Here is a 115343-nt window from a genome sequence, read left to right as displayed (position 1 = left end):
AACGATAAGGTTAATCGTCTTCGTCGTCGTCCAGTTCTACGGGCGTTTGATAATCATCCGGTTTAATCGCCAGTAAATCGCAGCGTAGATGGTCGATGACCTGTTCCGCCGTATTGCCCAGGAACGCGGCGGACAGCCCGGTGCGGCCAACGGTGCCCAGCACCACAATCCCGGCCTGCAAATGCTCGGCGAGATCGGGGATCACTTCTTCGGGCAGACCTTTTTCGACGTGGGTCATGTTCTCGCCAATCGAGTATTTCTGGCGCAGCGCTTTCATAGCAATTAAATGCTGACCGCGGATCGCGTCGTTATACACGCTGGGGTCAAAATCGGGCAGTTCGATGGCGATATTGATCGGCGTGGCGGGGAAGGCACCCACCAGATGCACTTCGGTATGGTTGACCTGCTCAGCCAGATGCAGCGTCTCGCGCACCAGTTTGTCGTTCAGGGCGTTGTGATAAATTTCTTCACTGGCCAGGTTCACCGCGACCAGGGCTTTACCGCCTTCCGGCCACGGTTGGTCTTTCACCATCCACACCGGGCAAGGGCATTTACGCAGCAGGTGCCAGTCGGTGGGGGTGAAGATCACGGATTCGAGTTTGTCGTGCTGGTGGGTCATTTTCAGCACCAAATCGTGCTTAGCGGTTTTCACTTCCTGGATGATGGCTTCAAAGGGGCGGTTATGCCATACCACTTTGATTTCAATCGGAATGCCGGATTCGACATAGTGTTCTGCTTGTTCGCGTATCCATGCGGTGCGCTGGCTAATCACGCCCTGGCGCATTGCGGTGCGCTCATCGGGGGACAGCAGGGTGGTCATCTCATATGAGAAGTCATAGATGGGCAAAAAGGCTTTGATTTTGCCGCCAATGCGTTGGTGCAAATACACCGCACGCCGCAGCGCGGGCTGATCGTCCTGGCCTGGGTCAATAACCACCAGCATGTTTTGATAATTTGCCATACAGGGTCTCCTTACAACTGCAAACCACAGTCTGTAAAGTAAGATTAACCCATAGAGAATGAATGAAACAGGGGAGAAGCAAACGCCGGATCAATAAATTAAAAAAATTTAACGATACGGCGTCTGGAAAAAGGGGGTTATGCGACGTTGCGCGAGTGGCCTGCCAGTTGCGCTAGGGTATCACTGTTTTCGATAGTGATATATTTGCCTTTTACCGCCAGCATGCCGCTTTTCTGGAAACGTCCCAGCAGGCGGCTGATGGTTTCCACGGTCAGACCGAGGTAGTTGCCGATATCGCCACGGGTCATGGTGAGACGGAACTCACGCGGCGAGAAACCACGCTGGGCAAAGCGGCGCGACAGGTTATAGATAAACGCGGCCAGGCGCTCTTCAGCGTTTTTCTTGGACAACAGCAGGATCATATCCTGGTCGCCTTTGATCTCGCCGCTCATCAGACGCATCATCTGCTGGCGCAGGTTCGGCATTTTACCGGACAGATCGTCTAAGGTTTCAAACGGGATTTCACAAACCATTGAGGTTTCCAGCGCCTGGGCAAAGCTCGGGTGATGGCCGGAACCGATGGCGTCAAAGCCGACTAAATCGCCCGCCAGATGGAAGCCAGTGATCTGCTCATCGCCCTGTTCGGTAATGGTGTAGCTCTTAATGGTACCGGAACGAATGGCATACAGCGACTTCAACTCATCACCCGCTTTGAACAGCGTTTGCCCTTTCTGAATCGGTTTTTTGCGCTCGATGATGTTATCAAGCTGGTCGAGCTCGTGTTCGTTGAGGGTGAAGGGGATGCACAGTTGGCTGATGCTGCAATCCTGACAATGGATGGCACAACCGCCAGACTGAATGCGTCGAATAATTCGCTTTTCCGGGATCATAGGTCTGCTCAAGCCTTACATTGATATTGGTCAATTTTAACATCTTTTTGTTGAGCAGGTAAATCGACCGGAACAGCAAACCGATCACAAACACATGAAAAAAGGAGTACTTTTTTGCTATCCCCTTGATTACTACGGATATAAAAAGTTCCGAAAACTGAGTTCAATTAAATTAAAAGATAGCCTTCATGGCGCAACAGCCACTCTTTGCGAGTAACCCCGCCTGCATAGCCGGTCAGCGCGCCGCTGCTGCCAATCACCCGGTGGCAGGGCACCACGATGCTGACGGGATTGGAACCATTTGCCGCGCCAACCGCGCGGGCCGCGCCGCTGCGGCCAAGCTGCACCGCCAACTGTCCGTAAGAGAGGATCTGCCCGCAGGGAATGGCGCGTAGCGCTTTCCAGACTTCACGCTGAAACGGCGTCCCGGCAGTGGCGGTAGGCAGCGTATCAATAACCGCCAGGTCGCCGTCAAAATAATCCTGTAGTTTAGCGCTCAGGCCACCGGGGTTTTTGCAGGCGACGCGGTGATACCCGCTGAGGCGATAATGAATGTTCAGTAGTTCAACCATTCTGTCACTGTGTTCTTCCCATTCCACGGCGCGTAACTGAAATTGCTCATCGCACAATATCCACAACGGCCCCAGCGGGGTTTCAATTTTATCTTCAAGAAGGGTTAGCATGGTGTATTCTCAGCGTCTGCACAGACAGGGGAGTGCTTCAACATAGCACGTTCCGGTTATATTCTGTATACCCCTAAATGCCAATGAATAGCACCCCAAGTGGATAAAGCGCTGGCGCATAATTAACCGGGTAAAACCAGGTGTTAATTATTTCCAGATAAATATATTTTAAATAATAAAAAAAGAGCCTGCCGACATCGAACAGGCTCTACAATACACAGCAGTGCTTTCGGGGCTTATTTCCTGGATTTTTTCCATTGCGCCAGGTGATTAAGGTATAGCAACGAAGGATTAAAAATAATAATAAATTTAAGTGATTAAATTCACAAAAATAACAGCGAAACGATTCGATGATTAAATATTGCTGAATTATTCAGCGTTAATAAATTATCTGTCGCTAAAAGAAAATATATTTTGCTAAAGATTTAAACAAACGCCTGGAAATATAAAAGCAGCACGTCAGGTAAAGATAAGGCATCGCGTTGAGCCGTCTTGAGACGCGCAGCAAGGGCGGCTATAGTGTTGGGCCTGCATGACATCCGGAGGCCTGCATATGAAACCTGACGACAAATCACTTTTTCTTGAGGCCATGGATGATGTTAAACCGCTGAAGAACGCCTCTTGTACCATCTGGCAAAAACCGAAGCCGGGCCGCGTTGCCGCGCCGGTAGACGTGCTGCAGCTGGATAACTTCTTAACCACCGGCTATCTGGACATCATTCCGCTCAATCAGCCGCTGGAATTTAAGCGCGAAGGGGTTCAGCAGGGCGTGCTCGATAAACTGCGCCAGGGCAAATACGCCCAGCAGGCCAACCTGAATCTGCTGCGTATGCCGGTTGAACAGTGCCGACAAAAGCTGTTTGCCTTTATCCACCAGGCAAAACAGCAGGGGATCCGCAACGTGCTGATCGTGCACGGCAAGGGACGGGAAGAGAAATCCCACGCCAATATCGTGCGCAGCTATCTGGCGCGCTGGTTAGGGGAGTTCGAAGAGGTACAGGCGTTTTGTACCGCGCTGCCCCATCATGGCGGCAGCGGAGCCTGCTACGTTGCGCTAAAAAAATCAGATGCCCAGCGGCTGGATAACTGGGAACGCCACGCCAAACGCAGCCGCTGAGACGGGATTAGCGCCGGGACTTCACAATCTGGTAGCGCCGGGTGAAGTATTCCACCGGCGCGCTCCACATATGCACCAGACGGGTGAACGGGAACAGCAGGAACAGCGTCATCCCCAGCACCAGATGCACCCGGTAAACGAACGCCACCCCGTCAAGATAGGTCGCCGCGCCGCCCTGGAAGGTGACTACCGCCTGCGCCCAGTCCACCAGCTTCAGCATCTCGCTGCCATCCATAAACTGCGCGGAGAACGGAATGGTTAACAGGCCCAGCGCGCACTGGATCATCAGCAACGCGAGGATCAGAATATCCGCCGTACTGGAACTGGCCCGCACGCGCGTGTTGGTCAGCCGCCGGTATAACAGCATTAGCCCGCCCACCAGCGTCAGTACCCCGCAAATCCCGCCGAGCCACATCGCCATCAACTGCTTGGTCGCCATCGGCAAAAACCACGCATAGGCCCAGTGCGGCGTCAGCATCCCGAAGAAGTGCCCGAAGAAGATGCCGATGATCCCGATGTGAAACAGGTTAGACGCCAGCGTCATGCCTTTTTTATCCAGCATCTGGCTGGAGCCTGCGCGCCAGGTGTACTGTCCGTAGTCGTAGCGCAGCCAACTGCCGAGGATAAACACCGTCCCGCACAGGTACGGATAGATGTCATAAAAGAAGAAGTTCAGATAGTTGATCATTTGGGACCTCCGGCACTGATATCCAGATACTGAGGCGTGACGTTGTCACTAAAACGCCGTTGATGCTGCTGTTGCGGTGACGCATCGGTACTGCAACCCTGGTCGTCGATAAACTTCACCTGCTCCTCTTCCCAGATGGCATCCAGCGCCTGGGGCGTATCGTCACGGGCTTCTTTGGTCACCTGAGTGGCGACGCTGTCGCTGCGGTACTGGCTGCCGGCAATTGCCAGTAGCGCATCGAACAACTGGCTGTACGGCGACTGGCGCTGTTTAAGCCGCCCGCCCAGCAGCGCGAGGATCGGCGCCACGTCGTTCAGCCCCTGGCGCGCGTCATGTTCGGGCTGGATGCTGAGATATTCCAGATACAGCGGCAGCCAGTCCGGCAGTTCACGGCTGTCCAGTTGCAGGCCCGCTTTTTCATACTGGGCCATTAAATCGACCATCGCCTGGCCGCGATCCCGCGATTCGGCGTGGACGTGTTCGAACAACAACAAAGAAGTGGCGCGGCCCCGGTCGAACAGTTCGCACCATTCCGCTTGCTTGTCGATCAGTGGGGCGGCGAAAAACTGTTCGGCAAAGGCCATCGCCTTCGGCGCGTCCTGCGCCACGGCGGCGCGTAACTCTTCCGCCGCGTCCCACAACTCCTCGTTGGGGTACTCCATCAGCAGGGCGATAATTTTTAAGCTTTGCATTATTCACCCTCCGCTTTATCGCGAATCTCGGTGATGTTGATGGCGTCAATACGGCTGCTGTTGAACAGGTTGAATTTACTGTCGGAACCCTTACAGCCGTCGCCAAAGGTAAAGCCGCAGCCGTTGCGCTCCGGGAACGCGTCGCGGGCCATTTCCCGGTGGCTGGTGGGGATCACGAAGCGGTCCTCGTAGTTGGCGATCGCCAGATAGCGATACATCTCCTGCACCTGGGCTTCGCTGAGGCCCACTTCGTCGATGGCGCGGGTATCGGTCACGCCTTCCACGGTTTGCGAACGCATATAGTGGCGCATCGCCATCATCCGTTTCAGGGCGCGCAGTACCGGGGCCGGGTCGCCCGCGCTCAGCATATTGGCCAGGTACTGCACCGGAATACGCAGGCTTTCCACCGCCGGTAATACCGAATCGGTGCGCGGCAGGCCGCCCGCATCCGCCACCGACTGGATCGGCGACAACGGCGGCACGTACCAGACCATCGGCAGGGTGCGGTATTCCGGGTGCAGCGGCAGCGCCAGCTTCCAGTCCATTGCCAGTTTGTACACCGGGGATTTCTGCGCCGCGTCGATCACGTTAGCCGGAATGCCCTGTTTGAGCGCCTCTTCAATCACGTTCGGATCGTTAGGGTTTAAGAACACGTCGCACTGGCGCTCGTATAAATCAGTTTGATGTTCGGTGCTGGCGGCTTCGAGGATACGATCCGCGTCGTACAGCACCACGCCGAGATAGCGGATGCGCCCGACGCAGGTTTCCGAGCACACCGTCGGCTGGCCGGATTCAATACGCGGATAGCAGAGAATGCATTTTTCTGACTTGCCGCTCTTCCAGTTAAAGTAGATTTTCTTGTACGGGCAGCCGCTGATGCACAGCCGCCAGCCACGGCATTTGTCCTGGTCGATCAGCACAATGCCGTCTTCTTCGCGCTTATAAATCGCGCCGCTCGGGCAGGTCGCCACGCAGCTGGGGTTAAGGCAGTGCTCGCACAGGCGCGGCAGGTACATCATGAAAGTGTTTTCGAACTGGCCGTACATCTCGGTCTGCATGGCTTCGAAGTTTTTATCCGCCTGGCGTTTGCTGAATTCGCCGCCCAGCAGCTCCTCCCAGTTCGGGCCCCATTCCACTTTTTCCATGCGTTTGCCGGTGAGCAGCGAGCGTGGGCGGGCGGTGGGGACGTGTTTGCCTTCCGGCGCGTTATGCAGATGCTGATAGTCGAAGCTGAACGGTTCGTAATAATCGTCGATAGACGGTAGCACCGGGTTGGCGAAAATTTTCGACATCACCCCCAGCTTGCCGCCCAGGCGCGGCACCAGCCGACCGCTAATTTTGCGGATCCAGCCGCCTTCCCAGCGGTCCTGGTCTTCCCAGTTTTTGGGATACCCGATGCCCGGCTTGGTTTCGACGTTGTTAAACCACGCGTATTCCATGCCCTCGCGCCCGGTCCAGACGTTTTTACAGGTCACCGAACAGGTGTGGCAGCCGATGCACTTATCCAGATTCATGACCATACCGACTTGTGAACGGATTTTCATTTCGCGGCCTCCTGTACCTGATTGTTACCTTCGTCATCCAGCCAGTCGATGTTGCGCATCTTGCGGATCAGGATGAATTCATCGCGGTTAGAACCCACGGTGCCGTAGTAGTTGAAGCTGTACGCCAGTTGGGCGTAGCCGCCAATCATATGGGTTGGTTTCGGGCAGACGCGGGTCACCGAGTTGTGGATGCCGCCGCGCATACCGGTCACCTCCGAACCGGGGATGTTCATCAGGCGCTCCTGGGCGTGGTACATCATGGTCATGCCCGGCGGAACGCGCTGGCTGACCACCGCGCGGGCGGTGAGCGCGCCGTTGGCGTTAAAGGCTTCGATCCAGTCGTTATCGGCGATGCCTAACTCTCTGGCATCGGTTTCGCTGATCCAGACAATCGGCCCGCCGCGCGACAGGGTCAGCATCAGCAGGTTTTCGCTGTAGGTCGAGTGGATGCCCCATTTCTGGTGTGGCGTCAGGAAGTTGAGCGCTTTTTCCGGGAACCCGTTAGACGGCACCTCGCGCATGGCGCTGACGCTACGGGTATCTACCGGCGGGCGGTAGGTCACCAGGCTTTCCCCGAAGGCGCGCATCCACTGGTGATCCTGATAAAGCTGCTGGCGGCCCGACAGGGTGCGCCACGGAATCAATTCATGAACGTTGGTATACCCGGCGTTATAGGAGACATGTTCGTCTTCCAGGCCGGACCAGGTGGGGCTGGAGATGATTTTGCGCGGCTGGGCCACGATATCGCGGAAGCGAATTTTCTCGTCTTCTTTCGGCAGCGCCAGATGGGTATGCTCGCGCCCGGTGAATTTGCTCAACGCTTCCCAGGCTTTCACCGCCACCTGGCCGTTGGTTTCCGGCGCCAGCGCCAGGATCACTTCCGAGGCGTCAATGGCGCTGTCAATTTTCGGGCGTCCGGCGGCGGGGCCGTCGGTTTTGCGGTAGTTGAGTTTGCCGAGCAGTTCGACTTCGCTCTCGGTATTCCAGCTAATGCCTTTCCCGCCGTTACCGAGTTTGTCCATCAGCGGGCCGAGTGAGGTAAAGCGTTCCCAGGTGGCGGGGTAATCGCGCTCCAGCACTACAATGTTCGGTGCGGTTTTGCCGGGGATCAGGTCACATTCGCCTTTGCGCCAGTCGAGGATCTCAAACGGCTGGGCCAGTTCCGCCGGGGAGTCGTGCTGCAACGGTTGCAGCACCACGTCGGTCTCTTTACCCAGATGCCCGACGCACACCGCCGAAAACGCGTTGGCGATGCCCTTGTAAATCTCCCAGTCGCTTTTCGATTCCCAGGCCGGGTCCACTGCGGCAGAAAGCGGGTGAATAAACGGATGCATATCCGAGGTATTCATATCGTCCTTTTCGTACCAGGTGGCGGTGGGCAGCACGATATCCGAGAACAGGCAGGTGCTGGACATGCGGAAGTCGAGCGTCACCAGCAGATCCAGCTTGCCCTCAATCGCGCCGCCTTGCCATTCCACTTCTTCCGGCTTCACGTCGTCGGTGCTGCCTAAATCCTCACCCTGGATCCCGCTTTCGGTACCCAGCAGATAGCGCAGCATGTACTCGTGGCCTTTACCAGACGAGCCCAGCAGATTGGAGCGCCAGATAAACATATTGCGCGGGTGGTTCTGCCCGTTGTCCGGCTGTTCGCAGGCGAAGCGCAAATCGCCGGATTTCAGCGACTGCACGGTGAAATCGATGGGCGACATTCCGGCGTCTTTGGCTCGGGCGGCCAGATGCAGCGGATTGACCCCCAACTGCGGCGCGGAAGGCAACCAGCCCATGCGCTCGGCGCGCACGTTAAAGTCGATCAGATGGCCGGTAAATTTAGACGGGTCCGCCAGCGGCGACAGCAGCTCCTGAGCGGTGAGTTTTTCATAGCGCCACTGGCTGGCGTGGTTATAGAAAAACGAGGTGCTGTTCATCTGGCGCGGCGGGCGGTTCCAGTCCAGGGCGAACGCCAGCGGCATCCAGCCGGTTTGCGGGCGCAATTTCTCCTGGCCCACATAGTGCGCCCAGCCGCCGCCGGTTTGCCCGACGCAGCCGCAGAACACCAGAATATTGATCATGCCCCGGTAGTTCATGTCCATGTGATACCAGTGGTTGACCCCCGCGCCAAGAATAATCATCGAGCGACCGTGGGTTTTCAGCGCGGTATCGGCGAACTCGTGGGCGATCTGTTCAATATGCTGACGCGGCACGCCGCAAATCTGCTCGGCCCAGGCCGGGGTGTAGGGTTTGATCTCACTGAAGTCGCTGGCGCAATGCGCATCGTCCAGCCCGCGATCGAGACCGTAGTTCGCCAGAATCAGGTCGTAAACGCTGACCACCCGGCCTTCACTGCCGTCCGCCAGGGTCAGGGTTTTAACCGGCAGCTTGTGCAGCATAATCGGGTCATGTTTAACGTGGCGGAAGTGCGGGTTTTCCTGGCCGCCGAAGTAGGGGAACGCGACGTCGTCTACCGCGTCATGCCGCCCCAACAGGCTCAGCTCCAGCTCAGTTTCCACGCCTGCCGCCAGGTTTTCCAGGTTCCATTTGCCCTGTTCGCCCCAGCGAAAGCCAATCGAGCCGTTCGGCACCACCAGATCCCCGGCGCGGTTAACCGCCACGGTTTTCCATTCCGGATTGTTGGCCTCGCCGAGCCCGTCCAGCAGATCGCTGGCGCGCAACATCCGGCCCGGCGCGAAATAGCCTTCGGCACGCGGCTCCAACAGCACCAGCATCGGCATATCGGTATAGCGGCGGCAGTAGTTGATAAAGTAGTCGCCGGGATTATCGAGATGGAACTGGCGCAAAATCACATGCCCCATTGCCATCGCCAGCGCGCTGTCGGTGCCCTGTTTTGGAGCCAGCCACTGGTCGCACAGCTTCGCCACTTCGGAGTAGTCAGGGGTGATGGCGATGGTTTTGGTGCCTTTGTAGCGCACTTCGGTAAAAAAGTGCGCGTCCGGGCTGCGGGTCTGCGGGACGTTAGAACCCCATGCGATGATATAACTGGAGTTGTACCAGTCGGCGGATTCGGGTACGTCAGTCTGTTCGCCCCAGGTCATCGGCGAGGCGGGCGGCAAATCGCAGTACCAGTCATAAAAGCTCAGGCAGGTGCCGCCAATCAATGACAGATAGCGGGTGCCCGCCGCGTAGGAGACCATCGACATCGCCGGGATCGGCGAGAAACCGGCCACCCGGTCCGGCCCGTAGGTTTTGATGGTCCAGACGTTGGCGGCGGCAATCAACTGGTTCAGCTCCTGCCAGTTGGAGCGGATAAACCCGCCGCGCCCGCGCACTTTTTTGTAGCTCCGGGTCTTTTCCGGGTCGGCCATAATTGACGCCCAGGCTTCCACCGGGTCGCTGTTATGGGTTAGCGCCTCGCGCCACAGCTCGATCAGGCGTTTACGCACCAGCGGATACTTCAGCCGGTTGGCGCTGTACAAATACCAGGAATAGCTGGCCCCGCGCGGGCAGCCACGCGGTTCGTGGTTGGGTAAATCGGGGCGGGTGCGCGGGTAGTCGGTCTGCTGGGTTTCCCAGGTTACCAGGCCGTTTTTCACGTAAATCTTCCAGCTACAGGAGCCGGTACAGTTCACGCCGTGCGTGGATCGCACCACCTTATCGTATTGCCAGCGCTGGCGGTAACTGTCTTCCCAGTCACGGTTGGTGTGCATCACCTGCCCGTGGTCGTCGGCGAAGGTGTCGCCTTTGAGTTTGAAATAGCGAAATCGGTCGAGAAGTTTGCTCATTGCTTTCTCCTGACAGGAAGGGTCCTTCCTGAATGACATTGCCGAATCGATAGTTATTTTTTTCCACGTTGCGGGCGGCCATACACCAGCCAGGTCACCAGCACGCAAACGATGTAGAACACCAGGAACACTTTCATTGCGCCCACCGGCGAGCCGGTCATTTCCAGCGACGTGCCGAAAGCTTTTGGAATAAAGAAGCCGCCCACCGCGCCGATGGCGGAGATAAAACCCAGCGCGGCGGCGGTGTCGGTGACGGCTTCCTGTTGCGCCTGCTGCTCGCTACCGCCCCTGAGCTTCACCCGGTAAATAGTGATGCGCCGGAAAATGACTGCGATCATCTGGAACGTCGAGCCGCTGCCTAAACCGGCAGTGAGAAACAGCCCCATAAACACCAGGTAAAACGCCACGAAGCTGCCCGAGCCGCTGCCCGGCAGGGTCAGGAACAGCAGGGCACTGAACAGGGCCATAAAGATGAAGTTAATTAGCGTCACCCGCACGCCGCCGAAGCGGTCAGAGATCATGCCGCCCGCTGAGCGGGCCAGCGCGCCGATAAACGGGCCGAAAAACGCCAGCTTCAGGATGTTGACGTCCGGAAACTGGGTTTTCGCCAGCATCGCAAAGCCCGCCGAAAAACCGATAAACGAGCCGAACGTCGCCAGATACAGCAGGCTGAGCAGCCACAGGTGCGCACGCTTCAGAACCGGCAACTGCGAGCGAATCGACGCCTTCGAATTGGCGATATCGTTCATCCCGAACCAGGCGGCAAGGGTAGCGACAAGCAGCAGTGGGGCCCAGATCCACGCGGCGTTAGCCAGCCATAACGAGGAGCCGTCCGGCTGCTCGACGCCGTGGACGCCCAGAAAAACAAACATCGGCAGGGTGATCACCAGCGGGGAGACCATCTGCATCACGCTGACGCCCAGGTTGCCCATGCCGCCGTTAATGCCCAGCGCGCTGCCCTGGCGGGCTTTGGGGAAGAAGAAACTGATATTGCCCATGCTGGAAGCGAAGTTGGCACCGGCGAAACCGCACAGCAAAGCAATAATCATAAATACTTCAAACGGAGTAGCCGGGTTTTGAATGGCTAAGCCGAGCCAGATGCAGGGAATAATCAGGATCACAGTGCTTAACACCGTCCAGTATCGGCCACCGAACACCGGCACCATAAAGGAGTAGGGCACCCGTAAAATAGCGCCGGATAATGACGGCAGCGCGGTTAATAAAAAAAGCTGATCGGTAGTAAAATTAAATCCCACTTTATTGAGATTGACCGCTACCGCGCTAAATAACATCCAGACGCAAAAAGCTAATAATAAGCAGGCGACGGATATCACTAAATTACGTCGCGCAATGGCTTTACCTTTATTGTTCCAGAATGCATCGTTTTCCGGTTTCCAGTCTTTTAAAAGATGGCTATTGGTTTTTGCAGTTGTGGGTAACATGATCGCCCCTTGCCTGTATCGGTATTAGAAACAAAAGGTTACGGCGGAGAAATGCGCATCCGTTTGAAATTAAAGCGACAAAATTGAGCGGGTGAACAAAACAAGAATAGATAAAAAAGTACCAGAGACGCGGTACGGAGAGGATTAACCGCTTGGTTAATTGTTACTAATTGTAATAATTGGCCGCTTAGCGGTGAATGTTATAGATAACCATTAATAAGGTCATAAAAAGTAATAGTGACGCAATTCACAATTATTATTCGTGCGCCTTTTATATTTAAATTTTATGACGCAGGCGTTAATTCATTATTAATCACAATATCAACGTGACGGCGAAAGGCGTCATCATCCATGCCGGATAACCCGAGTTTGACAATTCCATCCAGCCCGCTGACAAAGGCGATAATTCGCCAGGCAATATTTTCTGCACTGTCGCGAAGTTGAAATTCATTCTCATTTGCTCCGTGAGAAATAATTTGCGTGGTCGCGTCGTGCCACATTTCCATTGATATTATCCACGCCTGCTTCATTTCCGCTTCACGCCGGGCAAGGGCCTCCGCTTCACCAAACAGTCGCAGATATCGCTCGATATCGGGGTTATCAAATCCCAGCGTCCAGTTGAGTTTTGCACGCCAGGTCGACAGCGGCGGGGCGCTTTCCAGATCCAGCGACTGACGGCTGAGGCGCAAAAACGTCTCGGCCTTCAATGCCATCGACGAGGCGAAATGGTGATGCACCTGGCCTGCGGCAATCCCGGCTTCACTGGCGATGCGGCGCACCGTCATGGCGGAAAGCCCCTCGGAAAGCGCCACGCGCATCGCCGCTTCCATCACGTTCTCCCGACGATCTTCCCGGTTCATATAACGCATATCTGGCTCCTCTGTGGCGGACCGTCAGTGTAACAAAAAAGTTGGACGCGCGTTCAAATTTCCGTAGAATCGCAAATCTGGACAACCGTCCAAATTGGTTTAAAGAGTGATAAGCGTATGTTTCGTAAGTGGTATGCCTTAGCTATTTTGGTGCTGAACTATATTCCCGTTGCTATTGACGCCACGGTACTGCACGTCGCCGTGCCGTCATTAACCCTGGCGCTGGGGGCGTCCGGCAACGAGCTGCTGTGGATTATCGATATCTATTCGCTGGTGATGGCCGGAATGGTGCTGCCAATGGGCGCGCTTGGCGACCGAATCGGCTATAAGCGCCTGACGCTGATCGGTAGCGCCCTGTTCGGCGTGGCGTCGCTGGCGGCGGCGTTCTCAACCCAGGCCAGTGAGCTGATTGCCGCGCGGGCGCTGCTGGCGGTGGGCGCGGCGATGATCGTTCCCGCAACGCTGGCGGGCATTCGCGGCACCTTTAATGATGAGCGCGAGCGCGGCATCGCGCTGGGAATTTGGGTCGCCGTCGGCTCCGGCGGCGCGGCATTTGGTCCGCTGGTGGGCGGTATGTTGCTTGAGCACTATTACTGGGGCTCGGTGTTTCTGATCAACCTGCCGATTATCGCGCTGGTGCTGCTGTTCACCACCTTATGCATTCCGCGCCAGCCGGTGCAGCGTTCGCAGACCCTGAATTTAACCCAGGCGCTGATGCTGATCGCCGCTATTCTGCTGCTGGTATTTGCGGCAAAAACCAGCCTCAAGGCGAACAGCAATTTCATGTTGGTACTGGGAGCGTTAATCAGCGGTGCCTTCTTAATGGCGCTGTTTATCCGCAGCCAGCTGCGCGCCCGCGCGCCGATGATCGACCTGACGCTGTTCACTCATCGCATTATCTTAACCGGCGTGCTGATGGCGCTGACTGCGATGATCACCCTGGTCGGGTTCGAACTGCTGATGGCGCAGGAGCTGCAATTCGTCCACGGCTTTACGCCGCTGGAGGCCGGGCTGTTTATGCTGCCGCTGATGCTGGCCTGTAGCTTTAGCGGCCCGGCGGCGGGTGCGCTGGTCGGGCGCTTTGGCTTGCGTAACGTTGCGACGCTCGGCATGGCATTAAGCGCGTTGAGTTTCTATGGACTGGCCATGACCGACATGGCCAACCAGCGCGCCGTCGCCTGGGGCTGGATGATTTTGCTGGGGTTGAGCGCCGCTACCGCACTGTTGGCGTCTACCGCCGCGATTATGTCGGCGGCACCGAAAGAAAAAGCCACCGCGGCCGGGGCGATTGAAGCCATGGCCTATGAGCTGGGCGCGGGCATGGGCATCGCCATTTTCGGCATGATTTTAAGCCATTCGTTTAGCGGTTCGATTGACCTGCCAGCAGAATTGCCCGCCACGCTGATGGCCCAGGCCAGCGCGTCTATCAACGAGGCGCTGCTGGTGGCTCAGCAGCTCAACCCGGCACTGGGCGAGCAGGTGGTCAATGCGGCGAACGTGGCGTTTAAAGAATCACACAGCGCGGTGCTGTCGGTAGCCAGCGGGATGCTACTGGTACTGACGGCGGGAGTGTGGTTTGCGCTAAGGCCGGTGAAGAGATTGACAGCCTGAAATTGATCATTAAGTATGACTGTTCACTTATAATGGGGGTAAAAAATGCGCGAAATAATGAATATTCTGTCAGCGGCTTTACCCTTGATGGTGTTATTCATTCTGATAAGGCTGTTTTTCAGGGCTGTGCGACATCCAAAACGCATCATTACAGAAAAAAACGGCCTGAAAAAAATTTCCACCAACCCCTCGATTTTTCGGGGGGCTTCGCACAAAGACTATTATTACGACAGCGAATATTTATATGAAGTTAATAATGACCTTACCCGTAAAATCCCACTGGGTGAAATTATTCAAATAAAGCCGGGATTTACCAAAATAAATAACCGGCAAAACTGGTTGGTTAGCTATCTTAACCATGGCGAGAAAAAGCACGTTGAGTTTTTCAATAACTTAACGATTTTTAACCACAATTTCTCTGGTTTTTTGTCGGCGGTTAAACAGGCAAATCCTCAAGCTGAAATCAAATCGCTATCGTTTTTCAATCTGTAAAAGGCATCCTTTATATGACTGCAAATCTCCGTTTTCCTGCGCTATTTAATAAAAAACTGCTTTAACTGCTGACCATACAGGCCGATAGCCAGTCCTGTGATAATTAGCGCCAGCGCAACGATCTTCATCGCCGGGACGTTTTCACCAAAAATCACCACTGAGCCAATAATACCAAATACTGGCACCAGTAAAGATAATGGCGCAACGGTGGACACAGGATAGCGCTTAAGTAGCGAATTCCACACCCAATAGCCAAACAGGGTATTCGGGTAGACCTGAAATAATAGGGATAACACGGCGCGCGCATCAATGTTGCTGATCAGTGAGCTATAACCACGGGTTCCGTTTATCAGCCAATCCAGCAGGAAAAGCGGGATGGGTGAAAATACGCTCGACCAGACTAAAAAAGCAAACACCTGCTTCGTTCCCGTCTTTTTATTAATAATGTTGGCAATGCTCCATGCCACCGCGCCCGCAAGAACCAGCAGCAAGCCGGAGAACGTGACGGAACCATCCGTAATGAAAACAATGCTCAATAATCCTGCACATGAGAGGGCGAACCCGACCATTTGATAACGGCTGAGGCGCTCTTTAAATACCCAGCTTCCAGCTAACAGGGTAAAAAAGGCGCTGAACTGAAGCACCATCGACGCAATTCCCGCAGAGAGCCCGGTTTTAATTCCCAAATTGACCAGCCCCCACAGGCCAATCCCAAATACCAGACCATAGTTAATGAGATAACGCCACGGGACATGCGGTTTTTTAATAAAAAATAGCGCTGGCAGGGCACACAGCGTAAAGCGAAGACCGGCCAGAATAAAGGGATCGATGGAATGCAGCCCTAGCTTGATGACCGAAAAGTTAACGCCCCAGATTGCCGTAATCAAAACGGCGAGGAATAAGTGAGGTAATTTCATGAGTGACGCGATCCCAACCAGAAGAGAAATGCACCGGCGCTGACCAGGGCGCCCGTGAAGCAGACGGAATGCCACCCCCAAAGCGCATAAAGCTGGGTTGCGGCAATCGCGCCCAGTGCGCTTCCCAGAGAATAAAAACACATGTAGGCCCCGACCAGACGGCTCGCCGCATCGGGTCGGGCAGCAATGATCGTGCTTTGATTGATGACATGAACCGTTTGAACCGCGAAATCCAGCAGGATCGCGCCGAGAGCCAGCAACCATAGAGATGTCTGGAGAAAGGCGATGGGCAGCCAGGATAAAGTCAGCAAAGCCAGCGCGGATCCGCTTGCGCGTTGCCCCATTCCTTTGTCAGCCCATAAACCCCCTCTGGAAGCCGCCAGCGCGCCTGCCACGCCCGCCAAACCAAACATGCCAATTTGGGTGTGTGACAGCGACATGGCGCTGAGCGGCATGACCATTGAGGTCCACAGCATGCTGAAGGCCGCAAAAATAAGCAGGGCCAGCATGCCTCGCTTACGCAACTGCGGTTCCGTGATGAAGAGATGAAACACAGACAGCACCAGAGCAGGGTATGAAATGCGCGGCGTTGCGGTTGCGGTAGCGGGCATCACCTTTGCCAGGGCCAGGGATACCAGCAACAACAGGCAAGCGGCAGTGAGATAAACCGCCCGCCATCCCGCCAAATCAGCAATGGCTCCTGATACGAAGCGAGCGAACAGTATTCCCAACACGATGCCGCTGGTCACGCTGCCCACGATTTTGCCACGCTGATAAGGGGACGCCAGCGTTGCGGCCCACGCGACCATCAGTTGTGCCACCACAGCCATCAAACCCACCAGCAGCATTGCGCCCAGCAGCGTTATGAAATTCTCTGCTAACGCCGCCGCCGTTAACGCCAGAACTGAAAGCAGCAACTGAACGATTGCCAGCGTTTTCCGGTTAAAGCGATCGCCCAGCGGAACCAGCAAGAGTAATCCAGTGGCGTAGCCTGCCTGAGTCGCAGTGACCACCGCGCCCATCGTGCCGGGTGAAACATCCAGGCTTGCCGCCATCGATTCCAGTAATGGTTGTGCAGAATACACATTGGCGACCGCCAGCGCACAGGTCAGTGAAAACAGAAATATTATTCGCGGCGATAGCGACAAAGTGTTTACAGGCAGCGTGTCGACCCCGCAGCCACGCGCCTGGCTTGTCGAACGGTTCATCGTGCACTCCCTTCTGGTTGCTTTTTAAAACTAGAGTGTCTGCATAATTAGCAGTAGCGGTTTTTTTTTGCAACTTCTTTTCGAGAAGATTAAGCTCAAGTCAGTCAGCGAGCAGAAGAGGAGAACAGAGATGGCCAAACAGGAAGCGCTCAGAACCAGCGAATGCCCCGTCGCCAGGACCCTGGAGTCGATTGGCGAGCGCTGGTGTTTAATGATTATTCGTGAAGCGTTTGATGATGTACGCAGATTCAGCGAGTTCCAGAAGAACCTGGGTCTGGCGAAAAATATTCTGGCCGCACGTCTCAAGCATCTGGTGGAAATCGGCGTGTTTGACGTTTGCCCGGCGTCTGATGGCAGCGCGTACAAGGAGTACATCCTGACCGAAAGGGGGCGCTCGGTGTTTCCGATCGTGGTCGCCATGCGGCAGTGGGGCGAACGCTATATGTTTGAAAAGGGCGAGATACACTCGGTGTTGCTCGATAAAGTGAATGGCGAGCCGTTGCCAGCGTTAGAAGTTTGCTCATCCCAGGGGGCCAGGCTTGAGCCCGCAGATTGTTATCGTCAGCGCGTGGTGGCTGGGGTGAGGGGAGAGGAGTGATTTTTTTCGGGGGAGTCGGGAAAGGTCATCAGAGATAGGGGACTGCTTCGTGCCAGGAGCGGACATTACCTAACACATTGGTAACCTTCACAGATTTACGCGTTCTACATAGTAAGCGTCGTATCTGATGAGTTATCATGCTTTAAAATATCCAACTGATAAATCCAGCTGAATACTTTTCACTAATTTTGATTGCATAAAGATCATGGAGACTCAGAAATAAATCATTATCTTCTTTGAAAATTAATTCCTCATACCCTGTCATTATCAAACTATGCTGCGTTGTTAGTTTAGATATGTTATCCATTTCACTGGTAAGCATGGATTTGTTTGCATTGGTGGATAGATCCATAGCAATAAATTCCCGCATCAATGGAATTAGTTGATTAGGGTCTATATTTTTTGTATTTTCCTTAGCTTTTTTTTTGTCTTTCTGAATAGATGGTGTTAATCGTATTCGTATAATTTTTCGCTAAGCTCCTAAACTCTGGATATGAACCAGTAACTAATGCAAGTTCTTCGTACTTGAGGAATAAATCGGTCTTGCATTTTTTTACCGTTATTTTAAGGTCTTCAACTCTTTTTTTTAACTCTGTATTTGCTTTAATAATAGACATTGGGAGAACTTCATAATGTTGGCCTAATTTTGAATCAGGGATCATTGTCATATGTACTATTTCATTAGACATGAGCTGATAAGAACCAGATAACTCTCCATACTTTAGAAATAGTTCATTATGTGAAGATGAACAAGAACTTTGTAATTCCATCATTGGCCTAAAGTAATCCTTTATAATCTCCTCCTGAAGACCTTGGTCTTTTTTGTAGCTCTCAAGAATCCCAGCAAAAAGAAATGACCCTAAAGATATAGAGATTATGGCAATTAGCAATTGACTAAGAAATGATTGCGCTCCATTACTCATGAATTATCCTTAAAAAACAACACGGAAAAGTGGCTCCTGACTGGGAGGAAACGACAGGTCGGAAACAAACTTAACTGATGGGTTAGCCATAGTCCAGAACCTTGTTTAAACACTTAGTGTGACTGTATGCATCTCAGAAATTTGTGCCAATACCATTTGAAGCCTTATAATTTATTTAAATCGAAGTCAGTTACTCGCTCACAACAGACCTTCAACCCAGCAAATCCATCCGCCTCGTACCAGATGCAGACCCTCGCTACTCTTCAAAGAATCCACACAAAAAAACCCAGGTCCGTTAGAAAATCATTACGATATAAAATAAAAAGTCTTTCTTTCAGATCCCAAAGAGACGCTGCATACGCAAGGCTGCCAATATGAAATCCAAAAGTGCGTTAGTTTTACAAGAACTCCGATCCCAATTACGCCCCGCCTCGGTGGCGCAAGTCGGGGGATTTCGCCCCACTGCAGACCCCATTACATCGTGGTTTTTGAAAGGCGTCTCTCTTCCTGGTGAAGGGTTGCCAGTCTGGAAGGGGCAACCGATGTTTCCACTTCTTCAGATTCGTATCGATGAGCTTCCCGTGGTTCCTGAACAACTGAAGGATGTCGCACTGCTGGTGCTCTATCACAATGTAGAAAGCCATCCATTCGATAAACCTCATGGCGAGGGGTGGCTAATACGCGAATATGCCACCCTTGAGGGGCTGGAGTTACTGCCTGCAACAGACACTCCGTATCGCGCATTTCCGGTTCGATGGGTGAGCGTTAATGATGATGCTCCGGGATGGGAGGACGCCTGGGATATTATTGACCTTGCTGAGGTAAATGATGATGAAGAAACCAGCAACCGTTTCTTTGATGATTTTAACCGCTACAGGGGAACCAAGGTCGGAGGATATCCAACGGAAATACAACATGGCGCGGGGATTGAGGATTTTGTCTTTCAGGTGGGGTCAGAGGAAAAGGTAAACTGGATGTGGTCGGACAAGGGTATCGGCTACTTTCACAAGTCACCCGAGGGAAACTGGACGTTTTCGTGTCAGTTTTACTCGTCGTACAACGGCAGGTTTCCGCTCACCGTCGCCCCTCAACCCTCACAAAAAAAAAAACCGCACACGGCCCTGCGCCGTATGCGGTTGCAGCGTTAATCAAAAATCAACGATGCCAGTAACAGCTAATCCCCAGATACTTATTAAACGCCTCCTGCAACACCGCGCCGGTGGCCGAGTGGTTCATCGCCACGTGGTGCTCGAAGCCGTTATTGCAAATCCACGCCAGCAGGTTTTCCAGGTGCGGCACTTCAATCACCGCGCGGCAGCCCACGGTGTCCAGCGCGTCGTCCACCGACTGGCCTTCGCCAACATAGGCTTTGATCTCGCCGGTGAAATCATCCGATGACAGGCGGAAGTAGGTGAGCGGGCCGCTTTTCAGGCGACCATGCACCGCGCCGCAGGTGTTCTCTTTCCCCACGGTAGTGCCGATGATATCCGCAGTGCCCATCGCCGGGGATTCCAGGCTGGCGCTGGCGAAGTTGCCGCAGTGGAACAGCACGCATTTGTTGCGATCGTCGCCGAAGTTGTTGTTCCAGTCGGCAATCGACGCCGGGTTCAGCGAGCAGCTCGCCAGGGCGTACATCGACAGCGCGCCCATCACGTCCACTTCGCAGGCGCTCGGCATCAGTTGGCCGGACATCACGCTCATGATCGAGCAGACGTTAATCCCGAGGTTTTCTTGCAGCGACGTCCAGCACTGAATGGCGGTGGTGTCGATATCGTTGGCCGTCACCCATTCGCTGATGACGACGAACAGTTTCGCCATCGTGACCAGTTTGTCCGCCGGAATGGCGCTGGCGTCGGCGTTATCCATCAGGATGCCGCGTTTTTCCTGGACGCGAATGTCATCGTCGCTGATGTGTTTGACGCGGGTAAAGATCTCCGACAGGTCGAGGGTTTCCACCGCCACGCCCATTTTTTCCAGCAGTTTTTCGCTGTAGCGCACGGTGTTAAAGCTCGCCGGACGCGCGCCGATTGCGCCGATGCGCACGCCTTTCATTGATGCCACCACCCGGCAGATTTGGGTAAAGCGTTGCAGATCGGCAGCGAAGACCTCGCTGGACAGGGCGCAAACGTGCTGGGTGGTCAGGGTAAACGGAATGCCGTACTGGCGCAGGTTGTTGCACAGGGAAATCTTGCCGCAGAAGCTGTCGCGGCGGGTGGCGAGGCCCATTTTATCGAGGTTGTCTTCCTCGGCCTGGATCAACACCGGCACGTTAAGGCCGGACAGGCGAAGGGCTTCCGCCACCGCTTTTTCATCGCCAAAGTTCGGTAGCAGTACCACCACGCCGTGGATCTGGTCGCGGTGCTTGCGGAACAGTTCGGCGCATACTTTGGCATCCTGGCGGGTTTCCACGCCGCCGAGGTAGGTTTCGCCATCTTTCAGCATCACGGTATTAATGCCGAGACGAGAAAACAGCGCTTCGGCCTGCTCGCGGGCTTCCGCCACCAGATAGCTGGGGAAGAATCCACGGTTGCCGATAATTACGCCGAAGGTTAATTGATGTGGGATACGGGACATGGCATCACTCCAGTAAAAGGATTATTTGGGCTGAAAGCGGCAGCGGGCCACGGCTTCAAGCCACTGTTTATAGTTTTGTTGCATCTGTTGTTGCCGCGCGGGCTGCGGCGCAATTCGTTCGCCCTGGCTTGCCAGCGCGGCAGGCGTTTCATCCTGCCACCAGCCCAGCGCGTTGCCGGCCAGCAGCGCGGCGCCCAGCGCCGAGACTTCGGCGGCGGGTTGAATAATTAACGGCCGTTGTAACACGTCGGCCTGCAACTGCATCAGCCAACGGTTTTGGGTAGCGGTACCGTCGACGCACAGCGTTTCCAGCGGCTGACCGCAGGCCTGCTCCATAGCGAAAAAAACATCGGCAATTTGATACACCACCGATTCCAGCGCGGCGCGGGCCAGTACCGCTGGCGTGGCGGCGTCGGTTAAACCGCAAATCGTGCCGCGCGCCTGAAGATCCCACCAGGGCGCGCCGAGCCCCGACAGCGCCGGGACGTAATAGACGCCCTGATTATCCGGCACCGACTGCGCCAGCGCGGTGAGTTCCGCCGGGTTGTGAATGCCGAGCATTCGCCCGAGCCAGGCCGCGCCGGAGCCGGTATGGGTAATGTTGCCTTCCAGCGCGAAGGTACGTTCGCCGTCGTGCCAGGCGAGGGTGGTGCTCAGGCGATTAGCCCTGGACACCGGTTCCGGTATCGAAAACATCAGCGACGACCCGGTGCCGTAAGTGGCTTTCACCACGTTGCCGCAGGCGCGGCGTTGGGCGTAGAGCGCCGCGTGGGAATCGCCGATTAACGACAGGATCGGCGTGCCGACCGGTACGCCGGGAATAAACCCGACCTGCACTTCACCATGCAAACCGCTCGACGGCCTGACGTCCGCCAGCGCGGCGCGCGGGACGTTAAACAGGTCGAGCAGTTGTTGATCCCACTGGCCGTCATAAATATTAAACAGCTGGGTGCGGGCGGCGTTGGCGTAATCGGTCGTGAAGGCGCGCCCGCCGGTAAACTGCCAGTTCAGCCAGCTATCAAGGGTGCCGATGCACAGCTCGCCGCGTTCGGCTCGCGCCACGCCATCCGGCAACGCATCCAGCAGGGCGCTGATTTTCGCCGCCGGGAACAGCGGGTCCACCGGCAGCCCGGTAAGTTGGGTAATCAGCGCGTCATGGCCTTGCGCCTGAAGTTCAGCGCAGCGCGCCTCCGAGCGGCGGTCCTGCCAGCTCACCACCGGGGTAAGCGGTTTGCCGTCGGCGCGTTGCCAGATTAATACCGATTCGCGCTGGTTGCTGATGGCGATCCCGGCAACCTGCACCGGCCCGGCCTGCTGTAAACAGCCGCTAATCGCCTCGACCACCGCCTGCCAGATAGCCAGCGGGTCCTGTTCGGCGAGGCCGGGAGCAGGGTGGCGGATCTCCACCCCCACGCCGCAGCGCCCGACGATTTGCCCTTCGCGGTTGACCGCCACCGCTTTGGCGTTGGTTGTGCCCTCATCAATCGCGAGAATTATTGGGCTCGACATGGTTATGCTCCTTCACACAGCGCAGTGGCTTTGCGTACCACACCGGCGGCGTCAATACCGTGATGAGCGCGCATATCCTTACGATCGGCGGCAATGGCGTACCCGCCATCGGCAATGCCCAGCCGGGTCAGCGGGATGGCGCAGCCGGCTTCCGCCAGCACTTCCGCCACCAGGCTGCCGACGCCGCCGTTGACGTTGTGTTCTTCGACGGTAATCACCCGGCGGGATTTTTGCAGCACAGCCAGCAGTTGCGCGGTATCGCAGGGGCGAATCGACGGCACGTTGATCACCGCCGCATCGATGCCCTGGTCCGCCAGCGCGGCGGCGGCGCTGACGATTTCATGCACCGTTGAGCCCATCGCCACCAGCGCCACGTCCGCGCCTTCGCGCAGCACGTTAATCGCGCCTGGCGTAAAGCGGTAGCTGGCGTCGTGCAGTTCCGGCAGCGCTTTGCCGTCGAGGCGGATATACACCGGGCCGACGTGATCCAGCGCGTAATCGATAATCTGGCGACACTCAACCGGGCAGGAAGGGGCGTAAATTTCGATATTGCCGAAACCGCGCAGCACGGCGATGTCGTCGATGCTGTGGTGGGTACTGGCCAGCGGGCCGTAGCTGGCCCCCGCGTTCAGACCGAACAGTTTGACGTTGCTGTTGTTGTAGCAAACGTCCACTTTGATCTGCTCGTTAGCGCGGGAGATCAAAAACGGCGCGGCGTTACAGGTGACGGCGATTTTTCCGCCCATCGACAGGCCCACGGCGGTGCCCACCAGGGTTTGCTCGGCGATGCCGACGTTCACCAGACGGTCCGGGAACTGCTTAATAAACGGCGAGATTTTGGCCGTGGAGGTGGAGTCCGCCACCACCGGCACCAGGTCGACGCCGCGCTCAACCGCATCGATAAACGCATTCACCATCACCGTTGCCAGATGTTCGCTATTACTCATCTTTCAGTTCCTCCAGAGCCAGTTCCACTTCTTCACCCTTTGGCACCCGGTGGTGCCACTCCGCGCGCCCCTGAATAAACGACACGCCCGCACCCTTGGTGGTATTGGCGATAATCACCTGCGGTTTACCGCCCGGTTTCAGCCCTTCAATGGTGGTCACCACGTCCTGCATGTCGTTGCCGTTGCACTGGGTCACTTCCATGCCGAACGCGCGCCATTTTTCATCCAGCGGATCGGTGTTGAGAATATCTTTGGTTAAACCCGCCAGCTGTAAGTTGTTTTTATCGTTAATAATGATCAGGTTATCGAGCTGGTAATGCGCCGCCACCAGCGCCGCTTCCCAGTTGCTGCCTTCCGCCAGTTCGCCGTCGCCGGTGACCACAAATACCCGGCGCGGGTTGTTGCTGCGTTTGGCCGCCAGGGCAATGCCCACAGCTACCGGTAATCCGTGGCCGAGCGCGCCGGTATTCAACTCCACGCCCGGCGTTTTATGCTTCACCGGGTGGCCGGGCAGGTGAGAATCGGCGTGCTGATAGGTCGACAGCCACTCCACCGGGATAAAACCGGCTTCCGCCAGCACGCAGTAATAGCCGCCTACCGCGTGGCCTTTGGACTGAATATACATATCGCGTTGGTCGCTGTTCACTAATTCCGGCGAGCAGTTCATCACCCGGAAATAGAGCGCGGTGAGGATCTCAACCTGAGAGAGATCGGCCCCGGTATGCCCGCCTGCCGGGCTGTTAGCGTTAAGCTGAATGATGCGACGGCGCACCGCGCGGGCTTTCTTTTCCAGATCCGCAACCGACAATGAAAACGGATTCATAGGCTTACCTCTTGCATTAAAAATCATATATGAATATTTATTCGATAAGGGTAAAAAAAATCGCCTTTCGAACCAATCTGTGACGCGCTACGCTTTTGCGTTGCCTTCCATCGCGACTTTCTGGGCCACCACGGCGGCTTTTTGCTGCATCCGGTTTTGCATCTGGTCGATAATCACCGCCACAATAATCACGATGCCTTTGATCACCATCTGCCAGAACTCGCTGACGCCCATCATCACCAGCCCATCGGCCAGGAAACCGATAACAAACGCGCCGACCAGGGTGCCGAGAATGGTGCCGCGTCCGCCTGCCAGTGACGTTCCGCCGAGCACCACCGCGGCGATAGCGTTCATTTCAAACGCCGTACCGTTGGCCGGATGGCTTGCCACCAGTTGGGCGGAAACCACAATCCCGGCGATAGCGGCGCAGAAACCGGAGAGGGTGTAGACCCAAATTTTTACCTGTTTAACTTTTACGCCGGACAGTTCGGCAGCGCGTTCGTTATCGCCGATGGCGTAGACATGGCGGCCAAACGGCAGGCGACGGGCCACGTAGGCAATGGCAATCGCCAGCACAATCATCATCCAGATGGCCCAGGGCATACCAAGGAAGTTACCCGCGCCGATTTCATCAAAACCGGTGTTGCCCAACTGCGGGTTACCCGAGAGGCCGGGGAAGGTTTCGCCTCCTGAGGTCAGCATCGCCGCGCCGCGCAGCACGTACATGGTGCCGAGGGTGCAGATAAACGGGGCCACGTTATAACGGGTGATGATCCAGCCGTTGGTCGCGCCAATCAGCCCGCCAATCAGCAGCACTAACGGCACAATCACCCAGACGCTGGGGAAAATCGCGATGCCGAACATCGGCAGCACGATGCCTTTGGTGATAAGCCACCCGGCAATCATCCCGCACAGCCCCAGGGTCGCGCCGATGGACAGATCAATGCCCGCAGTGATAATCACAAAGGTGATGCCCAGCGCCAGGAAGGCGTTGATGGCAATGTGTTTAATCATGATCACCATACTGCCCATCGCGAGGAAGTCCGGCACCATGATGGAGAAAAAGCCGACTATCAAAAACAGCGCAATAAAGGTGCGCAGCTTCAACAGCAGCAGGAGGATATTTTCCCGCGAACTGAATAGCGAGGCGGGTCTTGCGTTAAGCGCGACGGTCTCATTCGTTTTCATATCAGAACCCTTGTGCACTAGCGGAAACCAATGCCGACTCTTCGGCGTTTTCACGGGGAATATCAGCGGTCACTTTGCCGCCGGACATCACCAGGATGCGGTCCGACACCGCCATAATTTCTTTCAGGTCCGAGGTGGAGAACACCACCGCGATCCCCTGTTCAGAGAGCTGCACCATCATGCGGAATACGTCGGCTTTGGCACCTACGTCGATACCGCGCGTGGGTTCATCCAGCAGCAATAGCTTGGGGTTGGTGAGCAGCGAACGGCCAATCACCACTTTTTGCTGGTTGCCGCCGCTCAGCGCCTGGATTTCGACTTCCGGCGAGGAGACCTTAATCGACAGGTTGCCGATGGTGGTTGCCACCACCTGTTCCTCATCGCGCCGGGAAATTGCGAAACCGCTCTGCAAGCGCCGCCACAGGCTGGCGATGGTCAAATTGCTGGCCACCGACGAGATCGGGAAGATACCGGTGCGTTTGCGGTCTTCCGGCACCAGGCTCATCCCCATGCGGATGCGCTCCGCCGTGGATAAACGCGGCGGCACCGGTTTGCTGTCGAGCCACAGTTTGCCGAGGTAGTTGCGATTGGTGCCGAGCAGGCACTCAAACAGCTCGGTACGCCCCGCGCCCATCAGCCCGTAAATGCCGACGATTTCCCCGGCGCGGACGTTAAAGGTCACGTCGTCCACCACCGCATTGCCCGAGGCGTTGACGCAGGTGATGTGTTCCGCTTCCAGTACCGGCGCGCCAAACTCACGGCCCGGCGTCAGGAAGCTGGAGACCGGCTCGCTGCCGAGCATTTCGCGCACGATCCACGGCACGTCGATATCGCTCACCTGGGCTTCGGCCTGGAACTTGCCGTCGCGCAGAATGGTGATCACATCGCCGATCGCCATCAACTCTTCCAGACGGTGAGAGATATAGATGATGGACACGCCCTGACGGGTCAGCTCGCGGATCACCCGGAACAGAATTTCCACTTCGGTTTTACTCAGCGCCGAGGTGGGTTCATCGAGGATCAAAATGTCCGCGTCTTCCGCCAGCGCTTTGGCGATTTCCACCAGCTGCTGCTGGCCGACTTTCAGGTTCGCCACCTGCTCGTTTGGCGAGATCGGCTGGTCGAGTCGCTTCAGCAATTCCGCGCTGCGCTGGATCTGGGTGGCTTCGTCAATCGGCTTCAGCCCCTGTTGCAATTCGCGGCCCAGAAAAATGTTTTCCGCCACGGTCAGGTTTTCAAACAGGTTGAGTTCCTGGTGCACCATGCCGATACCGTGGGCAGCGGCGTCGCGGGTATTGGCGAAATGCACCGGTTTGCCGTTGAGTTCGATAGCGCCGGTGCTCGGCTGCTGCACCCCGGCGAGAATTTTCATCAGGGTGGATTTCCCCGCGCCGTTCTCGCCGATAATCACATTCACTTTGCCGCGCCAGACGTTGTAATCGACGTTATCCAGCGCCACGGTGCCAGGGAACAGCATCGACACCCCACGGGTGCGCAAAACAATCGGGTCTTGCATTATTTCGCTCCCTTCTGGATATCCAGCGCCACGGCGTCGGACAGCACGCCATCTTTCAGGTTGCCGGCGATCAGCATCGTCACCGGCTGCTGCTGCCAGGACGCGTCAACCGGCGGCAGGTGTTTCACCGCTTCGCGGTTATAGGCTTTGGAAAGCTGAGCAAACTGGACCTGGTTGGTGAAATCCTCAAATTTAAAACCGGCGGCGTCGCGCACCGCATTGCCTCTGATCAGCGGCCCAATCTGGACCTCCAGCGGCTTATTGTTCAGCGTCACGGTCACCGACCGTTCGCGTGGGTTGGTCAAATCGACTTTTTCGATGTTGCTGTGCAGGCGCACAAACACGCTTTGCGGCGTCGGGCTGTTTGGCAGCGTCGCGGCATCCAGCGCATGGTCGCGCGCCGGGGCGCTGACCCGGCTGTCCCATGTTTGTTGCGCTATCTGCGCGGGTGTCATGTTAGCGAAACTCGCTTTCGCGTTGGGATCTGGCGGAATGATCGGTTTACCATTCTCGTCCAGATCCACCACCCGGCAGGCAGTCAGCAACAGGGTACTGCAACACAGCACGCCAATACCCCATTGTTTCAACGACATACAACCTCCGGCTTAGTTGCTCAGTTTGAAGGTGTTCAGTTTGGATGCGTTTGAATCGTCAATCAGCACGCAGTCCATCAACTGTTTTTCCTGCTCTTTGGCTTTGCCGTTTTTCAGGTAGTAATCCGCCTGAACCACTGCCATTTGCGCCTGCTCCCAGCCCGGTTGCAGAACGGTGGCTTTGATGTTGCTGCCGGCTTTAATCGAATCACGCACATAGTCGCTGCCGTCGAAGCCCACCACGATCACGTTGGTTTTACCCGCCGCTTTCAGCGCCGCTTCTGCGCCAAGCGCCATAGTGTCGTTACCGGAGATCACGCCGACGATATCCGGCTGGGTTTGCAGAATGGCTTCCATACGGTTAAAGGCTTCAGTCTGGCTCCAGTTGGCGGTCTGCTGGGCCACCATCTTCATGTCCGGGTAGTCATCGAGGATGTCGTGATAGCCCTGGGAGCGCACGTGGGCGTTGGTATCCGACTGGCGGCCCAGCAGCTCAACGTACTTGCCTTTGCCGTCGAGCAGTTTGGCGAACTTCTCCGCACCCAACTGCGCGCCCTGATAGTTGTTGGACACAATCTGCGCCACGGCGACGCCGGTTTTGTTGATTTCACGGTCAATCAGGAACGCCGGAACGCCAGCGGCTTTGGCTTTTTCCAGCGGGCCGACGGTGGCGTCCGCACCGGCGTTATCGAGAATAATCGCTTTGGCTTTACGGGCGATGGCGGTTTCAATCAGCTGGTTCTGTTTGTTCACGTCATCGTCATGAGAGGCCACCAGCGTGGTGTAGCCAAGCTCTTTGGCTTTAGCGGCAGCGCCGTCCGCTTCGGCTTTAAAGAACGGGTTGTCGTGTGAAGGGGTGATAATGGCAATCAGTCCATTGTCAGCGGCATAGAGGTTGGCAGAAGCCGCAAACAGCGCAGCCACTAATGATGCTTTCAGTAGGGTGTGTTTCATTTTTATCTCCACATTGAATATATATTCAAACATGATTTATTATTCAATGTAACCATATGCCCCCGAAATTGATCTGTCTACGGTCAATTCAGCGAAATGATGAAAAGGCGAAAGCGATCACAATTTGTTCACTTATGGGTCAAAAGAGGGCGTTACTTGTTATTTATTCGGTCTTGAATAAAAATACAGGGGGATCCAGGAGGTGCTATGTCTAAACAGGATGAACAACGGCTGCTGGTGAAAATCGCCACGCTCTATTACGTCGATGGAATGAAACAATCTGAAATTGCTGGCCTTCTGCAGCTTTCGCAATCATTTGTCTCGCGCGCCATCACCCGCTGCCAGAAAGAAGGGGTGGTGAAAATCAGCGTGATCCAACCGCCGAATATTTTTCTGTCGCTGGAGAACGCGCTGGAGCAGAAATACGGCATCCGCCAGGCGATCGTGGTGGACGTGGATGAACCGGCATCATCCGCGCAAATTAAACACGCCATCGGCAGCGCCGCCGCGCATTACGTTGAAACGCGCCTGCGGCCTGACGATTTGGTGGGGATTTCCTCATGGAGCAGCACCATTCGCGCCATGGTGGATGAACTGCATCCCCAGAGCATCAAAGCGCGCGGGGTGATCCAGTTGCTCGGCGGCGTCGGGCCGAACGGCAACGTGCAGGCGACCATCCTGACCCAGAATCTTGCGGCGCAGTTGGGTTGCCAGGCCTGGTTATTACCTTCACAAAGCATTGAGCATTCCGTGGAAGAACGCGCCCGGCTGGTGTCCAGCGACGACGTGGCGGAAGTGGTGCGCAAATTTAGTGAAGTGGACGTGGCGATCCTCGGCATCGGCGATCTGGAACCGTCGCAATTGCTGAAAAATTCCGGCAACTACTACGGCGAAGCGATGCTGAAAACCCTGGCGGCGCGCGGCGCGGTGGGGGATATCTGCCTGCATTACTACAATGCCGAGGGCGAACCGGTGCTGAGCAAAGAAGAAGATCCGGTGATCGGCATGGAACTGAGCCAGGTGCGCAACTGCCCGCACGTGGTGGCGCTGGCGGGCGGCACTGAGAAGGTCAACGCCATTCGCGGGGCGCTGAAGGGCAACTACATTGACGTATTGATTACCGATTATCCTACCGCGCGCCAGCTTGCCTGATGTCTAATGGGCATCCGGTCGGGTGCCCTGAACAATCCTCAACCCAACGTGAATTTTCTTCATGTGCGATGAATTTTCTTCGTTTGCACACGTCTCCGACGCATGACACTCTGAATACATCTAGCCGTCCAGATGGCTAAAGCTTCATAATGCGAACAATCACCCTGGGCAATTATCTTCAGGGTCAAGGAGACACCATGCAACGCCAACTTCCCCCGTACCGCGCCGATGTCGTCGGCAGTTTTTTACGTCCTGACGCGATCAAAACCGCCCGCGAGCAGTTCGCCCGTGGCGATATCGATGCCAGCCAGCTGCGCCAGGTTGAGAACGACGCTATCCGCGCCTGTGTGGAAGAGCAGTGCGCCTGCGGCCTGACGGTGGTCACCGACGGTGAATTCCGCCGCGCCTGGTGGCACCTCGATTTCTTTGCCGCGTTGCAGGGCGTGGAGCTGGTGGAAGTGAACCAGGGCATTCAGTTCTCCGGCATCCAGACCAAAGCGCAAAGCGTGCGCGTTACCGGCAAAGTGGCGTTCGGCGAGCATCCGATGCTGGAAGATTTCCGTTTCCTGAAAAGCGTCAGCGGCAGCGCCGAGCCAAAAATGACTATCCCCAGCCCGAGCGTGCTGCACTTCCGCGGCGGCGCGGCGGCCATTGACCGTAACGTCTACCCGAATCTGGATGACTATTTTGCCGATCTCGCCGTGACCTGGCGCGACGCCATCCGCGCGTTCTACGACGCGGGCTGTCGCTACCTGCAACTGGACGACACCGTCTGGGCCTATCTGTGCTCCGACGAGCAGCGCCAGCAGATCCGCGATCGCGGCGAAGACCCGGACCAGCTGGCGCAGATTTATGCCCGTGTGCTGAACCAGGCGCTGGAAGGCAAACCGGACGATCTGACCATCGGCTTGCACGTTTGCCGGGGTAACTTCCGCTCCAGTTGGATTGCCGAAGGTGGCTACGAGCCGGTGGCTGAAGTGTTGTTCGGTACTGTTAACGTCGACGCGTTTTTCCTGGAGTATGATAACGACCGCTCCGGTGATTTCTCCCCGCTGCGCTTTATCCGTCCGGGCAAACAGCAGGTGGTGCTGGGCTTAATCACCACCAAAAACGGCGAGCTGGAAAATCGCGAGCAGATTAAAGCGCGGCTGAAAGAAGCCTCGCAGTATGTCGATCTTAACCAGGTATGCCTGAGCCCGCAGTGCGGTTTTGCCTCAACGGAAGAGGGCAACGCTATTACCCCTGCCGAGCAGTGGAATAAAGTCCGTCTGGTAACGGAAATTGCCGCTGAAGTGTGGTAAATATCGGCATTTCTTATTACCGATAATCATCAGCCATCTTAAAAAGTGATATCCGCCGGTTAATTCAGGCGGATATTGTTTTATTGCACGGCTTTAATGCAGTCTTGCACCAAATTATTCTCTGGACGTTCCTCTGAAAATCTGTAAAACAAGGAAAATAATTTAATTAATTGATATTTAAGTGTTTATAAATATTGGCATCACAATTGCTTTATTCATTCCATCTTGTATACCAGTTGGGATGCCAGCCAATGATGCCACTTTCTTCTTCGCCCGGTGTAATGACTGTCGATGAATGGAAACACTTCTGTACTCACTCCGTCGATGCCCTGTCAGATATTTATCGCCAGCTTATAAATGAATTTAATAAACAGGATCCCGCCTGGATTTGCTGCGCCAGCGAGCAATTAATCGATTCGCAAATTGCGCAATTAACCACCTGGCTGAAAGAGGGCAAAAGCCCCCACGATTTCGCGCTGTGGGGCGTGCCGTTTGCGGTAAAAGACAATATCGACGTCGCCGGGTTTGAAACCACCGCTGCGTGTCCGGCCTTTGCGTATCTGCCGGAAAAAGACGCCACCGTGGTAGCAAAACTCAAAGCGGCGGGGGCAATTGTGGTGGGCAAAACCAACCTCGATCAGTTTGCTACCGGGCTGGTGGGAACCCGTTCGCCGTATGGCGCGGTCCCCAATACCTTTGATGCCCGCTACGTCAGCGGCGGCTCCAGTTCCGGTTCGGCCTCGGTGGTGGCGCGCGGGCTGGTGCCGTTTGCCCTCGGCACCGACACCGCCGGTTCAGGCCGGGTTCCGGCAGGCTTTAACAACATTGTGGGCCTGAAGCCGACCAAAGGCTGGTTCTCTGCGAGCGGCGTAGTGCCAGCCTGCCGTCTGAACGATACGGTTTCGGTGTTCGCGCTCACCGTTGATGATGCCGCTAACGTTGCCCGCATCGCCGCCGGGTTTGATGCAGAAGACGCGTATTCGCGCCGAAACCCCAATACCGCGCCCGCCCGCTTTAGCCCTAAGCCGCGCCTGGCGGTGCCGGACCGTCCTGAATTCTTTGGCGACCCATTAAGTGAAGCCGCCTTTGCCAAAAGCCTGACGCGCCTGGAAGCGCTGGGCGTCCAGTGCATCCCGATTGATTTCACGCCGTTTCGCCAACTCGCCGAACAGCTTTATGCCGGGGCGTGGGTGGCGGAACGCACCGTGGCGGTGGGCGATACTCTGGCGCGTTTCCCGCAGGATATGGACCCGACGGTGCGCGGCATCGTCGAAGGCGGCAAGCGCTTCAGCGCCTGCGATGCCTGGCAGGCGGAATACACCCGCGCGGCGCTGGCCAGGGAAATCAACAGCGTGCTGGCCGGGTTCGACGCGCTGGTGGTTCCCACCTCTCCCACCATCCACACCCTCGACGAGATGGTTGAGGAGCCGGTGCGCTACAACTCGCAGTTCGGCACCTACACCAATTTTACTAACCTCGCCGACCTCAGCGCGCTGGCGCTGCCGGGGGATTTCCGCACCGACGGATTACCGGCAGGCATCACCTTAATTGCCCCGGCCTGGCACGACGCGGCGCTGGCGGATTTCGGTCGTCTCTGGCAACAGGCGCTACCGCTGCCGTTAGGCGCAACCTCAAAAGCCTTACCCACCGGCAGACCGCCCGCCGTGGAGGGATTTGTCCGGCTGGCGGTAGTCGGCGCGCACCTGCGCGGCCAGCCGCTTAACGTCCAGCTCACCACCCGCAATGCCGTTTTTGTCGAGGAAACTACTACCGACGCCCGCTATCAGCTGTATGCCCTGGCGAACACCACGCCGCCGAAACCGGGCCTGGCGCGGGGCGAGCAGGGCCAGCCGATTGTGGTGGAACTGTGGGACGTGCCGCTGGCGCGCTTCGGCGAACTGGTGGCGGAAGTGCCTGCGCCGCTGGGCATCGGCTCACTGACGCTGCAAGACGGTCGCCAGGTGAAGGGCTTTATCTGCGAGCCCTACGCCCTGGCCGACGCCACGGATATCACGCCATGGGGCGGCTGGAAAGCCTGGCTCGCCCGTCACCACAGCGCCTGAGGAGAACGCCATGTTTCAACGCGTACTGATTGCCAACCGTGGCGAGATCGCCTGCCGCGCCATTCGCACCCTCAACCGCATGGGCATTGAGAGCGTGGCGGTGTATTCCGACTGTGACCGCAATGCGCCGCACGTTGCTGATGCCACCCGGGCGATCGCCCTGGGCGGCGACAGCGCACGGGACACCTATCTGAATATCGACAAGATCCTTGCAGCAGCAAAAGAGAGCGGCGCTGAGGCGATTTTCCCCGGCTACGGATTTCTTTCCGAGCGCGCCGAGTTCGCCGCTGCCTGCGAAATGGCGGGCATTACGTTTATCGGCCCCGACGCCTCGCAGATCGCCGACTTTGGCCAGAAGCACCGCGCCCGGGCGCTGGCAGCTCAGGCGGGTTTGCCGATGACGCCCGGCACCGGGCTATTGCAAAGCCTGGAAGAGGCCTGCGAACAGGCGGCGGAGGTGGGTTTCCCGCTGATGCTGAAAACCACGGCGGGCGGTGGCGGCATCGGCCTGATGCGCTGTGAGGATATGGCGGCGCTGTGCGAGGCCTGGCAAACCGTCAAGCGCCAGGGTGCGCAGTTCTTCAGCGATGACGGCGTGTTTCTGGAGCGTTGCATTGACCGGGCGCGTCATCTTGAAGTGCAAATTTTCGGTGATGGCAGGGGCAAAGTCGTGGCCCTCGGCGAGCGCGACTGTTCGCTTCAGCGCCGCAACCAGAAAGTGCTGGAAGAAACGCCCGCGCCCAATTTGCCGCAGTCGACCCGTGAGGCGATGTTAAACGCCGCCGTGGCGCTGGGGGAATCGGTGAACTACCGCAGCGCGGGCACCGTGGAGTTTATCTACGAACCGGCGCAGGACGCATTCTATTTTCTCGAGGTCAACACCCGGCTCCAGGTGGAGCATCCAGTGACCGAAATGGTGACGGGTCTTGACCTGATCGAATGTATGGTCAGGCTGGCGGCGGCGCAGCCGCTGGACTGGCCAGCGATGGCCCGTGCGCCCGGCGGTGCGGCGATTGAGGTGCGCCTCTACGCTGAAGATCCGCTCAAAAACTTCCAGCCCAGCCCCGGCGTGCTTACCGAGGTCTGCTTCCCGGACAATGTGCGGGTAGACGGCTGGGTCAGCACCGGCAGCGAGGTCAGTGCGTTTTACGATCCAATGATCGCCAAAATCATCGTTCACGGTCAGGATCGCCAGGATGCGCTGCTTAAGCTGCGCCGCGCGCTTGACGCCACCCGGTTAGCGGGCATCGCCACCAATCTCGACTATCTACGTCAGCTGGCAGTGTTGCCGGAATTCAAAGCCGGGGTGATGTGGACCCGGCTGCTGGACGAGGTCAGCTATCAGGCTCACGCCATTGAAGTGCTGGAGCCTGGCACCTGGAGCAGCGTGCAGGATTATCCGGGCCGACCGGGCTACTGGGATATCGGCGTCCCGCCATCCGGGCCGATGGACGATCTGGCGTTTCAGCTTGCCAACCGCATCGTCGGCAACCATCCGAGCGCGGCGGGGCTGGAATTTACCCTGCAAGGCCCGACGCTGCGTTTTCACAGCGACGCGATCATCGCCCTGACCGGCGCCAGTTGCCCGGCGCTTCTGGACGATCAACCGGTGGCCTACTGGCAGCCTGTTATCGTCAAAGCCGGGCAAACCCTGTCGCTGGGCCGCGCCACCCGCGGTTGCCGCACCTATCTGGCGGTGCGTAACGGCATCGACGTGCCGCTGTACCTCGGTAGCCGCTCGACCTTTGCCCTCGGGCAGTTTGGCGGCCACGCCGGTCGCACCCTGAAGGTGGCCGACATCCTGGCGATTTCGCGCCCGGAACTGGCGGCCTGCACCACGCCCGCGCCGATTGCGCTGCCGCAAATGCCGGAACCGGCGCTGATCCCGAGCTACGGCGAGACGTGGGAAATCGGCGTACTGTACGGGCCGCACGGCGCGCCGGATTTCTTCACCCCCGAATCGATGGAGACGTTTTTCGCCACCGAGTGGGAGGTGCATTACAACTCTAACCGCCTCGGTGTGCGCCTGAGTGGCCCGAAGCCGGAATGGACGCGGGCCGACGGCGGTGAAGCGGGCCTGCATCCGTCCAACGTCCACGACTGTGAATACGCCATTGGCGCGATTAACTTTACCGGCGATTTCCCAGTGATTTTAACGCGCGATGGCCCGAGCCTCGGTGGTTTCGTGTGTCCGGTGACCATCGCCAAAGCCGAATTGTGGAAGGTCGGCCAGGTGAAACCCGGCGACAAAATTCGCTTCCACCCGGTGAGCTTCGCCTGGGCGCAGTCTCTGGAGCTGGCCCACCAGGTGGCAGTCACCAACCTGTGCGCCGCCAGTACTCTGCCGGATATTCCGGTGTCAATTGCGCCGGGCATGACCCGCAGCGCGGCGATCCTGGCCCAGTGGGAAGCCGACGCCTCGCGACCGGCAGTGGTGTGGCGGCAGGCCGGAGACAGTTACATCCTGATTGAATACGGCGAAAACGTGCTGGATCTGGCGCTGCGCCTGCGGGTGCATCTGCTGATGGCGGCGATTCGCCAGGCAAATATCGCGGGCGTGGAAGAACTCTCTCCCGGCGTGCGTTCGCTACAGGTGCGCTACGACGGGCAGCATATTTCCCAGTCCCAGTTGATGGCGCTGCTCCTGCACCTTGAAGCGTCGCTGGGTGACGTGGCGACATTGAAAATCCCGTCGCGTATCGTCCATCTGCCGATAGCCTTTGAAGACAGCGCAACCCTGGCGGCGGTCGAGCGTTATCAGCAAACGGTGCGGCCGGATGCGCCCTGGCTACCGAACAACGTCGATTTTATCGCCCGGGCCAATGGCCTGAGCGACCGCGACGAGGTGCTGCGCATCATCGCCGATGCCCGCTATTTAATCCTCGGTCTGGGGGACGTTTATCTCGGCGCGCCGTGCGCGGTGCCGATCGACCCGCGTCATCGCCTGCTGAGTTCAAAATACAACCCGGCGCGCACCTGGACCGCTGAAGGCACCGTCGGCATCGGCGGGATGTACATGTGCATCTACGGCATGGATTCCCCCGGCGGCTACCAACTGGTGGGGCGCACGCTGCCTATCTGGAACAAATTCCTGCGCAACAGCCAGTTTGGCGAGGAGCCGTGGCTGCTGAAGTTCTTTGACCAGGTGCGCTTTTACCCGGTCAGCGAAGCCGAGTTAACCGAATTCCGGGAAGCCTTCCGGGAAGGACGCGCTGACGTGCGTATTGAGGAAAGTGAATTTGATTTTGCTGCTTATCAACAGTTTTTGGCGAACAACGCCGCTGATATTGCCACGTTCCGCGAGCGGCAACAGAGGGCGTTTAGCCAGGAAGTCGCGCGCTGGCAACATGAAGAAAGTGACAGCGTCACGAGCGTTGTCCACATCGACGCAGACGACAACCCCCATCAGGGCCAGCGGGTGAACGCCGATCTCAACGGCAACATCTGGAAAATCCTCGTTGAGCCAGGCCAGTGTGTGAAGCAGGGCGAACCGCTGATTGTGGTTGAAGCGATGAAAATGGAACTGATGGTCTGCGCCCCGAACGACGGCACGGTGACTGCGATTGGCTGCCAGCAGGGCCGTCCGGTTGGTCCCGGCGACGCGCTGCTGTGGCTGGCGGCCAGTTAATGAGCATGTTCGCGCAGGAAGGCATCGCCGGACGGGTTTATCAGCACGTTAAACAGGCGATTTTCGATTTCCAGCTGCTGCCGGGGGACCGGTTTAGCGAATCGGATATCGCTACCCGGGTAGGCGTCAGCCGCACGCCGGTGCGCCAGGCGCTGTATGCCCTTGAGCAGGAGGGCTATCTCGACGTGCAGCCGCGCAGCGGCTGGCAGGTCAAACCGGTGGACTTCGACGCGCTGGAAGCCTTTTACGACTTAAGGGTGGTGCTGGAAAGCGAAGCGGTGCGGCGCTTATGCCAGCGGCCAGCAGGCGATATGCCTGCCTCGCTCCAGCCGCTGGTGAGCTTCTGGATAGATTCTCCCGCCCTGGCGGAGGGCAGCGACGTCGCGCCCTGGGATGAAGCTTTTCATATGACGCTGGTGAGCGCCGCCGGGAACCCGGAAATGGCGCGGGTACACCGCGAAGTGACCGAAAAAATACGCATCGTGCGGCGCCTCGATTTCACCCAGGCACCGCGTGTGGCGGCAACGTACGCCGAGCATAGCGCCATCTTGCTCGCCATTATCCACCGCGACGTAGAGGAGGCGTGTGACCGACTGACCGCGCATATCGCACAAAGCCAGAAAGAGGTTCGCAAAATTACGCTTCATATGCTGCACCAGGCGCGGCAGGAGAAGTGTCGTTAACCCTAATCACACAGCACAATTTTTCGGAGTGATCTTTATGCAACGACGTACCTTGTTAAAAGCGTTTGCCCTCTGCGCGTCCGTGTCGGCGATGGGTATGGCCTTCAGCGTTCAGGCTGCGGATACCATCAAAGTGGGGATTATGCACTCGCTGTCCGGCACGATGGCGATTTCCGAGACGCCGCTGAAAAACGTGGCGCTGATGACCATCGACGAGATCAACGCCAAAGGCGGCGTTCTGGGTAAAAAACTCGAACCGGTAGTCGTCGACCCGGCATCCAACTGGCCGCTGTTTGCGGAGAAAGCCCGCCAGCTACTGAGCCAGGATAAAGTCGACGTGGTATTCGGCTGCTGGACCTCGGTATCCCGCAAATCGGTGCTGCCGGTTTTCGAAGAGCTGAACGGGCTGCTGTTCTACCCGGTGCAGTATGAAGGCGAAGAGATGTCGCCGAACGTGTTCTACACCGGGGCCGCGCCGAACCAGCAGGCGATCCCGGCGGTGGAATACCTGATGAGCGAAGACGGCGGCGGCGCGAAGCGTTTCTTCCTGCTGGGCACCGACTATGTGTACCCGCGTACCACCAACAAGATCCTGCGTTCATTCCTGCACTCTAAAGGCGTGGCGGATAAGGATATCGAAGAGGTCTACACCCCGTTTGGCCACAGCGATTACCAGACCATCGTGGCTAATATCAAAAAATTCTCGGCGGGTGGCAAAACGGCGGTGATCTCCACCATCAACGGTGACTCCAACGTCCCGTTCTATAAAGAGCTGGCTAACCAGGCGGTGAAAGCCACCGACGTGCCGGTGGTGGCGTTCTCGGTGGGCGAAGAGGAACTGCGCGGGATCGACACCAAACCGCTGGTCGGCAACCTCGCGGCGTGGAACTACTTTGAATCGGTGGATAACCCCACCAATACCCAGTTTGTCGCCGCGTACAAAGCCTGGGCCAAAGCCAATAAAGTGCCGAACGCCGATAGCGTAGTGACCAACGATCCGATGGAAGCCACCTGGGTGGGCATCCATATGTGGGCCCAGGCGGTCGAGAAAGCGGGTACCACCGATGTGGATAAAGTGCGCGCCGCCATGGCCGGGCAAACCGTCAAAGCCCCGTCCGGCTTTACCCTGACCATGGACGCCACCAACCATCATCTTCACAAGCCGGTGATGATTGGCGAGATCGAGGGTAACGGTCAGTTCAACGTGGTATGGCAGACCGAACAGCCGGTACGCGCCCAGCCCTGGAGCCCGTTTATCGCCGGTAACGACAAAAAATCCGACCAGCCGGTGAAAACCGCCAGCAACTAAGCCGTATGCCTCCCGGCGACGGGAGGCTGTGTGACGCAGAGCCGATGCGGAGACGCGATGATGAAATTCGCCACCTTGTGGTATGTGCTGTGGGTGATGCTGCTGCTACCAGCACGGGCATGGGCCGCCGATGGCGATGACTTTGGGCGGGCCAACCGGAGCGAACAGGCGAAAATGCTGGAAACCTGGGGCACTGCGCCCGAACCCAGCCGATTGCCCTTTTTGAAAGCGCTGGCCGCCGAGCGGGTGGTGCTGGATAGCCATAAACAGGTTTTTGACGACAACGCCGGAACCCTGACACCGTTGGGCGATGCCGCTGCGCCAGCGGGGGAGACGCAAAAGCTGCGCCTGACTAACCGGCTGCGTAATCTGGCTGCAGCTGCGCTGGCATCTCACTATCTGGTGAGTGACAACGTCACGGAACGATTGCGCGCAGCCCGGACATTGCAGCGTGACGCCAGCCCGGAAATGGCCGCGCTGCTGGAAACCCGTCGTCAGCAGGAAACCGATGGCGCGGTGCGCGAGGCGCTGATTACCGCGCTGGCGCTGCTCAATCTTAATCATTCTCAACCCGCTATCCGCCTGGCGGCGGTGCAACAGTTGGAAAGCTCCGGCTCGCCGCAGGTACAGGCGCGGCTGCAACCGTTAACCGATCCCCACAATGAAAGCGACGCCGACGTGCGCGCCCAGGCGGAAAAAAGCGTTAAGGCCATCGGCCAGCGCCTGATGTGGGGCGAGCTGGCGGGTCAGGCGTTTATGGGCCTGTCGCTGGGGTCGATTCTGCTGCTGGCGGCGCTGGGTCTTGCGATCACCTACGGGCTATTGGGGGTGATCAATATGGCCCACGGCGAAATGCTGATGCTGGGCGCGTACAGCACCTGGCTTACCCAGAACGCCTTCGCCGCCTGGGCGCCCCAGTGGCTGGCTCTCTATCCGCTGGTGGCGCTGCCGGTGGCGTTTCTGGTCACGGCGGGGATCGGCATGGCGCTGGAGCGCAGCGTGATCCGCCATCTTTACGGGCGACCGCTGGAAACGCTGCTCGCCACCTGGGGCATCAGCCTGATGCTGATCCAGATTGTGCGGATGGTATTCGGGGCGCAAAACGTTGAAGTGGCGAACCCGGCGTGGCTCTCCGACGGTATTCAGGTATTGCCGAACCTGATCCTGCCGTGGAACCGGGTGGCGGTGATTGGCTTTGTGCTGCTGGTGCTGGCCTTCACCTGGCTGCTGCTCAACCGCACCCGGCTGGGGATGAACGTGCGGGCGGTAACCCAGAACCGCGCGATGGCGGCGTGCTGCGGCGTACCGGAAGGGCGCGTGGATATGCTGGCGTTCGGCCTGGGTTCCGGCATCGCCGGGCTGGGCGGCGTGGCGCTGTCGCAATTGGGCAACGTCGGCCCGGAACTTGGCCAGGGCTACATCATCGATTCGTTTTTAGTGGTGGTACTGGGCGGCGTCGGCCAACTGGCAGGCAGCGTGGCGGCGGCGTTCAGCCTCGGCATCCTGAATAAAATCCTCGAACCACAGCTCGGCGCGGTATTGGGCAAGATCCTGATCCTGCTGTTGATTGTGCTGTTTATCCAGAAACGTCCCCAGGGCCTGTTTGCACTCAAAGGGAGGGTTGTCGAATGATTAGCCTGCCGTTAACCACTGCCGCCACCCGGCGGCGGCCAAAACTGAGCCTGGCGCTGGGCGGCGCGATGCTGGCGGCGCTGCTGGTGCTGCCGTTCCTGGCGCTGCTGCCCGCCGCGCACCCGCTGCACCTGTCGGAGTGGATGCTGACGCTGGTAGGCAAAATCCTCTGCTACGCCATCATGGCGGTGGCGCTGGATCTGGTGTGGGGCTACGCCGGGATGCTGTCGCTGGGCCACGGGCTGTTTTTCGCCCTCGGCGGCTACGCGATGGGGATGTACTTAATGCGCCAGGCCGCCGGTAACGGGCTGCCGGAGTTTATGAGCTTCTTGTCCTGGAGCGAGTTGCCCTGGTACTGGTTCGGCACCCGCAGTTTCCTCTGGACGCTGATGCTGATTGTGCTGGTGCCGGGCCTGTTGGCGCTGCTGTTTGGCTACTTTGCGTTTCGCTCGAAAATTAAAGGCGTTTACTTCTCGATCATGACCCAGGCGCTGACCTGGGCCGGAATGCTGCTGTTTTTCCGCAATGAAACCGGCTTCGGCGGTAATAACGGTTTTACCGGGTTTACCACGCTGCTCGGGATGCCGGTAACCGCCACCGGCACGCGAATCGGGCTGTTTGTCGCCACGGTGCTGGTGTTAACCCTCAGCCTGGCGATCGGCTGGCTGCTGGCGAAAAGCAAATTTGGCCGGGTGCTGACGGCGGTGCGCGACGCGGAAAGCCGCCTGACGTTCTGCGGTTACGATCCTAAAGGTTTCAAGTTGCTGGTCTGGACGCTGTCGGCGGTGCTGTGCGGGCTGGCAGGGGCGCTGTATGTGCCGCAGGTGGGCATTATCAACCCTGGCGAAATGTCGCCTACTAACTCCATCGAGGCGGCGATCTGGGTGGCGCTGGGCGGGCGCGGCACGCTGATCGGCCCGGTGATCGGCGCGGGTCTGGTCAATGGCGCCAAAAGCCTGTTCACCGTGGTGATGCCCGAATACTGGCTGCTGTTTCTCGGGCTGATGTTTATCCTGGTGACGCGCTTTTTACCGCGCGGTGTGGTGGGTCTGATTAAGCGAGGTAAACAATGATGCAACCGGATGAAGGGCTGTTTACCCGCCAGCAGATGACCGATCGCTACCGTTCACAAACCGACCCGGTGCTGCAACTGGAAAATATCAACGTCAGTTTCGACGGGTTTAAGGCGCTGACCGATCTCAGTTTGCAGATTGGCGTGGGTGAATTGCGCTGCATTATCGGCCCCAACGGCGCGGGGAAAACCACGTTGATGGACGTGATCACCGGGAAAACCCGGCCCCAAAGCGGGCGGGCAATTTATGACCAGTCCACTGACTTAACCGCGCTGTCGTCAATCGATATCGCCCGCCAGGGCATCGGGCGAAAATTTCAGAAGCCAACGGTGTTTGAAGCCCTGAGCGTGTTTGAAAACCTTGAACTGGCGCAAAAAGGCGATAAATCGGTGTGGGGCACGCTGCGGGCGCGACTCAGCGGTGAAAAGCGTGACCGCATCGACGAGATTTTAAGCCTGCTGCGGCTTAACGCCGAACGCCATCGCGCTGCGGGTACGCTATCCCACGGACAAAAGCAGTTTCTGGAGATCGGCATGTTGCTGATTCAGGAGCCGCATCTGCTGTTGCTGGATGAGCCTGCTGCGGGCATGACCGACGCGGAAACCGAATACAGCGCCGAGCTGTTCCGCACGCTGGCGGGAAAGCATTCGCTGATGGTAGTGGAGCACGATATGGGTTTTGTTGAGACCATCGCCGACCGGGTGACGGTGCTGCATCAGGGGCAGGTGCTGGCGGAAGGGTCGCTGCGCGAGGTACAGAACAACGAGCAGGTTATCGATGTCTATTTAGGGCGCTAAGGAGCGTGCATGTTAACGGTAAGTGGTCTGAATCAATATTACGGCGGCAGCCATATTCTGCGCGGCGTGTCTTTCGAGGTGCAGCCCGGTGAGGTGACCTGCCTGCTGGGGCGTAACGGCGTAGGGAAAAGCACCTTGTTGAAGTGCCTGATGGGGCTGATCGCCGCCCGTTCCGGCGACGTTCACTTTCAGGATAAAAACATCACCCGCCTGAAGCCGCACCAGCGGGTGCGGGCAGGCATGGCGTATGTGCCCCAGGGCCGGGAAATATTCCCACGCTTAACGGTGGAGGAAAATTTGTTGATGGGGCTGTCGCGCTTCTCCGGTCGCGACGCGCGCACTGTTCCTGAGGAAATCTACGCGCTGTTCCCGGTGCTGCACGAGATGAAACAGCGGCGCGGCGGCGATCTCTCCGGCGGCCAACAGCAGCAGTTGGCGATTGGACGGGCGCTGGCCTGCCGCCCTCAGTTGCTGATTCTGGATGAACCGACGGAGGGCATCCAGCCGTCGGTGATTAAACAGATCGGCGCAGTGATTGCTGAACTGGCGAAGCGCGGGGATATGGCGATATTGCTGGTGGAGCAGTTTTACGACTTCGCCGCCGAACTGGCGGACTACTATCTGGTGATGTCGCGCGGCGAAATTATCCAGCGCGGCGCGGGCAACCAGATGGAGCAGGATGGGGTCAGGGGGCTGGTGGCGATTTGAGCCGGGCGATGGCCCGGCAATTGACTGAAACAGATTAGACAGAATTATGTTCTTCTGACTTCAACTTTGCGGCCTGGCTACAGAAAGCCTCGCATTCTTCCGGAGTGAAGATAATTTCACCGCATTTATCGCAATACTCGCCGGAAATGCCGTTAAGCGTTGTCTTTCCGGTTTGATGTTCATAAGGCAGATCGCGGGTCACATGGGTTAAATAACCGCCGCCGCAAATTAAACATTTCTTCATTATCATTCCTTAAAGGATTGACTCAGTTGGTTGTTAACCGCGCAGATCTTATATCTGCAAAGTTTAAAAAGGCATCTGCCTGAATCTTAAACACACCCCGTTACCGTCGCCGCTCGCGGCGCGCGCATCCCTTTCAACATCAGCAGGTACGCGCCCGTCGTCGCCACCATCAGAATGGCGAACAGCGACCAGGGCGGCAGGTAAGTTAAGATAATCCCGGTGACCAGCGGGTTGAGCGCGCCGCCGAGCCAGCCCAGCGACTGGGCCGAGAAGTAGCTGGCCTTCAAACCGTTGGGCGCGATGTTATCCACCAGCATATATTCGCCAGGCGCGAAGATGAGTTCCCCAAAGGTAAACACGGCGGCAGACAGCCCCCAAATCCAGAGACTGGCACCGGCAAACATAAATCCGCCAAGCCCCAGCAGGAAAAACAGTGTGCCTAACAGCATCAGGCGCTTGAGGTTTTCGGCACGAATACGTTTCCCCACCATGTACTGTAACGACACCACCACCGCCGCGTTCACCGGCAGCACCACGCCTATGACGGTTTCCGCCAGCCGGTTGTCCGCCACTACCATCACGTATTGCGCGATGCAGGAGGCGAAAGAGCCAAACACCAGCGAGCCGAGAAACGCCGAGAGCGTGAAGTAAATCAGCGCGCGGTCCTGCAACAATACGGCGATGACGTTGCGCTTTTCGGCCTGGCTATCCGGTTGGGTGTGTAACGGCTTAACGCAGCACTGGATCAGCACAAACGGGATCGAACTGCTGATAGCCGCCAGCCAGAACGGCATATTCACGCCGTAAAGCAGCAACCAGGTGCCGAGCGGCGGCCCGAGGGTCCAGCCGATATTTAAAAAGGTGTAGTTTAGCGAAAAGACTTTGGCTTTTACCGCCGGGGTGAGGGTGTCGGAAAAGTAGCTTTTCAGTACCGTGGCGAATACCGAATAGGCGCAGTTCACCAGCGAAAACCACGCCACCACCAGTGCCGCATGATGCGTGAGCGGGATGGCCACAAAGCCGCCGACAAACACGGTGATGGCCAACAGCATATAGCGCTTTTTCTCGAAGCGGTCGGCCAGGATGCCGAACCCCAGGCTAAAGAACACGCCCACCGTCAGGGCGATACTCATGGCGATACCAATCTGGTCCACCGGCATCGCGTACTGGCGATTTAAATAGATGGACATAAAGGGCAGCGTCGCGCCGCGTCCGATGGTTAACAGGAGCGATGAGGCGAGCAGTGCGCCAATAGAAAATGTGTGTCTGGGCTGCATATTGTAATCTTTTTGTAATTAACAGTGGGTTGTGCTGCGGTTGTTATGCCATCAAGCAATACCACGGCATACCGGCGTTGTACACCCAGCCCTTTGTTCTGGCGTGCTTTTTAACAAGGCATATTTTGGTGATGCCTTTTTGTAAAGTTTTGCGGTAGGGTGAAGTGTTAACACTTTTTTAATTATTTTGGGGCAGGGTATGACACGTAAAGATGGGCTACTGGCGCTGCTGGTGGTGACGGTGTGGGGAGTCAATTTTGTTGTCATCAAGTGGGGGCTGCACGCCATGCCCCCGTTGCTGCTGGCGGGGTTACGTTTTCTGCTGGTCGCTTTTCCGGCGCTGTTTTTTGTCGCCCGTCCGAAAGTCCCGCTACGCCTGCTGCTGGGTTATGGATTGACCATCAGCTTTGGGCAGTTCGCCTTTCTGTTCTGTGCCATTAAATTCGGTATGCCTGCCGGGCTGGCGTCGCTGGTGCTTCAGGCCCAGGCGTTTTTCACCATTATTCTCGGGGCGTTGACCTTTGGCGAACGCCTACAGTCGCGCCAGATGGCGGGGATTCTGCTGGCAGTCGTTGGCGTGCTGGTGCTGATTGAAGCCAGCCTCACCGGCGAGCACGTGCCGCTGCTGGGCTTTATGCTGACGCTGGGCGGTGCCTTTAGCTGGGCCTGCGGCAATATTTTTAATAAGAAGATCATGCAGCACGACGCGCGCCCGGCGGTCATGTCACTGGTGGTGTGGAGCGCCCTGATCCCCATCGCGCCGTTTTTGGTGGCCAGTATGCTGCTGGACGGCCCAACCACGGTGGTGTTGAGCCTGATGCATATCGACATGGTGACGATCCTGTCGCTGTTGTACCTGGCGTTTGGCGCAACCATTGTGGGGTACGGGATTTGGGGCACGCTGTTAGGGCGTTATGAAACCTGGCGCGTAGCGCCGCTGTCGCTGCTGGTGCCGGTGGTTGGCCTGGCCAGTGCGGCGTTGTTATTAGATGAGCGGCTGTCGTGGTTGCAGATGTGCGGGGCGGTGTTGATTATGGCAGGGCTGTACATCAATGTGTTTGGCTTCCCAATGGCGCGCAAAACGCGCCGGGTGTGAGTGACCCTGGCGGGCATAAAGCCCGCCAGCAAACTCAGTTGTAGTACGCCACCCCAAGCTCATCAGACTTATCGCTGCCCGCGCCGCGATGGTTGAAATCATACGGTGAGGTGCAGTTGGTGGTAGACGTCAGCATGGGGTCGCGGGCTTCCTGATGGCTAAAGCCGGTGGATTGCTCCGCCGCAGCAGAGCCTGTCGCCAGTACCAGCAGGGCGCAGGCTGCTAAGACGTATTTCATGATTTCCTCAGTCACGTTCGAAACGCGAATTTAATGCAGGTTTAATGATGGATTCGGTGTAAATACAGCGCATCGTTCGCGGTGGCATTCACGCGGAACTTATGCGGCGGCAGCGAAAAATAGTTTTTGAACGTGCGGGTTAAGGTTTGCTGCGATTCAAACCCATAGCGCTCCGCCAAAAACAGGATCGGTTCGTTGCTGCTTTTCAACTGCTGTGCGATTTCAGTCAGTTTGCGATTACGGATGTATTGGCCTAATGAATGGCCGGTTTCTTTTTTGAACATCCGTTGCAGGTGCCATTTCGAATAACCTGAGCGTTCGGACACCTTCTCCAGTGAAAGCGGGGACTCCAGATTCTCTTCAATCCAGTCCAAAATGCTATGAATCGTCACCGCATCATTGTTACGTCTGGACATCGTCTTATCTCCGTCGATTACGGCAGAACCTTCTTGAGCAGGTATTCAAGGGTTGCCACTTCTTCTGCCGTCATATTTTTAGTTAATTCTTGATGCAGGGTTTGCCCTACTAATTGATGACATTGCTCACACAGCGCAGCGCCCTCAGGCGTTAACTGGATCAGTACGCCGCGCTTGTCGTTGGGGTTCGGCAAGCGTTCGATCCAGCCTTTGCAGACCAGGCGGTCAAGCATGCGGGTCAGGGCGCCTAAATCTACCGATAGCACCTTTTTCAGCTCCACCGGCGTAATGGAACCTCCACAGCGTATGGAACACAGCACTTTGAACTGCGCGGCGGTGATATCCATCGGGGAGAGGTAGTCATTAAGCAAACGATCTTTTTTTTGATTCACCAGATGGATCAGGCGACCCAGCGGGATGATGTTATTAAACAGATCGTCGGGATTATTCACGGTGTTTGCCCAGGCAAGTAGATTAGTCACGGCAGATATTATTGCCCAGGCAAATATAAGTCAACTGAATGAAAAGAAGATGACACGATCTGCTAAAACGTTTCATAAGTTAAACTTTTAATGGCGAAATGTTACTCGCACCAGAAGGGAATTGGGCAGCAAACCGGGTTTGTAAAGAACGCGACGAAACCTTACGCTTTGATGATGGTATCCCGGCGCGGGCCTCCTTATACTCCGCCTGCCATTCACAGGAAGAGGATTGATATGCTGGAATTATTTAAGGCTCTGGGGCTTGGACTGGTGGTGCTGTTACCGCTGGCAAACCCGCTCACCACCGTGGCGCTGTTTTTGGGATTATCCGGCCATATGAGCAGCGCCGAGCGCAACCGCACGGCGCTGATGACGTCGATTAACGTGGTGGTCATCATGCTGGTGGCGTGGTACGCCGGTCAGCTGGTGATGGATACCTTCGGCATTTCGATACCCGGTCTGCGTATTGCTGGCGGCCTGATTGTGGCGTTTATCGGTTTTCGGATGCTGTTCCCGCCGGCTAAAGGCCATGAGGCTCCGGAGGTGCAGAGCAAAGCCGAAGAGATCCATCAGGAGCCGGACACCAATATCGCCTTTGTGCCGCTGGCGATGCCGAGCACTGCCGGGCCCGGCACTATTGCAATGATCATCAGTTCCGCCTCCACGCTGCGCCATTCCGATGCGTTTCCGGCCTGGATTGTCGCCGTTGCGCCGCCGCTGCTGTTTATCATTATCGGCATTATTCTCTGGGGCAGTTTGCGGAGCTCCGGCGCGGTAATGCGCGTGGTCGGCAAAGGCGGGATAGAGGCGATTTCACGCCTGATGGGCTTTCTGCTGGTCTGTATGGGTGTGCAGTTCATTATCAACGGCGTGCTTGAGATTGTGACCAGCTATCACGGAGGGTAAGCAACTGCCGGAGAATATCCGCGCCCGCCTGGCCTGGAACCCGGGGTTCACCTGGCTGGCGGGCGTGATGAAACGCGCGCTTAGTTCGGGTTAACCTGGCGGGGCGGTTCTTCCAGCGACACCGGCCAGCGGCGGAAAATAATCACAGCCCAACCCAGCGCCGCCAGCGCGGGGATCGCGCCGATATAGCCCACCGAGGCCATTGAAAAATTCATGCTCACCAGGTTGCCGACCAGCGCGCCCGCGCCGATGCCAATATTAAAAATGCCGGAAAACAGCGACATCGCCACATCGGTGGCGTCCGGGGCCAGTGCCAGCACTTTCACCTGCATCCCCAGTGCGATCAGCATAATCGCCACCCCCCAGAAGGCGCACAGCGCGGTCAGCGACCATGTGTTACGACTGGCGGGCAACAGCAGAAGCAGGCAGCACACCAGCAGGGCTATCGCCATACCGATCAGCAGCGAGGCGTGCTGGTTGCCCAGTTTGCCGAAAATCACGCTACCGATAATGCCGGTAAAGCCCAGCACCAGCAGCATATATGTCGCGAAGTTTTCGCTCAGCCCCGCCACGGTCTGCACAAACGGCTCGATATAGCTGTAGGCGGTAAAGTGCGCGGTCACGACCACTACCGTCAGAATATAAATACTGATTAACGCCGGACGGCGGAACAATACTGGCAGGCTTTTTAATGAACCGGAGTGCTCGCTCGGCAGTTTCGGCAGCAGGCGCGCCAGACACACCAGGGTAATTAATGCGCCCATCCCGATGGCGAAGAAGGTGGTACGCCAGCCGAAGTACTGCCCGACCACGCGGCCAATCGGGATACCCAGCACGGATGCCAGCGCGGTGCCGGTGGCGATCAGGCTTAGCGCCTGGGCGCGTTTGCCCGCCGGGGCCAGGCGGATTGCCAGCGAGGCGGTAATCGACCAGAAAATCGCATGAGCGAACGCAATGCCGACGCGGCTGATAACCAGTACTTCAAAATTCCAGGCCAGAAACGACACAATATGGCTGGCGATAAACACCACAAACAGCGCAATCAACAGCTTGCGACGCTCAATCTGGCTGGTAAGCAGCATAAAGGGCAGGGACATCAACCCCACCACCCAGGCGTAAATCGTCAGCATGATGCCCGCCTGGGCGCTTTGCATACCAAAGCTGCTGGCGATGTCCGACAGTAAACCCACCGGCACAAACTCGGTGGTGTTAAAGATGAATGCGGCGACAGCAAGCGTAACCACCCGCAGCCACGCGGTTTTGCGTGAGACTGTGTTGTTTGTCATAGAGAAGTATCGCGATGGTTAAGAAATGGTGGGAGTAAGGCGATCATAAAACCATCACTCCGGTGAATTCAATCTTTTTGTGACGCAAATCTCATTTTTAACTGCAAGGAAAGACGTGTAAAAATCGGCAAAACTTGCTTGCAGAAAAAACGTTGGCTGAAAAACATTCAGACTGCTTATGATCATGAATCAACCCATAAGTAAATAATATGTTAATAATTGGTAAGCTGTGTAATTTATAGTTTATTTAAAAGCGCTGCATTTAATTCACGAATTAACTTTTGATTTAAATTTAAACATATTGCTCCTAAAGAGGTATTACTATTTTTATTTAATTCGCATTAGTTAAATTAATCCGAAATTATTAAAATGTCGACCCCGTAGCATTTTCTTAATTAATTACTCTCCGAAAACATTGACCGGGGGCGTTTTGACGTGTGTGTCACATTAATGGTGGTGGATGTACCTTAGGATCGCCGCGTCTTGAAAATAAAACTCTGTATCAGACGGCTACGAAAGGATTTACCATGATAACCTACGATAATCTTCCACTGACCATCCATGACATAATGGAAGCCCGCACCCGTCTTAATGGGCGCATCTATAAAACCGGTCAACCGCGTTCCAATTATTTAAGCGAACGTTGCAAGGGAGAAATATTTCTTAAATTTGAAAACATGCAACGCACCGGGTCATTTAAAATTCGTGGAGCCTTTAATAAATTAAGTTCGTTAACTGAAGATGAAAAGCGTCAGGGTGTTGTCGCATGCTCAGCAGGCAACCATGCTCAGGGTGTTTCTCTTTCTTGCGCCATGCTGGGAATTAACGGAAAGGTGGTCATGCCTTCCTGCGCGCCGAAATCAAAAGTGGCCGCAACCACCGATTATTCTGCGGAAGTGATTCTGCACGGAAATAGCTTTAACGAAACTATCGCTAAAGCCAGCGAAATTATGGAAATGGAAGGACGTTTATTTATCCCGCCATTTGATGACGAAAAAGTCATCGCCGGCCAGGGCACCATTGGCCTTGAAATTCTTGAAGATTTATACGATGTGGATAACGTTATTGTGCCAATCGGCGGCGGCGGACTGATTGCCGGCGTGGCGCTGGCAATTAAATCCATCAACCCGCGCATTAATATTATCGGCGTACAGTCAGAAAACGTTCACGGAATGGCGTCTTCTTATTATGCCGGCCACATTACCAATCACCGTAATGCCGGAACGTTAGCCGACGGCTGTGATGTCGCGCGTCCGGGCATTTTAACGTACGAAATCGTTAAAGATCTGGTCACGGATATTGTACTGGTCACCGAAGAAGAGATTCGTTCCAGTATGGTTCACCTGATCCAGAGAAATAAAATTATCACTGAAGGGGCAGGGGCTTTAGCCAGCGCTGCATTATTAAGCGGCAAGCTTGATCATTATATCCAGGGTAAGAAAACCGTTAGCATTATTTCCGGTGGCAATATTGACCTGTCGCGCGTATCGCAAATTACCGGTCTTGAAACCACTCACTAATAATTTTTGTACAGGATACTTCAAATGAGTTTGGATAATACTGTTGTAACCGGTCAGAAAGCGTCGGGCTTCGCCTGGCGTAAATCTGACACCACGTGGACACTCGGTCTGTTTGGTACGGCAATCGGCGCTGGGGTATTATTTTTCCCGATTCGCGCCGGTTTCGGTGGCTTAATTCCAATTTTATTAATGTTAGTGCTGGCTTACCCGATCGCTTTTTATTGCCACCGCGCGCTGGCTCGCTTGTGCCTGTCCGGCAGTAATCCATCGGGCAACATCACCGAAACCGTCGAAGAGCACTTCGGTAAAACCGGCGGCGTGGTGATTACCTTCTTGTACTTCTTCGCGATTTGTCCGCTGCTGTGGATTTATGGCGTAACCATCACCAACACCTTTATGACTTTCTGGGTTAACCAGCTTGGCATGGAACCGTTGAACCGCGGCTTTGTAGCGCTGTTCCTGCTGCTGCTGATGGCATTCGTTATCTGGTTTGGTAAAGACCTGATGGTGAAAGTCATGAGCTTCCTGGTATTCCCGTTCATCGCCAGCCTGGTGCTGATTTCCCTGTCGCTGATCCCTTACTGGAACGGTGCGGTGATCGAGCAGGCCAGCGTCGCGGATATCTCCCTGCTGGGCCATGACGGTATTCTGGTCACCGTATGGTTGGGGATATCCATCATGGTGTTCTCCTTTAACTTCTCGCCGATTGTCTCTTCTTTCGTGGTGTCTAAACGCGAAGAGTACGAAGGCGAATTCGGTAAAGAGTACACCGAGAAGAAATGCTCCCAGATTATCTCCCGCGCCAGCATGTTGATGGTTGCCGTGGTGATGTTCTTTGCCTTTAGCTGCCTGTTCACGCTGTCTCCGGCCAACATGGCGGAAGCCAAAGCGCAGAACATTCCGGTGCTGTCTTACCTGGCTAACCACTTTGCCTCTATGAGCGGAACCAAATCGACGTTCGCAACCGTTCTGGAATATGCCGCGTCCCTGATTGCGCTGGTCGCGATTTTCAAATCCTTCTTCGGCCACTATCTGGGCACCCTGGAAGGTCTCAACGGCCTGATCCTGAAGTTTGGTTACAAAGGCGACAAAAACAAAATCTCTGAAAGCAAGCTGAACACCATCAGCATGGTCTTCATCATGGGCTCCACCTGGGTTGTGGCTTACGCGAACCCGAACATCCTGGACCTGATTGAAGCCATGGGTGCGCCGATTATCGCTTCTCTGCTGTGTCTGCTGCCGATGTACGCGATTGGTAAAACCCCGGCGATGGCGAAATACAAAGGTCGTGCGGATAACTTCTTCGTAACCGTGATTGGCCTGCTGACCATCCTGAACATCGCTTACAAACTGTTCTAATCCCCACTCTATTAACCTCAAAGCCCACCCGAAAGGGTGGGCGGAGCAGTGTAATGAACGTAGATTCTGTAGTTCTTGTTATTAATTGTGGCTCCTCGTCGATCAAATTTTCCGTTTTAGACGTTGAGCATTGCGACGTGGTTCTTTCCGGCATTGCCGATAGCATTGGTTCTGACAATGCCCTCCTGGTGGTGGATAAAACCACTGAAATTAAACTTGCTGACAGCACCTACGACGCCGCGCTGGCGGCCATCGCCGGGGAGCTGGATAAGCGCCAGTTAATGGATGCGGTGACGTTAATCGGCCATCGCATCGCCCACGGCGGCGAGATTTTTAGCGACGCGGTGATCGTTACTGATGACGTCGTCGAGCAAATCAAGAAAGTCTCACCGCTGGCGCCACTGCACAACTACGCCAACCTGGCGGGTGTGGAAGCCGCGCGCCATCTGTTCCCCGGGTTGCCGCAGGTCGCGGTGTTCGATACCGGTTTTCATCAAACCTTAAAGCCGGAAGCGTATCTCTACGGTCTGCCTTATCAGTACGCAGAACAGCACGGCGTGCGCCGCTACGGATTCCACGGCACTTCGCACCGCTATGTCGCCAGCGAAGCCGTTACGCTGCTTAATCTGGATGAGAACGATGCCGGGCTGGTGATTGCCCATCTGGGCAACGGTGCATCCATTTGCGCGGTACAGGATGGCAAAAGCGTCGATACCTCTATGGGCATGACCCCGCTGGAAGGGCTGATTATGGGGACCCGCAGCGGCGATGTGGATTTCGGTGCGCTGGCCTATCTCGCGCGCCAGACCGGTCAGAGCCTGGAAGATCTGGAGCGGGTAGTGAATAAAGCCTCGGGCCTGCTTGGCCTGTCGGGTTTGTCATCAGATTTACGCGTGCTGGAGCAGGCGTACCACGAAGGCCACGCGGGCGCACAGCGCGCGATTGGCGCGTTTGTCCACCGCATTGCCCGCCATATCGGCGGCCATGCCAGTTCGCTACGCCGTCTGGATGGGGTGATCTTCACCGGCGGGATCGGCGAGAACTCGGTGCTTATCCGCAATCTGGTGATGGAACGGCTGAAGGTGTTTGGCATTGAGGTAGACGAGGCCAAAAACGCCCAGCCGAACCGCGTGGGGCCGCGTGTGGTCTCTGGTGCGCAGTCACGCACCGTTGCGGCGGTGATCCCCACCAATGAAGAAAAAATGATCGCTCAGGACGCTATCCGCCTGGGCCGCCAGGTTTCACAGCCTGAATTTGCCTGATATCGAATTATTTAATCTGTACCGTACAGAGGGAGTTTGTAATGAAGGTTGATGTAGCGTTAAACGACACGTATCTCGACGCCTGGCAGGGCTTTGCTGGCTCTGACTGGCAGGAAACCATTAACGTCCGCGATTTTATTCAGCATAACTACACCCCGTATGAAGGGGACGAAAGCTTCCTTGCTGATGCGACTCCGGCTACCGTGCAGCTGTGGGAAAAGGTTATGGAAGGCATCCGCAAGGAGAACGCCACCCATGCGCCGGTAGATTTCGACACCAACATCGCCACCACCATTACCGCCCACGGGCCGGGTTACATTGAGCAGCGGCTGGAAAAAATCGTCGGCCTGCAAACCGACCAGCCGCTGAAGCGTGCGCTGCACCCCTACGGCGGCGTGAATATGATTAAAAGTTCTTTCGATGCCTATGGCCGCGAAATGGACAAAGATTTCGAGTACACCTTCACTCATCTGCGTAAAACCCATAACCAGGGCGTATTTGACGTTTATTCCCCGGATATGCTGCGCTGCCGTAAATCCGGCGTGCTGACCGGCTTGCCGGACGGCTATGGCCGTGGGCGCATTATCGGTGATTACCGCCGCGTGGCGCTGTACGGTACGGCTTATTTGATCCGCGAACGCGAATTGCAGTTTGCCGATCTGCAATCCAGGCTGGAGCGGGGCGAAGATCTGGAAGCAACGATTCGCCTGCGTGAAGAACTGGCGGAACACCGTCGTGCGCTGCAACAAATCACCGAGATGGCCGGTAACTACGGCTTCGACGTGTCCCGCCCGGCGCGTAACGCCCAGGAAGCGGTGCAGTGGCTGTACTTTGGCTATCTGGCAGCGGTGAAATCGCAGAACGGCGGCGCGATGTCGCTGGGCCGTACCGCGACTTTCCTTGATATCTATATTGAGCGCGACATCAAAGCAGGCATGCTGAATGAGGTTCAGGCCCAGGAGCTGATCGACCATTTCATTATGAAAATCCGCATGGTGCGCTTCCTCCGAACCCCGGAATTCGACACCCTGTTCTCCGGCGACCCGATTTGGGCTACCGAAGTGATCGGCGGGATGGGGCTGGATGGCCGCACCCTGGTGACTAAAAACTCATTCCGCTACCTGAATACCCTGCACACCATGGGCCCGTCGCCGGAGCCGAACCTGACCATTCTGTGGTCGGAAGCGCTGCCGAAAGCGTTTAAAGCCTATGCGGCGAAAGTCTCTATCGACACGTCTTCCTTGCAGTATGAAAACGACGACTTAATGCGCCCGGACTTTGAAAGCGACGATTACGCCATTGCCTGCTGCGTCAGCCCGATGGTGATCGGCAAGCAGATGCAGTTCTTCGGCGCGCGCGCCAACCTCGCTAAAACGCTGTTGTACTGCATCAACGGTGGGATGGATGAGAAGCTGAAAATCCAGGTTGGCCCGAAAACGCCGATGATCATGGATGAGGTGCTGGATTACGACACCGTAATGGCAAGCCTCGACAACTTTATGGACTGGCTGGCGGTACAGTACGTTAGCGCCCTGAACCTGATCCATTACATGCATGATAAGTACAGCTACGAAGCCTCGCTGATGGCGCTGCACGACCGCGATGTGCACCGCACCATGGCCTGCGGCATCGCCGGGCTGTCGGTGGCGGTAGATTCGCTGTCTGCCATTAAATATGCCCGCGTGATGCCGGTGCGCGATCACAACGGTCTGGCGCTGGATTTTGTGATTGAAGGGGAATACCCGCAATACGGCAATAACGACGATCGCGTTGACAGCATCGCCTGCGACCTGGTGTCGCGCTTTATGCAAAAAATCCAGGCGCTGCCGACCTACCGCAACGCGGTGCCGACCCAGTCGATCCTGACGATTACCTCCAACGTGGTGTACGGCCAGAAAACCGGCAATACCCCAGATGGCCGCCGTGGCGGCACGCCATTCGCGCCGGGTGCCAACCCGATGCACGGCCGCGATCGCAAAGGCGCGGTGGCATCGCTGACGTCGGTGGCGAAACTGCCGTTCAAATACGCCAAAGACGGGATTTCTTACACCTTCTCTATTGTTCCGGCGGCGCTGGGTAAAGACGAGATGGCGCGTAAGAACAACCTGGTGGGGCTGCTGGACGGGTATTTCCATCATGACGTGGCGATTGAGGGCGGACAGCACCTTAACGTTAACGTGATGAACCGCGAAATGCTGTTGGACGCTATCGATCACCCGGAGAAATATCCGACTCTGACGATCCGCGTTTCCGGCTATGCGGTGCGCTTTAACGCGCTGACCCGCGAGCAGCAGCAGGATGTGGTGTCCAGGACCTTTACCAGCGCGCTGTAATTATTGCGTGCGGCGGCAAGCCGCACGTTCAACCTTTTTTAAAAGGAGTGAGTATGACAACGACCATTATTTCGACCAACACAGCTCCGGCAGCTATCGGCCCGTACGTCCAGGGTGTGGATATGGGCAGTTTCGTCTTTACTTCCGGGCAGATCCCGCTGTGCCCCGAGACGGGTGCGATCGCGGCGGACATTGAGGCGCAAACGCTTCAGTCGTTACATAACGTCAAAGGGATTGTCGAAGCGGCGGGGCTGACGGTGAATAACATCATCAAGACTACCGTGTTTGTGAAAGACCTGGCGGATTTTGAGGCGGTGAACCGCGTGTATAACGAGTTCTTTATGGAGCACAACGCGAACTTCCCGGCGCGGTCGTGTGTGGAAGTTGCGCGTTTGCCGAAAGATGTGAAGATTGAAATCGAGGCGGTTGCAGTTCGTCCGTAAGTGTAGGTTTTTATTTTTTCATTTGTAGTACCCTGGTTGCTCTCGTCGAAAGGCGGGAGCTTTTTTTTGCTTACGTGCAAAGGGTATTTTGGGTTTAGTACAGTGGAATTGTTTCGTTCAGTTTGTTCAGTGGAATTGTTCCGTTCGCTTAGGCTGTCGAGTCAGTCTTAAGCGTCGGTGAACGCGAACGGGTTGGGGGCGCTCGCCGCCGCGCCCCCAACACCCCCGGCTCCCCCGAGCGAAATCGCCGCTTCGCGGTGCCCTCGGCTTATCGCGTCCGGCTTCGGGTCGGGCGCGATGCTACATCCTGTAGCTCGCACCCTCTGGCGGCATCCATGCCGCCAGCCCCGGCCTCCCGCGAACGCCTCGGCGATTTCGATGGGGAGTAAAAACCCCCGCGATACGTTCAGGCTTTTAATGCAACCAGTGTGTCGCTGACAGTTTTTAAACAGAACTCACAGCGGCAATAGCTGCCCAGTAAAAAATAAAAAACATACAGTTGGGGGTGTTGAGTCCGGCATCAAAATCGCCGAGGCGGAATTGACGAGCCAGGTCAGCCCCGCAGGGATGCGGGGCTGAGGTCGGGAAAGGCAGGATGCCGTATCCCGACCGACCTGAAGCGAGGAGATGGAGCCGAGGGAAGCGGCGAAGCCGCCGATTTTGCTGGCCGGGAGCGGGGATTGCAAAGGGGGATGCGGAATCCCCCTTTGCCCGTTCGCGTGCTACGGAGTCACGTTGAGCCACGAACGCCTGGCGAACGGAACAACTCCACTGAACGGAACCCTTCCACCATACACACACACCTATACCGCCACGCCCCCCATCTATGTCATAGTGATCCCCTCAGCCCCCCAGGAGCCCCCCAATGCAAACGATTGATTTCTACATGATTGACGCGTTCAGCAATAAAACCTTCGGCGGAAACGCGGCGGCGGTGTGCCCGCTCACCGAATGGCTCCCCGATGAAACGCTATTAAAAATGGCAAAGCAGCATAATCAGTCGGAAACCGCCTATTTTGTCCGCGCCGATACCGGCTTCGAGCTGCGCTGGTTTACCACGCAATATGAAATCAACCTGTGCGGCCATGCCACGCTTGCCGCCGCGCATGTGATTTTCGAATATCTCGATTTCCCGGACACGGAAATTAAATTCTCGACCCGTTTTGTCGGCGAATTGAGTGTGACCCGCAAAGGCGAGTGGCTGACGCTTGATTTCCCGGCCTGGCAAACCGAAGCCGCCGACGCGCCGGACTTGCTGTTTGAAAAACTCGGTATCGCGCGCAGCGAGGTGAAGGAGACCCGCATGGCCCGCGACTGGCTGATCGTGATGAATGACCCACTGCGCCTGCAAGCGTTAACGCCAGATATCCACGGCCTGGAGCCGCTCGGTAAAATGGTGTGCATTACCGCCCAGGGCGAAAACCAGGATTTCGTGAGCCGCTTTTTCTGCCCCGGCGAGGCGGTGGCGGAGGATCCGGTTACCGGCTCCACCCACAGCATGCTGATCCCGTACTGGGCGGATAAACTGGGCAAAACCGAGATGCTGGCGCATCAGGTGTCGGTGCGTGGAGGTGAGCTCCGTTGCCAGTTACGCGGCGACAGAGTGTTAATCGGCGGAAGAGCGACGACTTATTTGATTGGCAAGGTAATGCTGCGCTAACCGTATTTCCTGTCCCTGATAACCAGGGACAGGGCAATCGTTACAGCGCTGTGACTGACGCGGTTTTTTCTATATCGATCATTTTGTTTTCACTCCAGAACCGACACTGATCTCTGCCGTTTTGCTTGCCGAAATACATCGCTTTATCGGCCCGGTCGATAATCGCCTGGAGTTCATCCTTTTCCTGCACCGTTGTGGTTCCGCAGGTGACCGTAATAGTGATGGCCCCGCTGGGAATAATAAACGAATGCTTTCTGACGATATTCATTATGCGCAGCATCACCGCCGTAAAATCCCGATAACTCTGGCACTCCTGTAGCACAATAAATTCCTCACCGCCGAACCGGTAGCTTCGGTCTGCTACCCGGACATTGGATGCCAGCAGTTGGCCTAATTCCTGAAGAATAATATCCCCCACATTATGGCCCCAAGTGTCGTTAACCGATTTAAAATAATCAATATCAATCAACGACAAATAAAAAGTGGAGTTCTTATTGCGGCGCAGGCTGGCGATGCGCGAAAAATCCTTATACAACAACTGCCTGAGCGGCAGCCCGGTTAACGTGTCATAGCAGTTGCGGAGCGAGATTAACTCGGTTTTATAACTATCTGTGGCTTCGAGAAAATGCATCTGGGCGTGAAAATAATTATTCAACTTCTCACGCAACGCCCGCTGGTTGCCAATACAGTTGATCACCTCACGCATGGCGTCATGCATGATTTCATGCGTGGCTTCAATAGCCAGCAAAGCCTCGGTGTTTTCTTCGGATGACGCGAGTTGCAAACGAAGCCAGTGACCAAATGCGCAAATCTCATGGGATTTAGGGTCGGTAAAACTGTTATCCATTCGGTCGTCGAATAATGAAAATTCAATCAGCTTATTGGCCCAGGCGAAATGATCGCGGATCGCCTGATTAAGCGTCATGAGCTCGATGTCGATTTCCGAAATAATTGCTTTTTGCAACATAGGAATGTCTTCTGAAAAATGTGAAGGCGGATGATATTTTAATCAGCCCAGGCATTTCTTAATCAGAAATGCTGTAAAAAAAGACAATTTAATTAACCAGGTTACGAGGTTAGCGCGATTGTGATCATGCTGATGCAGCAACGGGTAAAATACGGTGTGCAAAATGTAAATTTAAGCGAGCATTTCATTCTGCCCCGGTGAAAATCACCGGGGCAGGGGTTATTCACATTTGGGCAGCAGGTCGATAAAGGCATCAAGCTGGCGCGACCGGGTGCCACGCCGCCAGATAAGCCAGGTATTCAGCCAGCGCCATTTTTCCGCCAGCGGCCAGGCTTCAACCTGATGATGCCCCGGCATACTCTCCAGCATACTGCGCGGCATCAGCGCCAGCCCTGCGCCAGCAACCACACAGGCCAGCATTCCGTGATAAGACTCCATTTCATGGATTTTACCCGGCATGGCGTGATCGGCATTAAACCAGCTCTCGAAGTGGCGGCGGTAAGAACAGTTGGCACGAAAGGCATAAATACTGGCACCATTGATTTCCCTTGCACGGCTCACTTTAGGATGCCCAACGGCAGCCACCAGCATCATCTCTTCCCGGTACACTGGCAACCCGTCCAGTGAAGGATGCAGCACCGGACCGTCGACAAACGCGGCGCTGAGCGTGCCTTCCAGTACGCCGTCAATCATGGTGCCAGAAGGGCCGGTGGCCAGATCGAACTGGATGCGCGGATAGCGTTGGTTATAGGTCGCCAGTACACCCGGTATGCGCACGGCGGCGGTACTCTCCAGCGACCCCAGTGAAAACACGCCCTGTGGTTCGTTGCCGGAAACGACGCTGCGCGCTTCGCTCACCAGGTCGAGAATTTTCTTGCTGTATTCCAGGAAGCTGTAACCGGCGGGGGCCAGCCGCAAGCGTTGGTTTTCGCGAATAAATAGCTCCACCCCTAAATCTTCCTCGAGCTGGCGCAGGCGGGTTGTGAGATTTGAAGGGACTCGGTGCACTTTTCGGGCGGCGGCGGTGATGCTGCCGGTGTCCGCCACGGCGTTGAACATTTCAAGCTGCGTCAAATCCATAGTGTTCTCGTATTAAGAATGGGATGGTTAATATTATTCACTTTTCATAAATACCATCCCGAAACACACTGAAGCAATATTTCACTGCAAAAGAGAATATCAATGAGCGCCACTCCTCAGACCCACGCGATGACCGTAGATCCGGCGACCGGACAAACCCTGGCGGCGTATCTCTATGCCACAGCCTCCCACCGCGAGGCAACGTTGGCCCGTTGTGCCGCAGCCTATCGCGGATGGCGGGCGCTTGCCTGTGAACGGCGTGCGCAGCATTTGCGTGATATCGGCGCGGCACTGCGCGAGCGTGGCGAGGAGATGGCGCAACTGATGACCCGCGAAATGGGCAAACCCATTCGCCAGGCGCGCGGCGAAGTCGCTAAATCTGCGGCGCTGTGCGACTGGTACGCGGAACACGGCCCGGCGATGCTGGTGGCAGAGCCAACCCAGGTACCCGATGCGGTGATTGAATACCGTCCCATCGGCACTATCCTGGCGGTAATGCCGTGGAACTTCCCACTGTGGCAGGTGCTGCGCGGCATGGTGCCGATTCTGCTGGCGGGCAACGGTTATCTGTTAAAACACGCCCCGTCGGTGATGGGCTGCGCACAACTGATAGCGGATATCGTCAGCGACGCGGGTCTCCCCGATGGCGTATTCAGCGTGATTAACGCGACCAATGAAGATGTCGGCGAGATCATTCGCGATCCGCGTATCGCGGCGGTAACGGTGACCGGTAGCGGCCGTGCGGGCGCAGCGATTGGCGCGCAGGCCGGGGCGGCGCTGAAGAAATGCGTACTGGAGCTGGGCGGCTCCGATCCCTTTATCGTACTCAACGATGCCGATCTGGAACAGGCGGTGAGCGCCGCCGTGGCGGGACGCTATCAGAATACCGGGCAGGTCTGCGCCGCGGCGAAACGCTTTATCGTCGAAGAAGGCATCGCGTCGCGTTTTACCGCGCTGTTTGTCGAACGTGCTGCCGCGCTGCGTATGGGACTGCCGCAGGATGAAGAGACGGTTATCGGCCCGATGGCGCGGTCGGATCTGCGCGACGAACTGCACCGTCAGGTTGAGGCCTCGCTGGCACAGGGCGCGACCCTGTTACTGGGTGGGGAAAAACCCGCAGGCGAGGGGAATTACTATCCGCCGACGGTGCTGGGCAACGTGACCCCGGAAATGACCGCGTTTCGTGAAGAACTCTTTGGCCCGGTGGCGGCGATGACGGTAGCAAAAGATGCCGAACACGCTCTGGCGTTGGCCAATGACAGCGAATATGGTTTGAGCGCCACGGTGTATACCGCCGATGAACAGCGCGCCCACTGGTTTGCCGAACGGCTGGAATGCGGCGGGGTATTTATTAACGGCTACAGCGCCTCGGACGCCCGCGTAGCGTTTGGCGGCGTGAAGAAAAGCGGCTTTGGCCGCGAATTGTCCCACTTCGGCCTGCGTGAGTTTTGCAACGCTCAAACCGTATGGCGCAACCGCAAAGGGTGATTGTCATTTTTGTGCAATGATTCTGTCATTTTCGTTCAGTAGACTCGCGGCGTTAACGCTTTTTACTGAAGAAAATCATGACTCTAAGTGAAATTTTCCGCAAGCTGGCCCGTCCGTTCTGCCGTATCCAGTTCCGCTTATTAAGCGCGATCCTGTGCGCGATCGCGCTTTTCTCCGCGCTCCAGATTTTATCCACCGTAATGCTTTCTTCGTTGCTCCATGATACCGAACGGGATCTGGCGCAGCGGGAGCAGTTTCAGCAACAGCAGTCCTGGATAGAAGAGGCGCGAGTGTCGCTGCTGACGGCCAGCGACCTGCTTAACCGCTCAGGCGTCTATTTTATGCAGGACGCTGCGACCGGCTCCGAAGGCAGTTGGCAGAGCCTGATGGATGAAGCGCAAACGGCATTAAGCCATTCCCACCAGGCGTTTATTCGCTACCGGGAACACGCCACGCCGCAGGATGAGAACCTGTTGGCCAGCTATCAGGCCTTTTATCAGGCGCTGAAAGAGCAGGCAGATGGCCTCGCCGCCACTCACAGTATCGACGCTTTTTTCAGCGTACCGGTACAGGCGTTCCAGGCAGACTTTAATACCCGTTGGGTGGAGTATCAGAGCCAGATTGAAACCCGCAATGCGCAACACAGCCAACAGTTGCTTGCCGGATTAGCGATGGCGCAAAAAAGCGTTATCGCTGCGCTGGGGATGTTGCTGGTGATTGCCCTGGCCGTATGGCTGGGTATGTCAGCATGGGTGATCAAGCCGCTGCGTAAATTAATCCATCATCTGCACCGGCTGGCGGCGGGAGACCTCTCGACCGCCACGCCAGTCACCCTGACCCGCAACCGCGAGATGCGCGAACTGAACGCCAGTATCAATACTATGCAGCAGGGGTTAATGAAGCTGGTGCATGAAATGCGTGACGTCACCGGCGCATTAGCGGATACCGTGGACAATCTCACCCGCGATAACGATGCGCTTTCACAGCAGGCGCAGCGCCAGGCCCAGGAGCTGGAGCGCGTTACCAACCATATTCATGCCCTGGAATCTCACGTTGAGCAGAATACCGAATACGCCAGGGTCGCTAACCAGCGAGCCGACAGTGCCCGCGAGGTGGCTGCCGGCGGGGAAGAGATGATGCAGAGGGTGAATCATTCGATGCAGGATATGGTTTCCCGCGCCGGAGAGATGCGTGGCATCGTCGCCATGATCAACAGCGTGGCGTTTCAGACCAATATTCTGGCGCTGAATGCGGCGATAGAAGCGGCTCATGCCGGGGAGCATGGACGTGGGTTTGCCATTGTCGCCCGGGAAGTCGGGTTGCTGGCGCGTAAAAGCAGCCATTCCACCCAGACCATTGAGCAATTGATCCATCACTCGCTACAGGGGATAGAACAGGGTTCAGGCGCGGTCTCCCGGCTGGAAAATACCCTTGAGCAGATTATGTCGCTGGTAGGCAATCTCACCGGGCTGTTAAGCGAGATTTCCGGGGCAACGCTCAATCAGGGAGAACGGATCCACCGGGTGACTCGCCGCATCAGCACGTTAAACCAGGTGGTGACGGAAACCGGTGGGCTGGTGGCACAGATGAGCCATGCTTCCGGGCAGTTGGGGCAGGAGTCCCGGCGGCTGAGTGCGGCGGTAGCGCGTTTCCGCCTTCCCGCCTGACTCTGTTATACTCCCGGCGTTTTTTACCCGGCGCAGGGAGAGGGAATGTGGCTTTGGTATTAGATAATTCGGTGCTTGATGCCATTCTGGCGCAGGTCAGGCCGCTGCTCGGCCAGGGAAACGTCGCCAATTATATTCCGGCGCTGGCCGAAGTTCCGGCTAATAAGCTGGGTATTGCGATATGCACCGTGGATGGCGGCTGTTTTACCGCCGGCGATGCCCATGAACGGTTTTCTATTCAGTCGATTTCCAAAGTGCTCAGCCTGGTGCTGGCGATGGATCGCTATGAAGGGGATGAGATCTGGCGGCGCGTCGGGAAAGATCCCTCGGGTCAGCCGTTCAACTCGCTGGTGCAGCTTGAACTGGAGCAGGGCATTCCGCGCAATCCCTTTATCAATGCCGGGGCGCTGGTGGTGTGCGATATGCTGCAAACCCGGTTGAGCGCACCGCGCCAGCGTATGCTGGAGTTTGTGCGTATGCTCTCCGGGGAAAGCGACATCAGCTATGACGCCCGCGTTGCCCGCTCTGAATTCGAGCACTCGGCCCGGAATGCCGCTATCGCCTATCTGATGAAGTCGTTTGGTAATTTCGATAACGACGTGATCGGCGTGCTGCAAAACTATTTCCACTATTGCGCCCTGAAGATGAGCTGTCTTGAACTGGCGAAAACCTTTTTGTTTCTGGCGAATCAGGGAACGTTGCCTGACGGCAATCGTCCCATCATTACGCCATTACAAACCCGGCAAATTAATGCCCTGATGGCGACCAGCGGATTGTATGAAAACGCCGGCGAGTTTGCCTGGCGCGTGGGGATGCCGGGGAAATCCGGTGTCGGCGGCGGCATTGTGGCGATAGTGCCGCATGAGATGTCGATTGCGGTCTGGAGCCCGGAGCTGGATGGCGCGGGGAATTCTCTGGCAGGCATCGCTGTGCTGGAAATTCTGGCGCAAAATAGTGGTCGCTCCATTTTTTAACAGGATGTGTTTTTTTGTTAATCCCGGTTTGCTGTAAACGCGCTTATCGTTGCAAACAGAGTGGCCGCAACCCGCCGACGGCGTCCTCAGCATCGGCTACACAAGTAAACCAAAGTATTTCCGATATATTATAGCGAACTACCAATATTGGCAGTTGCGGCTTTCTTGCGAATATGTATTAACAATTGAGTGATTTTGTTAATAAAATAGCTTGCTAGCCAAAAATAACATTAATAAGATGTTGTCGAATTTATTTCGGAAAAGCCGCGTAATGCCACTGAGTGAATATATTAATAATCGTGATGGCGTTGCCGGTCTGAAATTTATCCGCCGCATGTATTTTATGCGGATGTTAGGCACCTTTCTCTGTTTCATTCCCATTCTTTCCGTTTTAACCGAACAGCATCTTCATCATGGCTGGCTAATCCTTCTGAGCGTCAACGCGTTCATCTGGCCAACCGTGGCGTTTTTGCTGGCGCGCCGCGCCCGCCAGCCCTTGATCGCCGAACATCGCAGCCTGGTACTGGACGCCGCCGCAGGCGGGTTCTGGATTGCCATGATGTCGGCTAATCCGCTGCCTTCAGTCGCCATTGCGGCGATCCTGCTTTCCGATCGTCTGGCTGCGGGTGGGGTAGAACTGCTGCGTAAAGCGGCAGGGGCGCTGGTTATTGGGTTCCTGGCATGTTGGGTTGCGCGCGACATGCCGTTTGAACCCACGATCAGCCAGCGTACGGCTTATGCCACGCTGCCGTTAATCGCCATTTATGTGCTGGCGGTGAGTGCGTTAACCGATTCCATCGCCATCAAGCTGCGGCAAAAAAGCGACGAGCTGGGGCGCATCGCTATGATGGACCCACTGCTGGATATCGCTAACCGGCGCCTACTGGAGCCGCGTATTCATCATGAACTGAATAAAATCAACCAGCGCCACCGGCTGTCGGCGTTGATGTTTATCGATATTGACGATTTTAAAGAGGTTAACGATCGTTACGGGCATAAAGTCGGTGATTCCATGCTGGTGGCAGTGGCTGAAATTCTGCGCCGTTTCACTCGCCAGCAGGATACGCCCGCGCGGCTGGGCGGCGACGAATTCGTGGTGCTGCTGCCGAACACGTCAATGGAGGAGGCCAGGGCTATTGGCCACGCAATTATGGAGCAGGCGGCGCTGCTACAGGCCGATCATGGTATTCCTTACCATTGCTCATTAAGTATCGGCATTGCCTTTGCCACCCGTGAAATGACTTCCACTACCGAATGGCTAAAAGCCGCAGACGATGCGCTGTATACCGCCAAGCGTGACGGTAAAAACCGCATATTCGCCTGTTGAGCCTTGTTGTAACATCCCTTTGTTTAAAATTATTTTAGTGTTGTATAAATTTTTTGAATACTTTGGCTCAGTTTGATCAAAACAGGGTTTTAGATTTATACGTTTCTGCTAGGTTAGGGTGGCTAATGATTAGGTTGACTGATAATTAAATCCACCAAGGAACCTATTGTGAAAACTTTAAATCGTCGCGATTTTCCCGGAGCGCACTATCCAGAACGTATCATCCAGTTCGGTGAAGGGAACTTTCTGCGCGCTTTTGTTGACTGGCAAGTTGATCTCCTTAACGAACACACTGACCTGAACGCCGGTGTGGTGATTGTGCGTCCTATCGACAGCGACTTCCCGCCGTCGCTGAGTACCCAGGACGGGTTGTACACCACCATTATTCGCGGCCTGAATGAGCAGGGCGAGGCCGTGAGCGACGCGCGTTTGATTCGCTCCGTTAATCGCGAGCTGAATGTGTATCGCGAGTACGATGCCTACCTGGCGCTGGCGCATAACCCGGAAATCCGCTTCGTGTTCTCTAACACCACCGAAGCGGGCATCAGCTATCATGCAGGCGATAAATTTGATGATGCACCGGCGGTTAGCTATCCGGCTAAACTGACGCGTCTGCTGTTCGAACGTTTCTCGCATTTCCACGGCGCCACCGACAAAGGCTGGATCATCATTCCTTGCGAGCTCATCGACTATAACGGCGATGCGTTGCAGGAGCTGGTGCTGCGCTATGCGCAGGAGTGGGACCTGGGCGCGGAATTCGTTGCCTGGTTGAATACCGCTAATACCTTCTGTTCTACCCTGGTGGACCGTATCGTTACCGGCTATCCGCGTGACGAAGTCGCCAGCCTCGAAGCAGAGCTGGGTTATCACGACAGCTTCCTGGATACCGCCGAGCATTTCTATTTGTTCGTGATCCAGGGGCCGAAATCCCTGGCGCAGGAACTGCGTCTCGACAAACTGGCGCTCAACGTGCTGATTGTTGACGACATCAAACCCTACAAAGAGCGTAAAGTCGCCATCCTGAACGGTGCGCATACCGCACTGGTGCCGGTGGCCTTCCAGGCCGGTATTGATACCGTGGGCGAAGCGATGAACGATGCAGAAGTTTGCTCGTTTGTTGAGAAAGCCATTGCCGAAGAGATCATCCCGGTGTTGGATTTACCGGCGGATGAACTGGCATCGTTCGCGAAGGCGGTAGTCGGGCGATTCCGCAACCCGTATATCAAACACCAGTTACTGTCGATTGCCCTGAACGGCATGACCAAATTCCGCACGCGTATTCTGCCGCAGCTGCTGGCTGGCCAGAAAGCGAGTGGGGCGTTACCGGCGCGTTTAACCTTCGCCCTGGCAGCGCTGATTGCCTTCTATCGCGGCGAGCGTGACAGTGTCACTTATCCGTTACAAGATGATGCACATTGGCTGGAACGTTATTCTCAGTGGTGGAGCGCGGTGAACGCGAACACAATGACGATTCGTGAGCTGGTGACAAAAGTGCTGGGCGATAGTGAACACTGGGGTCAGGATCTGAATCAGGTTGCTGGTTTAACTGATAAAGTCGCTGCGGACCTTGAGCAGATTGTGACTGTCGGTATGCGCGCCGCCGTTAAACCGCTCTGCTGATTGTTTTACCGATGAGCCTGGCTACGGCCAGGTTTATTTTCACCTTTAATTAGTTACAACATACACCATCGTTCCTCACAATATGAGAACAACGTAAACCACCGCGCACAACTCATTCCCCAGGGCTAAAAGGGAATGAGCCGAATAACCCCTCGATTCGGCTCAAAAAATGAGGTGAATAGGGCGTAGATTCGGCTCATTCACCCCAGCAATCTGATAGCGGGTGTTACGCCCACCGCCTGGCAGCTTTTCGAGTAGCCCTTTTTCCACCAGTTGAGCGAGATGGCGGGTAGCTGTCGCTTTACTGACCTTTGCTACCTTTTGATACTGGCTAGCGCTAATGCCTTCATCAAAACCGCTTTCACCGCCATCAAGCAAACGGTTAAGGACCTTCTGCTGTTCCGGAGTGATATCCAGCGTGGCGGGCCGCTGCCAGAAGCGCGATTTCAGCAACGTCCGCTGGATAGTCTTCAGCGCGTGGTCGAGGGTGGTATCAAGCGTCTCTAAAAACCAGATTAACCAGGGCGTTATGTCGAGCGGCCCTTTTTGCGTTTGCTCGAGAATACGATAGTAGTCGTTACGCTTTTCCAGGATCGCCACCGACATTGCATACAGGCGAATACTTTGATTATCTGCCTGTGCCAGCGCAAGGTCGGTCAGGGCTCGCGTCATTCTTCCGTTGCCGTCATCAAAGGGGTGCAGCGTGACAAACCACAGATGCGCGACAGCGGCACGCAACAGGGGATCGAGTAGCGGATCGTCGCGGCTTTCATTAAACCAGTCGATAAACTGAGTTAACTGCGCCTCCAGGCTATCGCGCGGTGGCGCTTCAAAGTGCACGTTGGGTTTATCCAGCCTTCCAGACACCACTTGCATCGGCTCATCGCTGCGCAAGGTGCCGACAATAACCCGTCCCAGCCAGCTATTCTGTTCGGCAAACAGCCACTGATGCCACTGATACAAGCGCGCCAGGGTCAGTGACTCGCGTCGATTATCAATGGCGTCAAACATCATGGCGGCCAGTCCCTCGGAGCGATCGCTGGTCGGCCACGGGCTCTCATCGCTCACGCCTAAACGTCGCGCCAGCGAAGAACGCACAGACTGCACGTTGAGCCGCTCGTCTTCGATTGCGCTGGAAGCGAGAATGTTGGCTAATAAATTATCCAGCGCCTGGCGTGTTTCATTGTCGGTTGCTGAGGTTTTACCCAGCAAAATACCGGTTTTGCGCTGAATCGCACGTGTCAGCGGCAGCAGCGCCTCGTCCTGCCAGCAAAAATGCGGCCAGTCAGGTTGCGCCCAGATCCAGGGTAAATTTGCCATGCTGTTCTCCTGTGATGAGCCGTATAAAAAAATATTCGGCTCAGTGCATGAGCCGAATATAAAAGTACTGCCACTAATTTTCAACCAGGAGTGCAATTTGACAGCGGGTTAACGCAGAAAACGCCTCGCGAAGAGGCGTTTATGGTTTAGATAAAGCTGAACAGACGCAGGATGTAATCCAGAATCAGCGACGGGATAGTGAAGTCCGGGTCAGCGAAGGTCACGCCGTGCGCGCCGAGCTGGGAGAAAATCGGCAGGGTCAACGCCGGGAGTACGCACAACAGCAGGCCGTTGATGCTACTGGCAATCACTGCGCCACGGAAACCGCCGGTTGCGTTACCAAAAATCGCCGCTGCGCCGCCGGTAATAAAGCTTGCCATGATCCCCGGAACAATAATCGGCAGGCCGATGAACGGGAAGATGATGATGCAAACCAGTTCCACCAGGAAGCTAATCAGGAAGCCGATCAGTGTGGCGTTCGGCGCTTTGGTAAACAGCACCATCACGTCAACCGCAGGAACTGCGCCAGGGGCAAACACGCGGGCAAAGCCTTTAAACGCCGGAACGATTTCAGCGGTAAACAGATTCACACCCGCTTTCGCCAGATACAGGCCACAGGCAAAGATCGCGGATTGCTCCAGGATAAAGATAACGACGTTCTTATCACCCGCGCCTGCGCCGTAAACCATGGTCATCGCATCTTTAATTTGCGGCTGGGTAGCGAAGATGCAGGAAATCAGCAGCAGAACTAACATTGTCAACAGGGTAGCGATGTTGGGTTCGCGAATAAAATCGAATTTATTGCTGATATTCAGATGTTCGGTGTCGGTCTTTTTATTACCAAACCATTTGCCCATAAAAGAGCCGATCACATAGGAAGAGATCGCCGCATGAGAAATGGCATATTCGTCTGAACCGATAATTTCGCGGCTAAAGCGGTTAAGGATAAACGGTGAAATGGCCATGTAGCTGCCGATAAACAAAGAGGCAATCACCACCATTTGGACATTACTGAAGCCGAACTGCATTAATACCGCCGTCAGGGCAAAGGCCATAAATAGCACCAGGTGCAGCGACAGATAGATAAACTTAAATCGGGTAAAACGCGCCAGCAGAATATTTAAAATCATCGAGAACAGCAGGATTAATGCCGCCGTCGCGCCTAATTTATCGATCGTGGCCGCCATGATAGCTTCGTTGCTGGGTACGACGCCGACGATATCAAAAGCCTTAGAGAACAGTGAACTAAACGCGGTCAACACTTTCATTAAAATGCCGCCGCCAACCTTTATCATGGTAAAGCCAATAAAGGAAAGGAACGTGCCGGTTATTAATCGAGAAATGGAAGCCTTTTGAAATAACAAACCCAGAAATGCCACAATCGCTATTATTACTGCGGGCGTTTTCACTAACCCTAATAATATGTCCATCTTAATTCCCCACCTGGAGCTATTTTTTCTGTGCACCAAAAAGGCGCGTTTGTATGGAAAGGTAAACTAAAGCGCAGTTATGTTAGCACCAGGGTTTAACCGTTATCTGATAACCGCATCACAAAAGAAACAACGTTCTTTTAGTTTTGAAATGCAGTTTCATTATCTTGGCTGTGGGTTGGTTAAATATCGCAGGTGAACCTGTTAATTATCTGTGACTACCATTCTAGCCTGCCAGGAATTGGCTATTTTTCACTTTTTTTAAAACAAAAAAAGGCGGAATAATAACCTTCCGCCGGGAAAATTCTTATTGTTCGCGAAAGGGAGAGATACGCAGAAGAGTATTATCTTTATACAGATAATGATGGGCTAACGCGGCGACGGCGTGTAAACCAATCAACCAGTAACCCAGTGGCGCAAGGAGTACATGCCAGTGGCTTAGCGCGTGAGAAAGCGCCATATCAGGAACGGCAGCAACCGGCATCGTTACCCCAAACAGCCACCAGTCGCGGCCCCGAAACCAGCGTGATGCGATGCCAATTATCGGTAACGCGATAAACAGCAAGTAGATTGCGCTATGCGTCAGATGCGCCAGCCCCGTTTGCCAGCGCGGCGGTGCAGGGTAAATCGGCGGCGTGCGGTGCCGTAAACGTAGCCAGAGACGTAGACACATCACTAACAGCACCAGCGTTCCCGCGCTAAAATGCGTGACGATCAAGGCAAATCCCTGCCACGAACCGCGCTGGGCAAAGCCGCGTAATTCCATCGCGGCATAGGCCATCGTCAGTAATATCAACGTCAGCCAGTGTAAAAAGATTTGTGATGAAGCGAATTTATTGGGCATGAAAATTCCACAGAAACGAAACCAGCCCATACGTTAGCGTAAACCGCAGAAATTATTAACGTGATGATAAGTGTGGGATTTTAGCAACGGGCCAGCGCTCTGGCCCGTCTTAAAAAGAATTAATGGCCGGACGCAAGGTTAGCGGCGGCGTCGGGTTTATCGTGCAGAGCGAAACGGTCAATCACAGTACGCGTGGCCTCGCTCATCCCAATGATTTCCACTTCAACGCCCGCGCGACGGAACTTCATCACGACTTTATCGAGCGCACCCACGGCGGTGATATCCCAAAAATGGGCATGGCGCACGTCAATAACCACATTTTGCAGCGGTTCACGCAGGTCGAAGTGCTCAACAAAACGGTCAGCGGAGGCAAAAAAGATTTGGCCGTGTACGTGATAAGTGCGCGTTTCATCCTCCCGGATGCTGTCCACGTTCATATAGCGCGCCACTTTAATGGCAAAGTTGAGCGCTGCAATCAGCACTCCGGTAAACACGCCAAACGCCAGGTTATGGGTAGCAACCACCACGGCGACCGTCGCCAACATCACGACGCTGGTTGATGGGGGATGGGAACGCAAATTAAGAATCGAGCGCCATGAGAAGGTGCCGATAGAAACCATAATCATCACCGCCACCAGCGCCGCCATCGGGATCCGCGATACCCACTGATTTAAAAACACCACCAGTACCAGCAGCACCAGCCCTGCCGTTAGCGTAGAAAGCCGCCCGCGCGCGCCAGATTTTACGTTAATCACCGACTGACCAATCATCGCGCAACCCGCCATTCCGCCGATCATCGAGGTGCAAATATTGGCGATACCCTGGGCTTTACATTCACGATTCTTATCACTTGTCGTGTCGGTCATATCATCCACGATGGTGGCGGTCATCATCGACTCCAGCAGGCCCACAGCGGCAAGCCCTGCGGAGTACGGCAGAATGATCCACAACGTTTGCAGGTTAAGCGGCACATCCGGGATCAAAAACACCGGCAGGCTGTCGGGCAGTTGCCCCATATCACCCACGGTACGCACGTCCAGATTGAGCCACAGGGAGAGGGCGGTAATCACGAGGATGCAAACCAGCGGCGAGGGGATAGTTTTATTGATTCGCGGCCAGAGATAGATAATCGCCAGCCCACCTGCGGTTAACGCGTAAACGTGCCAGGTGACATTCGTCAGCTCCGGCAGTTGCGCCATAAAAATCAGGATCGCCAGCGCATTCACAAAGCCGGTTACCACCGAACGGGAGACAAAGCGCATCAGGCTACCGAGCTTTACATACCCGGCCAGCAACTGGAACACCCCGGTTAACGCTGAAGCGGCCAGCAAATATTGCAACCCGTGTTCTTTCACCAGCGTCACCATCAGCAGCGCCATCGCGCCGGTCGCGGAGGAGATCATTGCCGGACGCCCACCGAAAAAAGCGATCACCACGGTGATACAAAAAGCAGAGTAGAGACCGACCTTTGGGTCGACTCCCGCGATAATGGAAAACGCAATGGATTCCGGGATCAGGGCCAGCGCCACAACAATACCCGCCAGGATGTCGCCACGGACATTACCCAGCCAGTCCTTACGCGTCGAGGACAGCAACATAGTGATTTCTCAATGGTTAGTGATTAACAGTTTTACGCAACGCAAAGCGCATCCGCAGAAGGGATGTCGTTCAGGCACTGGGCTATTCAGTGCCAAGAGTTAAGGGGTAACTCAGGGCGGCGTAAGCAACATGATGGATTTTTAACAGATTATTTGCGAAGTCCGTCACTATAGATGAATCGAATAGGAGTTCAACCTTGTATCTTTCAGGGTTATATAACTGAATGTAGCGTGACGGCCTGACGGTCGCACTGGATCAGGCATTCACCACAGCCGTTGCAGCGGTCGCGATCAGCCTGGGGCAGGCCGGAACCCCCAATAACACACGCCTGCTGTGGGCAAACTTCCACACAAAGATCGCACCCACGCGAACCGTGCGTACAGGCATCGGAAAAGGACGGGCGTAAACGGGTATCGAAGCGCGGTTGAGGCTGTAACGCGCCGCCAGAACACGCCTGAATGCACTTTCCACAGCCGTCACAGCTGGCGTATTCAATGGTCAGTTGCGGAAACCCGTCCTGACGGGCGACCAGAATGCCCATCGGGCACGCCTGCACGCAGCGTTGGCATTGATCGCACCGGGCGAAAAATTCCGCGCTCGTGAGGGCGCCAGGCGGTAACGGCCACGGTGGCAGCGCAGCAGGCGGCGGTGCTACGTTGCGTGACGCTGTCACAAATGCCCGAAACAGCCCCCGGCGGCTAACGTGGCGATGAGACATGTATTCCTGGTAGTAGCGCTCGTTTTTGTTCATCACATGAAAATCCGCCGTTCAACGGGGTTAAGCGCCTGCTGCTGTTTTACATCCTGCAAATACAGGCCGGCGATCTGCGCCAGCCTGGCGTAGAAAGGACTCACAGCGTTTTGTTGCAATAACGCCAGATAACGCGGCGCCCAGGGCAACAAATGCTGTTCCAGCAACACCATGGCGGCTTGCCGGTTGCCGCGCTCTAAAAACGCTGAGCAGGCCAGTAGCATCAGGCCAAACTGGTCTTCCGGCTCCTGTTGCTGCCCATCAAACGCCAAGCCGTAGCTGCGCAAAAAAGCGCGATACCCGGCGGTGGTTTCGCCCATCAGCAGATTGTCTTTTTCCAGATACACCGAACCCCAGGGCGGCGCGACCATTTCACCCTGGCCTTCAAACAGCACCGAATACTGCCAGTTGAGTTCATCTTCAGCCGCATTGGGCCAGTTTTCACAGAGCAGTGAAACGGTCTGTGGATCAGCCCAGGCATAGAGCGACGGCAGTGTCGGCAGACAAGCGATCAGCGCCTTAACCTCGGGACGTTCTGGTGAGTAGTAAAACAGCGCGCCGAGAATACGCGGCAGTACAGCAGCAGATGTCATGCATAATTCCTTATTGATACCGCTACAGGGCGGACCGAAGCCCGCCCGTAACCTGTTACATCGGTAACGTCCACAGATTGTAAAACGCGATACGGCCTACCAGTTCTGCTGAGATCACCACCGCAGCGGTAGCGAACAGCAGCGCCTGGCCACTTCTGGCGCGCATAAACACCAACGCACCCAGCGCACCCGCCGCCAGTAGCACCGCCTGAGCGGTAAACCAGTCGGACTGCGCCGCCGCCAGCGGGGCATCCGCTAACAGGATGGAAGACAGATAGCCCGGGCGCAGACAGAAGCTGGCGATAATCCCCGCGATGCTAACAATCAGCCCCAGACGACGCACGCCCAGCGCCGCCGCCAGTGCGCCGCCGCCAATCAGCGGCGTTAACACCATCATGACGGTGGTCCAGGAGGAACTCCACGTCGTCACCGTCGGCAGCTGGTAGATGCGCGGAATGGCGAAAACAAACACCACGCCAATCGCCGCCGCAAGCCAGGCCAGCGCAACGAACAGCTTACGCGCCCCGCGATCCAACAACAGCCCCAGTGCCGCAAGGCCTGCGACGGTGCCGAATACCGCAGAGAGCACAATTTCGTTGCTCATCGGTGAATGCCCAACGCGGAACAGCATATTCATGGCGCGCAGCGGCTGCCCGACGTGGAAAATCCCCATCACCACGCCCAGCCCGAATAGGCACACTGCCGCAAACAGTCCGATTGCCAGACGGCGCGCCTCAATGTGCCCCAGCGTTCCGCCAATCAGCAGCAGGATAAATGCGCCGACCGCGCTTTGCGTCAGGACGGTAAAGAACACCAACGGTAACTCATGCATGACGCACCTCCCGTAAATTCTGAATAGCGCCTTCTTTATCGCCGGTTGGCCGCGCCTTCGGATGCGGTTTCACCACCAGATTAGGATGGGTAAAGCTTGCCGATGGCAGCGGGGCGATTTGGTTTTCCGCGCCGTATTTCTGGCGCAGTTCGTCAATCGGCCCAAAGTCCAGCGCACGCTGCGGGCAGGAATCCACGCAGATCGGGCGCAGGTTTTTCTCCAGCCGATCCAGACAGCCGTCGCATTTGCGCATCACTTTCGCTTTGGCATCAAACTGCGGCGCGCCGTACGGACAGCGCATTTCACAGTAGCGGCAGCCCACGCAGAGGGAATCGTCTACCAGAACCAGACCATCTTCCTCGCGCTTGTGCATTGCCCCGGTCGGGCAGCCCGCCACGCAGGTAGGTTGATCGCAATGGTTGCAGGCGATGGACAGGTAATAACTGAAGGTATCGTTGTGCCAACTTTCACCTTCTTTAACCCAACTGCCGCCGCCGTATTCATAAACCCGCCGCAGCTTTGGCCCCACCTCTAAATCTTTATTGTCTTTGCAACTCACCTGGCAGGTTTTGCAGCCCGAACAGCGCGAGGAGTCAACGTAAAAGCCATATTGTTTCATTTTTATTCACTCCTTAAGCGCGTTTGATCTCAACCAGGTTGGTATGCTGCGGGTTGCCTTTCGCCAGCGGCGATGGCAGATGGCTGGTCAGCGAGTTAATGCATCCGCCCACGTCCACGCCCTGATTGTTAAGCCGCGTCCATGCGCCCTGCGGCATCGCCGCCACGCCAGGCAGGATGCGCTGCGTCACCTTGCAGGGGATCTCCACCACGCCGCGATCGTTAAACACATGCACGATATCGCCGGAAGAGAGTTGCCGCGCGCTGGCGTCAATTGGGTTGATCCACACTTCATCCGGTACTGCTTCATGCAGCGCCAGCACATTGGTGTAAGTCGAGTGGGTATGGCCTTTGGTGTGGAAGCCGCTGAGTTGCAGGGGGTACTTCGCCGTCAGTTCTTTATTAAGGTGTGACTCTTTCACCACGCAGAACTCCGGCACTGCCGGGATGCGATCGCCTTCTGGCAGCGTCCATTTATGCGCCAGATCCGCCAGCGCCTGAGAGTAGATCTCAATTTTGCCAGACGGCGTTTCCAGCGGATGGGCCGCTGCGTCTTCACGGAAATCGATAAACGCGATGCTCTGGCGTTCGGTGGCGATTTTCTGGTCGATAATCCCTTTATTTTTGGCGACCGACCACTCCGGAAGATAGGGGCGTTTTTCCCGCACCTGCTGATAGTGGTACTCCGCCCACTGCGCCTGAGTGCGGCCTTCGGTGTACTGCTCGCGCAGCCCCAGATGCCCGGCGATATCGGCGCAAATATCGTAGGTGCTGCGCACTTCCCACATCGGCGTAATGGTTTTTTGCAAAGCGATCATGTAGTTGTGCGAACCCGCCGCATACGAGCTATCCACCAGGTCTTCCGCTTCCAGATAGCTGGTTTCCGGCAGCAGCAGATCGGCGTATTTGGCGCTCGGCGTCATGTGGTTTTCAATCACGATGATGGTTTCGCATAGCGATTCATCTGCGAGGATTTTACGGGTGCGGTTGATATCGCCGTGCTGGTTCAGCAGCGCGTTCCCGGCCTGGTTGAAAAACAGCTTAATGCCGACGTTCAGCTTCTCGACGCCTTTCACGCCCATCGTTGTGGCAGTCATTTTTTCAGGATTGAGTATGGCGTCGGTCCACAGATAGCAAGGGATCGAGGCTTTAACCGGGTTGGTGCCGGTGGGCAGCAGCGGTACGCCGTAGGGGGTGCCATAAGGCCAGTTGCCGTTATTGGTGCCCGGTAATCCAAAATGGCCGGTGATGGCGGGAAGCGTCTGGATGGCGCGCACCGTCTGCTCGCCATTGGCATGGCGCTGCGGACCCCAGCCCTGGCCAATGTAACAGGCGCGTGCCGCCGCGATTTCCCGCGCCAGTTGCTTAATGCGCGTGGCCGGGATCCCGGTGATTTGCGCCGCCCATTCCGACGTTTTCTCAATGCCGTCGTCGCCGGTACCCATCACATAATCTTTATAACTGGCGTTGGGCGCGGCGTTTTCTGGCAACGTTGAGCGATCGAAGCCGACGCAGTATTGATTGACCAGCGCTTCATCAATCAGGTTTTCGCGGATTAAGGTATGGGCCAGACCCGCCACCAGCGCGGCGTCGGTAGTCGGGCGGATCGGCAGCCATTCGGCGTGTTCGGTGATAACCGAATCGGTATAGCGCGGGTCGATGATCACTACGCGGGCTTTCGATGCTTCCAGCGCCCGGCGCAGTTCTTCAACCTGGCCGCCGCCGGACATCCGTGTTTCCGACAGGTTCATACCAAAAAACACCACCAGATCGGAGTTTGCGATTTGGGTAAAATGGCTGCCGACGTATTTGCCGTGGGTGTACGGTGTGGCGCTGGCGATTTGCGCGGTGGAATAGGTATTGTGGTAATTAAGGTAGCCGCCGGTGAGATTTAACAGGCGTTTCCAGGCAGGGGTGCCCTGGGTGTGGTAATAGGCCCCGGACTGATAGTTGTAATAAATGGCTTCGCGGCCATATTTTTCCGTCACGCGCTTCAGTTCTTCTGCAATAAACGCGGTGGCTTCATCCCAGCTAATACGCTTGAATTTCCCTTCGCCGCGTTTACCGACCCGCTTCATAGGATATTTAATCCGGTCCGGGCTATACACGCGCCAGCGGTTAGATCGCCCGCGCAGGCAGGGGCGGATCTGATGTTGCCCAAAAACCGCATCATCAATCGCGTCTTCGGGTTCGATACGCACAATGCGATCGTCTTTAACGATCACTTTCAGCGCGCAGCGGCTGCCGCAGTTAACCAGACAGGCGCTGTGGCGCACGGTTTCACCGCTATCAACAACCGTTGCTTCAGGCGCGGCCTGCGCCGATGCCGAAAATGGCAAAGAAATCGCGTTGCTTAACGCAACGGCAGAACCTATTTTTGCGGCGGTGGTGACGGTATCCCGCCGTGAGATTTGTGTATTTAAAATCTCGTGTAGTCTTTTTTTCATTATTAGTACCCTCATTGCATCCAAAGGGGACCATAAGTTGCATAAGCTTTTCTAAGGTTGATTATGATCAAGGGGTATATATTTATAACCCTTATGAATTAAAAACTGTGATGCGGCGGGATTCAGATGTAAAAAATTCATTTTAAGTTAATGATATATTTAATGTTATCGCAACATTTATTAGTTTTGGGTTATTATTAGTATTGATATTTATAGAAAATGAATTATTCAATAAATTGCGTTTTATCGCGTTATTTTCTTATTTTCCCGCTTTCTTCGACGTTTGGTTTAAAACATTGTTTTATAAACTTCCGCTTCATCGCAAATTAATCCCACCTGGATTTGAATAATGGATGAGATGAATGAAGAAAACTATTGCGCTCTTGCTTGCGCCGGGATTTGAAGAAGCGGAGGCCATTATCACGCTGGATATTCTTTCCCGGCTCGGTGTCGAGGTGACGACGGTGGCCTGTGACGAGCAGCGAAACGTCGTCAGTTATCATGCGGTGCCTGTTTGTGCTGATTTATTGCTGGCTGATTGTGTGGAAAAGCATTTTGATGCCGTCGTTATTCCTGGCGGCCCGGAGGGAACCGATCATCTCGCCAAAAATGAAACGGCCATCGCGTTTATTCGCCGCCACGATGAAGCAGGTAAATTGATTTGCCCGATATGCTCGGCTGCCGCGAAGGTGCTTGCGCCACATGGATTATTAAAAGGGCGGCGTTACGTCTGTTCCGGGACGTTTTATGAAGCAGTTACCGATGGCATTTATGAGGATCTGCCCGTGGTCAAAGCGGGTAATTTACTCAGCGGGCAGGGCGTGGGTGCGGCGTTTGATTTTGCTTTTACGCTGGCCTTTGTGCTTACCGGGAATTATGCGGGTGTCATCGAGCAGGCGGAGCATATTAATTATAAAATCATGACCGATCTTACCCAGCTGTAATTGACGAAATATGCCCGGCAACGCTACTGCCGGGCATGACGATTAACCCGCGTTACGCACCGGCATAACCCGCAAATAGACCAGCGTTGCCAGGCAAATCAGCGCGCCGGCGATAAACGTCGAGGCCGAACCGGAAAACTCCCACAATATGCCCGCGCCGGTACTGGCGAGCAGCAATGCCACACCGCTAATCATGCTGAACATGCCAAACGCCGTCCCACGCAAATCAGCAGGCGAGGCGGCGGCGATCATGGCGGCCAGCAGTCCCTGCGTCATCCCCATATGAATGCCCCACAGCGCCACGCCGACCAGCACGCCTGCCCAGTGGGTACTGAGCGCCAGCACGATGTCTGCCAGAATCAGTACCACCAGGCCCCACTGCAACAGCTGGCTGTGGCTCATAGAATCAGAAAGCTTGCCGAAGGGATACGCGGTAACGGAATAGAGCAGATTCATTGCCACCATGACCAGCGGGATCAACGCCAGCGGGATATCCACTTCCAGCGCTTTGAGCACCAGAAACGCCTCGCTGAAACGCGCCAGGGTAAAAATACCGCCCAGGGCAATGACCCACCAGGTGGCGTTTCCCAACCGGCGCAGATTCGCGCGGGTAACCGGATTGGTGCGCTTTTGCGCTACCGGCGTGCGCGGCTCGTGCAGCCCGAAGAACAGCAGCGCCACGGCCATCACGCCAGGGATCACCGCCACCCAAAAGATGGCGCGGAAATCATCGTGCCACAGGAACATTAACCCCACCGCCAACAGCGGGCCGAGAAACGCACCGAGGGTATCTAACGACTGGCGTAGCCCAAACGCCGCGCCGCGCAGTTCAGGCGGGGTGATGTCAGCAACCAGCGCATCACGCGGCGCGCCACGAATACCTTTACCGAGACGGTCCGTCAGGCGAGCGGTGAGGATCATGCCGGAGGTAGAAGCAATGGCGAACAGCGGTTTACTCAGCGCACCGAGACCGTATCCCAGCAGCGCCAGCCCTTTACGTTTGCCCAGCCAGTCACTAATCACGCCGGAAAACACTTTCACCATCAGCGCCGTCGCTTCCGCCAGCCCCTCAATCAGCCCGATGACCAGCACGCTGGCCCCAAGCGTAGTCGCCATAAATAGCGGCAGCAGGCTGTGGATCATTTCCGAGGAGACATCCATCAACAGGCTGACGCCACCCACCACCCAGACGCCAGAAGGGATGCGCCGTAACGTTGAAAATTGGGAAAACATGCGGGCTCCGCGCGTTGCGCCGTGAATTAATCCAGAGTGTATTCGATAATATACACTCCATTGATATAACAGGCTTTACCTAAAAGGAGGCGCGACATGGCGCAAAGCACCAACTGGTTTGATCGCGGCGGAGACAACTACGCGCGCTATCGCCCGGAATATCCGCCTGCGTTAGTCGATTACCTTGCCGGAATTTCCCCGGACCGCCACCGCGCGCTGGACGTCGGGTGCGGCACGGGCCAGTTAACGCAACTGCTCGCCGGGGCGTTTGATCAGGTGGTCGGTATCGATCCCAGCGAAAGCCAGATTGCAAACATTACTCCGCATCCGAGGATTCACTATCAGTCAGCGCCAGCAGAAACGTTGCCTGACGACCTGGCAAATTTCAGCCTGATTACCGTGGCGCAGGCCGCGCACTGGTTCAAACTGGATGCGTTTTATCAGCAGGTACGCCGTGTCGCCACACCGGGGGCGATTATCGCCTTAATCAGTTACGGCATTATGGAACTGGACGACGCGTTAAACGACCGGTTCCGCCAGTTTTATGACGGTGAAATAGGTCCTTACTGGCCACCAGAGCGGAAGCTGGTCGATGAGGGCTACCGTACGCTGGATTTTCCGTTTCACGAACTCACGCCGCCGCCACTGTTGATTCAGGTGGAATGGGATTTTGCCGCCTTTGTCGGCTATATCTGCACCTGGTCCGCCGTGAGAAAAGCCTCGGAAGCCGGGGAGAAAGGGCGCGTTGAGCGTTTTTTTGCAGAGTTTGAAACACTGTGGGGTGACACGGCAAAAGCCCGTCAGATCAGCTGGCCGATTGCGATGCGGGTGGGGCGGGTGTGAGGTAACGCGGCGCTGGGAAAACACGCCGCGTAACGTTGATCAGTTTACCGCTGCCGGGTCGGTAATCGGTTTATTCACCATAAAGAAATAAACCAGCGATGCCAGAAATGCGATGACGGAGGAGGCAACCAGCGCCAGGGTAAATGACCCGGTGCTATCGAGGATCATCCCGGTAATAATCGGTGCAAACGAGCCGCCAATAAAACCGCCGAAGTTCTGGATACCGCTCACGGACGTCACCAGGCGCGACGGCACCGACACCAGAATCAGCCCCCACGCAGACGTTCCTGCGAAATGAATCGAAAACAGCGCCATACTGATACAGGCTACTGCCATAAAGGTGCTATCGGTATAAGCGGCAGGCAGGGTAAAGCCCGCAGCGCATAGCAGCCCTAAACAGATCATCCATTTACGGCTTTTCATCTTATCCGCGCCGCGTTTCATCACCCAGTCTGCTACCACGCCGTTAACCAGCATCCCCGCCGCGCCGAACAGGAACGGAATGGCCGCAACCCAGCCGGTTTTCTCAAGGCTTAACCCACGGGACATTTCCAGGTACGACGGCAGCCAGGTCAGGAACAGCCAGACCATATAGCCCACGCCGTTGAAGCCGATAATCATGCCCCACATCGACTTTTGCTTAAACAGCCCGGCCCAGTCTTTCAGCGTGACTTTTGCTTTACTGGACGGCGGCGTCTCTTCTTCCAGATGGGCGATATCTTCTGCTGATAGTCCTGCATCTTCACGGTTGCGATAAAACATCATCCACAGGAACGACAGGATAATGCCAGCCACACCGATGATAATGAACATGGCGCGCCAGCCGAACGCCAGCATCAGAGCAATTAACAGCGGCGGAGCCAAGGCCTGGGCGAGCGTGGACGACATATTTACAATGCCCATCGGTACGCCGCGTTTACGGATGTTATACCAGTCGTTAACGACCTTAACGCCGGTGGGCAGATGCGGCGCTTCGCCAATCCCCAGCACTACGCGGGCGACGATCATTTGGCTGAAAGAACCCACGAATCCAAGCGCGGTCTGGGCGGCAGACCACAGGAAAATACCAAACCCGTAAACCCGTTTAACGCCGAAGCGCTCCATCACCATGCCAATGGGTAGCTGGCATAATGCGTAACCGAAGGAAAACACCGAAAGCAATAAGCCCATTTCGGTGGCCGTGAGGCCCATTTCCTCACGAATAGTGGTATTGGCTATAGAAAGCGAGGTTCTGTCGAGAAAGTTAATAATACCCGCCACGAGCAAAAACAATAATGCCATAATTTGCAAACGCTTCAGGCGAGAGCTTGCTTGAGTAGACATAAATGTTCCTTTAATAATTGTAAGTACGCCATCACTGCACGGAATAATGGCGTTATCATCGGATATAAGGGTTATTTTATTCGCCGTTAATTTCGAAAATTAATTCAATTTCAACGGGTGTATCAAAAGGTAATGCGTTAGTGCCGATAGCAGAGCGCGCATGGCGGCCCTTTTCACCGAATATGGCGATTAACAGATCCGAAGCGCTATTCATCACATACGGCTGCTGTTTAAAATCATCCGCACTTTGCACAAAACCCAGCATTTTTACGCAACCGGAAATACGGTTCAGATCGCCGAGATAAGCTTTAAGCGAGGTGAGGATATTCACAATACACTGGCGTGCGGCCTCCTGGCCTTGTTCAATGGTTAAATCCCGGCCCAGCGTGCCGGTATACATTAATTCACCGTTAACCCGGCAGTCATTACCGGAGGTATACAATAAATTGCCGGTTTGTTTTACCGGAATATACGAAAATTTAGGTGCAGTGGGCTCGCCGAGTGTAATACCCAGCTCTGCTAAGCGAGCTTCTATGGTCATAGTATTTCCCTGTTGGTTTATTTCAGTAAATCGAGCGTCAGTGATAAATAAATTTCTGCGGCCTGGTGTAATTCCTCAATACGCACGAATTCATCCTTAACGTGCGCCTGGGCCAGATCGCCCGGTCCCATAATAATGGTCGGAATATGCTGCCCAACCGAGAAGAAGGGCGCTTCGCAGGTAGCCTCGAAAATCGTTTTCTTAGCGTGGCCAGTAACGTGATGAACGGTCTCGCACGCCTGTTCAACCAGCGGATGGTTTTCATCAATCGCCGACGCGGGGATAAACAGATAGTTTTCCAGCGAATAATCCTGGTCCGTCTGCAAACCAACCCCTGCCAGCGCGTCACTCAGGCTGCTGTTAATGTCGTGACGCGTTTCGCCAGGCAACACCCTGCGGTCGATTTCAATGAAGCACGACGCCGGGACGATGTTCGGCGCGCTGCCGCCGTTGATGGTGGTGACCAGCATCGAGGCGTTGCCCAGCAGGCTGTGCTGCTTCTGTTTAACCCGCTGGCACTCCTGCACCAGTTCCGGTAGCAGACGGGCCATTTTATCGATGGCGCTATCTGGCTCGCGGACTTTGGCGGCATGCCCGGCGGTGCCGAACGTGGTCAGGCGGGTACGGCTGACGCCTTTATGGGCGATGCAAATCTCAAGGGATGTCGGCTCGCCAATGATGGCGTAATCCGCCTCGACGCCCTGCGCCAGGAAGTGCTCCATTCCCAGATTGACGCGCTCTTCATCCACGTTAAACAGCAGGGTCAATTCCCCATTGAATGCGTAACGATGGCGCTGAATAAGGATCGCGGCAAACATCATCGCCGCCACGCCGGATTTCATATCCGCTGCGCCGCGCCCGATAATCCGATCGCCCTCAATCACCGCAGCAAAAGGCTCTACCGACCAGCCTTCGCCGCACGGCACCACATCGGTATGACCATTGAGGATCACCCGTTTGCCGGGCTGCTGCCCTTTGATACGCGCAATCACGTTCGGTCTACCCGGCACCACGTCCTGAAGTACGGTGTCAATGCCTTCTTTATTTAATACATCGGCAATAAAATGCGCGACGGCGTTTTCATTTCCCGGCGGATTTTCCGACGGGTGCTGGATCAGGCTGCAAAGGAGCGTAACAAGCTCCTGCCGTTCATCAGCAGTTAATGGCTTCATTGTCATAAAAATACCCAGTTCAGGTTTTAATAACTTTTTCCACGCGCGTCGATAGCGATCGTTTCGCAGTATTCGCCGTTGCGGAAGGCGTAAATTTCATCCACCAGATTGGCCACCACACAGCAGTGGTTAGGAATAATATGGATCTGCTGGCCGATATTCAGCGTGATTTTTTCCGGGTCGTAGCGTAAATAACCGTGCTCTTCATTCAGTTTCACCAGTTGCATATCCGGGTATTCCTGAATATGCCCATAAGATCCGGCTACGCTGGATAAATCTGAGGTCAGAGATTTAGTCCCGGCATCAATAGTCGCATAGCCGGGCAGGGGAATACTGACCACGGTAGCGCAAATCGTCAGGGCGCAATCTTGCGGAGTATAAATACCGCCGTTGATGGCATTCATGTCGCCAAAAATAAAATTACCGGCGCGTGATTCGCTAATGCCGTTTAATTCATCGGCGTAAAAGGATGAGAGCGTGGAGCCGCCGGACAATATTTCAATATTAAAGCCGTTAGCATTTAATAAGTCCCGGCTGTTAATCAACAGTGCCGCCTCTGCACGCGCCGCTTTGCGAATATCCACCTCCTGGTGGTACTGATAAATCGTGCCCGCGTAGGTAAAGACGCCTTTAATTTGCAAGCCGGGCAGGGCAGCAACCTGATTCGCGAAATCTAACAGTTGTTCCGGCTGGATGCCTTCGCGATGCGCGCCGAAATCGATGGCGATATCGACATTAAATTGCAGGTCGTTTTTCACCGCTGCCTTTGAAAGCCCTTCGGCACCGGTAAGGCTATCGATTATGGTGCGGATGTTGATCTGCCGCGCCAGATCGGCGAAGCGCTGGCATTTATCCTCACCGATCAGCGGATAGGCCAGCAGAATCGAGGTGATCCCGCCTTTTGCCATTACTTCCGCTTCGGATAACTTGGCGCAGGTAATACCGCTGGCGCCAAGCTGCTGTTCCAGCTTTGCCAGCCGCACCGATTTATGGGTCTTGATATGCGGCCAGTGCTGAATATTATTGCGGGCCAGCCCGGACACCATGGTTTTGATATTCTTTTCCATGATATCCATGTCCAGCGCGACATAAGGTGTGGTGTACATTTAGCCTCCTGAGTTTTCGCCCTCGCCGGGCGGGGCATCGCCTCTAATCTCGCCCAGATAGGCGTAGAGGGTGTATTTAGAGATATTCAGAAACTCACAAATCTTTTCACCGGATTTTTTAATCAGAAACACCCCTTTGTCGTCAAAAAACTTAATGGCGTCGAGTTTGTCCTGGCGGGTCATATTGTTCACCGGAACGCTAATTAACGTCGTGCATTCAGCAATCAGATAATCCAGTAGTTCGTTAACGTCTTTCACGAACACTTCATTCACTTCTTCCTGACGGGCAGGTGCGCTATCGGGGCGGCCGGCCATTTTGTTGAGCATTTTCTCGGCCTGCAAAATATCGCTGATATCGAGGTTGATACACAGCGCGCCTATCACTTTGTTACTGCTGTTGCGAAAGTAAACCGACGTCGAGCGCAGGGTTTTGCCGTCGCGGGTTTGGGTGAAATAGTTATGGCGATCGCCATTCACGTCTGTGCCGCGCAGCACTTCCAGCCCGAGGTTGCTGCTGGGGTCGCCTTTTTTACGCCCGGTCACGTGACCGTTAATGATCGCGATGATGCTGCTTTCCAGTCCCTGAGCGTGATCGTGAAGAACCACTTCGCAGTTTTCGCCAAATTGCCCGGCGATGCCTTCCATCATGGGGATGATGAAGTCGAGATTCTCTGTGATGTTTTCCATATCAACCTAAAATTTAGTTAGCTAACAAAACTTTTTGTAATGTATAGCGACAAGGGTGGGTGTTAAACAACCGTAACGTGAGCAAAAAGCGATCGCGATCACGTAAAAACTTACTTTTTGTTTGGTGGCAAACTTTTTGTTTGGCGGTGGCGTTTAGCGCGAAACCGTATTGAGAGAAAGGTAATGTTTGAACGACGCTTGCTGGATAAGTTTATTACTGCGAGCGGCGTGTTCTTTACGAAGCACAGCCATAAAGGAAGCGCGCTGATGTTTACCAGCGGGATGAACAACGGTATCGCAATGGGAGAGTTTGAAGGCGAGCCGTTGATCCATGAGCGACTGGCGTTAAAAGAGTATTGCGCGTTACTGGATAGCAATGGCCTTAAGATTGTGGAAATGATGATTGAGATACCGAGAGCTTGAGTCATACGGTTTGGCTGCCCAGAAAGATGAGGTAGTAACTGGCCGGTGCGTTGATTGACCAGACACATCATCATCAAGAAACGACAGATTTCATGGGATTCTCTATTGGTGCGCATAATGTATATTATGTTAAATTGCATCTGCCGTTTCGTAGCCTTACTCCCTTAATGACCCTAACGCGTTCCCTGCTCCCTGATTTGGTCCCGATCGCATTACTTCATGCCAGAACGCTGAAGGTCGTCATCTGCCGCAAATCCCCTTAATTCCTGGGCATCGTGGCTGCAAAAGAACGTGATCTCTTGTTGGTGGCGAGCAAACACGTCCCGAAGCTGTTGTTGAGTACGATGTCTGGCTCTGTTATCCATCGCCATCATCCATTGATAAAAACGCAGGCCCGGCGTGCAATGTGGTTTTTGCAGATCCATTTCACCCCGATAAAACCAGGCATCCCCGCCATGTAACAACCACCCGTGCGATTGACTAATCGCAATGCCTGCATGGCCCGTCGTGTGTCCCGTCAGCGGAACCAGCAGTATTTCCGGCGGCAAACCCTGTAGCGATTTAACGGCCTCGAAGCCGTACCAGTTTTCCCCCTGCGGTTGGTAACCCATCCAACCTGATGTGCCGCTCCACTGCCCAGGACGGTAACGCTCGCGAGCCAGCCAACTGTGCCGTTGCTGTGCGGTATCGATTTCCGTTTGCAGCAGGTGTATTTGCGCATGAGGGAAATCAGTAAGCCCACCCGCATGGTCAAAATCAAGATGCGTCAGGATGATGTGCCGGACATCTGCTGCGCGAAATCCCAGCGCCTCAATACGCGACCGTGCAATCAGCGCTTCGCGTCGTTGAATGTTGTTCAACATGCGAAAAAAACCCGACAAACGTTTTTCTGGCTGGCGAACATCGTCACGACCGAAACCCGTATCCACCAGGACCAGGCCGTCACGGTCAGTTTCAATCAGCAGACAATGGCACACCAGGTGTGCATGAATACCTTTACTGAAACCATCAAATAACGCGCCACCGACCGGGCACATACATCCGCAGTTAAGATGATGAACTTTCATAATCGCTCTCCCGGTTAATCTCTGGCGTCTGTGGTTTGCTCCGATGTTCCGAAATGGGTCGTGTCTCCGTGGCCATGTTCGCCCGAGCCCTCTACCCGCTTAAGCTGGATCACTTCACCGAGCTGCCAGGCGTTGGCTCCTTTAGCAACCGGATGCGCCACAATATCCTCACGTTCTTGTTTGATGGACTGGGTGCTCACGTTAAAGCGTCGATCTCTGTCTGCCAGCAGTTTGGGATCCAACTGCCCTTCCCCGGTAAAGCCCATCATTAGCGCCGGAATGCCCAGCGGAAGCGTTTTATCGCGGTCGGTATGCCAGGTGTGCCAGGTCTTGCCGTAGGTATTTACAATTTTGCTCATTAACGCCTTGTCAGCCACCGCAGGTAAACCCGGGGCAATCAGACTGCCGGATTTCACTTCATACTGATGGCTGTGCCACAGCTTTTTTTCTTCCGGCGGCAATGTGTTAAACAAACGCTCGCTAATGATGTACTCAACGCCCATCAGCCGGGCATCCTTCGTATTGCCGTCGTAAATCACCGCCTGCATTACGTCTTCATTCAGCACCGTGACATAGTGATGTGCTTCCATCTGACCATTTTTATCACCGCTATAAAAATGGAAACCGTCAAGATAGGCGCTGATTGCATCAATGGGCGGACGGGACTGGATAAGCTGAGCGCCAGTTTCCAGCGTGCTCATTCCGGAGGAAGTTTTTTCACCGGGAACAGGCGTGTTTGAAGGCGTATTGTTCGCGCCGCAGCCCGCTAAAGCCAGGCTCGACAAGAATAAAAGCGATAATGGTTTCATTGGCCCTCCCCGTAAAAGTCACTTTACTGAACGTAGTACACTCCCGCAGACCCGCCAGGAGAATTTTCAGTAAACCCTCTGGTAAATTTTTCATTCAGGTGGTTCATCAACACCATTTATATTTCTGCCTCAGGATTATAAATCTATTATAATGTGTGTTATCCACTTAAAAGGCACTTAACACCCATTATGATGGATTTATATCTCAAAAAACCCAGCGAAATTAGCGCCCTGATTTGCGAACGCTTGCGGCAGGAACGCATCACTCTACAAATGACCCAGGCGGATGTGGCTGCCAGAGCAGGCATTGGCGTTAATACGGTGTCCAATCTGGAATCCGGCAAAAACATCGGCTTCGAGAGTCTGGTCAGAGTGGCAATGGTATTAGGCCGCAGCCAGGAACTTGAAGCGCTGTTTAAACCGAAGCTGGAAAGCCTGGACGATCTTCGCCGCTATGAAGAAAGCCTTAGCCGTCAACGAATTAAGAAAAGGAGCCATGATGCTGAATAGCGATGACCCGTAATACGCTTCGCTATATCCAGGTGCAGCTGGATGAGAACATCAAAGCCATAAGTTAAATTCCAACAATAAGCGATAAGCGATAAGCTGCCGCTGCGTGAAAGTCAGGTATATACTTAGTCGCCTGGCTGGTTCCGTACAGACTGAAGCCACGTAAATGACGATTAGAATAAAGGGAGTGTCTCATCATCAATACTCGTTGCTTTCCTCGTTTCGCGAGCATAAAAATCATTGTCGCCGCGCTGTTTCTCGCCAGTTGTTCCTCAGAACCGCCAAAATCCCTGGTCACGCCGTTGCCGCCAGTGGCAAAACAGCCGCTGCCAGATAAGCCAGGGCAAAACCAGCAGCCGATGCGCGGCGTCTGGCTGGCGACCGTTTCCCGTCTCGACTGGCCACCGGTGAATTCGGTCAATCTGAGCCCTGATGTGCGTATTCGCCAACAAAAACAAGCGCTAACCGACAAACTGGATAACCTGAAAAACATGGGCGTCAACACGGTGTTCTTCCAGGTTAAACCTGACGGCACCGCGCTGTGGCCATCAAAAATTCTGCCCTGGTCGGATATGCTGACCGGTGAGATCGGTAAAGATCCGGGTTACGATCCACTATTATTTATTCTTGATGAGGCACATAAGCGCGGGATGAAAGTGCACGCCTGGTTCAACCCGTATAGGGTGTCGACCAATACCCGCAGTTCGACAGTCAACGAACTTAACCGCACCCTTCCCTTAAATCCCGCCAGCATTTTTGTGCTGCATCGCGACTGGATACGCACCTCAGGCGATCGCTTTGTGCTTGACCCCGGCATTCCGGAAGTTCGCGACTGGATCACCAGTATCGTGGCGGAAGTGGTTGCGCGCTATCCCGTAGATGGCGTGCAGTTCGATGATTATTTCTATACCGAAACACCCGGTTCAGCGCTGAACGATAACCCGACATGGCGCCAGTACGGTCAGGCCTTTGCCTCGAAAGCGGACTGGCGGCGGCATAACACTTCACAGTTGATCGAGCAAGTTTCCCGTACCGTTAAGCAACTGAACCCGAACGTCGAGTTTGGGGTCAGCCCTGCGGGCGTATGGCGTAACCGTTCACACGATCCCGCCGGTTCCGATACCCGTGGCGCGGCTGCCTATGATGAGTCGTTCGCTGATACCCGCCTCTGGGTGCAAAAAGGCTGGCTGGATTATATCGCTCCGCAGATTTACTGGCCTTTCGCGCGTGACGCGGCTCGCTATGGCGTGCTGGCAAAATGGTGGGCAGATGTGGTTAAACCGACCAACACCCGTCTGTATATTGGCGTGGCGCTGTATAAAGTGGGTGAACCGTCAAAGAATGAACCTGACTGGACGGTGCAAGGCGGCGTGCCAGAACTGAAAAAACAGCTCGATATGAATGAATCGCAGCCCAATATCCACGGCACTATTCTGTTTCGCGAAGGTTATCTGGAACAACCTCAGACGCGCCAGGCCGTTGAATACCTGAAACACCGCTGGAGTAGCCGCTGATTTTACCAAATCGAATGAGCCGACATAAACCGGCTCATTTCCCCTTTTTTGTTCTGATTGACCAGTAAGGCACGGTGTTTACGTGTGTTGTGTTTATTTTCGCCAAATTGTATGTTGTAACTAAAGGCATTGATTATCGATTTCCATCCAGGGATAACGCGTTAAATGGCCTCTGCCAGACGGCGAATTCCCTCTCTTAAGATCTCTGGCGGATGGTTAGCAAACCCCAGCAATATCCCTTCCCGTGACATCGGCCGCTGGCAGTAGCGTTCAAACGTCTGAATCCCCATACCCAGCTGGCGGGCGCTATCCTGAAACACCTCCGCCTTCAACCCGCCGTTTAACCAACACACCAGATGAACTCCGGAATCCGTTGGGTGTACCGCCATTCGCTGTGGGAAATAGTCTTCAATTGCGGCCACCAGCGCGGATTTACGTTCGAAACAGGCTTTACGTATCCGGCGGACGTGGGTGGCGTAATGCCCTTCTTCGATAAAACGGGCCAGTACAGCCTGTTCAAGATAGCCGTTGCACAGATCGGCGTAATAGCGGGTGGCGATAAACCGCTCCCGTAACGGTAAGGGAACCACCATAAACCCCACCCGAAAGGACGGATACATCATTTTGGAAAAGGTGCCGGCGTATATCACCCGGTGATGGTTATCCAGGCCCTGTAAAGCCTGCAATGAGCGGGCGGCGTAACGGAATTCGCTATTGTAGTCATCCTCGAATATCCACGCCTGATGCGAATGCGCCCATTCCAGCAGCGCCAGCCGCCGTGGCAAACTTAGCGTCCCGCTTAACGGAAACTGATGCGACGGCGCGGTATAAACCAGTTTCGCGTCAGGATAATGCGTTATGCCATCGTTAATATCCATTCCATCGCTGTCGACCCTGACCGGGCATGCCGTCGCGCCGACAGCGGCGAAAACCCCACGTGCGCCATTATAGCCAGGATCATCCAGCCAGACGTTATCTCCGCCAGACAACAGGCTTCGTGCGGTAATATCCAGCGCCTGCTGAATACCGTTAGTGATAATCACCTGTTCTTCGTGACAGTTAACCCCGCGCGTAGCCTGAATATAGCGTGTGATTGCCCGTCGCAGGGGCCGATAGCCGTACGGGCTGGTGTGTAAATCCAGTTCCCGTCGGGATTGCCGCCACACGCGGCCAAGCAACCGTCCCCATACGTCGTGCGGGAAAAGATCGGTACACCCTACTCCCACAGCAAAGAGCCGCTCCATGCCGCCAGCGCCTTCTGTAATGTGGGTTCCGACAGGGATATTTTCCTGGAACAGGTGCGGGTAATGAGCGCCAGTGAGCCGGTCCGGGATCGTGTGCGTAACAAACGTCCCTGCCCCTTTGCGGGTCTCCAGATAACCTTCATCCATCAGCCGCTCGAATCCGGCAATCACCGAGTTGCGGGAAATCGCCATCATTTCGGCCATTGCACGGCTCGAGGGTATCTTCGAGCCGCCTGCAAGCCGGCCATCAAGAATGGCATTACGCAGCGCGTGATAAACCTGGTCTTTAATTACGCCTTTTTCCAGCAATAACTCCTGAAACACCGGAGCGACATTCTTTTTCATGGCGATACTCACAGGCAAAAAGTGGATCTGATAAAAATAAATAAAGTGTCACTTATCCAGGACCACAATAACCTTTACCCTTCCCGTTATCAAAGCCAATGAAAAAAGGATGACTATGAATAACCCACACATTTCCCGCGTCACAATCGAACCGGTCGCGGAGCAGGATTACGCCGACTGGTTGCCGCTATGGAAAAATTATCAGGTGTTTTACCGCGTCGATATCCCCGAAAATGTTACCCACCTGACCTGGAATCGCTTTCTGAATCCGATTGAACCGATATTCTGCGCAGTGGCGAAATACGACGGCAAAATCGTCGGGCTGGTTCATTATCTGTTCCATCGTTCAACCTGGGCAGATACGGATTACTGCTACCTGGAGGATTTATTCGTCAGCGAGGAGATGCGCGGTAAACAGATTGGCAAGCAGCTTATTGAGTACGTACAGCAGCAGGCCCGCAAGCGCCACTCAGCGCATCTTTACTGGCATACCCATGAGACCAACCTGCGCGGGCAGCGGTTGTATGACTGGATTGCAAAGAAAAGCGGCATGATTGAATACCGTATGCCGGTGAGGTGACCAAAAGCGTCATACTAAGAAAGTTTTCACCCTTATAGTGTGCAAATCCCCAACCGTATCGACATCCTGCACAATTCCTGGATCATTAAGGAAGAGTTGCAGGATATCGTCTCGCTTGCGTGCAGCCTGGACGATAACGCTCGCCCCTTTATCACCGTGGAGCAGGCTTAGCGCACTAAAATAATCACGTCTGAACCCCACCGGATGACCATGCTGCAAGTGAAAATACGGCACGACCACTGGCTTTTGCGAAAGCGCACGTGCCACGCGCCGCAGGGAATCCGGCTGAATAAGCGGTAAATCGCCCGGCAGAATCAGCCAACCCGCGGCATCTGCCGTCGCCCTTACGCCCATCGCAATAGACTCCCCCATACCGGCGGTTCCGCCTTCTGGCCTGACGAGATGCCACGCCAGACCCGACGCAGCAACAGCTTCCAGTACATGCCCTAACACCGTGTTCCCATGCAGCGGTGCATCCAGCTTGTGAACGGCGCCGCCGGAATCGCGGAACCGCTGCCCTTTTCCGGCGGCCAGCACAATCACCACCGGCCCAGTCATCGCGCCGACAGCCTGGCATGGCGCGCGGCGGCAATATCGGCCAGTACCGACAGCGCCAGCGAATGGGCATCGCGGGCTTTGGGGAAAATGCCGACAGGCGCTTTGATGCGCGCGATATCTTCAGGGCTCCAGCCCGCCTCAGCCAGGGCCGCCCCCCGTTTCTCGTGAGTGCGGCTGCTACCCAGCGCACCGATATAAAACGGCTGCGCCGCCAGCGCGCACTGGAGTAGCGGCAGTTCCCGGTGCAGATCGTGATACAGCAGCAGCACCGCCGTATCGTCATCAATCAGCAGTAAGGCGGTTTTTGGATCCACGCTGTCGCGGGTAAGCACATCAAACCCTGCGGCCTTTGCGACATTAGCGGTGACGTGCGCCTCAAGAGAATGACCATAAACAATAACCCGGGCACAGGGCCGATAGTTCACCACAAAATTCCCGCCGGCCCAGCCGGTTTGCCCGTCATGGGTACTGACCAGCGTTTGCGAGCCCGGGCTATAGCGCAGCCCCGCTGCCTTACGCTGCTCAAGCCTGTTAAGTACCGCCAGCAACGGCTGCACGGCGCGTAAATTATGAACGGTCAGCGTAATTCCACCGCCGCAGGGCAGCACGATATCGAAATACGGTGAACCCTCACCATACATCACCGTGCGGTCATGACCTGAGAGCATCGCCTCCATTGCCTCATAGGCCACCGCAGACTCCACACAGCCACCAGACACAAAGCCGCAATACAAACCGTCCTCGCGCACCGCCATCTGCGCGCCCAGCGGGCGAGCCGCACCCCCGCGGATTTCCACCAGCGTCACCAGCGCCGCCGCCATGCCCGCCGCCAGGGCATCGGCGGCGAAGCGCAAAATGGTCTGGCTGTCATCGGTTAAAAACGCCTGCTCAGGGTTGAGCAGGCCAGGTTCAATAAACGTCGCGTGTTGCAACACGGTTCACTCTCCTTAAGTCAGCTCGGGTAATCCGTTCAGCAGCTTATCCAGCGTGATGGGATAATCACGCACCCGTGCGCCCGTGGCGTTATAAATCGCATTGGCGATAGCCGCGCTGACGCCACAGATCCCCAGCTCGCCCACTCCTTTAGCCTTCATCGGCGATGAAATCGGATCGGTTTCGTCAAGGAAGATCACTTCCTGGCGCGGGATATCGGCATGAACAGGCACTTCATAGGCCGCCATATCGTGGTTAACGAAATAACCCAGCCGGGTGTCGATGGCTAACGCTTCCATCAGCGCCGCGCCAAGCCCCATCGTCATCGCGCCAATGACCTGACTGCGCGCCGTTTTCGGGTTGAGAATACGGCCCGCTGCGCAGACCGCCAGCATACGGCGCACGCGCACTTCTCCCGTTGCCGTGTCCACAGCGACTTCAATGAAATGCCCGGCGAAGGTGGATTGCTGGTATTGCTTATCCAGATCGCCGAACTCGATACTGTCTTCCGCACTCAGCGCACCGGCGTCGGTGAGCGCGACACTGCGATCCCCCTCGCGGATCTGCCCGTCAGCAAATACCGCCGTATCGGGATTGAAGCCCAGCATAGATGCAATCGCCTCGCGCAATTTCACGCAGGCCGCATAGACACCCGCCGTCGAGCTGTTTGCACCCCACTGCCCGCCGGACCCGGCGGAAACCGGGAATGTGGAGTCGCCGAGTTTAACCACCACCTTTTCCAGCGGTACGCCCATCATCTCCGCGGCGGTCTGGGCGATGATGGTATAGCTGCCGGTGCCGATATCGGTCATATCGGTTTCCACTGTCACCACGCCTTGCGGGTCCAGATGCACCCGCGCCCCGGATGTCATCACCAGATTGTTACGAAAGCCCGCCGCCATCCCCATTCCTACCAGCCAGCGGCCTTCACGCACCTGGGCGGGTTTAGGGTTACGCTGGCTCCAGCCGAAATGCTCTGCGCCACGCCGCAGGCACTCCACTAACTGGCGCTGCGAGAACGGACGTTTCGGATCGGCGGGGTCAACCTGGGTATCGTTAAGTATGCGAAATTCAACCGGGTCGATACCCAGTTTTTCTGCCATCTCATCGATGGCGATTTCCAGCACCATCATCCCCGGCGCTTCGCCTGGGGCGCGCATGGCGTTACCCTCCGGTAAATCGAGTTTCGCCAGCCGCAGGCCGGTGAGGCGATTGGCTCCGGCATAAAGAAACTCGGTCTGGTTAGTCGCGGTTTCCGTCGGGCCGCCCGGCACGTTACCGTTCCAGCTTTCATGGGCAATCGCGGTAATATGCCCATCTTTCTCCGCTCCTATGCGCACGCGCTGGATAGTCGCCGGACGATGGGTCGTGTTGTTCGGGATCAGCGGTCGGCTCAGCATCACCTTAACAGGCCGTTTAATAGCCCGAGCGCCAAGCGCCGCCAGCAAGGCATCGCTACGCAAAAACAGTTTGCCGCCGAAGCCGCCGCCGATATACGGCGAACGAACGTGAACGTTTTCTTCCGGGATATTCAGGGTCTTTGCCAGATCGGTCTGGCACCAGTGGATCATCTGGTTCGAGGTCCAGAGCGTCAGCTTGTCGCCTTCCCAGGCCGCCATTGAGGCATGAGGCTCCATCGCCATATGGCTCTGATCCGGCGTGCTATAGGTCGCCTCCAGCTTAACGGCGGCGGAAGCAAACGCGCTGTTGAAATCGCCCACTTTTTTATCGGGGGTGTCTTCCGGCGGCGTGGTGACAGTGGGCTTTTCCTCTGCCAGATCGTAAGCACCGCGCTCGCGCTGATACGCAACCTGCACCCGTTCAGCCGCCGCCCGCGCCTGTTCAAACGTCTCTGCGACCACCACGGCAATGGCCTGGTGATAATGCTCAATTTTCGGGCCACCCAGCAGCGTGGCGGCATTCTTTTCGCCTTTGCCCAGTTTTCCGGCGTTCTCAGCGGTGATCACAGCCAACACGCCCGGCGCATTTTTAGCAGCCTGTACATCCATCGAGGTAATACGCCCTTTGGCGATAGCGGAACCCACCACATAGCCATACGCTGCATTTGGCGCTTCATCATGCCATTCATAGGCATAATGCGCGGTGCCGGTGGTTTTGAGCGGGCCGTCGATACGGTCATGGGGACGCCCCACCACCTTAAGCTGGTCGACTGGGTTATCCTGAGCCGGATTTTCAAATTTCATCAGCTTATGCCCTCGCTTCCGTCAGCACTGAGGCGAGCGTGCGCTTCGCCAGGATCAGCTTGTATTCGTTTTCTGGAGTAGGTTGCGCGCTGGCGAACAACTTGTCGTAAACCGCCTGCGCGCCGTGAGTCAGTTGCGCATCGGCCTCTTCCATTCGCCAGGGTTTATGCGCCACGCCGCCTAACGCCACGCGCCCGGTGCCATCTGGCTGTACCACCGCCGCCACAGAAACCAGCGCAAACGCATAAGAAGCGCGATCGCGCACTTTGCGGTAGATATGCGTCCCACCGAGCGGCGGCGGAAGCGTGACGGCGGTAATCAACTCCACGGCGGTCAGCACGGTTTCCAGATGCGGGGTTTTACCCGGCGCGCGATAAAAATCCGCCAGCGGGATTTTGCGTTCACTGCCATCCGGTTTCACCGTTTCGACCACAGCATCCAGTAAACGCATCGCCACGGCCATATCGCTGGGATGGGTGGCAATGCAGGCTTCACTCACACCCACCACCGCATGCTGGCGGCTAAAGCCTTCCAGCGCGGCGCACCCGCTGCCGGGTAAACGCTTGTTGCAGGGCTGATTGGTATCGTAGAAATACGGGCAGCGGGTGCGTTGCAGCAAATTGCCCGCCGTGGTCGCCCGGTTGCGTAACTGCCCGGACGCGCCAGCCAGCAGCGCGCGAGACAGCACGGCATAATCCCGCCGCACCCGCTCATCTGCCGCCAGGTCGGTATTGCGCACCAGCGCGCCGATGCGTAACCCCCCTTCCGTTGTCGCGTCGATTTTGTCCAAACCCAGACCGTTAACGTCGATAAGATGCGTCGGGGTTTCAATTTCCAGCTTCATCAGGTCGAGCAAATTGGTGCCACCGGCAATAAATTTTGCTCCGGCGTGACCCCGGGCGCTGGATGCCGCTTCGGCAGGCGTATTCACGCGTTGATAGGTAAACGCCCTCATGGTTTCTGCCCTCCGGCGACATCCTCAATCGCGGCAAGGATGTTGGAATAGGCACCGCAGCGGCAGATGTTGCCGCTCATCCGTTCACGGATTTCATCGGCGTCCATTGACGGCGGCGAAACCAGATCGAGGGTAACGTGGCTCGGGATACCCGCTTTGATCTCATCCAGCATTGCCACCGACGAGCAAATTTGCCCCGGCGTACAGTAACCGCACTGGTAGCCATCATGTTTAACGAACGCCGCCTGCATCGGGTGCAAATTATCCGGCGTGCCGAGCCCTTCAATCGTGGTGATGTCAGCATCCTGGTGCATCACCGCCAGTGTCAGGCAGGCGTTAATACGCCGCCCGTCGACAATCACCGTACATGCCCCGCACTGACCGTGGTCGCAGCCCTTCTTGGTGCCGGTGAGATGCAGGTTTTCGCGCAGCGCGTCCAGCAAGGTGGTACGGGTGTCCACGTTGAGTTCACGGACCTCGCCATTTACTGTAAAACGTACCGGGATGATTTCCGGTGGCGGCGTGACCGTCGGCTCGCTGGCCAGCGCCACGCCAGAAGGCACTGCCGCGGTTGCCGCCGTCGCCGCACCAACTTTTAAAAGATCGCGCCGTGTCAGGTTAAAATGGTGGTGGTCTTCGTCAGAATGCGGTTGTTGTTCGTTATTGCCTTGGTTGCTCATACCAGGCCTCCAGTCTTAAAAAATAAACGGGTAACAATGGGCGCTTACCGCAATTGTTATGGAAGTTTTTGAACATTAAGCATAGTCAGCACTGGCGGCAGGATTATTCTTAAATCCTGCCAGCCCTGATAAGGAGATAAACGTGAACATTGATATGGCGAACTTTACGCCGCTGGACAGTTTTATCGGCGGATTGCTGATCGGCGGCGCGGCGTGGGTATTGATTGTGTTTTGCGGTCGCATCGCCGGGATCAGCGGCATTCTTGGCGGTGTGTTGAACCTGAAAACCCCGGATAAAGCCTGGCGGCTGGCGTTTCTGGGCGGGATTGTACTCTCGCCGTGGCTATATCGCCGGGTAATGCCACTCCCGGATATCGCCCTGGTTACCCCGTGGTGGCTGCTGATTGTCGCCGGTCTGCTGGTCGGCATCGGCACCCGGTACGCATCCGGCTGCACCAGCGGGCATGGCGTCTGCGGATTGTCGCGGCTATCGCGCCGTTCACTGGCGGCAACCGCCACCTTTATGGGCGTGGCATTTGTCACCGTCTGGTTGACCGGCTTGTGGCGTTAAGGAGAACAGCATGAATATTATCGTTTCATTACTGGCCGGACTGATTTTCGGGATTGGGCTGATCGTCAGCGGCATGGCGAACCCGGCGAAGGTGTTGAGTTTTCTGGATATCACCCGGCTCTGGGACCCGTCACTGGCGTTTGTCATGGGCGGCGCAATCGGCGTCGGCTTCTTTGCTTTTCGGATGGCGAAGAAGCGCACGCGTCCCGTCTGCGCGACGGAAATGCATCTGCCGAACTCCCGGCAAATTGATAAGCGCCTGATTGGCGGCTCAGTGCTGTTCGGCCTCGGCTGGGGTCTGGCGGGGATCTGCCCTGGGCCTGGCCTGGTGCTGCTGGGCGCGGGGATGACGAAAGGGATGGTATTCGTGGCGGCGATGATTGCAGGGATGTTGATTTTCCAGTGGCTTGAAAACAGAGGCAAATAGCGGCGGCTTGACCTCACTTCCCGCAAAGCGCAGCATGAAAACGCACACAACCTATAACGGAGAACAATAAATGCAGACAGGGTTACGTTTTCAGGCAGTAAAGCTTCAGGCGTTTGTCGAGGCGCTGCTGGGCTATGCGGGCAGTGAGCCGGAAGAAGCGCGGCTGGTCGCCGATCATCTGGTTTCCGCTAACCTGGCGGGCCACGATTCCCACGGCGTGGGGATGATCCCCAGCTATATCCGCTCGCTGGCGCAGGGACATTTGCAGCTCAATCAACATACCAGCGTGGTCAAAGACGCGGGTGCAGTCGTCACGCTGGAAGGCAATGCCGCGTTTGGTCAGGTGGCGGCGCATGAAGCTATCCAGTTGGGAATCGAAAAGGCGCGTCAGTTTGGCCTCGCCGCCGTGGCGCTGCATAACTCACACCACCTTGGCCGCATTGGCTACTGGGCAGAAAAATGCGCCGCCGCCGGGTTTATCTCCATTCACTTTGTGAATGTGGTGGGCGACCCGATGGTGGCGCCGTTTGGCGGCAAAGACAGCCGTTTCGGCACCAATCCGCTGTGCGTGGTGTTTCCGCGCAAAGACGCGCCGCCCCTGCTGCTGGATTACGCCACCAGCGCCATTGCCTTTGGCAAAACCCGCGTCGCCTGGCATAAAGGCGAGCCAGTGGCGGCGGGCTGTTTGATTGATGAAAACGGCCTGCCGACCAACGATCCGGCGGTTATGCATGTCGCGCCATTAGGCTCATTACTCACCTTCGCCCAGCACAAAGGGTACGCGCTGGCGGCGATGTGCGAAATTCTCGGCGGCGCGTTATCCGGTGGCAAAACCACCCATCAGGAAACGCTACAGACGAGCGTGGACGCCATCTTCAATTGCATGACCACGATAATCCTCAATCCGGAACTGTTCGACGCTCCGGATATGCAGCAGCAAACCGATGCCTTTGTGGAGTGGGTAAAACAGTCGCCGCACGATCCGGCGCAGCCCGTTCAGGTGCCGGGTGAATGGGAAATGCATAACCGTGAAACGCGCCTTGCCCAGGGGATCCCGCTGGATGAAAGTAGCTGGAACGCCATTTGCCAGGCGGCGCGCGAGGCAGGCATGCCGGACGCGGAGCTGGCGCGGTTTAAGGCGCAACTGGGGTAAATTTTTCAGGCCCGCCCGGGCCTGTTAATCCATTGCCCGCATCTTCCCCACCAGCTCGGCGATATTCACCGCCGCCATCTTTTCCATCACCCTGGCGCGATGTACTTCCACCGTTCGCAACGCCACGTTGAGCCGCCCGGCGATTTCACGGTTCATCAGGCCCTGCACGATAAACTGGGCGATTTCCCGCTCTTTCGGCGTCAGGCTTTCATAGCGCTGGCGGATACAACGGCGTTCAAAGGCCATTGCGGACACCGCCTGAGCCCGTTCAATCGCGGCGACCAGTGCTTCGGCGGATACCGGCTTTTGCAGGAAATCCACCGCGCCACGCTTCATTTGCTCCACCGCGACCGGCAGATCCCCATGACCGGTGAGAAAAATCACCGCCAGGGTACTGCGGCGCTTTATTAATTCCCCGTACAGCCCGTGACCGTCCAGATGCGGCATCCGCAAATCGAGCAGCGCGACCCCTTCTTCATGCAGCGCGGCCTGCGCCAAAAACGGCAGGCTCTCGTTCCAGCTTTGAACGGTATAACCCAACCCCTCCAGTAAAAACTGACAGGCTTCGGTCACGGCGACATCATCATCGACCAGATGAACAACTGACATCAGGCATCCTTAGATTCATGAATTGAAAATTGCAGCACCACCCGCAACCCGGTTTTCCCGTCCGGCGCGGGATGATTATCCAGCGTGATTTCGCCGTAAGCATCGCGGATCAGCCGCTGGCAGATCGCCAGCCCCAGCCCCATACCGTCGGGCTTGGTGGTGTTGAAGGGCCGAAACGCGTGGAACAGTTGCTCGTCCTCTATCCCGCCGGCGTTATCCTGCACCACTATCGCGCCATCCTGCTCCATCAGCCAGACGGCGCTGGCTCCTGCCTGGGCAGCGTTAAGGATAAGGTTAGCGAGCAGTTGATCCAGCACCATCGGTGGCAGCGTCAGGGTGAACGATCCCGGTAACGGGTTAAACAGCGTTAGCGTTGGATAATGCTGCCCGAGCCGGAGCAGATCCGCGACGCGCTGGGCCGTCTCTCTGACCGGAACCGTAACAGACTCGCGTTCATCGGCATCAAAGGCCGACGGCGGCTGCACCCAGTGCCGCAAATTACGCAGCGTATCGCCGCTGCGCTGCGCCTGGGCATCAATATGCTCCAGCGCCGGGATCAGAAAATGGTGCGCATCGGTTTTACGCAAGCGCACCAGGCAGCCCTGGGAGTAGTGACGAATGGCCGACAGCGGCTGATTGAGTTCATGAGCAAAACCCGACGCCATCTCCCCCAACACGCTGAGCTGACGGGCATTCTCCAGCGCTTTCTCCTGCTGGCGCAGCGTTTCGCTGGCTTTTGCCAACTGTCGCCCGCGTCGGCGCACCAGCAGAGCGATCCAGATATGATTCACCGTCAGCAGCAGCAGGGCCAGTATCGACACCCCGACCGCAAACTGGTTTTGCATTAGCCAACTACGCACGTCCTGCCACAGCCGCCGCTGTTCCGGGTGCTGGTTCACCGCCCGCAGCAGGCTCTCAACATCGCTGGTGGAGACCGGCGCGCCCCATAAAAATGGCGGCTGCTGGTTGTTTAACAACGCTCTGGCCACGCTATCCGCCAGCGCGTTATCGACGTCCGGCAACGCGGCAAACGACCAGTTTGGATACAGCGGTGTACTGGTGACGCACGGCGCGGCAACCGGGTTCACCAACAGTGGGCGAAACGCGCTTTTGTCGATTAACCCTTCGGCGTCCATTTGCTCCAGCAAGCACACCGGCACAATCGCCGCCTGTATCGCCTTTTCGCGCAGCAGATAGAGCAGCGCATCGCCCGGAAAGCCAGTAAAACGCAGCCGGAGATCCTTCTCTGGCTGGATGCCGCGATCGGCTAACGCCTTATAACCCGTGAGATAACCGCCAAAGGCCAGAGGATCGATAGCGCCAACAGTTTTATTTGTCAGATCCTGGAAATCCTGCAATTTACTTTCACGATTCACCAGGATAACGCTGCCGATAATGTTATTGCCGTCCCGGGTACGCAGCGACGCCAGCCAGCGCAAATGGTAATGGCTGTTAAGCTGGACAAACTGCGCCGGATTAGTGACCACAAACTGGATAGATTTTTGATTCACCGCCTCACGCATCTGGCTGAGATCGAGCGGCTGAATACGAAAACGCTCACCCGGCACCTGCTGGTTCAGAGAATCCGCCAGCGGCTGCCAGTGCCGCAGGGTCGCGGCGTCACCGCGCATTGCCAGCACGCCGATAGTCGATTCCCCGGCCACGGCTGGCGAGCCGAAACCGAGGCAAAACATCAGTAATAACGCCCTTTTCACACTGTCTCCCACCGCGTCGGGTTGCGTTAGATCAACAACCCGCCGGGTATGTGGTTTACCACAATAGTCCCTGCCCCTCGCCAATTTTTACACTGTAAATCATACAGATTGTTTATTCATCACGCTGTTAACAACACTGTGACGCATGGATTGTAACGGCGTCGACGGAGATAAGTATGGATATCAGTAAACGCATTTTTCTCAGGCAACTGGGGGTGACGGCGGCGGCGGGCGCGGCCACCCTTCCGCTGGCGCAGGCTAAATTGTCTTTCAGCCCGACGCGCCACGAAGGGTCCGCCGCCCATCGCTATGCCATGTTGATCGATCTGCGCCGCTGCATCGGCTGCCAGTCCTGCACCGTGAGTTGCGCGATTGAGAACCAGACGCCGCAGGGCGAATTCCGTACCACGGTGAACCAGTACCAGGTACGGCGGGAAGACAGTGACGTTGTCACCAACGTGTTATTGCCGCGCCTGTGCAATCACTGTGATAACCCGCCCTGCGTACCGGTTTGCCCGGTGCAGGCCACCTTCCAGCGCGAAGACGGCATCGTGGTTATTGATAATCAGCGCTGCGTGGGCTGCGCCTACTGCGTACAGGCCTGCCCCTATGACGCGCGCTTTATCAACCATGAAACCCAGACCGCCGATAAATGCACGTTCTGCGTTCACCGTCTTGAAGCGGGTTTACTGCCCGCCTGCGTGGAGTCCTGCGTTGGCGGCGCACGCATTATCGGCGATTTGCATAATCCACAAAGCCGTCTGCGCCAGTTGCTGGATGAGCACAAGGACGCTATCCGGGTGCTGAAACCGGAAGATAACACCTCGCCGCAGGTGTTTTACCTGGGCCTGGACGAGGCATTTGTTACCCCGTTAATGGGCCGCAGCCAGCCCGCGCTCTGGCAGGAGGTGTAAATGTCGCCACTGATGATTAATGAAGTGCTCGCCCACCCGCAGGACGTCACCTGGCTGCCCTGGGCAGTCCAGTATTTCTTCTTTATTGGGATTGCCGCCTGCGCGGCGCTGCTGGCCTGCGGATTACGTGGCCGCCAGCCCGTGCTGGAACGGCTGACGCTATTGATTGGCCTGACCTGCGCCATCGCCGCGCCGCTGGCGCTGACCGCGGATCTCCATCAAACCGCCAGGGTTTGGCACTTCTACGCCTGGCCGACGCCGTGGTCGTGGATGCCCTGGGGCGCGCTGTTCCTGCCGCTGTTTACCGGCTTTATCGGCCTGTGGTTTATCGCCGCGACCGTACAGAAGATTTACGGCAAAACCTTTGCCCTCACCCGCTGGGTTGCCTTCGCCTGCGCCCTGACGGCGATTGGCCTGCTACTGTATACCGGGCGCGAAGTGTCGGTGGTGCGCGCCCGTCCCGTCTGGTTTAGCTGGTGGTTCCCACTGGCGATGTTCCTGAGCGCGTTCCAGACCCTGCTGGCGCTGTTGATTGCCGCTACCCGCACTCAGCCACTGCAACAGAAACTGGCGCGCGGTCTGCTGGTTACGCTGGGTTTATTGGGCATCGTGGTGCTGATGTGGGTTTCCGGCGATACGCTGTCCGGCGCGGCGCTGCGACACTGGCTGGCATGGCCCCAGGCGCAAACGCTGGCAACGGGCTGGGCGGTACTGTGGTTGTTAACGCTGATGGTGGCGTTGTTCGCGCTTAAGCGCCCGTTACCGCTGGCGGGCGGCATCGCGCTGGCGCTGGTATCTATGGCGCTTAGCTGGCTGATGCGCTGGACCTTACTCATCGAGGGGCAAACCCTCCCGAAATATAACGCGCTGTTTAACCCGTACTCGCTGCCGATGGGCACCGACGGGCTGCTGGCGATTGTCGGCACCTTTGGGCTGTGGATGGCGCTGCTTATTATCGCACGTGAAATTGTGAATGGCTTAATGCGGAGAAATCATCATGCCTGAATTAACCCGTCGTCAGTGGCTTAAAGTGGGGCTGGTACTCGGAGGGGTTGGCGCATTTGGGCTGAGCTACCGGGACGTGATCAAAAGAACCTTTGACGGGCTGGTGAACGGCACCTCCGGCAACGTGACGCTACACCGTATCTACGGCAATGCGCTGATCCCGGAAGGCCATGCCTCTCCGGGTTGGCAGGCCAATCCGCAACAGGCGGTGTCGATGACCCAGTGCTTCGGCTGCTGGACACAGTGCGGCATCCGGGTGCGCGTCGATCGGCAAACCGACAAAGTGATCCGCATCGCCGGGAACCCGTACCACCCGCTGTCACAGGAACAGCACGTCGATGCCAAAATCCCGGTGGCGCAGGCGCTGGCGCAGATGGGCGGCGAAAGCGGCCTCGATGCCCGCTCTACCGTCTGTTCCCGTGGCGCGACCACCCTGGAGGCCTTGTACAGCCCGTTGCGCATTCTGGAGCCGATGAAGCGCGTCGGGAAACGCGGCGAAGGCAAATGGCAGCGCATCAGCTTCGAGCAACTGATTGCCGAAGTGGTAGACGGCGGCGATCTGTTTGGCGAAGGCCATGTCGACGGGTTACGCGCCATTCGCGATCTGCAAACCCCCATCGACCCGGCGCATCCCGGTTTTGGCCCCAAAGCCAACCAGTTGCTGGTGACCAATACCAGTGATGACGGGCGCGACACCTTTATGCGCCGCTTCGCCCAGAACAGTTTCGGCAGTAAAAACTTTGGCGCGCACGGGGCGTACTGCGGGTTGTCTTACCGCGCCGGGTCAGGCGCATTGATGAACGATCTGGACAAAAACCCGCACGTGAAGCCTGACTGGGAGCACGTGGAGTTTGCGCTGTTTATGGGCACCTCCCCGGCGCAATCCGGCAACCCGTTTAAGCGCCAGGCCAGCCAGCTTGCCACTGCGCGGCTGCGGGATAACTTCAGCTACGTGGTGGTGGCCCCTGCGCTGCCGCTCACGACGGTGATGGCCGACCCGCGTGGCCAGTGGTTGCCGGTGGTGCCGGGCGCGGATTCCGCGCTGGCGATGGGCATGATCCGCTGGATTATTGACAACCAGCGCGCTAACGAGCGTTATCTTTCCCTGCCGGGCGTGGCGGCAATGCAGCAGGCGGAAGAGAAAAGCTGGACTAACGCCACCCATCTGGTGATCGCCAGCGACGATCATCCCCAGGCTGGGCAACACCTTACCGCCGCGCTGCTGAACGGCGGCGGCGACAGCGTGCTGGTGGTTGATCAAACGGGTGAACTGGTGCCAGCGGAAAGCTGCCCTGCCGCTACGCTGTTAGTGGCCCGCACCCTGACCTTGCAGGATGGCAGCGAGGTCACGGTGAAAAGCGCGTACCAGTTGCTCAAAGAGAGCGCGGAGAAACTGTCGCTGGAAGAATACAGCCGCCAGTGCGGCGTGCCGGTAGCGCGGATCGCACAACTGGCGGAGGCCTTTACCGGCCACGGGCGTAAGGCGGCGGTGATTACCCACGGCGGGATGATGTCCGGTAACGGTTTCTATAACGCCTGGGCGGTGATGATGCTTAACGCGCTGATCGGCAACCTCAGCCTGGAAGGCGGCGTGTTTGTCGGCGGCGGCAAGTTTAACGGCGTCACCGACGGGCCGCGCTATAACCTGGCGAGTTTCCCCGGTATGGTAAAACCCAAAGGGCTGAACATTGGCCGCAGCAAAGCCGCTTATGAAAGCTCCGATGAATACCGCCAAAAAGTCGCCGCCGGGCAGTCGCCGTGGCCCGCCAAAGCGCCGTGGTATCCGTTTGTCGCCGGGCAGCTTACCGAGCTGCTGCCCTCCGCGCTCAACGGCTACCCTTACCCGCTGAAGGCGTGGATTTCCAATATGACCAACCCGGTGTACGGCATCGCCGGGTTCCGGGCGGTAGCCGTGGAACAGCTAAAAGACCCGGCGCGGCTGCCGCTGTTTATCGCCATTGACGCGTTTATCAACGAAACCACCGCGCTGGCGGATTATCTGGTGCCGGATACCCATAACTTTGAAAGCTGGGGGTTCAGCGCCCCCTGGGCGGGCGTCGCCAGTAAAGCCACTACCGCGCGCTGGCCGGTGGTCAAACCCGCTACCGCCCGCACCGCTGAGGGCGAACCGATTTCGATGGAGGCGTTCTGCATCGCCGTGGCCCAGCGTATCGGCCTGCCCGGCTTCGGTGATAACGCCATGCAGGACAGCGACGGAAACGCCCTGGCACTTCATCGCGCAGAGGAGTATTACCTGCGGGTGGCGGCCAATATCGCGTATGCCGGGAAAGCCCCCGCGCCTGCCGCGAGCCAGCAGGATATTGCGCTCACCGGCGTTGACCGGCTGATGCCCGCCATCAACCAGACGCTAAAACCGGACGAAGCCCAGCGGGTGGCGTTTATCTTCACCCGTGGCGGCCGATTTGCGCCGCATCAGTCGGGGCGGGAAAACGGCAGTATCGGTAACCGCTGGGATAAACCGCTGCAAATCTGGAACGCCGAGGTGGCGAAGCACCGCCACGCCATTACCGGCGAGCGCTACAGCGGCTGTCCGGCCTGGTATCCGGCGCGGTTGTCTGACGGAAAAGCGCTGGACGAGGTGTATCAGCCCGACGCCTGGCCGCTGAAAATGATCTCGTTTAAGTCCAACGTAATGAGCAGTTCGACCATCGTGATCCCGCGCCTGCACCACGTGAAGCCGGTCAACCTGGTGGCGCTCAATCCGCAGGATGGCAAGCGCTTTGGCGTGCAGCACGGCGATGAGGTACGCATTACCACGCCGGGCGGCAGCACTACCGCACGCATTAGCCTGCTGGAAGGGGTAATGCCCGGCGTAATTGCCATCGAGCACGGCTATGGCCACCGGGAAATGGGTGCCAGCCAGCACACGCTGGACGGCGCACCGCTGGCTGTCGCGCCCCAGAATGGCGCTGGCATTAACCAGAACGATCTGGGCTTTGCCGACCCGACCCGCACGGTGCCGAACAGCTGGCTCGACTGGGTATCCGGCTCGGCGGTGCGCCAGGGGTTACCGGCGAAGATAGAACGCATCTGACCTATCGCGCCGCTTTATCAATAAAGCGGCGCTTTAAGCTAAAAGCGTAATCGCCACCGGCATCCACATCTATGCATAAAACCGGGATGGTGTTATGAGCGCCATTCATTAATCGGCGCTAGCTGGATTTCAGCCCTGCCGAGGTCATTAACAAACGCAACACCATACTCACCGCGCCGAGCGCCAGAATACTCGCGGCCCAAATCACCACCAGCCATAAAATCTGGCTCAGCTTGCTTTGCCGTTTTTCCATCAGTGATAGCCCTCCCCGTGGCGCACTTTGCCGCGAAACACGTAGTAGCTCCAGAAGGTATACGCGAGGATCACCGGGATAATCAGCAGCGCGCCCACCAGCATAAAGCCCTGGCTGGCTGGCGGTGCGGCGGCTTCCCACAGGGAGATATCCGGCGGGATGATGTTTGGCCAGATACTGATCCCCAGCCCGCTAAAGCCCAGGAACACCAATGCCAGCGTCAGGATAAACGCCGTGGCGTGGTGGCCAGGCCGCGAGACGCTTTTCCACAGCGCCAGGCTGCAAATCAGCACCAGCACGGGCACCGGCAGGAAGAACCACAGATTAGGCAGCGAGAACCAGCGCTGGGCGATATCGTCATGGGTGAGTGGCGTCCAGGCGCTGACAATCGCCATCACGATTAGCAGCAGGATTAACAGCGGCGGCGTCAGCTGGCGCATCCGGGAAAACAGCGGATCTTCGCTTTTCATAATCAGCCAGGTCGCCGCCAGTAGCGCGTAAGTCACCACCAACCCCAGGCCGCAGAACAGATTAAACGCCGTTAACCAGTCCAGCGCGCCGCCCGCAAAGGTGCGCCCTTCCACCGGAAAGCCGTTGATGACCGCGCCGACGATAATCCCCTGGCAGAAAGTCGCCAGGATCGAGCCCGCCAGAAAAGCCACGTCCCACCAGGGGCGGTGCGATTCGGTGGCTTTGAAGCGAAACTCAAACGCCACGCCCCGGAAAATCAGGCCGATCAGCATCAGGGTAATCGGGATGGTCAGGGCGTCGGCAATCACCGCATAGGCCAGCGGGAACGCGCCGAACAGCCCTGCGCCGCCCAGTACCAGCCAGGTTTCGTTACCGTCCCAGACCGGCGCGACGCTGTTGACCATCACGTCACGGTCGTGCGGGTCGCGGATAAACGGAAACAGCACGCCAATCCCCAGGTCGAAGCCGTCCATCACGATGTACATCAGCGTCGAGAAAACAATAATGACGAACCACACTACCGACAGGTCGATGTTCATTATCTTTTCTCCTCTTCCAGACGCTCGCCCACGGCGGAAATGGGCCGCGCGGGTCGGCCATCGGTTTTCGACGACAGATCGTCTTCAGGCTGTGGCCCGACTTTTATCAGCCGGATCAGGTACAGATACCCGACGCCGAACACCAGGGTATACACCACGATAAACACCAGCAGGCTGATGGACATTTGCAGATCGCTGTGCGCCGAGACCGCGTCCCGGGTACGCATCAGGCCATAGACCACCCAGGGCTGACGCCCCACCTCGGTAGTCACCCATCCGGCCAAAATAGCGATTAAGCCCGACGGCCCCATCCACAGCGCGAAATGCAGGAAGGGACGCGACAGGTACAGCCGTCCGCGATAGCGTAGCCACAGGCTGATAAGCCCCAGCCCGATCATCAGCAGGCCCATCCCGACCATCAGGCGGAACGACCAGAACACGATAGTGGAATTAGGCCGCTCGTCTTTCGGGAAATCTTTCAGCGCCGGGACCTGTTGGTCAAGGCTGTGAGTGAGGATCAGGCTGCCGAGCGCCGGGATTTCCAGGCCATAGCGGGTGCGCTCCTGCTCCATATCCGGCCAGCCCACCAGCAGCAGCGGCGTCGGTTCGCCGGGCGGGTTTTCCCAGTGGCCTTCGATGGCAGCGATTTTCGCAGGCTGGTGCTTAAGCGTGTTCAGGCCGTGCATATCACCGATCACCGCCTGAATGGGCGCAACCAGCAGCGCCATCCACAGCGCCATCGAGAACATTTTGCGCACCGCTGGGGTGTCGTTGCCTTTCAGCAGATGCCAGGCGGCAGACGCGCCGACGAACATGGCGCTACTCAAAAACGCCGCGACTGACATATGAAACAGCCGGTAGGGAAACGACGGGTTGAAGATCACCGCAAACCAGTCGGCGGGCACCACCTGGCCGTTAATGATTTCGTGGCCCTGCGGCGTGTGCATCCAGCTATTGGAGGCAAGGATCCAGAAGGTAGACATCAGCGTGCCGAGCGCCACCATGCAGGTTGAGAAAAAGTGCAGCCCCGGCCCGACCTTATTCCAGCCGAACAGCATCACACCGAGGAAGCCAGCCTCAAGGAAGAACGCGGTCAGGACCTCATAGGTCAACAGCGGTCCGGTGATACTCCCGGCGAACTGCGAAAATCCACTCCAGTTGGTGCCGAATTGATAGGCCATCACCAGACCGGACACCACCCCCATACCGAAGTTAACGGCAAAAATCTTTAGCCAGAACTTATACAGCGAACGCCACAGCGGATTGTGGGTCTTCAGCCACATCCCTTCCAGCACCACCAGATAGCTGGCAAGCCCAATGGTGATAGCCGGAAAAATAATGTGAAAGGATACGGTGAAGGCAAACTGTATCCTGGCAAGAATAAACGCGTCTAAACCAAACATGGCTGCCTCATCATCGACAAACCGGTATTAAACGAACCGGCAGTAAGTTATTTAACGCCTTGAGTATAGACGCAGAAAATGAAGGTAACGGGTAAGCCCGGCGGGGAGGGAAAATATCGGCCTGAAAGGTTGGGTTTATTTTGTCCTTTTTGACGCCTTGCGTGGCGCGCCCTGCCCGGCAATGGCCCGTAACGAAGCGAAAGAGGAAGATTAATTATTCGCACGCCTGGCTTGCCGGATAAATATAATTGCTTGCCGCTTCGTTAATAACCCTCCCGCTTTTCTGGGTCTGTTTTAGGTTAATTCGCGGCGGCAGCGTTGTTCGGGTGAAATAAAGATAAATAACCGATTACGGTTATATGATCCTTTCCGGCTGGGTCTCACCAAGTTGCTGAGACAATTGCCTGACGGTCTTCAGCGTCAACGCGCCCAACGCGCGATAAAAGCCCTGCGGATGAGCCTGACTCAGCGCCTCAACATAGTGCGGTAACCATGTCAGAAAATGGGCATTCAGCAGTTCCAGCAACGCCCGGGGTTGGTTTTCCATCGCCAGCCATGAGGCCTGGAATAACATCAGACCAATATGATCCGCTGGCTCGGGGTGGTCGGTATTCAGCGTGATACGGTGCGTATTCAGGAAATCCATCAGCCGCAGCGTGGAGTCGCCCTGTAATACATGTTCGGGGTCGAGCCATACCGAGCCCCACGGCGGCGCGGGCAGACTCGCCGGGCCGACAAACAGCCATTGCCACTGTTCCTGAAGCAAAACCCGGTCCGGCTGTGCCAGTTCAGGTTGCAGCGCGGTCATGTCTGCCGTTTGTTCAGGCCACAGTTCCGGCCAGTCTGGCGTGAGGAAAAATTCGGCGATCGGGGTAAATGCGTCCGTTTGCGGCGCGGTACGGTACGCGGTCGCCAGTAAATTGAGTAACCGGGCCCAGTGGGGTAAATCCGCTTTCATAATGATTCCTTATCGCATGCCCATGGTGTGCTGGCGGCAAAATGGGCACGTGGATTGTTCAGCCGTCCAGGCGCTAAAGGCCTGCCCGCAGGTATCGCAATGCTGCTGCATCACCGGCAAACGCCGTTCTGCCTGGGTATTAAGCATTTTTACGCTATCGATGGCAGCAGGGAAACAGACCGCCGCACACTGGCCGCAGCCGGTACAGCGGGCATTATCCAGGGCGAGGCAATCGGCTTCCAGGCGAATCGCCTGTTCCGGGCAGATACGCGCGCAGGCACCGCACAGGTAGCATTGCTCCGCCGTAAACGTCATTGAATAATGATTAACTAAAGTGACAGTGTCACGCAAGGCGCGTCGACCGTATGGCACCTCTCCGCTGTCAGTTTGGTTATTCATTCTTAGCCACTGGCGGCGCGCAGTATTCACCGCGATGGTGGCTGGCTGCGCCAGCCGCCATACAGGCTCGCCCAGTTGTTTGAGTGCGAGATTAAGTTCGGCAATCGCGCGTAACCACCCTTCATGGGGCGTATCCAGCTCAATAGCCCGGATACCGTAGTGAAAATGCCACATCAGCAACTCTTCCACACAGGCAGGCTGAGCGCTGAGCGGCGCGGTCAGGCGATCGTCATGCCAGTGGCGTTTGACCGGATGAATGTTTTCCAGCGCATCCGTTGGGCAGGCAAACAGACAGCGCCCGCACTGGTTACACTGGCTCTCATCAATCACAACCTGGCCCGCGGTCAGGCTGATGGCCCGGAGCGGACAGGCATCGACACAGGCCTGGCAGGTGTTTTTCTTCACCTTATGGCGGACACATAAAAACCCTGCGCCGGGCGGCGCAGGGTTCAGGTTTAACGACAACAATGACATATCAGTTCAGGCTAAAGAAAGTGAAGCGCGCCATGATTTCAGCCACCACCAGCAGCAAGCCGCCGGTTAGCGCAAATCCACGGACAATACGCGGCTGGCGCAATGACAGCGCAAACAGCGCCGCACCGACGACCATCACGCACCAGGCCGCGATACGAACGCCGGATAGCGCATCAAATGCCGCCAGCGCCTGAAGCGGGAACGTGACGGTGTCACTCAAGCGCGATGCGGACAGGAAGCTCATATACGCCGGTTGTTCAACCAGACGTGCAGCAACGGCCACCACCACCGCAGCCACCGCGACATTCGCCACTCCGCGCATTTCGCCGTGCCGCCCACGGGTTACCAGCATCAGTATCGCCAGCACCGCACCGAGGATCAGTACCGAGCCATAGAACATAAAGTACGTGTTGATATGCATCCAGGTGACAACAGAGGCGTTGATGTAGATATTGCTCATGCAATACACATCCACCAGCCCAATCACCCCAGCCAGCAACACCAACAGCGGGACGATGCGTTTGGCGAATAGCGCCAGCAGCGTCGTCACGCCCAGCACGCCCAGATACAGCGCGGCAAAGACGATTTCACGGCTCAGCCAGGAGCTGGCGATATGGCGCAGCGAGTTAAAGGCATTGAGCGGATAGCCCAGATGCGCCACCGACGCGATAAGGCCGACGCCGCCCAGTACACAGCTGGCGACCAGCGCCACGCGCAAAGCAAGGGCATTCGCCTGCTGGCTAAATGCGCCCAACGCGGTGAACAGCGTTAAACCTACCGACGCCTGAACCAGCAGAGTAAATATTAATAATGGCCATTCATGCATAATTAGTTACTTCCCTTTTCAGCGCCCTGATGCGGCTTCACCACCAGGTTCGGATGGGTGATCGCCGAATCCGGCAGTCCCTGAACGTCGCAAAGCGAACCATACTGCTTGCGCAGTTCGTCAATCGGGCCGAATTTAATCGCGCCCAGCGGACAGGTCGCCACGCAAATCGGATCTTCGCCTTTTGCCTGCAAATCGACGCAGAAATCGCATTTCGACATCTGCCCCGCTTCTTTATCAAACTGCGGCGCGCCGTAAGGGCACGACCAGGCGCAGTAGCCGCAGCCAATGCACTTGCTGGTATCGACCCGCACGATGCCGTCGCCGGGGCGCTTATGCATTGCCGTGGTCGGGCAGTTTTTGGTGCAAATCGGGTCCGCGCAGTGGTTGCAGGAAATCGACAGCGTGTAGGCGTAAACGTTGTTTTCCAGCCCGCCGTTACTATTAGGCGTAAACCCGCCGCCGTTGACTTCATACACCCGGCGAAAACGACGGCCCGGCTCCAGATTGTTTTTGTCTTTACAGGCCACCTGGCAGGCTTTGCACCCTGAACAGCGCGACGAATCGATATAAAAACCCAGTTGCTTGTCGCTTACCGGGGGAAACTCCGTGTATTGGCTCATGCTTTCTCAACCTCGACCAGCATAGTTTGATGCGAATTCCCTTTTGCCAGGGGGGTGATGCGGGTGGAACTCAGCACGTTGGCGCAGCCACCGTGATCCACGCCCGACGCGTCCGGTTGCCACCAGGCACCGGCCTGTAGCGCCACCACGCCGGGGATAATGCGCGGCGTGACCTCGGCTGGCACCATGCTGATACCGCGATCGTTATGAATGCGTACCTTGTCGCCCTGCTTAATCCCGCGCCGTGCAGCGTCCTGCGGGTTAATCCACAGTTTCTGGGTCTGGGCTTCCTGCAACCACGGGTTGGCGTACTGCGTGGAGTTGGCGCGGTTTTTCCCTTTCCAGGTGATCAGCTGTAGCGGATATTTCTCGGTTAACGCATCCTGCGGCCCTTCGTGCGCGGGCACGTAGTGAGACAACGCCGGGATTTCCGGGTTGTTCATGTCGTACAGGCGTTTCGAGAAGATTTCGATTTTGCCGGATGGCGTTTTGAACGGATTGTTCTGCGGGTCGCGAATGTTATCGGCGAACGCCACATACGGCTCGCTCTTGAACAGATGACGGCGCTGAACCTGTAACTGCTCAAAGCTCGGGATGTTTTCAGCAGGCATCGCGGCGCGGGTGGTTTCGACAATGTGCTCGATCCACTGCTTTTCATCGCGCCCTTCGCTAAAGGCTTGCTCCACGCCCAGCTTCGCGGCGACTTCACGCAGCCACTCGTAGTCTGAACGGCGCTCGAATTCCGGCTCGACCAGTTTTTCGGACAGGATCACGTAGTTGCCGGTGCCCCAAGTTTCGCCGATGTTCCAGCGCTCCATAAAGCTGGTTTCCGGCAGCAGCAGATCGGCATATTTGGCGCTCGGCGTCAGGTACAGATCGCTGGCGACGATAAACTCGATTTTCGATTCGTCTTCCAGCAGCTTCGCCGCCTTATTGATGTCCGGGTTCTGGTTCGCCAGATAGTTGCCCGCCAGCGTAAACAGAATACGGATATTGCTGTCGAGTTTTTCAGCCCCTTTCAGCCCCTGCTCCGGCGTGACTTTACTGGCGTCTTCTGCCGCCTGCATCCAGCTCATCACCGAAATTTTCGCCGCGATCGGGTTCTCGATGCTTTCCGGCTCGCTCATAAACTTACGGTTGCCGATCCCGCCGTAGCCTGCCGCCCAGCTGCCTTTTTTACCGACGTTGCCGGTAATGGTCGCCAGCAGCGTAGAGCCGCGCGCGGTACGTTCGCCGCAGATATGGCGCTGTGGGCCCCAGCCCTGGATTAATGCCGCCGGTTTGGCCGTCGCGTATTCACGCGCCAACTGGCGGATGGTGTTAGCGGGTACTTTGGTGATCGGCTCCGCCCACTCCGGCGTTTTCGCCACGCCATCTTTGGCACCGGTCAGGTACGCCACCAGCGATTCATTCGCCGGTACGCCTTCCGGCATGCTCGCTTCGTCAAAGCCCAGGGTGTAACGGGCGATAAAGTCTTTATCGTGCAGATTTTCAGTGATGATGACGTACATCATCGCGTCCATCAGCGCGTTATCGGTGGTCGGCAGCAGCGGGATCCACTGGTCCGCCAGCGAAGCCACGGTATCGGAATAGCGCGGATCGATAACGATAAAGCGCGTACCGTTGCGTTTCATCTGCTGGAAGTAGTGATTGGCGTGACCAAAAATGGTTTCGTTGATGTTGTGCCCCCACAAAATCACCAGCGGGGTCTCCAGCAGCGTATCCAGAGAACTGCCGGTCGCTGGCGTACCGTAGGTGTACGGCGTGGCGGCGGCGGTGTTGCCCATACTGACGGAGTGATAGTACTCCAGATAGCCGCCGGTCAGGTTCAGCAGGCGGCGCACCATTTTATCGCCGGAGAAGGTGCCGCCGCTGACGGCAGTGCCCACATGCACATAGCGCGAAGCCGGGCCATATTTGGCCGTGATCCGCTTCAGGTTATCGGCAATCAGCGTGGTGGCTTCATCCCAACTGATTTTTTCAAACTTCCCTTCGCCGCGCTTACCGACGCGCTTCATCGGATATTTCAGGCGGTCCGGGTGATAAACGAATTTACGGTAACCACGGCCGCGAATACAGGCGCGCATGATCGGCATGGCTTCATCCAGTTCCCCATCGGGGAGCGTGGTAATACGCGTAACGACGCCCTGGTCGACATGGGCGCGAATATCACATTTGCCGCCGCAGTCGAAGGTACTGCAGGTAGGCACCACACGCCCGGTATCCTGCGGCGTAACGGGTGATGTTGAGGGGGCGGGCGATTCGGTTGCCGCAGAAACAAACTGCGGCACCACCAGGGGTACGGCTGCCAGTGCGGCGCTGGCCTGGATAAAGCGGCGACGGCTGACGGTCGTTATCCCGCTTTCGTCTTCCATGATTGGCATGACATCACTCTCTTTAGTGGCGTGAAGAAAGTGTGTATTTTTGGAAATTTATACTAAGGCAAAATTGACGCAACGCAGCAAATCATGCATTACCGGAAATTAAGGGGTATTTTTCGGAATGGAATGATAATCCTTATTAACTAATTTAGGATTTTATTCTAAATGTTAACCAATGAATGAAGAACGGTGTCTGTTTTTAAGAAAGTGCAACCCACCGCGGCGTTGCCCGGCGTGTTTTACCGGGACACGATTTTGCAATTCCAGTGGGCATCAGCGGCATTCTGGCTGGCGGCGATTTGCAGGGTGAGCATGGCGTCGTTGACATGCGAAATACTGTATTCCAGCACGACATCATCAGGATTGCGGGCGATACGCTCGATTTTGAACAGCGCGCCTCCCGGTTCGATATTCAGCAGCCGCGCCAGCCTGGCATCGCAGACAACCGGCATAAAGCTTTCCTGCGCCTGGGTAGGTGAATAGCCGAACGCTTCCCGCAACTGGGAATACAACGAGCCTTCATCATCAATATGGCTAAGATCGTTATAAAAGCGTCCGTTAAGCCAACTCAGGGTATGCCCGACAATCTTATCGCCCTGCTGTATCCGTCGTTCAAGGCGCATCACCTGGCTACCCACTTCAAGCCCCATTTTGGTGGCAATCTCGTGGTCCGCCATGGTTGCCAGCAGCGACACCATCTCGGCCTGAACCGGATGCGGGTGGTGGAACGCCACCAGCACATCCGGCAGGTCAGCATAGTGCTTATGCAGCGCGTCGCGATTGATGAACGTGCCCTTCCCCTGCTCGCGATACACCATCCCGCCGCTGACCAGTGAATCGATCGCCTGCTTAATGGTGCCGCGCGCCACATTAAACTCATCGGCAAGGATCAACTCGCCGGGCAGCCTGTCAGTATAAGTACACGACAGAATGCGCTGCAAAATGATGTTTTTGATTTTGAGGTAAAGCGGGAGTCCATCAGACTCGAACATACA

Annotated in this window: 103 protein-coding genes; 40 read left to right on the top strand and 63 right to left on the bottom strand. The window is 56.3% G+C overall.

The genetic code is table 11. The annotated features are described in order from the left end of the window. Positions 1-10 precede the first annotated feature (10 nt). The 3 genes from uspE to ogt form a co-directional block, all read right to left on the bottom strand. Positions 11-961 (bottom strand): universal stress protein UspE, encoded by a 951-nt coding sequence (uspE, locus tag ACVV26_RS11885; protein WP_312984418.1) that lies wholly within the window; start codon positions 959-961, stop codon positions 11-13. Positions 962-1098: 137 nt separating this feature from the next. Beyond that, positions 1099-1851, bottom strand: a complete 753-nt coding sequence (gene fnr, locus ACVV26_RS11880) for a fumarate/nitrate reduction transcriptional regulator Fnr (RefSeq protein WP_125293384.1) — start codon at positions 1849-1851, stop codon at positions 1099-1101. Positions 1852-2018: 167 nt separating this feature from the next. After that, positions 2019-2534, bottom strand: coding sequence for a methylated-DNA--[protein]-cysteine S-methyltransferase (ogt, locus tag ACVV26_RS11875; protein WP_474797176.1), 516 nt, complete (start codon positions 2532-2534; stop codon positions 2019-2021). A 553-nt stretch (positions 2535-3087) separates the two neighbouring features. On the opposite strand from ogt, the gene smrA reads away from it, so the two are divergent. After that, positions 3088-3651, top strand: coding sequence for a DNA endonuclease SmrA (gene smrA, locus ACVV26_RS11870; RefSeq protein ID WP_474797174.1), 564 nt, complete (start codon positions 3088-3090; stop codon positions 3649-3651). 7 nt (positions 3652-3658) lie between these two features. Here smrA and narI read toward each other — a convergent pair whose 3' ends face one another. From narI to ACVV26_RS11840, 6 genes are all read right to left on the bottom strand, one after another. Beyond that, positions 3659-4339, bottom strand: coding sequence for a respiratory nitrate reductase subunit gamma (gene narI, locus ACVV26_RS11865; RefSeq protein WP_474797173.1), 681 nt, complete (start codon positions 4337-4339; stop codon positions 3659-3661). Then, a complete protein-coding gene (narJ, locus tag ACVV26_RS11860; protein ID WP_474797171.1) occupies positions 4336-5031 on the bottom strand; it encodes a nitrate reductase molybdenum cofactor assembly chaperone in 696 nt (231 codons plus the stop codon). Before narJ ends, narI begins: the two co-directional genes overlap by 4 nt. Further along, positions 5031-6575 carry a nitrate reductase subunit beta gene (narH, locus tag ACVV26_RS11855; RefSeq protein ID WP_312984405.1) on the bottom strand — a complete coding sequence of 515 codons (1545 nt, stop codon included), beginning with the start codon at positions 6573-6575 and terminating at the stop codon, positions 5031-5033. The genes narJ and narH overlap by 1 nt, the downstream gene beginning before the upstream one ends. Further along, positions 6572-10312 (bottom strand): nitrate reductase subunit alpha, encoded by a 3741-nt coding sequence (locus tag ACVV26_RS11850; protein WP_474797169.1) that lies wholly within the window; start codon positions 10310-10312, stop codon positions 6572-6574. The genes narH and ACVV26_RS11850 overlap by 4 nt, the downstream gene beginning before the upstream one ends. 53 nt (positions 10313-10365) lie before the next feature. Beyond that, the gene (locus ACVV26_RS11845) at positions 10366-11754 is read right to left on the bottom strand and encodes a NarK family nitrate/nitrite MFS transporter (RefSeq protein WP_474797168.1); all 1389 of its coding nucleotides are present in this window, start codon (positions 11752-11754) and stop codon (positions 10366-10368) included. A 284-nt stretch (positions 11755-12038) separates the two neighbouring features. After that, on the bottom strand, positions 12039-12623 hold the full coding sequence (locus tag ACVV26_RS11840) for a TetR family transcriptional regulator (protein ID WP_474797167.1): 585 nt from the start codon (positions 12621-12623) through the stop codon (positions 12039-12041). 117 nt (positions 12624-12740) lie between these two features. On the opposite strand from ACVV26_RS11840, the gene ACVV26_RS11835 reads away from it, so the two are divergent. Together ACVV26_RS11835 and ACVV26_RS11830 are read left to right on the top strand one after the other, a co-directional pair. Next, on the top strand, positions 12741-14234 hold the full coding sequence (locus ACVV26_RS11835) for a SmvA family efflux MFS transporter (protein WP_474797166.1): 1494 nt from the start codon (positions 12741-12743) through the stop codon (positions 14232-14234). A gap of 45 nt (positions 14235-14279) precedes the next feature. Next, on the top strand, positions 14280-14726 hold the full coding sequence (locus ACVV26_RS11830) for a hypothetical protein (protein ID WP_474797165.1): 447 nt from the start codon (positions 14280-14282) through the stop codon (positions 14724-14726). A gap of 41 nt (positions 14727-14767) precedes the next feature. Here ACVV26_RS11830 and ACVV26_RS11825 read toward each other — a convergent pair whose 3' ends face one another. Continuing rightward, positions 14768-15643, bottom strand: coding sequence for an EamA family transporter (locus ACVV26_RS11825; protein WP_474797164.1), 876 nt, complete (start codon positions 15641-15643; stop codon positions 14768-14770). Then, complete coding sequence (locus ACVV26_RS11820; protein WP_474797163.1) at positions 15640-16851, bottom strand: MFS transporter; 1212 nt, start codon at positions 16849-16851, stop codon at positions 15640-15642. The genes ACVV26_RS11825 and ACVV26_RS11820 overlap by 4 nt, the downstream gene beginning before the upstream one ends. A gap of 130 nt (positions 16852-16981) precedes the next feature. Between ACVV26_RS11820 and ACVV26_RS11815 the strand changes: the two genes are divergently transcribed. Further along, a complete protein-coding gene (locus ACVV26_RS11815; RefSeq protein ID WP_474797162.1) occupies positions 16982-17449 on the top strand; it encodes a winged helix-turn-helix transcriptional regulator in 468 nt (155 codons plus the stop codon). 142 nt (positions 17450-17591) lie between these two features. Here ACVV26_RS11815 and ACVV26_RS11810 read toward each other — a convergent pair whose 3' ends face one another. Together ACVV26_RS11810 and ACVV26_RS11805 are read right to left on the bottom strand one after the other, a co-directional pair. Further along, positions 17592-17801: a hypothetical protein gene (locus tag ACVV26_RS11810; protein ID WP_474797161.1), complete on the bottom strand. Its 210-nt coding sequence runs from the start codon at positions 17799-17801 to the stop codon at positions 17592-17594. A gap of 61 nt (positions 17802-17862) precedes the next feature. After that, on the bottom strand, positions 17863-18372 hold the full coding sequence (locus ACVV26_RS11805; protein ID WP_474797160.1) for a hypothetical protein: 510 nt from the start codon (positions 18370-18372) through the stop codon (positions 17863-17865). Positions 18373-18746: 374 nt separating this feature from the next. Between ACVV26_RS11805 and ACVV26_RS11800 the strand changes: the two genes are divergently transcribed. Beyond that, on the top strand, positions 18747-19520 hold the full coding sequence (locus ACVV26_RS11800) for a DUF1963 domain-containing protein (protein ID WP_474797158.1): 774 nt from the start codon (positions 18747-18749) through the stop codon (positions 19518-19520). A 7-nt stretch (positions 19521-19527) separates the two neighbouring features. On the opposite strand, the gene ACVV26_RS11795 is transcribed toward ACVV26_RS11800, so the two are convergent. The 8 genes from ACVV26_RS11795 to ACVV26_RS11760 form a co-directional block, all read right to left on the bottom strand. Beyond that, complete coding sequence (locus ACVV26_RS11795) at positions 19528-20946, bottom strand: L-fucose/L-arabinose isomerase family protein (RefSeq protein WP_474797157.1); 1419 nt, start codon at positions 20944-20946, stop codon at positions 19528-19530. 21 nt (positions 20947-20967) lie between these two features. Further along, the gene (locus ACVV26_RS11790) at positions 20968-22455 is read right to left on the bottom strand and encodes an FGGY family carbohydrate kinase (protein WP_474797155.1); all 1488 of its coding nucleotides are present in this window, start codon (positions 22453-22455) and stop codon (positions 20968-20970) included. A 2-nt stretch (positions 22456-22457) separates the two neighbouring features. After that, positions 22458-23402 (bottom strand): transketolase family protein, encoded by a 945-nt coding sequence (locus ACVV26_RS11785; RefSeq protein ID WP_474797154.1) that lies wholly within the window; start codon positions 23400-23402, stop codon positions 22458-22460. Further along, positions 23395-24225, bottom strand: a complete 831-nt coding sequence (locus tag ACVV26_RS11780; RefSeq protein ID WP_474797153.1) for a transketolase — start codon at positions 24223-24225, stop codon at positions 23395-23397. Before ACVV26_RS11780 ends, ACVV26_RS11785 begins: the two co-directional genes overlap by 8 nt. A gap of 87 nt (positions 24226-24312) precedes the next feature. Then, positions 24313-25413, bottom strand: a complete 1101-nt coding sequence (locus ACVV26_RS11775) for an ABC transporter permease (protein WP_125293369.1) — start codon at positions 25411-25413, stop codon at positions 24313-24315. A gap of 1 nt (position 25414) precedes the next feature. Beyond that, entirely contained in the window at positions 25415-26929 is a 1515-nt protein-coding gene (locus tag ACVV26_RS11770) for a sugar ABC transporter ATP-binding protein (protein WP_474797152.1), read from the bottom strand. Continuing rightward, a complete protein-coding gene (locus tag ACVV26_RS11765) occupies positions 26929-27522 on the bottom strand; it encodes a DUF2291 family protein (RefSeq protein ID WP_474797151.1) in 594 nt (197 codons plus the stop codon). The genes ACVV26_RS11770 and ACVV26_RS11765 overlap by 1 nt, the downstream gene beginning before the upstream one ends. A 12-nt stretch (positions 27523-27534) precedes the next feature. After that, positions 27535-28476, bottom strand: a complete 942-nt coding sequence (locus ACVV26_RS11760) for a D-ribose ABC transporter substrate-binding protein (protein WP_125293367.1) — start codon at positions 28474-28476, stop codon at positions 27535-27537. 207 nt (positions 28477-28683) lie between these two features. Between ACVV26_RS11760 and ACVV26_RS11755 the strand changes: the two genes are divergently transcribed. The 10 genes from ACVV26_RS11755 (at position 28684) to urtE (ending at position 42822) form a co-directional block, all read left to right on the top strand. Then, positions 28684-29628 carry a sugar-binding transcriptional regulator gene (locus ACVV26_RS11755; RefSeq protein ID WP_474797150.1) on the top strand — a complete coding sequence of 315 codons (945 nt, stop codon included), beginning with the start codon at positions 28684-28686 and terminating at the stop codon, positions 29626-29628. 197 nt (positions 29629-29825) lie between these two features. Continuing rightward, positions 29826-30929 (top strand): cobalamin-independent methionine synthase II family protein, encoded by a 1104-nt coding sequence (locus ACVV26_RS11750; RefSeq protein ID WP_474797149.1) that lies wholly within the window; start codon positions 29826-29828, stop codon positions 30927-30929. 281 nt (positions 30930-31210) lie between these two features. Further along, a complete protein-coding gene (gene atzF, locus ACVV26_RS11745) occupies positions 31211-32992 on the top strand; it encodes an allophanate hydrolase (protein ID WP_474797148.1) in 1782 nt (593 codons plus the stop codon). 10 nt (positions 32993-33002) lie between these two features. Beyond that, entirely contained in the window at positions 33003-36620 is a 3618-nt protein-coding gene (gene uca, locus ACVV26_RS11740; RefSeq protein ID WP_474797147.1) for an urea carboxylase, read from the top strand. Then, a complete protein-coding gene (locus tag ACVV26_RS11735; protein ID WP_474797145.1) occupies positions 36620-37303 on the top strand; it encodes a GntR family transcriptional regulator in 684 nt (227 codons plus the stop codon). The genes uca and ACVV26_RS11735 overlap by 1 nt, the downstream gene beginning before the upstream one ends. A 37-nt stretch (positions 37304-37340) precedes the next feature. Further along, entirely contained in the window at positions 37341-38612 is a 1272-nt protein-coding gene (gene urtA / locus ACVV26_RS11730) for an urea ABC transporter substrate-binding protein (protein ID WP_474797143.1), read from the top strand. A gap of 57 nt (positions 38613-38669) precedes the next feature. Beyond that, positions 38670-40244 carry an urea ABC transporter permease subunit UrtB gene (urtB, locus tag ACVV26_RS11725; RefSeq protein ID WP_474797142.1) on the top strand — a complete coding sequence of 525 codons (1575 nt, stop codon included), beginning with the start codon at positions 38670-38672 and terminating at the stop codon, positions 40242-40244. Then, positions 40244-41317 (top strand): urea ABC transporter permease subunit UrtC, encoded by a 1074-nt coding sequence (gene urtC, locus ACVV26_RS11720; protein WP_474801830.1) that lies wholly within the window; start codon positions 40244-40246, stop codon positions 41315-41317. Before urtB ends, urtC begins: the two co-directional genes overlap by 1 nt. After that, entirely contained in the window at positions 41317-42114 is a 798-nt protein-coding gene (gene urtD / locus ACVV26_RS11715) for an urea ABC transporter ATP-binding protein UrtD (protein WP_474801828.1), read from the top strand. Before urtC ends, urtD begins: the two co-directional genes overlap by 1 nt. A gap of 9 nt (positions 42115-42123) precedes the next feature. Beyond that, a complete protein-coding gene (gene urtE, locus ACVV26_RS11710; RefSeq protein WP_474797141.1) occupies positions 42124-42822 on the top strand; it encodes an urea ABC transporter ATP-binding subunit UrtE in 699 nt (232 codons plus the stop codon). A gap of 34 nt (positions 42823-42856) precedes the next feature. Here the strand turns inward: urtE and ACVV26_RS11705 are convergent, their stop codons facing one another. Then, positions 42857-43066: a type II toxin-antitoxin system MqsA family antitoxin gene (locus tag ACVV26_RS11705; RefSeq protein ID WP_474797139.1), complete on the bottom strand. Its 210-nt coding sequence runs from the start codon at positions 43064-43066 to the stop codon at positions 42857-42859. Positions 43067-43152: 86 nt separating this feature from the next. Continuing rightward, positions 43153-44343 carry an efflux MFS transporter YdeE gene (ydeE, locus tag ACVV26_RS11700; RefSeq protein ID WP_474797138.1) on the bottom strand — a complete coding sequence of 397 codons (1191 nt, stop codon included), beginning with the start codon at positions 44341-44343 and terminating at the stop codon, positions 43153-43155. A gap of 199 nt (positions 44344-44542) precedes the next feature. On the opposite strand from ydeE, the gene eamA reads away from it, so the two are divergent. Continuing rightward, complete coding sequence (eamA, locus tag ACVV26_RS11695) at positions 44543-45439, top strand: O-acetylserine/cysteine exporter (RefSeq protein ID WP_474797137.1); 897 nt, start codon at positions 44543-44545, stop codon at positions 45437-45439. 34 nt (positions 45440-45473) lie between these two features. Here eamA and marB read toward each other — a convergent pair whose 3' ends face one another. From marB to marR, 3 genes are read right to left on the bottom strand one after another with little or no spacing between them, the layout of a single operon-like run. Continuing rightward, entirely contained in the window at positions 45474-45677 is a 204-nt protein-coding gene (gene marB / locus ACVV26_RS11690) for a multiple antibiotic resistance regulatory protein MarB (RefSeq protein ID WP_125293355.1), read from the bottom strand. Positions 45678-45718: 41 nt separating this feature from the next. Beyond that, a complete protein-coding gene (gene marA, locus ACVV26_RS11685) occupies positions 45719-46093 on the bottom strand; it encodes an MDR efflux pump AcrAB transcriptional activator MarA (RefSeq protein ID WP_312984351.1) in 375 nt (124 codons plus the stop codon). Between the two features lie 17 nt (positions 46094-46110). Continuing rightward, the gene (gene marR, locus ACVV26_RS11680) at positions 46111-46545 is read right to left on the bottom strand and encodes a multiple antibiotic resistance transcriptional regulator MarR (RefSeq protein WP_474801826.1); all 435 of its coding nucleotides are present in this window, start codon (positions 46543-46545) and stop codon (positions 46111-46113) included. A gap of 264 nt (positions 46546-46809) precedes the next feature. Between marR and ACVV26_RS11675 the strand changes: the two genes are divergently transcribed. Continuing rightward, complete coding sequence (locus ACVV26_RS11675) at positions 46810-47481, top strand: MarC family NAAT transporter (RefSeq protein WP_474797135.1); 672 nt, start codon at positions 46810-46812, stop codon at positions 47479-47481. 80 nt (positions 47482-47561) lie between these two features. On the opposite strand, the gene ACVV26_RS11670 is transcribed toward ACVV26_RS11675, so the two are convergent. Next, a complete protein-coding gene (locus tag ACVV26_RS11670; protein ID WP_474797134.1) occupies positions 47562-48767 on the bottom strand; it encodes a sugar transporter in 1206 nt (401 codons plus the stop codon). Between the two features lie 527 nt (positions 48768-49294). Here ACVV26_RS11670 and tdcB point away from each other — a divergent pair. The 6 genes from tdcB to ACVV26_RS11640 all read left to right on the top strand — a co-directional run bounded on the left by tdcB (position 49295) and on the right by ACVV26_RS11640 (position 57344). Continuing rightward, positions 49295-50287 (top strand): bifunctional threonine ammonia-lyase/L-serine ammonia-lyase TdcB, encoded by a 993-nt coding sequence (gene tdcB / locus ACVV26_RS11665; RefSeq protein ID WP_312984345.1) that lies wholly within the window; start codon positions 49295-49297, stop codon positions 50285-50287. A 24-nt stretch (positions 50288-50311) separates the two neighbouring features. Further along, entirely contained in the window at positions 50312-51646 is a 1335-nt protein-coding gene (gene tdcC, locus ACVV26_RS11660) for a threonine/serine transporter TdcC (RefSeq protein WP_474797133.1), read from the top strand. 53 nt (positions 51647-51699) lie between these two features. After that, entirely contained in the window at positions 51700-52908 is a 1209-nt protein-coding gene (gene tdcD, locus ACVV26_RS11655; RefSeq protein ID WP_474797132.1) for a propionate kinase, read from the top strand. A 41-nt stretch (positions 52909-52949) separates the two neighbouring features. Beyond that, a complete protein-coding gene (gene pflB / locus ACVV26_RS11650; RefSeq protein WP_474797130.1) occupies positions 52950-55241 on the top strand; it encodes a formate C-acetyltransferase in 2292 nt (763 codons plus the stop codon). Between the two features lie 53 nt (positions 55242-55294). Continuing rightward, positions 55295-55684, top strand: a complete 390-nt coding sequence (locus ACVV26_RS11645) for a RidA family protein (RefSeq protein WP_474797129.1) — start codon at positions 55295-55297, stop codon at positions 55682-55684. A gap of 865 nt (positions 55685-56549) precedes the next feature. Continuing rightward, positions 56550-57344, top strand: a complete 795-nt coding sequence (locus tag ACVV26_RS11640; protein WP_474797128.1) for a PhzF family phenazine biosynthesis protein — start codon at positions 56550-56552, stop codon at positions 57342-57344. A 40-nt stretch (positions 57345-57384) separates the two neighbouring features. On the opposite strand, the gene ACVV26_RS11635 is transcribed toward ACVV26_RS11640, so the two are convergent. Both ACVV26_RS11635 and ptrR read right to left on the bottom strand, forming a co-directional pair. After that, positions 57385-58311 (bottom strand): diguanylate cyclase, encoded by a 927-nt coding sequence (locus ACVV26_RS11635; RefSeq protein ID WP_474797127.1) that lies wholly within the window; start codon positions 58309-58311, stop codon positions 57385-57387. A 219-nt stretch (positions 58312-58530) separates the two neighbouring features. Next, the gene (gene ptrR, locus ACVV26_RS11630) at positions 58531-59391 is read right to left on the bottom strand and encodes a putrescine utilization regulator PtrR (protein ID WP_474797126.1); all 861 of its coding nucleotides are present in this window, start codon (positions 59389-59391) and stop codon (positions 58531-58533) included. Between the two features lie 102 nt (positions 59392-59493). On the opposite strand from ptrR, the gene ACVV26_RS11625 reads away from it, so the two are divergent. From ACVV26_RS11625 to ACVV26_RS11605, 5 genes are all read left to right on the top strand, one after another. Next, positions 59494-60879 (top strand): aldehyde dehydrogenase family protein, encoded by a 1386-nt coding sequence (locus ACVV26_RS11625; protein ID WP_474797125.1) that lies wholly within the window; start codon positions 59494-59496, stop codon positions 60877-60879. A 77-nt stretch (positions 60880-60956) separates the two neighbouring features. After that, positions 60957-62546 carry a methyl-accepting chemotaxis protein gene (locus ACVV26_RS11620; protein WP_474797124.1) on the top strand — a complete coding sequence of 530 codons (1590 nt, stop codon included), beginning with the start codon at positions 60957-60959 and terminating at the stop codon, positions 62544-62546. A 47-nt stretch (positions 62547-62593) separates the two neighbouring features. Beyond that, complete coding sequence (glsB, locus tag ACVV26_RS11615; RefSeq protein ID WP_474797123.1) at positions 62594-63520, top strand: glutaminase B; 927 nt, start codon at positions 62594-62596, stop codon at positions 63518-63520. A 334-nt stretch (positions 63521-63854) separates the two neighbouring features. Beyond that, positions 63855-64847, top strand: coding sequence for a sensor domain-containing diguanylate cyclase (locus tag ACVV26_RS11610; protein ID WP_474801824.1), 993 nt, complete (start codon positions 63855-63857; stop codon positions 64845-64847). A gap of 168 nt (positions 64848-65015) precedes the next feature. Beyond that, positions 65016-66467, top strand: coding sequence for a tagaturonate reductase (locus tag ACVV26_RS11605; protein ID WP_474797122.1), 1452 nt, complete (start codon positions 65016-65018; stop codon positions 66465-66467). Positions 66468-66629: 162 nt separating this feature from the next. Here the strand turns inward: ACVV26_RS11605 and ACVV26_RS11600 are convergent, their stop codons facing one another. From ACVV26_RS11600 to ACVV26_RS11560, 9 genes are all read right to left on the bottom strand, one after another. After that, entirely contained in the window at positions 66630-67787 is a 1158-nt protein-coding gene (locus ACVV26_RS11600) for a Fic family protein (protein WP_474797121.1), read from the bottom strand. A 146-nt stretch (positions 67788-67933) separates the two neighbouring features. Then, positions 67934-69217, bottom strand: a complete 1284-nt coding sequence (ulaA, locus tag ACVV26_RS11595) for a PTS ascorbate transporter subunit IIC (RefSeq protein ID WP_474797120.1) — start codon at positions 69215-69217, stop codon at positions 67934-67936. A 307-nt stretch (positions 69218-69524) separates the two neighbouring features. Continuing rightward, positions 69525-70061: a cytochrome b561 gene (gene cybB, locus ACVV26_RS11590; RefSeq protein WP_474797119.1), complete on the bottom strand. Its 537-nt coding sequence runs from the start codon at positions 70059-70061 to the stop codon at positions 69525-69527. 119 nt (positions 70062-70180) lie between these two features. Further along, on the bottom strand, positions 70181-71659 hold the full coding sequence (locus tag ACVV26_RS11585) for a SulP family inorganic anion transporter (RefSeq protein WP_474797118.1): 1479 nt from the start codon (positions 71657-71659) through the stop codon (positions 70181-70183). Between the two features lie 212 nt (positions 71660-71871). Beyond that, the gene (napF, locus tag ACVV26_RS11580) at positions 71872-72411 is read right to left on the bottom strand and encodes a ferredoxin-type protein NapF (RefSeq protein ID WP_474801822.1); all 540 of its coding nucleotides are present in this window, start codon (positions 72409-72411) and stop codon (positions 71872-71874) included. Next, positions 72411-73004 carry a molecular chaperone TorD family protein gene (locus tag ACVV26_RS11575; protein ID WP_474797117.1) on the bottom strand — a complete coding sequence of 198 codons (594 nt, stop codon included), beginning with the start codon at positions 73002-73004 and terminating at the stop codon, positions 72411-72413. Before ACVV26_RS11575 ends, napF begins: the two co-directional genes overlap by 1 nt. A gap of 55 nt (positions 73005-73059) precedes the next feature. Further along, on the bottom strand, positions 73060-73836 hold the full coding sequence (locus ACVV26_RS11570) for a dimethyl sulfoxide reductase anchor subunit family protein (protein ID WP_474797116.1): 777 nt from the start codon (positions 73834-73836) through the stop codon (positions 73060-73062). Further along, entirely contained in the window at positions 73829-74455 is a 627-nt protein-coding gene (locus ACVV26_RS11565) for a DMSO/selenate family reductase complex B subunit (protein WP_474797115.1), read from the bottom strand. The genes ACVV26_RS11570 and ACVV26_RS11565 overlap by 8 nt, the downstream gene beginning before the upstream one ends. A gap of 13 nt (positions 74456-74468) precedes the next feature. Beyond that, positions 74469-76901: a DMSO/selenate family reductase complex A subunit gene (locus tag ACVV26_RS11560; protein ID WP_474797114.1), complete on the bottom strand. Its 2433-nt coding sequence runs from the start codon at positions 76899-76901 to the stop codon at positions 74469-74471. 362 nt (positions 76902-77263) lie between these two features. Here ACVV26_RS11560 and ACVV26_RS11555 point away from each other — a divergent pair, with 362 nt between their 5' ends. After that, positions 77264-77845 carry a DJ-1/PfpI family protein gene (locus ACVV26_RS11555; RefSeq protein WP_474797113.1) on the top strand — a complete coding sequence of 194 codons (582 nt, stop codon included), beginning with the start codon at positions 77264-77266 and terminating at the stop codon, positions 77843-77845. A 42-nt stretch (positions 77846-77887) separates the two neighbouring features. Here ACVV26_RS11555 and ACVV26_RS11550 read toward each other — a convergent pair whose 3' ends face one another. Next, the gene (locus ACVV26_RS11550; protein ID WP_474797112.1) at positions 77888-79078 is read right to left on the bottom strand and encodes an MFS transporter; all 1191 of its coding nucleotides are present in this window, start codon (positions 79076-79078) and stop codon (positions 77888-77890) included. A 96-nt stretch (positions 79079-79174) separates the two neighbouring features. Between ACVV26_RS11550 and ACVV26_RS11545 the strand changes: the two genes are divergently transcribed. After that, the gene (locus tag ACVV26_RS11545) at positions 79175-79921 is read left to right on the top strand and encodes a class I SAM-dependent methyltransferase (protein WP_474797111.1); all 747 of its coding nucleotides are present in this window, start codon (positions 79175-79177) and stop codon (positions 79919-79921) included. Between the two features lie 39 nt (positions 79922-79960). On the opposite strand, the gene ACVV26_RS11540 is transcribed toward ACVV26_RS11545, so the two are convergent. The 5 genes from ACVV26_RS11540 to ACVV26_RS11520 form a co-directional block, all read right to left on the bottom strand. Next, positions 79961-81244 (bottom strand): MFS transporter, encoded by a 1284-nt coding sequence (locus ACVV26_RS11540; protein ID WP_474797110.1) that lies wholly within the window; start codon positions 81242-81244, stop codon positions 79961-79963. Positions 81245-81320: 76 nt separating this feature from the next. Beyond that, positions 81321-81785: a RidA family protein gene (locus tag ACVV26_RS11535; RefSeq protein WP_474797109.1), complete on the bottom strand. Its 465-nt coding sequence runs from the start codon at positions 81783-81785 to the stop codon at positions 81321-81323. Between the two features lie 17 nt (positions 81786-81802). Then, the gene (locus ACVV26_RS11530) at positions 81803-82963 is read right to left on the bottom strand and encodes a M20 family metallopeptidase (RefSeq protein ID WP_474797108.1); all 1161 of its coding nucleotides are present in this window, start codon (positions 82961-82963) and stop codon (positions 81803-81805) included. Between the two features lie 20 nt (positions 82964-82983). Continuing rightward, complete coding sequence (locus ACVV26_RS11525; RefSeq protein WP_474797107.1) at positions 82984-84063, bottom strand: alanine racemase; 1080 nt, start codon at positions 84061-84063, stop codon at positions 82984-82986. Next, the gene (locus tag ACVV26_RS11520; protein WP_312979592.1) at positions 84064-84750 is read right to left on the bottom strand and encodes a helix-turn-helix transcriptional regulator; all 687 of its coding nucleotides are present in this window, start codon (positions 84748-84750) and stop codon (positions 84064-84066) included. Between the two features lie 183 nt (positions 84751-84933). On the opposite strand from ACVV26_RS11520, the gene ACVV26_RS11515 reads away from it, so the two are divergent. After that, positions 84934-85173, top strand: a complete 240-nt coding sequence (locus tag ACVV26_RS11515; RefSeq protein WP_474797105.1) for a hypothetical protein — start codon at positions 84934-84936, stop codon at positions 85171-85173. 212 nt (positions 85174-85385) lie between these two features. Here the strand turns inward: ACVV26_RS11515 and ACVV26_RS11510 are convergent, their stop codons facing one another. Next, positions 85386-86240: an MBL fold metallo-hydrolase gene (locus ACVV26_RS11510; protein ID WP_474797104.1), complete on the bottom strand. Its 855-nt coding sequence runs from the start codon at positions 86238-86240 to the stop codon at positions 85386-85388. A gap of 14 nt (positions 86241-86254) precedes the next feature. Beyond that, complete coding sequence (locus tag ACVV26_RS11505) at positions 86255-87049, bottom strand: OBAP family protein (protein WP_474797103.1); 795 nt, start codon at positions 87047-87049, stop codon at positions 86255-86257. 189 nt (positions 87050-87238) lie between these two features. Between ACVV26_RS11505 and ACVV26_RS11500 the strand changes: the two genes are divergently transcribed. Beyond that, positions 87239-87559, top strand: coding sequence for a helix-turn-helix domain-containing protein (locus ACVV26_RS11500; protein WP_474797102.1), 321 nt, complete (start codon positions 87239-87241; stop codon positions 87557-87559). Positions 87560-87753: 194 nt separating this feature from the next. Next, complete coding sequence (locus ACVV26_RS11495; protein WP_474801820.1) at positions 87754-89073, top strand: glycoside hydrolase family 10-like protein; 1320 nt, start codon at positions 87754-87756, stop codon at positions 89071-89073. A gap of 161 nt (positions 89074-89234) precedes the next feature. On the opposite strand, the gene pdxR is transcribed toward ACVV26_RS11495, so the two are convergent. Next, positions 89235-90662 carry a MocR-like pyridoxine biosynthesis transcription factor PdxR gene (gene pdxR, locus ACVV26_RS11490; RefSeq protein WP_474797101.1) on the bottom strand — a complete coding sequence of 476 codons (1428 nt, stop codon included), beginning with the start codon at positions 90660-90662 and terminating at the stop codon, positions 89235-89237. A 115-nt stretch (positions 90663-90777) separates the two neighbouring features. Between pdxR and ACVV26_RS11485 the strand changes: the two genes are divergently transcribed. After that, positions 90778-91242, top strand: a complete 465-nt coding sequence (locus tag ACVV26_RS11485; protein WP_474797100.1) for a GNAT family N-acetyltransferase — start codon at positions 90778-90780, stop codon at positions 91240-91242. Positions 91243-91251: 9 nt separating this feature from the next. Here ACVV26_RS11485 and ACVV26_RS11480 read toward each other — a convergent pair whose 3' ends face one another. The 5 genes from ACVV26_RS11480 to paoA are packed head-to-tail and all read right to left on the bottom strand — an operon-like array spanning position 91252 to position 96572. After that, on the bottom strand, positions 91252-91800 hold the full coding sequence (locus ACVV26_RS11480; RefSeq protein WP_474797099.1) for a nucleotidyltransferase family protein: 549 nt from the start codon (positions 91798-91800) through the stop codon (positions 91252-91254). After that, positions 91797-92735, bottom strand: a complete 939-nt coding sequence (locus ACVV26_RS11475) for an XdhC family protein (protein ID WP_474797098.1) — start codon at positions 92733-92735, stop codon at positions 91797-91799. Before ACVV26_RS11475 ends, ACVV26_RS11480 begins: the two co-directional genes overlap by 4 nt. A 12-nt stretch (positions 92736-92747) precedes the next feature. Next, positions 92748-94937: an aldehyde oxidoreductase molybdenum-binding subunit PaoC gene (paoC, locus tag ACVV26_RS11470; protein ID WP_474797097.1), complete on the bottom strand. Its 2190-nt coding sequence runs from the start codon at positions 94935-94937 to the stop codon at positions 92748-92750. A 4-nt stretch (positions 94938-94941) separates the two neighbouring features. Next, entirely contained in the window at positions 94942-95892 is a 951-nt protein-coding gene (locus ACVV26_RS11465) for an FAD binding domain-containing protein (RefSeq protein WP_474797096.1), read from the bottom strand. Next, a complete protein-coding gene (gene paoA / locus ACVV26_RS11460; RefSeq protein ID WP_474797095.1) occupies positions 95889-96572 on the bottom strand; it encodes an aldehyde dehydrogenase iron-sulfur subunit PaoA in 684 nt (227 codons plus the stop codon). Before paoA ends, ACVV26_RS11465 begins: the two co-directional genes overlap by 4 nt. 142 nt (positions 96573-96714) lie before the next feature. Between paoA and ACVV26_RS11455 the strand changes: the two genes are divergently transcribed. The 3 genes from ACVV26_RS11455 (at position 96715) to ACVV26_RS11445 (ending at position 98723) form a co-directional block, all read left to right on the top strand. Beyond that, positions 96715-97143 carry a YeeE/YedE family protein gene (locus ACVV26_RS11455; RefSeq protein WP_474797094.1) on the top strand — a complete coding sequence of 143 codons (429 nt, stop codon included), beginning with the start codon at positions 96715-96717 and terminating at the stop codon, positions 97141-97143. A 10-nt stretch (positions 97144-97153) separates the two neighbouring features. After that, positions 97154-97570 (top strand): DUF6691 family protein, encoded by a 417-nt coding sequence (locus tag ACVV26_RS11450; protein WP_474797092.1) that lies wholly within the window; start codon positions 97154-97156, stop codon positions 97568-97570. A 70-nt stretch (positions 97571-97640) separates the two neighbouring features. Continuing rightward, positions 97641-98723 (top strand): malate/lactate/ureidoglycolate dehydrogenase, encoded by a 1083-nt coding sequence (locus ACVV26_RS11445; RefSeq protein WP_474797091.1) that lies wholly within the window; start codon positions 97641-97643, stop codon positions 98721-98723. Positions 98724-98747: 24 nt separating this feature from the next. Here ACVV26_RS11445 and ttrR read toward each other — a convergent pair whose 3' ends face one another. Both ttrR and ttrS read right to left on the bottom strand, forming a co-directional pair. Then, entirely contained in the window at positions 98748-99332 is a 585-nt protein-coding gene (gene ttrR / locus ACVV26_RS11440) for a tetrathionate respiration response regulator TtrR (RefSeq protein WP_474797090.1), read from the bottom strand. Next, positions 99332-101026 (bottom strand): tetrathionate respiration histidine kinase TtrS, encoded by a 1695-nt coding sequence (gene ttrS / locus ACVV26_RS11435; protein ID WP_474801819.1) that lies wholly within the window; start codon positions 101024-101026, stop codon positions 99332-99334. The genes ttrR and ttrS overlap by 1 nt, the downstream gene beginning before the upstream one ends. A 197-nt stretch (positions 101027-101223) precedes the next feature. Here ttrS and ttrB point away from each other — a divergent pair, with 197 nt between their 5' ends. The 3 genes from ttrB to ttrA are packed head-to-tail and all read left to right on the top strand — an operon-like array spanning position 101224 to position 106021. Then, positions 101224-101961, top strand: coding sequence for a tetrathionate reductase subunit TtrB (gene ttrB, locus ACVV26_RS11430; RefSeq protein ID WP_474797089.1), 738 nt, complete (start codon positions 101224-101226; stop codon positions 101959-101961). Then, entirely contained in the window at positions 101962-102966 is a 1005-nt protein-coding gene (gene ttrC, locus ACVV26_RS11425; RefSeq protein WP_474797088.1) for a tetrathionate reductase subunit TtrC, read from the top strand. It begins immediately after the preceding gene. Further along, the gene (gene ttrA, locus ACVV26_RS11420; RefSeq protein ID WP_474797087.1) at positions 102959-106021 is read left to right on the top strand and encodes a tetrathionate reductase subunit TtrA; all 3063 of its coding nucleotides are present in this window, start codon (positions 102959-102961) and stop codon (positions 106019-106021) included. The genes ttrC and ttrA overlap by 8 nt, the downstream gene beginning before the upstream one ends. A 118-nt stretch (positions 106022-106139) precedes the next feature. Here the strand turns inward: ttrA and ACVV26_RS11415 are convergent, their stop codons facing one another. The 9 genes from ACVV26_RS11415 to ACVV26_RS11375 form a co-directional block, all read right to left on the bottom strand. Then, positions 106140-106274, bottom strand: coding sequence for a DUF2474 domain-containing protein (locus ACVV26_RS11415; protein WP_312979480.1), 135 nt, complete (start codon positions 106272-106274; stop codon positions 106140-106142). Then, positions 106274-107284: a cytochrome d ubiquinol oxidase subunit II gene (gene cydB, locus ACVV26_RS11410; protein ID WP_312979477.1), complete on the bottom strand. Its 1011-nt coding sequence runs from the start codon at positions 107282-107284 to the stop codon at positions 106274-106276. The genes ACVV26_RS11415 and cydB overlap by 1 nt, the downstream gene beginning before the upstream one ends. Next, positions 107284-108687 carry a cytochrome ubiquinol oxidase subunit I gene (locus ACVV26_RS11405; protein ID WP_474797086.1) on the bottom strand — a complete coding sequence of 468 codons (1404 nt, stop codon included), beginning with the start codon at positions 108685-108687 and terminating at the stop codon, positions 107284-107286. The genes cydB and ACVV26_RS11405 overlap by 1 nt, the downstream gene beginning before the upstream one ends. Before the next feature lie 355 nt (positions 108688-109042). Beyond that, a complete protein-coding gene (dmsD, locus tag ACVV26_RS11400; protein ID WP_474797084.1) occupies positions 109043-109645 on the bottom strand; it encodes a Tat proofreading chaperone DmsD in 603 nt (200 codons plus the stop codon). 9 nt (positions 109646-109654) lie between these two features. Further along, positions 109655-110518: a 4Fe-4S binding protein gene (locus ACVV26_RS11395; RefSeq protein WP_474797083.1), complete on the bottom strand. Its 864-nt coding sequence runs from the start codon at positions 110516-110518 to the stop codon at positions 109655-109657. A 1-nt stretch (position 110519) separates the two neighbouring features. Next, positions 110520-111344 (bottom strand): dimethyl sulfoxide reductase anchor subunit family protein, encoded by an 825-nt coding sequence (locus ACVV26_RS11390; protein WP_474801675.1) that lies wholly within the window; start codon positions 111342-111344, stop codon positions 110520-110522. A 2-nt stretch (positions 111345-111346) separates the two neighbouring features. Then, positions 111347-111967 (bottom strand): DMSO/selenate family reductase complex B subunit, encoded by a 621-nt coding sequence (locus ACVV26_RS11385; protein WP_474801673.1) that lies wholly within the window; start codon positions 111965-111967, stop codon positions 111347-111349. Then, positions 111964-114351, bottom strand: a complete 2388-nt coding sequence (locus ACVV26_RS11380; RefSeq protein WP_474801671.1) for a DMSO/selenate family reductase complex A subunit — start codon at positions 114349-114351, stop codon at positions 111964-111966. The genes ACVV26_RS11385 and ACVV26_RS11380 overlap by 4 nt, the downstream gene beginning before the upstream one ends. Before the next feature lie 236 nt (positions 114352-114587). Continuing rightward, positions 114588-115340: a GntR family transcriptional regulator gene (locus ACVV26_RS11375; RefSeq protein ID WP_474801669.1), complete on the bottom strand. Its 753-nt coding sequence runs from the start codon at positions 115338-115340 to the stop codon at positions 114588-114590. Positions 115341-115343 lie beyond the last annotated feature (3 nt).

The sequence above is a fragment of the Atlantibacter sp. MEI4A-1023 genome (genome assembly GCF_056155425.1).
Note: the sequence above shows the minus strand (reverse complement) of the source record. Positions and strands in the feature narration are given on the sequence as shown.

Excerpts from the sequence above, each read along its gene's own strand:
- ACVV26_RS11520 (WP_312979592.1), bottom strand. The coding sequence starts at position 84,750 with ATGGAAAACATCACAGAGAATCTCGACTTCATCATCCCCATGATGGAA.
- ACVV26_RS11530 (WP_474797108.1), bottom strand. The coding sequence starts at position 82,963 with ATGACAATGAAGCCATTAACTGCTGATGAACGGCAGGAGCTTGTTACG.
- atzF (WP_474797148.1), top strand. The coding sequence starts at position 31,211 with ATGACTGTCGATGAATGGAAACACTTCTGTACTCACTCCGTCGATGCC.
- ACVV26_RS11485 (WP_474797100.1), top strand. The coding sequence starts at position 90,778 with ATGAATAACCCACACATTTCCCGCGTCACAATCGAACCGGTCGCGGAG.
- ACVV26_RS11635 (WP_474797127.1), bottom strand. The coding sequence starts at position 58,311 with ATGTTGCAAAAAGCAATTATTTCGGAAATCGACATCGAGCTCATGACG.
- uspE (WP_312984418.1), bottom strand. The coding sequence starts at position 961 with ATGGCAAATTATCAAAACATGCTGGTGGTTATTGACCCAGGCCAGGAC.
- paoC (WP_474797097.1), bottom strand. The coding sequence starts at position 94,937 with ATGAAATTTGAAAATCCGGCTCAGGATAACCCAGTCGACCAGCTTAAG.
- ptrR (WP_474797126.1), bottom strand. The coding sequence starts at position 59,391 with ATGGATTTGACGCAGCTTGAAATGTTCAACGCCGTGGCGGACACCGGC.
- ydeE (WP_474797138.1), bottom strand. The coding sequence starts at position 44,343 with ATGCAGCCCAGACACACATTTTCTATTGGCGCACTGCTCGCCTCATCG.
- ACVV26_RS11575 (WP_474797117.1), bottom strand. The coding sequence starts at position 73,004 with ATGACATCTGCTGCTGTACTGCCGCGTATTCTCGGCGCGCTGTTTTAC.
- uca (WP_474797147.1), top strand. The coding sequence starts at position 33,003 with ATGTTTCAACGCGTACTGATTGCCAACCGTGGCGAGATCGCCTGCCGC.
- ACVV26_RS11825 (WP_474797164.1), bottom strand. The coding sequence starts at position 15,643 with ATGAAATTACCTCACTTATTCCTCGCCGTTTTGATTACGGCAATCTGG.
- ACVV26_RS11610 (WP_474801824.1), top strand. The coding sequence starts at position 63,855 with ATGTATTTTATGCGGATGTTAGGCACCTTTCTCTGTTTCATTCCCATT.
- ACVV26_RS11795 (WP_474797157.1), bottom strand. The coding sequence starts at position 20,946 with ATGTCCCGTATCCCACATCAATTAACCTTCGGCGTAATTATCGGCAAC.
- ACVV26_RS11755 (WP_474797150.1), top strand. The coding sequence starts at position 28,684 with ATGTCTAAACAGGATGAACAACGGCTGCTGGTGAAAATCGCCACGCTC.
- ACVV26_RS11815 (WP_474797162.1), top strand. The coding sequence starts at position 16,982 with ATGGCCAAACAGGAAGCGCTCAGAACCAGCGAATGCCCCGTCGCCAGG.
- urtB (WP_474797142.1), top strand. The coding sequence starts at position 38,670 with ATGATGAAATTCGCCACCTTGTGGTATGTGCTGTGGGTGATGCTGCTG.
- ACVV26_RS11545 (WP_474797111.1), top strand. The coding sequence starts at position 79,175 with ATGGCGCAAAGCACCAACTGGTTTGATCGCGGCGGAGACAACTACGCG.
- ttrR (WP_474797090.1), bottom strand. The coding sequence starts at position 99,332 with ATGTCAGTTGTTCATCTGGTCGATGATGATGTCGCCGTGACCGAAGCC.
- paoA (WP_474797095.1), bottom strand. The coding sequence starts at position 96,572 with ATGAGCAACCAAGGCAATAACGAACAACAACCGCATTCTGACGAAGAC.
- ACVV26_RS11820 (WP_474797163.1), bottom strand. The coding sequence starts at position 16,851 with ATGAACCGTTCGACAAGCCAGGCGCGTGGCTGCGGGGTCGACACGCTG.
- ACVV26_RS11385 (WP_474801673.1), bottom strand. The coding sequence starts at position 111,967 with ATGAGCCAATACACGGAGTTTCCCCCGGTAAGCGACAAGCAACTGGGT.
- marA (WP_312984351.1), bottom strand. The coding sequence starts at position 46,093 with ATGTCCAGACGTAACAATGATGCGGTGACGATTCATAGCATTTTGGAC.
- ACVV26_RS11775 (WP_125293369.1), bottom strand. The coding sequence starts at position 25,413 with ATGAAAACGAATGAGACCGTCGCGCTTAACGCAAGACCCGCCTCGCTA.
- ACVV26_RS11555 (WP_474797113.1), top strand. The coding sequence starts at position 77,264 with ATGAAGAAAACTATTGCGCTCTTGCTTGCGCCGGGATTTGAAGAAGCG.
- ogt (WP_474797176.1), bottom strand. The coding sequence starts at position 2,534 with ATGCTAACCCTTCTTGAAGATAAAATTGAAACCCCGCTGGGGCCGTTG.
- ACVV26_RS11770 (WP_474797152.1), bottom strand. The coding sequence starts at position 26,929 with ATGCAAGACCCGATTGTTTTGCGCACCCGTGGGGTGTCGATGCTGTTC.
- ulaA (WP_474797120.1), bottom strand. The coding sequence starts at position 69,217 with ATGGACATATTATTAGGGTTAGTGAAAACGCCCGCAGTAATAATAGCG.
- ACVV26_RS11390 (WP_474801675.1), bottom strand. The coding sequence starts at position 111,344 with ATGCATGAATGGCCATTATTAATATTTACTCTGCTGGTTCAGGCGTCG.
- ttrC (WP_474797088.1), top strand. The coding sequence starts at position 101,962 with ATGTCGCCACTGATGATTAATGAAGTGCTCGCCCACCCGCAGGACGTC.
- cydB (WP_312979477.1), bottom strand. The coding sequence starts at position 107,284 with ATGAACATCGACCTGTCGGTAGTGTGGTTCGTCATTATTGTTTTCTCG.
- ACVV26_RS11675 (WP_474797135.1), top strand. The coding sequence starts at position 46,810 with ATGCTGGAATTATTTAAGGCTCTGGGGCTTGGACTGGTGGTGCTGTTA.
- ACVV26_RS11375 (WP_474801669.1), bottom strand. The coding sequence starts at position 115,340 with ATGTTCGAGTCTGATGGACTCCCGCTTTACCTCAAAATCAAAAACATC.
- ACVV26_RS11465 (WP_474797096.1), bottom strand. The coding sequence starts at position 95,892 with ATGAGGGCGTTTACCTATCAACGCGTGAATACGCCTGCCGAAGCGGCA.
- ttrB (WP_474797089.1), top strand. The coding sequence starts at position 101,224 with ATGGATATCAGTAAACGCATTTTTCTCAGGCAACTGGGGGTGACGGCG.
- ttrS (WP_474801819.1), bottom strand. The coding sequence starts at position 101,026 with ATGTTTTGCCTCGGTTTCGGCTCGCCAGCCGTGGCCGGGGAATCGACT.
- cybB (WP_474797119.1), bottom strand. The coding sequence starts at position 70,061 with ATGCCCAATAAATTCGCTTCATCACAAATCTTTTTACACTGGCTGACG.
- tdcD (WP_474797132.1), top strand. The coding sequence starts at position 51,700 with ATGAACGTAGATTCTGTAGTTCTTGTTATTAATTGTGGCTCCTCGTCG.
- ACVV26_RS11565 (WP_474797115.1), bottom strand. The coding sequence starts at position 74,455 with ATGAAACAATATGGCTTTTACGTTGACTCCTCGCGCTGTTCGGGCTGC.
- ACVV26_RS11600 (WP_474797121.1), bottom strand. The coding sequence starts at position 67,787 with ATGGCAAATTTACCCTGGATCTGGGCGCAACCTGACTGGCCGCATTTT.
- ACVV26_RS11620 (WP_474797124.1), top strand. The coding sequence starts at position 60,957 with ATGACTCTAAGTGAAATTTTCCGCAAGCTGGCCCGTCCGTTCTGCCGT.
- urtA (WP_474797143.1), top strand. The coding sequence starts at position 37,341 with ATGCAACGACGTACCTTGTTAAAAGCGTTTGCCCTCTGCGCGTCCGTG.
- ACVV26_RS11500 (WP_474797102.1), top strand. The coding sequence starts at position 87,239 with ATGATGGATTTATATCTCAAAAAACCCAGCGAAATTAGCGCCCTGATT.
- smrA (WP_474797174.1), top strand. The coding sequence starts at position 3,088 with ATGAAACCTGACGACAAATCACTTTTTCTTGAGGCCATGGATGATGTT.
- urtD (WP_474801828.1), top strand. The coding sequence starts at position 41,317 with ATGCAACCGGATGAAGGGCTGTTTACCCGCCAGCAGATGACCGATCGC.
- ACVV26_RS11550 (WP_474797112.1), bottom strand. The coding sequence starts at position 79,078 with ATGTTTTCCCAATTTTCAACGTTACGGCGCATCCCTTCTGGCGTCTGG.
- ACVV26_RS11415 (WP_312979480.1), bottom strand. The coding sequence starts at position 106,274 with ATGGAAAAACGGCAAAGCAAGCTGAGCCAGATTTTATGGCTGGTGGTG.
- ACVV26_RS11810 (WP_474797161.1), bottom strand. The coding sequence starts at position 17,801 with ATGGATCTATCCACCAATGCAAACAAATCCATGCTTACCAGTGAAATG.
- ACVV26_RS11840 (WP_474797167.1), bottom strand. The coding sequence starts at position 12,623 with ATGCGTTATATGAACCGGGAAGATCGTCGGGAGAACGTGATGGAAGCG.
- ACVV26_RS11850 (WP_474797169.1), bottom strand. The coding sequence starts at position 10,312 with ATGAGCAAACTTCTCGACCGATTTCGCTATTTCAAACTCAAAGGCGAC.
- ACVV26_RS11830 (WP_474797165.1), top strand. The coding sequence starts at position 14,280 with ATGCGCGAAATAATGAATATTCTGTCAGCGGCTTTACCCTTGATGGTG.
- ACVV26_RS11790 (WP_474797155.1), bottom strand. The coding sequence starts at position 22,455 with ATGTCGAGCCCAATAATTCTCGCGATTGATGAGGGCACAACCAACGCC.
- ACVV26_RS11625 (WP_474797125.1), top strand. The coding sequence starts at position 59,494 with ATGAGCGCCACTCCTCAGACCCACGCGATGACCGTAGATCCGGCGACC.
- ACVV26_RS11750 (WP_474797149.1), top strand. The coding sequence starts at position 29,826 with ATGCAACGCCAACTTCCCCCGTACCGCGCCGATGTCGTCGGCAGTTTT.
- narH (WP_312984405.1), bottom strand. The coding sequence starts at position 6,575 with ATGAAAATCCGTTCACAAGTCGGTATGGTCATGAATCTGGATAAGTGC.
- ACVV26_RS11640 (WP_474797128.1), top strand. The coding sequence starts at position 56,550 with ATGCAAACGATTGATTTCTACATGATTGACGCGTTCAGCAATAAAACC.
- ttrA (WP_474797087.1), top strand. The coding sequence starts at position 102,959 with ATGCCTGAATTAACCCGTCGTCAGTGGCTTAAAGTGGGGCTGGTACTC.
- ACVV26_RS11480 (WP_474797099.1), bottom strand. The coding sequence starts at position 91,800 with ATGACTGGGCCGGTGGTGATTGTGCTGGCCGCCGGAAAAGGGCAGCGG.
- ACVV26_RS11835 (WP_474797166.1), top strand. The coding sequence starts at position 12,741 with ATGTTTCGTAAGTGGTATGCCTTAGCTATTTTGGTGCTGAACTATATT.
- ACVV26_RS11570 (WP_474797116.1), bottom strand. The coding sequence starts at position 73,836 with ATGCATGAGTTACCGTTGGTGTTCTTTACCGTCCTGACGCAAAGCGCG.
- ACVV26_RS11525 (WP_474797107.1), bottom strand. The coding sequence starts at position 84,063 with ATGTACACCACACCTTATGTCGCGCTGGACATGGATATCATGGAAAAG.
- marB (WP_125293355.1), bottom strand. The coding sequence starts at position 45,677 with ATGAAATACGTCTTAGCAGCCTGCGCCCTGCTGGTACTGGCGACAGGC.
- ACVV26_RS11405 (WP_474797086.1), bottom strand. The coding sequence starts at position 108,687 with ATGTTTGGTTTAGACGCGTTTATTCTTGCCAGGATACAGTTTGCCTTC.
- ACVV26_RS11535 (WP_474797109.1), bottom strand. The coding sequence starts at position 81,785 with ATGACCATAGAAGCTCGCTTAGCAGAGCTGGGTATTACACTCGGCGAG.
- ACVV26_RS11560 (WP_474797114.1), bottom strand. The coding sequence starts at position 76,901 with ATGAAAAAAAGACTACACGAGATTTTAAATACACAAATCTCACGGCGG.
- ACVV26_RS11645 (WP_474797129.1), top strand. The coding sequence starts at position 55,295 with ATGACAACGACCATTATTTCGACCAACACAGCTCCGGCAGCTATCGGC.
- fnr (WP_125293384.1), bottom strand. The coding sequence starts at position 1,851 with ATGATCCCGGAAAAGCGAATTATTCGACGCATTCAGTCTGGCGGTTGT.
- urtE (WP_474797141.1), top strand. The coding sequence starts at position 42,124 with ATGTTAACGGTAAGTGGTCTGAATCAATATTACGGCGGCAGCCATATT.
- napF (WP_474801822.1), bottom strand. The coding sequence starts at position 72,411 with ATGAACAAAAACGAGCGCTACTACCAGGAATACATGTCTCATCGCCAC.
- ACVV26_RS11845 (WP_474797168.1), bottom strand. The coding sequence starts at position 11,754 with ATGTTACCCACAACTGCAAAAACCAATAGCCATCTTTTAAAAGACTGG.
- narJ (WP_474797171.1), bottom strand. The coding sequence starts at position 5,031 with ATGCAAAGCTTAAAAATTATCGCCCTGCTGATGGAGTACCCCAACGAG.
- ACVV26_RS11760 (WP_125293367.1), bottom strand. The coding sequence starts at position 28,476 with ATGAAACACACCCTACTGAAAGCATCATTAGTGGCTGCGCTGTTTGCG.
- ACVV26_RS11765 (WP_474797151.1), bottom strand. The coding sequence starts at position 27,522 with ATGTCGTTGAAACAATGGGGTATTGGCGTGCTGTGTTGCAGTACCCTG.
- eamA (WP_474797137.1), top strand. The coding sequence starts at position 44,543 with ATGACACGTAAAGATGGGCTACTGGCGCTGCTGGTGGTGACGGTGTGG.
- pdxR (WP_474797101.1), bottom strand. The coding sequence starts at position 90,662 with ATGAAAAAGAATGTCGCTCCGGTGTTTCAGGAGTTATTGCTGGAAAAA.
- ACVV26_RS11505 (WP_474797103.1), bottom strand. The coding sequence starts at position 87,049 with ATGAAACCATTATCGCTTTTATTCTTGTCGAGCCTGGCTTTAGCGGGC.
- ACVV26_RS11450 (WP_474797092.1), top strand. The coding sequence starts at position 97,154 with ATGAATATTATCGTTTCATTACTGGCCGGACTGATTTTCGGGATTGGG.
- ACVV26_RS11395 (WP_474797083.1), bottom strand. The coding sequence starts at position 110,518 with ATGTCATTGTTGTCGTTAAACCTGAACCCTGCGCCGCCCGGCGCAGGG.
- ACVV26_RS11515 (WP_474797105.1), top strand. The coding sequence starts at position 84,934 with ATGTTTGAACGACGCTTGCTGGATAAGTTTATTACTGCGAGCGGCGTG.
- narI (WP_474797173.1), bottom strand. The coding sequence starts at position 4,339 with ATGATCAACTATCTGAACTTCTTCTTTTATGACATCTATCCGTACCTG.
- pflB (WP_474797130.1), top strand. The coding sequence starts at position 52,950 with ATGAAGGTTGATGTAGCGTTAAACGACACGTATCTCGACGCCTGGCAG.
- ACVV26_RS11735 (WP_474797145.1), top strand. The coding sequence starts at position 36,620 with ATGAGCATGTTCGCGCAGGAAGGCATCGCCGGACGGGTTTATCAGCAC.
- ACVV26_RS11540 (WP_474797110.1), bottom strand. The coding sequence starts at position 81,244 with ATGTCTACTCAAGCAAGCTCTCGCCTGAAGCGTTTGCAAATTATGGCA.
- ACVV26_RS11585 (WP_474797118.1), bottom strand. The coding sequence starts at position 71,659 with ATGTTGCTGTCCTCGACGCGTAAGGACTGGCTGGGTAATGTCCGTGGC.
- ACVV26_RS11780 (WP_474797153.1), bottom strand. The coding sequence starts at position 24,225 with ATGAATCCGTTTTCATTGTCGGTTGCGGATCTGGAAAAGAAAGCCCGC.
- ACVV26_RS11670 (WP_474797134.1), bottom strand. The coding sequence starts at position 48,767 with ATGACAAACAACACAGTCTCACGCAAAACCGCGTGGCTGCGGGTGGTT.
- ACVV26_RS11800 (WP_474797158.1), top strand. The coding sequence starts at position 18,747 with ATGAAATCCAAAAGTGCGTTAGTTTTACAAGAACTCCGATCCCAATTA.
- dmsD (WP_474797084.1), bottom strand. The coding sequence starts at position 109,645 with ATGAAAGCGGATTTACCCCACTGGGCCCGGTTACTCAATTTACTGGCG.
- ACVV26_RS11785 (WP_474797154.1), bottom strand. The coding sequence starts at position 23,402 with ATGAGTAATAGCGAACATCTGGCAACGGTGATGGTGAATGCGTTTATC.
- ACVV26_RS11445 (WP_474797091.1), top strand. The coding sequence starts at position 97,641 with ATGCAGACAGGGTTACGTTTTCAGGCAGTAAAGCTTCAGGCGTTTGTC.
- ACVV26_RS11380 (WP_474801671.1), bottom strand. The coding sequence starts at position 114,351 with ATGCCAATCATGGAAGACGAAAGCGGGATAACGACCGTCAGCCGTCGC.
- tdcC (WP_474797133.1), top strand. The coding sequence starts at position 50,312 with ATGAGTTTGGATAATACTGTTGTAACCGGTCAGAAAGCGTCGGGCTTC.
- ACVV26_RS11805 (WP_474797160.1), bottom strand. The coding sequence starts at position 18,372 with ATGAGTAATGGAGCGCAATCATTTCTTAGTCAATTGCTAATTGCCATA.
- ACVV26_RS11705 (WP_474797139.1), bottom strand. The coding sequence starts at position 43,066 with ATGAAGAAATGTTTAATTTGCGGCGGCGGTTATTTAACCCATGTGACC.
- tdcB (WP_312984345.1), top strand. The coding sequence starts at position 49,295 with ATGATAACCTACGATAATCTTCCACTGACCATCCATGACATAATGGAA.
- ACVV26_RS11510 (WP_474797104.1), bottom strand. The coding sequence starts at position 86,240 with ATGAAAGTTCATCATCTTAACTGCGGATGTATGTGCCCGGTCGGTGGC.